113 protein-coding genes, 1 rRNA gene and 1 other annotated feature (1 of these 115 running past the window's edge) are annotated in these 115343 nt (G+C 49.1%); of the genes, 66 read left to right on the forward strand and 48 right to left on the reverse strand.

What is annotated here, in order from left to right; genetic code table 11:
* A 5S ribosomal RNA gene (rrf, locus tag ACXAH4_RS10405) occupies positions 1 to 83 on the forward strand; the annotation flags it as partial.
* 193 nt (positions 84 to 276) lie between these two features.
* Here rrf and ACXAH4_RS10410 read toward each other — a convergent pair.
* Positions 277 to 879 (reverse strand): hypothetical protein, encoded by a 603-nt coding sequence (locus ACXAH4_RS10410; protein WP_474881788.1) that lies wholly within the window; start codon positions 877 to 879, stop codon positions 277 to 279.
* Between the two features lie 319 nt (positions 880 to 1198).
* Between ACXAH4_RS10410 and ACXAH4_RS10415 the strand changes: the two genes are divergently transcribed.
* The 13 genes from ACXAH4_RS10415 to ACXAH4_RS10475 all read left to right on the forward strand — a co-directional run bounded on the left by ACXAH4_RS10415 (position 1199) and on the right by ACXAH4_RS10475 (position 14001).
* Positions 1199 to 2743: a methyl-accepting chemotaxis protein gene (locus tag ACXAH4_RS10415; RefSeq protein WP_474881790.1), complete on the forward strand. Its 1545-nt coding sequence runs from the start codon at positions 1199 to 1201 to the stop codon at positions 2741 to 2743.
* A gap of 110 nt (positions 2744 to 2853) precedes the next feature.
* On the forward strand, positions 2854 to 3219 hold the full coding sequence (locus tag ACXAH4_RS10420) for an HvfA family oxazolone/thioamide-modified RiPP metallophore (RefSeq protein WP_474881792.1): 366 nt from the start codon (positions 2854 to 2856) through the stop codon (positions 3217 to 3219).
* A 69-nt stretch (positions 3220 to 3288) separates the two neighbouring features.
* Positions 3289 to 4146, forward strand: a complete 858-nt coding sequence (locus ACXAH4_RS10425; protein WP_474881794.1) for an HvfB family MNIO-type RiPP peptide maturase — start codon at positions 3289 to 3291, stop codon at positions 4144 to 4146.
* The gene (locus ACXAH4_RS10430) at positions 4143 to 4883 is read left to right on the forward strand and encodes an HvfC family RiPP maturation protein (RefSeq protein ID WP_474881795.1); all 741 of its coding nucleotides are present in this window, start codon (positions 4143 to 4145) and stop codon (positions 4881 to 4883) included. The genes ACXAH4_RS10425 and ACXAH4_RS10430 overlap by 4 nt, the downstream gene beginning before the upstream one ends.
* A gap of 116 nt (positions 4884 to 4999) precedes the next feature.
* Positions 5000 to 5122, forward strand: coding sequence for a hypothetical protein (locus ACXAH4_RS10435; protein WP_269748644.1), 123 nt, complete (start codon positions 5000 to 5002; stop codon positions 5120 to 5122).
* 15 nt (positions 5123 to 5137) lie between these two features.
* Positions 5138 to 5674 (forward strand): adenine phosphoribosyltransferase, encoded by a 537-nt coding sequence (gene apt / locus ACXAH4_RS10440; protein ID WP_119501897.1) that lies wholly within the window; start codon positions 5138 to 5140, stop codon positions 5672 to 5674.
* Between the two features lie 15 nt (positions 5675 to 5689).
* Entirely contained in the window at positions 5690 to 8335 is a 2646-nt protein-coding gene (gene dnaX / locus ACXAH4_RS10445; protein WP_474881797.1) for a DNA polymerase III subunit gamma/tau, read from the forward strand.
* A 35-nt stretch (positions 8336 to 8370) separates the two neighbouring features.
* Positions 8371 to 8697, forward strand: coding sequence for a YbaB/EbfC family nucleoid-associated protein (locus tag ACXAH4_RS10450; RefSeq protein WP_119501895.1), 327 nt, complete (start codon positions 8371 to 8373; stop codon positions 8695 to 8697).
* 3 nt (positions 8698 to 8700) lie between these two features.
* Entirely contained in the window at positions 8701 to 9300 is a 600-nt protein-coding gene (gene recR / locus ACXAH4_RS10455; RefSeq protein WP_474881799.1) for a recombination mediator RecR, read from the forward strand.
* Between the two features lie 160 nt (positions 9301 to 9460).
* Complete coding sequence (htpG, locus tag ACXAH4_RS10460) at positions 9461 to 11383, forward strand: molecular chaperone HtpG (RefSeq protein WP_474881801.1); 1923 nt, start codon at positions 9461 to 9463, stop codon at positions 11381 to 11383.
* A gap of 310 nt (positions 11384 to 11693) precedes the next feature.
* Positions 11694 to 12338: an adenylate kinase gene (gene adk, locus ACXAH4_RS10465; RefSeq protein WP_303575456.1), complete on the forward strand. Its 645-nt coding sequence runs from the start codon at positions 11694 to 11696 to the stop codon at positions 12336 to 12338.
* 67 nt (positions 12339 to 12405) lie between these two features.
* The gene (locus tag ACXAH4_RS10470) at positions 12406 to 12864 is read left to right on the forward strand and encodes an MAPEG family protein (RefSeq protein ID WP_474869048.1); all 459 of its coding nucleotides are present in this window, start codon (positions 12406 to 12408) and stop codon (positions 12862 to 12864) included.
* Between the two features lie 3 nt (positions 12865 to 12867).
* Positions 12868 to 14001 (forward strand): alanine racemase, encoded by a 1134-nt coding sequence (locus ACXAH4_RS10475; RefSeq protein WP_474869050.1) that lies wholly within the window; start codon positions 12868 to 12870, stop codon positions 13999 to 14001.
* A gap of 4 nt (positions 14002 to 14005) precedes the next feature.
* Here ACXAH4_RS10475 and ACXAH4_RS10480 read toward each other — a convergent pair whose 3' ends face one another.
* Positions 14006 to 14857: an SDR family oxidoreductase gene (locus tag ACXAH4_RS10480; protein ID WP_474881803.1), complete on the reverse strand. Its 852-nt coding sequence runs from the start codon at positions 14855 to 14857 to the stop codon at positions 14006 to 14008.
* Between the two features lie 113 nt (positions 14858 to 14970).
* Between ACXAH4_RS10480 and ACXAH4_RS10485 the strand changes: the two genes are divergently transcribed.
* Positions 14971 to 15867, forward strand: coding sequence for a LysR family transcriptional regulator (locus tag ACXAH4_RS10485; protein ID WP_474881805.1), 897 nt, complete (start codon positions 14971 to 14973; stop codon positions 15865 to 15867).
* Between the two features lie 61 nt (positions 15868 to 15928).
* Here ACXAH4_RS10485 and ACXAH4_RS10490 read toward each other — a convergent pair whose 3' ends face one another.
* The 3 genes from ACXAH4_RS10490 to lepB form a co-directional block, all read right to left on the reverse strand.
* Positions 15929 to 16384 carry an Hsp20 family protein gene (locus tag ACXAH4_RS10490; RefSeq protein WP_474846547.1) on the reverse strand — a complete coding sequence of 152 codons (456 nt, stop codon included), beginning with the start codon at positions 16382 to 16384 and terminating at the stop codon, positions 15929 to 15931.
* Between the two features lie 141 nt (positions 16385 to 16525).
* Complete coding sequence (locus tag ACXAH4_RS10495) at positions 16526 to 16975, reverse strand: Hsp20 family protein (RefSeq protein WP_474869057.1); 450 nt, start codon at positions 16973 to 16975, stop codon at positions 16526 to 16528.
* A 152-nt stretch (positions 16976 to 17127) separates the two neighbouring features.
* Positions 17128 to 17775, reverse strand: coding sequence for a signal peptidase I (gene lepB, locus ACXAH4_RS10500; protein ID WP_474869060.1), 648 nt, complete (start codon positions 17773 to 17775; stop codon positions 17128 to 17130).
* Positions 17776 to 17955: 180 nt separating this feature from the next.
* Between lepB and ACXAH4_RS10505 the strand changes: the two genes are divergently transcribed.
* Positions 17956 to 18702: a substrate-binding periplasmic protein gene (locus ACXAH4_RS10505; protein ID WP_474852722.1), complete on the forward strand. Its 747-nt coding sequence runs from the start codon at positions 17956 to 17958 to the stop codon at positions 18700 to 18702.
* Here the strand turns inward: ACXAH4_RS10505 and hisIE are convergent.
* From hisIE to hisG, 8 genes are read right to left on the reverse strand one after another with little or no spacing between them, the layout of a single operon-like run.
* Positions 18668 to 19288, reverse strand: coding sequence for a bifunctional phosphoribosyl-AMP cyclohydrolase/phosphoribosyl-ATP diphosphatase HisIE (gene hisIE, locus ACXAH4_RS10510; protein ID WP_474852724.1), 621 nt, complete (start codon positions 19286 to 19288; stop codon positions 18668 to 18670). The genes ACXAH4_RS10505 and hisIE overlap by 35 nt on opposite strands.
* Positions 19289 to 19299: 11 nt before the next feature.
* On the reverse strand, positions 19300 to 20085 hold the full coding sequence (gene hisF, locus ACXAH4_RS10515) for an imidazole glycerol phosphate synthase subunit HisF (protein WP_474852726.1): 786 nt from the start codon (positions 20083 to 20085) through the stop codon (positions 19300 to 19302).
* Positions 20067 to 20804 (reverse strand): 1-(5-phosphoribosyl)-5-[(5-phosphoribosylamino)methylideneamino]imidazole-4-carboxamide isomerase, encoded by a 738-nt coding sequence (hisA, locus tag ACXAH4_RS10520; protein ID WP_474846537.1) that lies wholly within the window; start codon positions 20802 to 20804, stop codon positions 20067 to 20069. The genes hisF and hisA overlap by 19 nt, the downstream gene beginning before the upstream one ends.
* On the reverse strand, positions 20804 to 21406 hold the full coding sequence (gene hisH / locus ACXAH4_RS10525; protein ID WP_474846535.1) for an imidazole glycerol phosphate synthase subunit HisH: 603 nt from the start codon (positions 21404 to 21406) through the stop codon (positions 20804 to 20806). Before hisH ends, hisA begins: the two co-directional genes overlap by 1 nt.
* Positions 21406 to 22476 (reverse strand): bifunctional histidinol-phosphatase/imidazoleglycerol-phosphate dehydratase HisB, encoded by a 1071-nt coding sequence (gene hisB / locus ACXAH4_RS10530; protein ID WP_474846533.1) that lies wholly within the window; start codon positions 22474 to 22476, stop codon positions 21406 to 21408. The genes hisH and hisB overlap by 1 nt, the downstream gene beginning before the upstream one ends.
* A complete protein-coding gene (gene hisC / locus ACXAH4_RS10535) occupies positions 22473 to 23555 on the reverse strand; it encodes a histidinol-phosphate transaminase (RefSeq protein WP_474881807.1) in 1083 nt (360 codons plus the stop codon). The genes hisB and hisC overlap by 4 nt, the downstream gene beginning before the upstream one ends.
* A complete protein-coding gene (gene hisD / locus ACXAH4_RS10540; protein ID WP_474881809.1) occupies positions 23552 to 24859 on the reverse strand; it encodes a histidinol dehydrogenase in 1308 nt (435 codons plus the stop codon). The genes hisC and hisD overlap by 4 nt, the downstream gene beginning before the upstream one ends.
* 6 nt (positions 24860 to 24865) lie before the next feature.
* On the reverse strand, positions 24866 to 25768 hold the full coding sequence (gene hisG / locus ACXAH4_RS10545) for an ATP phosphoribosyltransferase (protein WP_119501875.1): 903 nt from the start codon (positions 25766 to 25768) through the stop codon (positions 24866 to 24868).
* 46 nt (positions 25769 to 25814) lie between these two features.
* Positions 25815 to 25931, reverse strand: a sequence feature (His leader region).
* A gap of 234 nt (positions 25932 to 26165) precedes the next feature.
* On the opposite strand from hisG, the gene ACXAH4_RS10550 reads away from it, so the two are divergent.
* Both ACXAH4_RS10550 and ACXAH4_RS10555 read left to right on the forward strand, forming a co-directional pair.
* Complete coding sequence (locus tag ACXAH4_RS10550; RefSeq protein WP_474881811.1) at positions 26166 to 26489, forward strand: hypothetical protein; 324 nt, start codon at positions 26166 to 26168, stop codon at positions 26487 to 26489.
* A gap of 109 nt (positions 26490 to 26598) precedes the next feature.
* Positions 26599 to 29316: a M16 family metallopeptidase gene (locus tag ACXAH4_RS10555; RefSeq protein WP_474881812.1), complete on the forward strand. Its 2718-nt coding sequence runs from the start codon at positions 26599 to 26601 to the stop codon at positions 29314 to 29316.
* A 151-nt stretch (positions 29317 to 29467) separates the two neighbouring features.
* Here ACXAH4_RS10555 and arsB read toward each other — a convergent pair whose 3' ends face one another.
* The 8 genes from arsB to ACXAH4_RS10595 all read right to left on the reverse strand — a co-directional run bounded on the left by arsB (position 29468) and on the right by ACXAH4_RS10595 (position 36545).
* Complete coding sequence (gene arsB, locus ACXAH4_RS10560; RefSeq protein WP_474881814.1) at positions 29468 to 30484, reverse strand: ACR3 family arsenite efflux transporter; 1017 nt, start codon at positions 30482 to 30484, stop codon at positions 29468 to 29470.
* 11 nt (positions 30485 to 30495) lie between these two features.
* Positions 30496 to 31230: an arsenical resistance protein ArsH gene (gene arsH / locus ACXAH4_RS10565; protein WP_474846520.1), complete on the reverse strand. Its 735-nt coding sequence runs from the start codon at positions 31228 to 31230 to the stop codon at positions 30496 to 30498.
* Positions 31230 to 31703 carry an arsenate reductase ArsC gene (locus tag ACXAH4_RS10570; protein ID WP_474846518.1) on the reverse strand — a complete coding sequence of 158 codons (474 nt, stop codon included), beginning with the start codon at positions 31701 to 31703 and terminating at the stop codon, positions 31230 to 31232. The genes arsH and ACXAH4_RS10570 overlap by 1 nt, the downstream gene beginning before the upstream one ends.
* Before the next feature lie 21 nt (positions 31704 to 31724).
* Positions 31725 to 32063, reverse strand: a complete 339-nt coding sequence (locus tag ACXAH4_RS10575; protein ID WP_474846516.1) for a metalloregulator ArsR/SmtB family transcription factor — start codon at positions 32061 to 32063, stop codon at positions 31725 to 31727.
* A gap of 125 nt (positions 32064 to 32188) precedes the next feature.
* Positions 32189 to 32701 carry a nucleotidyltransferase family protein gene (locus ACXAH4_RS10580; protein WP_474881816.1) on the reverse strand — a complete coding sequence of 171 codons (513 nt, stop codon included), beginning with the start codon at positions 32699 to 32701 and terminating at the stop codon, positions 32189 to 32191.
* Between the two features lie 50 nt (positions 32702 to 32751).
* On the reverse strand, positions 32752 to 33318 hold the full coding sequence (locus tag ACXAH4_RS10585) for a lipid-binding SYLF domain-containing protein (protein WP_303575479.1): 567 nt from the start codon (positions 33316 to 33318) through the stop codon (positions 32752 to 32754).
* Positions 33319 to 33545: 227 nt separating this feature from the next.
* Positions 33546 to 35465 (reverse strand): methyl-accepting chemotaxis protein, encoded by a 1920-nt coding sequence (locus ACXAH4_RS10590; protein WP_474846512.1) that lies wholly within the window; start codon positions 35463 to 35465, stop codon positions 33546 to 33548.
* 189 nt (positions 35466 to 35654) lie between these two features.
* Positions 35655 to 36545, reverse strand: coding sequence for a TraB/GumN family protein (locus ACXAH4_RS10595; RefSeq protein ID WP_474881818.1), 891 nt, complete (start codon positions 36543 to 36545; stop codon positions 35655 to 35657).
* A 139-nt stretch (positions 36546 to 36684) separates the two neighbouring features.
* On the opposite strand from ACXAH4_RS10595, the gene ACXAH4_RS10600 reads away from it, so the two are divergent.
* From ACXAH4_RS10600 to ACXAH4_RS10660, 13 genes are all read left to right on the forward strand, one after another.
* The gene (locus tag ACXAH4_RS10600) at positions 36685 to 37584 is read left to right on the forward strand and encodes a sulfite exporter TauE/SafE family protein (protein WP_474881820.1); all 900 of its coding nucleotides are present in this window, start codon (positions 36685 to 36687) and stop codon (positions 37582 to 37584) included.
* A gap of 69 nt (positions 37585 to 37653) precedes the next feature.
* On the forward strand, positions 37654 to 38961 hold the full coding sequence (locus tag ACXAH4_RS10605) for an alpha-amylase family glycosyl hydrolase (protein WP_474881822.1): 1308 nt from the start codon (positions 37654 to 37656) through the stop codon (positions 38959 to 38961).
* A gap of 95 nt (positions 38962 to 39056) precedes the next feature.
* Positions 39057 to 40970, forward strand: a complete 1914-nt coding sequence (locus ACXAH4_RS10610; protein ID WP_303575410.1) for a DNA repair helicase YoaA — start codon at positions 39057 to 39059, stop codon at positions 40968 to 40970.
* Between the two features lie 11 nt (positions 40971 to 40981).
* Positions 40982 to 41656, forward strand: a complete 675-nt coding sequence (gene tsaB / locus ACXAH4_RS10615; RefSeq protein WP_474846504.1) for a tRNA (adenosine(37)-N6)-threonylcarbamoyltransferase complex dimerization subunit type 1 TsaB — start codon at positions 40982 to 40984, stop codon at positions 41654 to 41656.
* 138 nt (positions 41657 to 41794) lie between these two features.
* A complete protein-coding gene (locus tag ACXAH4_RS10620) occupies positions 41795 to 42100 on the forward strand; it encodes a hypothetical protein (RefSeq protein ID WP_303575407.1) in 306 nt (101 codons plus the stop codon).
* A 126-nt stretch (positions 42101 to 42226) separates the two neighbouring features.
* The gene (locus tag ACXAH4_RS10625) at positions 42227 to 42955 is read left to right on the forward strand and encodes a Slp family lipoprotein (protein ID WP_232373368.1); all 729 of its coding nucleotides are present in this window, start codon (positions 42227 to 42229) and stop codon (positions 42953 to 42955) included.
* Between the two features lie 82 nt (positions 42956 to 43037).
* Positions 43038 to 43877, forward strand: a complete 840-nt coding sequence (locus ACXAH4_RS10630) for an alpha/beta hydrolase (protein ID WP_474881824.1) — start codon at positions 43038 to 43040, stop codon at positions 43875 to 43877.
* Between the two features lie 123 nt (positions 43878 to 44000).
* Positions 44001 to 45653, forward strand: coding sequence for a long-chain-fatty-acid--CoA ligase FadD (fadD, locus tag ACXAH4_RS10635; protein WP_474881826.1), 1653 nt, complete (start codon positions 44001 to 44003; stop codon positions 45651 to 45653).
* A gap of 63 nt (positions 45654 to 45716) precedes the next feature.
* Positions 45717 to 46877 (forward strand): ribonuclease D, encoded by a 1161-nt coding sequence (gene rnd / locus ACXAH4_RS10640; protein ID WP_474881990.1) that lies wholly within the window; start codon positions 45717 to 45719, stop codon positions 46875 to 46877.
* A 20-nt stretch (positions 46878 to 46897) separates the two neighbouring features.
* Complete coding sequence (locus tag ACXAH4_RS10645) at positions 46898 to 47194, forward strand: YcgL domain-containing protein (protein WP_303575399.1); 297 nt, start codon at positions 46898 to 46900, stop codon at positions 47192 to 47194.
* Positions 47194 to 48192: a lytic murein transglycosylase gene (locus ACXAH4_RS10650; RefSeq protein WP_474881828.1), complete on the forward strand. Its 999-nt coding sequence runs from the start codon at positions 47194 to 47196 to the stop codon at positions 48190 to 48192. The genes ACXAH4_RS10645 and ACXAH4_RS10650 overlap by 1 nt, the downstream gene beginning before the upstream one ends.
* Position 48193: 1 nt before the next feature.
* Positions 48194 to 48856: a fumarylacetoacetate hydrolase family protein gene (locus ACXAH4_RS10655; protein ID WP_474881830.1), complete on the forward strand. Its 663-nt coding sequence runs from the start codon at positions 48194 to 48196 to the stop codon at positions 48854 to 48856.
* Entirely contained in the window at positions 48856 to 49347 is a 492-nt protein-coding gene (locus ACXAH4_RS10660; protein ID WP_474881832.1) for a YcgN family cysteine cluster protein, read from the forward strand. The genes ACXAH4_RS10655 and ACXAH4_RS10660 overlap by 1 nt, the downstream gene beginning before the upstream one ends.
* A gap of 7 nt (positions 49348 to 49354) precedes the next feature.
* Here ACXAH4_RS10660 and ACXAH4_RS10665 read toward each other — a convergent pair whose 3' ends face one another.
* Genes ACXAH4_RS10665 through nhaB form a run of 3 tightly spaced genes read right to left on the reverse strand, consistent with a single transcriptional unit; the run spans position 49355 to position 52024 of the window.
* Positions 49355 to 49906, reverse strand: coding sequence for a GNAT family N-acetyltransferase (locus tag ACXAH4_RS10665; protein ID WP_474846494.1), 552 nt, complete (start codon positions 49904 to 49906; stop codon positions 49355 to 49357).
* The gene (dsbB, locus tag ACXAH4_RS10670; RefSeq protein WP_119501854.1) at positions 49903 to 50424 is read right to left on the reverse strand and encodes a disulfide bond formation protein DsbB; all 522 of its coding nucleotides are present in this window, start codon (positions 50422 to 50424) and stop codon (positions 49903 to 49905) included. Before dsbB ends, ACXAH4_RS10665 begins: the two co-directional genes overlap by 4 nt.
* Before the next feature lie 16 nt (positions 50425 to 50440).
* On the reverse strand, positions 50441 to 52024 hold the full coding sequence (gene nhaB, locus ACXAH4_RS10675) for a sodium/proton antiporter NhaB (protein WP_474881833.1): 1584 nt from the start codon (positions 52022 to 52024) through the stop codon (positions 50441 to 50443).
* A 285-nt stretch (positions 52025 to 52309) separates the two neighbouring features.
* Here nhaB and fadR point away from each other — a divergent pair, with 285 nt between their 5' ends.
* From fadR to ACXAH4_RS10700, 5 genes are all read left to right on the forward strand, one after another.
* Positions 52310 to 53020, forward strand: coding sequence for a fatty acid metabolism transcriptional regulator FadR (gene fadR, locus ACXAH4_RS10680; protein WP_474846489.1), 711 nt, complete (start codon positions 52310 to 52312; stop codon positions 53018 to 53020).
* A gap of 225 nt (positions 53021 to 53245) precedes the next feature.
* A complete protein-coding gene (locus ACXAH4_RS10685; RefSeq protein ID WP_119501851.1) occupies positions 53246 to 53626 on the forward strand; it encodes a VOC family protein in 381 nt (126 codons plus the stop codon).
* Between the two features lie 78 nt (positions 53627 to 53704).
* Positions 53705 to 54064, forward strand: a complete 360-nt coding sequence (locus ACXAH4_RS10690; RefSeq protein ID WP_119501850.1) for a phasin-related domain-containing protein — start codon at positions 53705 to 53707, stop codon at positions 54062 to 54064.
* Between the two features lie 79 nt (positions 54065 to 54143).
* A complete protein-coding gene (locus ACXAH4_RS10695; RefSeq protein WP_474881835.1) occupies positions 54144 to 54725 on the forward strand; it encodes a hypothetical protein in 582 nt (193 codons plus the stop codon).
* 130 nt (positions 54726 to 54855) lie between these two features.
* The gene (locus ACXAH4_RS10700; RefSeq protein ID WP_474881837.1) at positions 54856 to 56598 is read left to right on the forward strand and encodes a PAS domain S-box protein; all 1743 of its coding nucleotides are present in this window, start codon (positions 54856 to 54858) and stop codon (positions 56596 to 56598) included.
* 81 nt (positions 56599 to 56679) lie between these two features.
* Here ACXAH4_RS10700 and ACXAH4_RS10705 read toward each other — a convergent pair whose 3' ends face one another.
* Together ACXAH4_RS10705 and ACXAH4_RS10710 are read right to left on the reverse strand one after the other, a co-directional pair.
* Positions 56680 to 58065, reverse strand: a complete 1386-nt coding sequence (locus ACXAH4_RS10705) for a hypothetical protein (RefSeq protein WP_474881839.1) — start codon at positions 58063 to 58065, stop codon at positions 56680 to 56682.
* A 49-nt stretch (positions 58066 to 58114) separates the two neighbouring features.
* On the reverse strand, positions 58115 to 59566 hold the full coding sequence (locus ACXAH4_RS10710) for a DUF3336 domain-containing protein (protein WP_474881991.1): 1452 nt from the start codon (positions 59564 to 59566) through the stop codon (positions 58115 to 58117).
* Between the two features lie 195 nt (positions 59567 to 59761).
* On the opposite strand from ACXAH4_RS10710, the gene ACXAH4_RS10715 reads away from it, so the two are divergent.
* The 3 genes from ACXAH4_RS10715 to ACXAH4_RS10725 are packed head-to-tail and all read left to right on the forward strand — an operon-like array spanning position 59762 to position 63074.
* Positions 59762 to 60970 (forward strand): DUF445 domain-containing protein, encoded by a 1209-nt coding sequence (locus ACXAH4_RS10715; protein WP_474881840.1) that lies wholly within the window; start codon positions 59762 to 59764, stop codon positions 60968 to 60970.
* Positions 60971 to 60972: 2 nt separating this feature from the next.
* On the forward strand, positions 60973 to 61638 hold the full coding sequence (locus ACXAH4_RS10720; protein WP_474852760.1) for a TetR/AcrR family transcriptional regulator: 666 nt from the start codon (positions 60973 to 60975) through the stop codon (positions 61636 to 61638).
* Positions 61638 to 63074: a wax ester/triacylglycerol synthase domain-containing protein gene (locus ACXAH4_RS10725; RefSeq protein ID WP_474881842.1), complete on the forward strand. Its 1437-nt coding sequence runs from the start codon at positions 61638 to 61640 to the stop codon at positions 63072 to 63074. The genes ACXAH4_RS10720 and ACXAH4_RS10725 overlap by 1 nt, the downstream gene beginning before the upstream one ends.
* Before the next feature lie 19 nt (positions 63075 to 63093).
* On the opposite strand, the gene ACXAH4_RS10730 is transcribed toward ACXAH4_RS10725, so the two are convergent.
* Entirely contained in the window at positions 63094 to 63822 is a 729-nt protein-coding gene (locus ACXAH4_RS10730; protein ID WP_474846475.1) for a DUF4403 family protein, read from the reverse strand.
* A gap of 113 nt (positions 63823 to 63935) precedes the next feature.
* Here ACXAH4_RS10730 and ACXAH4_RS10735 point away from each other — a divergent pair, with 113 nt between their 5' ends.
* A complete protein-coding gene (locus tag ACXAH4_RS10735; RefSeq protein WP_474846473.1) occupies positions 63936 to 65552 on the forward strand; it encodes a GMC family oxidoreductase in 1617 nt (538 codons plus the stop codon).
* 40 nt (positions 65553 to 65592) lie between these two features.
* Here the strand turns inward: ACXAH4_RS10735 and ACXAH4_RS10740 are convergent, their stop codons facing one another.
* Positions 65593 to 66201: a TetR/AcrR family transcriptional regulator gene (locus tag ACXAH4_RS10740; RefSeq protein ID WP_474846471.1), complete on the reverse strand. Its 609-nt coding sequence runs from the start codon at positions 66199 to 66201 to the stop codon at positions 65593 to 65595.
* 143 nt (positions 66202 to 66344) lie between these two features.
* Here ACXAH4_RS10740 and ACXAH4_RS10745 point away from each other — a divergent pair, with 143 nt between their 5' ends.
* Positions 66345 to 68369, forward strand: coding sequence for an oxidoreductase (locus tag ACXAH4_RS10745; RefSeq protein ID WP_474846469.1), 2025 nt, complete (start codon positions 66345 to 66347; stop codon positions 68367 to 68369).
* Between the two features lie 40 nt (positions 68370 to 68409).
* On the opposite strand, the gene ACXAH4_RS10750 is transcribed toward ACXAH4_RS10745, so the two are convergent.
* The 3 genes from ACXAH4_RS10750 to ACXAH4_RS10760 are packed head-to-tail and all read right to left on the reverse strand — an operon-like array spanning position 68410 to position 70665.
* On the reverse strand, positions 68410 to 69516 hold the full coding sequence (locus ACXAH4_RS10750) for a retropepsin-like aspartic protease family protein (RefSeq protein ID WP_474846467.1): 1107 nt from the start codon (positions 69514 to 69516) through the stop codon (positions 68410 to 68412).
* Positions 69513 to 69971, reverse strand: coding sequence for an acyl-CoA thioesterase (locus ACXAH4_RS10755; protein WP_474846465.1), 459 nt, complete (start codon positions 69969 to 69971; stop codon positions 69513 to 69515). The genes ACXAH4_RS10750 and ACXAH4_RS10755 overlap by 4 nt, the downstream gene beginning before the upstream one ends.
* A complete protein-coding gene (locus ACXAH4_RS10760) occupies positions 69955 to 70665 on the reverse strand; it encodes a DUF8198 family protein (protein WP_474846463.1) in 711 nt (236 codons plus the stop codon). The genes ACXAH4_RS10755 and ACXAH4_RS10760 overlap by 17 nt, the downstream gene beginning before the upstream one ends.
* A gap of 141 nt (positions 70666 to 70806) precedes the next feature.
* Between ACXAH4_RS10760 and ACXAH4_RS10765 the strand changes: the two genes are divergently transcribed.
* The 6 genes from ACXAH4_RS10765 to ACXAH4_RS10790 all read left to right on the forward strand — a co-directional run bounded on the left by ACXAH4_RS10765 (position 70807) and on the right by ACXAH4_RS10790 (position 75249).
* Complete coding sequence (locus ACXAH4_RS10765) at positions 70807 to 71373, forward strand: elongation factor P hydroxylase (protein WP_474869230.1); 567 nt, start codon at positions 70807 to 70809, stop codon at positions 71371 to 71373.
* Positions 71370 to 72497 carry an ATP-NAD kinase family protein gene (locus ACXAH4_RS10770; RefSeq protein WP_474869145.1) on the forward strand — a complete coding sequence of 376 codons (1128 nt, stop codon included), beginning with the start codon at positions 71370 to 71372 and terminating at the stop codon, positions 72495 to 72497. The genes ACXAH4_RS10765 and ACXAH4_RS10770 overlap by 4 nt, the downstream gene beginning before the upstream one ends.
* Positions 72498 to 72506: 9 nt before the next feature.
* On the forward strand, positions 72507 to 72806 hold the full coding sequence (locus ACXAH4_RS10775) for a YfcL family protein (protein ID WP_349587696.1): 300 nt from the start codon (positions 72507 to 72509) through the stop codon (positions 72804 to 72806).
* A gap of 190 nt (positions 72807 to 72996) precedes the next feature.
* Entirely contained in the window at positions 72997 to 73620 is a 624-nt protein-coding gene (locus ACXAH4_RS10780) for a FlgO family outer membrane protein (RefSeq protein ID WP_474881844.1), read from the forward strand.
* The gene (locus ACXAH4_RS10785) at positions 73620 to 74372 is read left to right on the forward strand and encodes a FlgO family outer membrane protein (RefSeq protein ID WP_474869147.1); all 753 of its coding nucleotides are present in this window, start codon (positions 73620 to 73622) and stop codon (positions 74370 to 74372) included. The genes ACXAH4_RS10780 and ACXAH4_RS10785 overlap by 1 nt, the downstream gene beginning before the upstream one ends.
* Positions 74373 to 74376: 4 nt before the next feature.
* A complete protein-coding gene (locus ACXAH4_RS10790) occupies positions 74377 to 75249 on the forward strand; it encodes a FlgO family outer membrane protein (protein WP_474869150.1) in 873 nt (290 codons plus the stop codon).
* 162 nt (positions 75250 to 75411) lie between these two features.
* On the opposite strand, the gene mnmC is transcribed toward ACXAH4_RS10790, so the two are convergent.
* Positions 75412 to 77400, reverse strand: a complete 1989-nt coding sequence (mnmC, locus tag ACXAH4_RS10795; RefSeq protein ID WP_474881846.1) for a bifunctional tRNA (5-methylaminomethyl-2-thiouridine)(34)-methyltransferase MnmC2/FAD-dependent 5-carboxymethylaminomethyl-2-thiouridine(34) oxidoreductase MnmC1 — start codon at positions 77398 to 77400, stop codon at positions 75412 to 75414.
* Positions 77401 to 77670: 270 nt separating this feature from the next.
* Here mnmC and fabB point away from each other — a divergent pair, with 270 nt between their 5' ends.
* From fabB to purF, 11 genes are all read left to right on the forward strand, one after another.
* Positions 77671 to 78885, forward strand: coding sequence for a beta-ketoacyl-ACP synthase I (fabB, locus tag ACXAH4_RS10800; RefSeq protein ID WP_119501829.1), 1215 nt, complete (start codon positions 77671 to 77673; stop codon positions 78883 to 78885).
* 137 nt (positions 78886 to 79022) lie between these two features.
* Positions 79023 to 80174: a 4-phosphoerythronate dehydrogenase gene (locus ACXAH4_RS10805; protein WP_474869156.1), complete on the forward strand. Its 1152-nt coding sequence runs from the start codon at positions 79023 to 79025 to the stop codon at positions 80172 to 80174.
* Positions 80175 to 80206: 32 nt separating this feature from the next.
* The gene (locus ACXAH4_RS10810) at positions 80207 to 81223 is read left to right on the forward strand and encodes an aspartate-semialdehyde dehydrogenase (protein WP_303575361.1); all 1017 of its coding nucleotides are present in this window, start codon (positions 80207 to 80209) and stop codon (positions 81221 to 81223) included.
* 205 nt (positions 81224 to 81428) lie between these two features.
* Positions 81429 to 81587: a hypothetical protein gene (locus tag ACXAH4_RS10815; protein ID WP_161599157.1), complete on the forward strand. Its 159-nt coding sequence runs from the start codon at positions 81429 to 81431 to the stop codon at positions 81585 to 81587.
* Positions 81588 to 81604: 17 nt separating this feature from the next.
* Positions 81605 to 85636: a FimV/HubP family polar landmark protein gene (locus ACXAH4_RS10820; RefSeq protein ID WP_474881848.1), complete on the forward strand. Its 4032-nt coding sequence runs from the start codon at positions 81605 to 81607 to the stop codon at positions 85634 to 85636.
* 77 nt (positions 85637 to 85713) lie between these two features.
* On the forward strand, positions 85714 to 86505 hold the full coding sequence (gene truA, locus ACXAH4_RS10825) for a tRNA pseudouridine(38-40) synthase TruA (RefSeq protein WP_474881850.1): 792 nt from the start codon (positions 85714 to 85716) through the stop codon (positions 86503 to 86505).
* Between the two features lie 165 nt (positions 86506 to 86670).
* Positions 86671 to 87516, forward strand: a complete 846-nt coding sequence (gene accD / locus ACXAH4_RS10830; RefSeq protein WP_474881851.1) for an acetyl-CoA carboxylase, carboxyltransferase subunit beta — start codon at positions 86671 to 86673, stop codon at positions 87514 to 87516.
* Positions 87517 to 88800 (forward strand): bifunctional tetrahydrofolate synthase/dihydrofolate synthase, encoded by a 1284-nt coding sequence (gene folC, locus ACXAH4_RS10835; protein ID WP_474881854.1) that lies wholly within the window; start codon positions 87517 to 87519, stop codon positions 88798 to 88800.
* 9 nt (positions 88801 to 88809) lie between these two features.
* A complete protein-coding gene (locus tag ACXAH4_RS10840; RefSeq protein WP_119501822.1) occupies positions 88810 to 89391 on the forward strand; it encodes an SPOR domain-containing protein in 582 nt (193 codons plus the stop codon).
* Positions 89392 to 89556: 165 nt separating this feature from the next.
* Complete coding sequence (locus tag ACXAH4_RS10845) at positions 89557 to 90045, forward strand: CvpA family protein (protein WP_119501821.1); 489 nt, start codon at positions 89557 to 89559, stop codon at positions 90043 to 90045.
* 14 nt (positions 90046 to 90059) lie between these two features.
* Complete coding sequence (gene purF / locus ACXAH4_RS10850) at positions 90060 to 91583, forward strand: amidophosphoribosyltransferase (protein ID WP_474846638.1); 1524 nt, start codon at positions 90060 to 90062, stop codon at positions 91581 to 91583.
* A gap of 78 nt (positions 91584 to 91661) precedes the next feature.
* On the opposite strand, the gene ACXAH4_RS10855 is transcribed toward purF, so the two are convergent.
* Together ACXAH4_RS10855 and ACXAH4_RS10860 are read right to left on the reverse strand one after the other, a co-directional pair.
* A complete protein-coding gene (locus tag ACXAH4_RS10855; protein WP_119501819.1) occupies positions 91662 to 92261 on the reverse strand; it encodes a Yip1 family protein in 600 nt (199 codons plus the stop codon).
* A gap of 250 nt (positions 92262 to 92511) precedes the next feature.
* On the reverse strand, positions 92512 to 93189 hold the full coding sequence (locus tag ACXAH4_RS10860; protein WP_474881855.1) for a DUF1045 domain-containing protein: 678 nt from the start codon (positions 93187 to 93189) through the stop codon (positions 92512 to 92514).
* A gap of 149 nt (positions 93190 to 93338) precedes the next feature.
* Between ACXAH4_RS10860 and ACXAH4_RS10865 the strand changes: the two genes are divergently transcribed.
* On the forward strand, positions 93339 to 93908 hold the full coding sequence (locus tag ACXAH4_RS10865) for a histidine phosphatase family protein (RefSeq protein WP_474881857.1): 570 nt from the start codon (positions 93339 to 93341) through the stop codon (positions 93906 to 93908).
* Positions 93909 to 94015: 107 nt separating this feature from the next.
* On the forward strand, positions 94016 to 94768 hold the full coding sequence (miaE, locus tag ACXAH4_RS10870) for a tRNA isopentenyl-2-thiomethyl-A-37 hydroxylase MiaE (RefSeq protein WP_119501816.1): 753 nt from the start codon (positions 94016 to 94018) through the stop codon (positions 94766 to 94768).
* 38 nt (positions 94769 to 94806) lie between these two features.
* On the opposite strand, the gene ACXAH4_RS10875 is transcribed toward miaE, so the two are convergent.
* The 10 genes from ACXAH4_RS10875 to ACXAH4_RS10920 all read right to left on the reverse strand — a co-directional run bounded on the left by ACXAH4_RS10875 (position 94807) and on the right by ACXAH4_RS10920 (position 107366).
* Positions 94807 to 95454, reverse strand: coding sequence for a pentapeptide repeat-containing protein (locus ACXAH4_RS10875; RefSeq protein ID WP_474881859.1), 648 nt, complete (start codon positions 95452 to 95454; stop codon positions 94807 to 94809).
* A gap of 43 nt (positions 95455 to 95497) precedes the next feature.
* Positions 95498 to 97345: a methanol/ethanol family PQQ-dependent dehydrogenase gene (locus ACXAH4_RS10880; RefSeq protein ID WP_474881861.1), complete on the reverse strand. Its 1848-nt coding sequence runs from the start codon at positions 97343 to 97345 to the stop codon at positions 95498 to 95500.
* A gap of 350 nt (positions 97346 to 97695) precedes the next feature.
* Positions 97696 to 98331, reverse strand: a complete 636-nt coding sequence (locus tag ACXAH4_RS10885) for a response regulator (protein WP_474846620.1) — start codon at positions 98329 to 98331, stop codon at positions 97696 to 97698.
* Positions 98312 to 99538, reverse strand: coding sequence for a sensor histidine kinase (locus ACXAH4_RS10890; RefSeq protein ID WP_474881863.1), 1227 nt, complete (start codon positions 99536 to 99538; stop codon positions 98312 to 98314). Before ACXAH4_RS10890 ends, ACXAH4_RS10885 begins: the two co-directional genes overlap by 20 nt.
* Positions 99539 to 99769: 231 nt before the next feature.
* Positions 99770 to 101521: a flotillin family protein gene (locus tag ACXAH4_RS10895; protein ID WP_474881865.1), complete on the reverse strand. Its 1752-nt coding sequence runs from the start codon at positions 101519 to 101521 to the stop codon at positions 99770 to 99772.
* 27 nt (positions 101522 to 101548) lie between these two features.
* The gene (locus ACXAH4_RS10900) at positions 101549 to 102178 is read right to left on the reverse strand and encodes an OB-fold-containig protein (RefSeq protein ID WP_119501810.1); all 630 of its coding nucleotides are present in this window, start codon (positions 102176 to 102178) and stop codon (positions 101549 to 101551) included.
* 80 nt (positions 102179 to 102258) lie between these two features.
* Complete coding sequence (locus ACXAH4_RS10905; protein WP_474881867.1) at positions 102259 to 103017, reverse strand: hypothetical protein; 759 nt, start codon at positions 103015 to 103017, stop codon at positions 102259 to 102261.
* 60 nt (positions 103018 to 103077) lie between these two features.
* Positions 103078 to 104982, reverse strand: coding sequence for an alkaline phosphatase (locus ACXAH4_RS10910; RefSeq protein ID WP_474881868.1), 1905 nt, complete (start codon positions 104980 to 104982; stop codon positions 103078 to 103080).
* Between the two features lie 12 nt (positions 104983 to 104994).
* A complete protein-coding gene (locus ACXAH4_RS10915) occupies positions 104995 to 106578 on the reverse strand; it encodes an alkaline phosphatase (RefSeq protein WP_474869187.1) in 1584 nt (527 codons plus the stop codon).
* Between the two features lie 311 nt (positions 106579 to 106889).
* Positions 106890 to 107366 carry a hypothetical protein gene (locus ACXAH4_RS10920; protein ID WP_474846606.1) on the reverse strand — a complete coding sequence of 159 codons (477 nt, stop codon included), beginning with the start codon at positions 107364 to 107366 and terminating at the stop codon, positions 106890 to 106892.
* 76 nt (positions 107367 to 107442) lie between these two features.
* Here ACXAH4_RS10920 and ACXAH4_RS10925 point away from each other — a divergent pair, with 76 nt between their 5' ends.
* From ACXAH4_RS10925 to ACXAH4_RS10940, 4 genes are all read left to right on the forward strand, one after another.
* Positions 107443 to 107775, forward strand: a complete 333-nt coding sequence (locus ACXAH4_RS10925) for an alpha/beta hydrolase-fold protein (protein ID WP_474881870.1) — start codon at positions 107443 to 107445, stop codon at positions 107773 to 107775.
* Positions 107711 to 108607, forward strand: a complete 897-nt coding sequence (locus ACXAH4_RS10930) for an aspartyl protease family protein (protein ID WP_474881871.1) — start codon at positions 107711 to 107713, stop codon at positions 108605 to 108607. Before ACXAH4_RS10925 ends, ACXAH4_RS10930 begins: the two co-directional genes overlap by 65 nt.
* Before the next feature lie 487 nt (positions 108608 to 109094).
* Complete coding sequence (locus tag ACXAH4_RS10935; RefSeq protein ID WP_474881872.1) at positions 109095 to 109379, forward strand: hypothetical protein; 285 nt, start codon at positions 109095 to 109097, stop codon at positions 109377 to 109379.
* A gap of 20 nt (positions 109380 to 109399) precedes the next feature.
* Positions 109400 to 110020: a hypothetical protein gene (locus tag ACXAH4_RS10940; RefSeq protein ID WP_474881874.1), complete on the forward strand. Its 621-nt coding sequence runs from the start codon at positions 109400 to 109402 to the stop codon at positions 110018 to 110020.
* Positions 110021 to 110235: 215 nt separating this feature from the next.
* Here the strand turns inward: ACXAH4_RS10940 and ACXAH4_RS10945 are convergent, their stop codons facing one another.
* Positions 110236 to 110448 carry a hypothetical protein gene (locus ACXAH4_RS10945; RefSeq protein WP_474881875.1) on the reverse strand — a complete coding sequence of 71 codons (213 nt, stop codon included), beginning with the start codon at positions 110446 to 110448 and terminating at the stop codon, positions 110236 to 110238.
* Positions 110449 to 110599: 151 nt separating this feature from the next.
* Between ACXAH4_RS10945 and ACXAH4_RS10950 the strand changes: the two genes are divergently transcribed.
* Complete coding sequence (locus ACXAH4_RS10950) at positions 110600 to 111493, forward strand: Tle-like phospholipase domain-containing protein (RefSeq protein WP_474881877.1); 894 nt, start codon at positions 110600 to 110602, stop codon at positions 111491 to 111493.
* Between the two features lie 141 nt (positions 111494 to 111634).
* Here ACXAH4_RS10950 and ACXAH4_RS10955 read toward each other — a convergent pair whose 3' ends face one another.
* The 3 genes from ACXAH4_RS10955 to ACXAH4_RS10965 all read right to left on the reverse strand — a co-directional run bounded on the left by ACXAH4_RS10955 (position 111635) and on the right by ACXAH4_RS10965 (position 114307).
* The gene (locus ACXAH4_RS10955) at positions 111635 to 112495 is read right to left on the reverse strand and encodes an LPO_1073/Vpar_1526 family protein (protein WP_474881878.1); all 861 of its coding nucleotides are present in this window, start codon (positions 112493 to 112495) and stop codon (positions 111635 to 111637) included.
* A gap of 503 nt (positions 112496 to 112998) precedes the next feature.
* Entirely contained in the window at positions 112999 to 113736 is a 738-nt protein-coding gene (gene lpxH / locus ACXAH4_RS10960; RefSeq protein WP_474881880.1) for a UDP-2,3-diacylglucosamine diphosphatase, read from the reverse strand.
* Between the two features lie 76 nt (positions 113737 to 113812).
* Positions 113813 to 114307: a peptidylprolyl isomerase gene (locus ACXAH4_RS10965; RefSeq protein WP_119501800.1), complete on the reverse strand. Its 495-nt coding sequence runs from the start codon at positions 114305 to 114307 to the stop codon at positions 113813 to 113815.
* A gap of 172 nt (positions 114308 to 114479) precedes the next feature.
* On the opposite strand from ACXAH4_RS10965, the gene cysS reads away from it, so the two are divergent.
* On the forward strand, positions 114480 to 115343 hold the 5' portion of the coding sequence (gene cysS, locus ACXAH4_RS10970) for a cysteine--tRNA ligase (RefSeq protein WP_474881881.1). It continues 516 nt past the right edge of the window; only the first 864 of its 1380 coding nucleotides appear in the window; it begins with the start codon at positions 114480 to 114482; its stop codon lies off the right edge, out of view.

Genomic DNA, 115343 nt, shown 5'->3' on the forward strand with positions numbered 1-115343 from the left:
TCCATTCCGAACTCAGAAGTGAAACGCGTTAGCGGCGATGGTAGTGTGGGGTCTCCCCATGTGAGAGTAGCACACCGTCAGGCTCCCAATTACGAAGAAGCCCGCTCATCTGAGCGGGCTTTTTTCGTTTCTTTTCTCTGTTCAAAATCTTCCTGTGCCTCTATTCATTATAGTGCTCGATTCAAACATAGAATATGCTCTCATAGTTGCCTGCATTCACTGTAAAGCGGGCAGTAAAAAGCCCGCAGATGCGGGCTTGTATCATTGAATGTAAGATTATTGAAAGATGAGTACACTTTCATCCGGTACGATATCGAAATCATATTTTCCGTAATCAGCAAAACCCGGACAATTATTTACAGTACCCTCAAGTACAATCGTACCTGATTGCAGGTTCTCATATACACCGGTTGCTCCCACCAGGTTCACGTATTCTTTAATGATCATCGGCTCACCACCTGAGCAGAATAAATCCCCCTGAAGCGGGATAAACACATCGTATGCAGAATGAAGTGAGAATGTTCTGTCATCGTCAATCATGACATGAGAAATTACAGGTCCGGCAGTAAAAAAGTTTGTCAGATCGATAGTGCCTTTCAGCACACCTTTAACTTTTTCCTGTTTCTTAATGGATTTGCGTTCTTCTTTTGAAAAGGATTTCCAGTCAGTGCTTTTCAGGACTATCTCAAATTGTCCAAGTTGTTCAAGTTTTACCAGGTCTGTAGAAACATCAAAAGTCTCAACAGTACCTTTGGTAATTGTGTAAGTTCCTTTTACTACACGGCTGTCAGAGCTGTCTTTATCATGTTTAGCCAGTACAGGTGTCGAAAGGTATAAGGCAGAAAACACAGAAGCAGCAACAAGAGATTTCATTTTCATAAATTTCCTTATAAGTATTCCATAGTTGTGGCGTCTATTTGCGCCGGAGATAAGAGGTAAATGACCTTCAGGTGTGACTACGTAAACACTATCTAATCGGGTCGGCCCGGTTCAGCATAAACTTTTATACACCAGTATAGTTTTCATTTAAATCTCTTATATTCAGCAAATGTAATTAAATCCCGCTGGCGGAATACAGATCTCAGATTAGTCCCATTTCTTGAATTCTAATCGACTATTGTCTTATCTATTTTGATGTTAACAAATTGTTTTAATGGGCTATAGTTTAACCATAACAACAATGAGGAAGTAAGCGGGCGTGAAAAATTCAATTATCTCCGGGTTACTGGCCCTGGTAACCGTTTCGGTGTGTGGTCTATTTGATATAGCCTTCTGGTGGGTCGCTGTTGCCGTGTTCTTTGTAGCACTTATACCCGCTCTTTTATTTCCTCAGCAGAACAACGTTGTTGCCGGCACTGACGGGCAAGATGATGCTGACTCGAAATTAGGTGAGTCAATCAGCCAGTCTGCTAGCCGGATTGCCATAGGTGGAGCAACGGTTTCCCACTTTCTGGATAAACTTGCCGCAGTATTTAAAGAGCAGGCCGATAGTGTTCAGGAAATCGCCGGCAGTATTAAGCACCTTGAAGAAGGTAATCTTCAACTTGTGGGATTCTCCACAGATGCTCAACAAAAAATCCAGGCAGCAGATGATAAAACTCAGGATTGTAAGCAGGCTCTCTGTCAGTTGGTTGAACAACAAAGTCAGCTTCGTAGTGAAATTGAAGCCTCAGCGGATATGCTCGCCACATTAAAGAGCAAGGCCGATTCCATCAGCGGCATCACCACTACCATTAACCAACTGGCTGACCAGACTAATATGCTCGCTTTAAATGCTGCTATCGAAGCTGCAAGGGCCGGAGAGCAGGGGCGGGGATTTGCTGTTGTTGCCGATGAAGTGCGCGATCTCGCTCAAAAGACAACAAATGCTACCCAGGGCATTGACGATGTACTCAATGAAATTAATCGCTACAGTCAAACTTCTGTAGATGCCATTGAAAAAGTTTCAGCAGCCAACGGCGCCATGTCGGACGTCGTAAACCATATGTCATCTCTGATTGAAGAAACCAGCATTATTTCTACAGAAGCGGCAAACTCAATGGGGCAGGTCGCCAGTACGGTAGAAGTGCACGGCAATACCAACAGAGGAATAAGTGTCAATGCTGAAAGGTTACATCAGCACACTAAGCATCTTGAAGGCGATCTGACAGATGTTTCAGAGAAAGTACTGGCACTTAGTTACCACACCGAGGGTATTTTCCGGCAATTACAGGCATTGCGGGTGAATGACCGTAACGGAAAAGTCCAACGGATCGCCACCAGGACCGCCCAAAAGATTGGTCAAATGTTCGAAGAGGCTATTACCAGTGGAAAAATCTCTGAATCAGATTTGTTCAACTTTCACTATGAACCGGTGAAGGGGACCAATCCGCAAAAATTCACTACAAGGTTTGATTCATTTACTGATGTTTTGCTTCCTCCGGTCCAGGAACCTGTCCTTGAGGAAAATAACTTTATTATTTATGCCGGGGCGGTGGACATTAACGGTTACTTTCCGACCCACAATAAAAAATTCAGCAAACCTATGACCGGTGATTACGACACTGACCTGGCGAACAGCCGGACGAAACGCATTTTCGATGATCCTACCGGTTCACGTTGCGGAAAGAATACAGAGAGTTTTCTGCTGCAAACCTACAAACGTGATACCGGAGAAGTGATGCACGATTTGTCTGCACCGATTTACGTTAACGGAAAACACTGGGGCGGTTTTCGGATAGGCTATAAAGCAGAAGATGTATGAAGCATAATGAAAAAATGCATTAAAAAGAAATTTTTCATCTCATCGTCAGGTCTTTATGCACTGAGGTCGTTTTAACGTAAATTAAAAAATTATCGTGCTGGAGTGAATTTATGAAAGAAGCTAAACGTAATCTGGTTGCAGGTACCATCGGTGCTGCAGTGTTAAGTGCCGGCGCATTTACATCGTCTGCAATGGCAAATCCGTTCGGTATGGATGCACTGGAATCCGGATATAAGCAAATCGCGGCAGAAGGAAAATGCGGTGAAGGCAAATGTGGTGCTGATAAAATGAAAGATAAAGCCAAAGCTGCAGCAGAAGGTAAGTGTGGTGCCGATAAAATGAAGGACAAAGCCAAAGCTGCGACTGAAGGTAAGTGTGGTGAAGGAAAGTGCGGCGCTGACAAAATGAAGGACAAGGTTAAAGAGAAAGCGGCTGAAGAAGGTAAATGTGGTGAGGGCAAATGCGGGAGTATGTAAACCGGCATGTGCTTAACTCGTTTTTGAAGTAACACCTTTGTTCGAAGTCACTAGTAATTTGGAGTTCTGATGTCTGTATCCGGTGCCGGGTTGGGTCTGCGGCGTGAAATGTTGCCTGACTTATTGCCACAGCTTCCTGACAGTGTAGATTTCTGGGAAGTTGCGCCGGAGAACTGGATCCCAATGGGCGGAAAGTTCAAAAAGCAATTGCAGGCCTGTACATCGCAGGCCGCCTTTTCGACTCACGGACTGTCATTGTCTGTAGGCAGTACGGATCCTCTTGATATCCCGTTTATTAAACAAATCAAATCGTTCCTGCAGGAACATAGCATCAGCTTGTACAGCGAACATCTGAGTTTTTGTTCCGGTAACGGACACCTTTATGATTTGCTGCCAATACCTTTTTGTGAGCAGGCTGCAAAACATGTTGTGGAAAGAATCAAAATTGTACAGGACATTTTAGAGCGTCCGCTGGTGCTGGAGAATGTCTCTTATTACCTCGCACCAGAGCAGGACATGACAGAGCTGGCATTCCTTCTTTATATACTGGAAGAGTCTGACTGTCAGATGCTGCTTGATGTAAACAACCTCTACGTAAACAGTATCAATCATCAGTATGATGCCGTTGATTTCCTCAATGCACTGCCATCAAAGCGTATTGTTTATGGCCATATTGCCGGTCATTACGACGAGAGTGATAACCTTAAAGTCGATACCCATGGCAGTAGTGTCATTGAACCTGTGTGGGCATTACTGGAAAAAGCCTACCGCAAGCACGGTGTTTTCCCTACGTTGCTTGAACGGGATTTCAATATTCCTCCGTTAGGTGAATTGCTGGAAGAGGTTGGCCGGATTAAATCCATTCAGCAACGGGTATGCAATGAACGGGAAATTAAGGATAGCGAACTGACCGGATGTGCGGGATGACAGATTTCCGCGCAAGGCAGGCTGAACTTGCACAAGCCATGCGGGATCCTCAATCCGGCTTTGTTACCCATGAAGAGGATGGCGAAGAAAGGCTGTCTGTCTATCGCTCACTATTTTTTAATAATATAAAGAATTTTATCGCCGGCGGGTTTCCTGTGGTCAAAGAAGTCTTGGGCGAAGAGCAGTGGCTTACTCTCGTGCGGGAATTCATGCTTGAGCATGTTTGTGAGACCCCTTACTTTGTTGAAATCAGCCGCGAGTTTGTCCGTTTTCTGAGTCACTTTGATTGTACAGCCCGTGGTTATCCGGCTTTTTTATACGAGCTCGCGCATTATGAATGGCTGGAAATTGATGTCAGCGTACGCGACGAAGACCTGCCTTATAAATCCCGTTCAGGCGATTTATCAGAATGTTATGCATTGTCCGGTCTGGCCACCATTGCCAGTTACTATTATCCGGTACATCAAATCAGCAGCGAATGTCTGCCAGAAAAAATATCAGAGCAACCGCATAACTACGTGGTGTACCGTGACAAAAGTGATGACGTTCAGTTCATGGTTACCGAGCCATTAACGGCTTTATTGCTGACGATTATCAGCGAAGAGGCTTTGCCCGTCCCCGGTATCATCAGTCAGCTTAAAGCTGTCATTCCCCCCACTCAGGTTGAAGCGGCTGAACATTATCTGCCGCAAACACTCTCCGCACTTACAGAAATGGGGATAGTGGTTAAAGCCTGACCGCTTGCCTCACCTTATTAACAATATTCGCTATAATGGAGAATAGCACTGTCATTCAGACTGTGTTTCGATTAACATTTACGACCATTTTGACTTAGAACTTTCAGGTATTGATTATGGCTGATAACGGCGAGTTTAAAGAAGTGTTTAACTGGTGGTACTTTCTGGCAATCGTTGCCACGTTAGTAGCTTTTCCTCTGTTGCATATCATAGCTGGCTGGTTCACTTTCTGGCTGTAATCAAAAGGCAAAGAAGTGACTGCTGAATATATAAAATCCGTAATAAAAACCGTACCCGACTACCCTAAACCCGGCATCATGTTCCGTGATGTCACCAGCGTGCTGGAAGATCACAAAGCATTTACTGCGTGTATCACGTTGTTGCTTGAGAAATTTCAGGGCATGCAGTTTGATAAAGTAGCCGGCACTGAAGCCCGTGGTTTCTTGTTTGGTGCTCCGCTGGCCCTTGAAATGGGTGTGGGTTTCGTACCGGTGAGAAAACCCAATAAATTACCCAGAGAAGTGGTAAGTGAATCCTACGAACTTGAGTATGGTATGGATACACTTGAGATCCACAAAGATGCCATCAAAGAAGGTGAGCGGGTGCTGTTAATTGACGATCTGTTGGCAACCGGCGGTACCATCGGCGCATCAGCAAAATTGATCCGTTCATTAGGTGGTATTGTTGAACATGCCGGTTTTGTTATCGGCCTGCCGGACCTTGGCGGCTATGAGAAATTAGCGGCGCTGAACATTGAATGCTATTCAATTTGTGATTTTGATGGTGAATAAGGAACAAGCGGTTTTATGAGTTATCAGGTTCTGGCAAGGAAGTGGCGACCACGAAAGTTTAGTGAACTCGTTGGTCAGGAACATGTTGTTACCGCCATCGCCAATGCATTAGATAACGACCGCTTACATCACGCTTATTTATTTACCGGTACCCGTGGGGTCGGTAAAACCACAATCGCACGTATCTTTTCAAAGAGTTTAAACTGCGAAGAAGGTCAGGGCGCTAATCCATGTGGTGTTTGTGATACCTGTCGTGAAATCGAGCAGGGCAATTATGTTGACCTGCTCGAAATCGATGCGGCGTCACGTACCAAAGTGGAAGATACCCGCGAACTGCTGGATAACGTACAGTACAAGCCCACCCGAGGCCGCTACAAAGTGTACCTCATCGATGAAGTGCACATGCTGTCTAAGCACAGTTTTAATGCGCTGTTAAAAACCCTTGAAGAGCCACCACCTCATGTGAAGTTTCTGCTGGCAACCACTGATCCGCAAAAGCTGCCCATTACAATTCTGTCGCGCTGCCTGCAATTTAATTTAAAAGCGCTGTCCCGTGAGCAAATTTCAGGGCAATTGACCCACATATTGCAACAGGAATCCATTCCTTTTGAGGCACCGGCACTGGCTTTACTGGCCCGTGCAGCCCTGGGCAGTATGCGGGATGCGCTGAGTCTGACTGATCAGGCTATTGCACAGGGCGACAATCAGGTAGCGGCTGCCATCGTCACCGACATGCTCGGTTTGATGGACAGACATCAAATTCTGAAGCTGCTTTTCGCACTGGTGAAAAAGGATGCTCCGGGTCTGCTTGATATTGTGGCATCAATGGCTGAGCAAGCGCCGGATTTCGGTCAGGTACTGGCTGAACTGTCCAGTTTGTTACACCAGATAGCTTTAACCCAGTGGGTGCCTGAAACCTGTAAACTGGAAACGACCTCTGCTAAAGCGATATATCAGTTAGCAAAAGCGTTACCGGCAGAGCAGGTGCAACTGTTTTATCAGATTACCTTGCAGGGCAGAAAAGATTTGCCCCATGCTGTGGATGGTCGCTCAGCGCTGGAAATGACACTGTTACGAATGATGTCATTTGCACCGGTTCCGTCCGGTGACGACAACCTTGAGTTGATTGTTGATGCGCAGGGCAGTGCGGAAATGCCGGTGTCACAAGCGTCTGCACAACCTGTTTCTTCTGCTCCGTCTGTAGCCTCAGCGCCAGAGACGCAAGTTGCACCGGTTCTTCAGCCGGCGCAAGAAACAGAAACGCAGAAACCTGAGGCTGCTCATGCGCCTGAACCGGCGGAGCACGGAATTGTTACTGAAGGAATTGTTACCGGAACAACTTCCGGGCCGGCAGATACAGATACTTCAGAAGATGTACATGCACTGAATGCTGAACAGGCCGAAATTGAAAAAGCAGCGGCGGAATATCGCCAGCCTGCTATTTCTGAGCGTGCGCCCGCTGAACCGCCAGTTGTTAAGCCGGAGCCTGTACAAGATAAACCTGCACAGCCGGAACATTCGCAACAGCTTGAGTCCGTACAACAGGCTGAACCTTCTGCACAGAATGGTCCGCCCCAGTGGGATGATATTCCTCCTGCGGATTATGATGATATGCCGCCTCCGGCTTACGAAGATGAGCATTATGAAGTACCGGCAGAACACGCCGAGCCCGGGCCTCATTCAAACAATGTGACTCAGGCCGGTAGTACCGATTCATTGACGTCTATCGAAGAAATGTTAGCCCTGCGCCAGCAATTAAAAACTGGACGTAAGGAGGCTGCAGAAGCACCCGCAAAAAAGTCTGAAAACCAGAGTGATACCAGTGAGCGTGTCCGCAAGCTGAGTCAACGGGGTATAACGTCAGCCCCGCCTGTGGCAGACAATGAACCTGCTGAAACGGCGGCATCTGCACCGTCAGAGGATGATGCTTCGTCTCCGCCCTGGGAAAACCATTCAACAACGATGGCCCCTGAAACTGACGACTTTGCTGATAATGGTCAGCCTGAAGTTGGTGATGCTGCGGCTTCACAACCTTCATGCGGGCAGGAGGCATTTGCTCAGGAAATTGAAGTGCAGGCTGATGCCGGAGTGGCTTTTGTTGATGATGAACATGATCATACCGGCAATGTTACCCCGCAACAGAATGAAAATGAGGCTCAAGGCTATCAACAAGCTGACATACCTTCTGATAATGCCGTTGCCACTGCACCCGCAAACCGTGTTCAAAGTGTCGATAGCAATGCTTTACCCGCTTATTTACCTGATGGCTCAAAATTATTACTCGGCCGTCAGATAGATAGCTGGAGTGAACGGGTTGCAGAACTGGGACTGGCCGGTTTAACCAAACAAATCGTATTAAATGCTGCTTTTTCGATAAAAGATCAGGATGTGACGCTTGAATTAGATGAGAGTCAGAGCCATCTCATAAATGACAATGCCGTTGCACAACTGAATGAGGCGTTATCTAAGGCGCTGGCGCATCCGGTCAATGTGAACATTGTTTACGGACAGCCAGCACAAACACCACTGACGTTACAGGCACGTATCGATGAAATGCGTCGTGCTTATGCGCATCAGGTGGTAAGCAACGATGAAAAATTTACGACATTACGGGAGCTTTTTGCTGCAATAGTGCTCGAAGATACTGTTCAGCCCCGGTAATGACACACAATCAATAAATAGTGAGAGAGTCGACCATGTTTAAAGGTGGAATGGGAAATATCATGAAGCAGGCGCAACAGATGCAGGAGCGCATGCAAAAAGCACAGGAAGACCTGGCGAAAATTGAAGTGACCGGTGAAGCCGGAGCGGGCATGGTGAAAGTTACCATGACGTGCAATCACAATGTGCGCCGTGTCGACATTGATGAGTCGCTGATGGACGACGACAAAGACATGATAGAAGATCTGGTGGCTGCAGCCTGCAACGACGCTGTGCGTCGTGTACAGGAAACCAGTAAAGAGAAAATGGGCGACGTAACCGGTGGTATGCCATTACCACCCGGCTTCAAAATGCCGTTTTAATCAATGAAATTCAGTCCGCTTCTGGGTGAGTTAATCGAAGCGCTCACCTGTTTGCCCGGTGTGGGCAATAAAAGTGCCCAGCGTATGGCGTTTCACCTCCTCGAACGAAACAGGGATGGCGCCATGAAGTTGGGCACGGTGCTTCATAATGCCATGGAGCACATTCAGCATTGCCAGCAATGCCGCACGTTTACCGAAGATGATGTGTGCGAAATTTGCCGTTCGCCGAAACGTCAGGAGGCGGGTGTATTGTGCATTGTCGAAAGTCCGCAGGATGTGCTGTCCATCGAGCAAACCATGACATTTACCGGCACATACTTTGTCTTGATGGGACATTTGTCGCCCATCGACGGCATCGGGCCGGCTGATATCGGGTTGACCGAACTGGAAACGCGACTTAAAGCCTCTCCGGTATCTGAAGTCATTCTGGCAACGAACCCTACGGTAGAGGGCGAAGCCACGGCACATTATATTGCGCAAATGTGTAACGGGCTTGATATCACGGCAAGCCGGATAGCGCATGGTGTACCGGTAGGTGGCGAATTAGAATATATCGACGGCAGCACGCTGACTCACGCGTTCTCCGGTCGCCGCACGCTTTAAGCTTCAGCATTTTTCTGCTCTGTCATTACCGTTGGCAGAGCATCATTTCACTCAATTTTATCAAATCTGATAAAAACCCCACTTTTCAGGTTGAAATTATTCCGGCCCGACCTTACTTCCTAGACTGAAATTGATTCAAATAGCTAGGAGACTCTGGTTTATGGCTGAAGCAGCCCAACAAGAAAAACATGGTTTTCAGACTGAAGTAAAACAGCTTCTGCAACTGATGATTCATTCTTTGTATTCCAACAAAGAAATCTTCCTTCGTGAACTGGTATCGAACGCAGCAGATGCCGCCGATAAGTTACGCTTCCGTGCACTGGAAAATAACAGTCTGTACGAAGGCGACGGCGAACTGAACGTGAAGATCAGTACCGATGCTGATGCAGGTACCATTACCATTGCTGATAACGGCATTGGTATGACGAAAGAAGAAGTTATTGCGAATCTGGGTACCATTGCAAAATCCGGTACCAAAGATTTCTTCAGTAAGCTTTCCGGTGATGCGGCTAAAGACTCACAACTGATAGGTCAGTTTGGTGTGGGCTTTTACTCAGCATTCATCGTGGCTGATAAAGTGACAGTAAGAACCCGTGCTGCCGGCACTGACGCCAGTCAGGGCGTTGAGTGGATTTCTGACGGTGAAGGTGAATTCACTGTAGCAGAAATTAACAAGCCTTCCCGCGGCACTGAAATCGTTCTGCACGTCCGTGAAGAAGAAAAAGAGTTTGTTGATAACTGGCGTCTGCGCTCAATCATCAGCAAATATTCCGACCACATCAGCATTCCGGTGCAAATGTGGAAAGATGAGATCCCTGAAAGTGAAGGTCCTGACGGTGAAAAAACACCGGCTGTTCCCGGCGAATGGGAGAGTGTCAACAAAGCCACGGCATTGTGGACACGGGACAAGTCAGATATCTCTGAAGAAGAATATAAAGAATTCTATAAACACATTTCTCATGACTTTGCTGATCCATTGGCATGGGCGCACAACAAAGTAGAAGGTAAGAGTGAGTACACCAGCTTACTGTACATTCCTTCTAAAGCGCCGTTTGATATGTGGAATCGTGATCAGAATCATGGTTTGAAGCTCTATGTTCAGCGTGTATTCATTATGGATGACGCTGAACAGTTTATGCCAACGTACCTGCGTTTCGTAAAAGGTCTGCTTGATTCTAACGATCTGCCGCTGAACGTTTCCCGTGAAATTCTGCAGGACAACAAAGTCACCCAGACGTTGCGTCAGGGTTGTACTAAGCGCGTATTGCAGATGCTGGAGAAAATGGCGAAGAACGACAGCGAAAAGTATCAGTCGTTCTGGGGTGAATTTGGTAACGTGCTGAAAGAAGGTCCTGCCGAAGACTTCAGCAACAAAGATAAAATTGCCGGTCTGCTTCGCTTCTCGTCAACACATGGTGATTCCGATGCGCAAACTGTGTCTCTGGATGATTACATTGGTCGCATGAAGGAAGGTCAGGACAAAATTTACTTTGTCACCGCTGACAGTCTGCAAGCTGCGAAAACCAGCCCGCACCTGGAGTTCTTCCGCAAGAAAGGCATCGAAGTGTTGCTGATGGGCGAGCGCATTGACGAATGGTTAATGTCTCACCTGACTGAGTACAATGAGAAGTCTTTCCAGTCTATTGCTAAAGGTGATTTAGATTTAGGTGACCTTGACGACGAGGAAACCAAAAAGGCGCAGGAAGAAGCAGAAAAAGAAGTGGAAGGTGTGCTTGAGCGCGCCAAAACTGCATTAGGTGACAAAGTTGTCGACGTGAAATTTACTCACCGTCTGACAGAATCACCTGCAGTGATCACGGCTGATGAAAACGGCATGACCACGCAGATGATGAAGCTGATGCAGGCTGCCGGTCAGACAGTACCGGATGTGAAATACCACTTCGAACTGAACCCTGAGCACCAGTTAGTGAAAAAGCTGGCTGATGTACAGGATGAAGCTCTGTTTAATCAGTGGGTAGGCGTATTGTACGATCAGGCAGCATTGTCTGAGCAGGGCAGTCTGAAAGACCCGTCCAGCTTTGTACGCAATTTAAACAGTCTGTTAATGAGTATGGCAAAATAAAGCCAGTTCACCGACTGTAAACATATGAAAACGGGTCTTTATGGCCCGTTTTTATTTTAACTATCACTTAGATTTATTTAGGTGAGATATTTCTTTACAAATCAATACTCTGTTCCTGCTGCTTAACCTTTAATGACTGGCTGTTAAAGAAATGTATGTCTTCACGCCTTCGAATGCCCTTACGACTATTGTTCATAAACCATGCGACATAGGTCGTATAATCTGACTCTGTACTTGCTATGGGCTTGTTTCGCTGATGCTTAGTGTGTAAAGTGCCCAACAGTTGAGAAAATAAAGCGGAGAGCGCAAAATGCGAATCATTCTTCTGGGCGCACCGGGCGCCGGTAAGGGAACTCAGGCACAATTTCTGATGGGGAAATACGGTATTCCTCAAATCTCTACTGGTGACATGTTGCGTTCGGCCATCAAGGCCGGCACTGAACTTGGTCTTGCGGCCAAGCGTGTAATGGACGAAGGTAAACTGGTGTCTGATGACATCATCATTGGTCTGGTTAAAGAGCGTATTGCCCAGGACGACTGCAAGCAAGGTTTCCTGCTTGACGGTTTTCCCCGTACCATCCCGCAGGCTGATGCAATGAAAGAAGCAGGCGTATCTGTAGATCATTGCATTGAGTTTGACGTACCTGATGATGTCATCGTTGAGCGTATGGGCGGCCGTCGTGTACACCCGGCCTCAGGACGTGTTTATCACGTTGTTTACAATCCACCGAAAGTGGAAGGTAAAGATGATGAAACCGGTGAAGAACTGATCATCCGTGATGACGACAAAGAAGAAACAGTACGTAAGCGTTTAGGCGTGTACCACGAGCAAACTAAGCCTCTGGTCAACTACTACTCTGCAGAAGCTGAAGCCGGAAACTGTCAGTACCACAAGCTGGACGGTACCAAACCGGTAGAGCAGGTCAGCAAAGAGCTGGCTGAACTGCTCGGTTAAATATCCTTACTAAAGGCCGCATCAAGCGGCCTTTTTTATACTTCACTGTCAAAGCGGATAAAAGGCTTTGCCAGCGTGCCGCTTAATTGCCAGAATAGACACCAATAACCCATTATTAAACCTGACGATTATGAGTTTCCCGATTACTGCGTTTTACGCAAGTCTGTTAGCCTTGTGTTATATCTACCTGTCATTCGCCGTTATTAATGTTCGCCGCAGCGCCCGGATCGGTGTGGGTGACGGAGGCAATGATGAACTTACCCGTGCCATTCGTGTACACGGCAATTTCAGCGAATATGTGCCAATCACTCTTATTCTGCTGGCGTGCCTGGAGAGCTTACATCCCCAGCACTGGGTATTGCACGCGGGTGGCTGCGCTATATTATTTGGCCGCATTCTCCATGCTTACGGCTTGCGTCACAGTGAAGGAACAAGCTGGCAACGTTTATCAGGGATGCTCCTGACGTTTTTGTCTATGCTGTTTCTTGCCTGCTCGAACCTGTTTATGATCCACTACCTGATTTAGTTTATGTCTGAGTTATTATCTGATTTTTCTGCTCTGGTGACCCCGGTCTGCCTCATTGACGAGAATAAGTTGCGGGCGAACAGCGAACGCATGCAGGAGAAATGTCGCCGGGACGGCGTGACACTGCGGCCTCATGTTAAAACACTGAAAAGCCGTGAAGCTGCGGAAATTTATGCGCCGCGGCCCGGGCCTGTCACCGTTTCCACACTGGAAGAAGCCCGCTATTTTGCGCAGGCCGGTTACAAAGATATTCTGTATGCGGTGGGTATAACGCCGAATAAGTTCTCTGCGGTTAATGAGCTTCTGGAACGTGGTGTTGATCTGATTGTTGTCGTTGATAATGAAGCGGCAGTGGAGGCGCTGGTAAAAGCCCGTCGTACTTTCATTGTGCCGCTGCGGGTGATGATAGAACTGGATGTTGATGATCACCGTGCCGGTACCGGGCCTGAGAGCATGCAATTGATCTCTATGGCTGAGCAGTTGCACAACACTGCGCATATCCGTTTTTCCGGCGTGATGGCCCATGCAGGTGCATCTTACGGGTGTAATACGCCCGGGGCGCAATATGCCATGGCAGAACAGGAATGCAGCCGTACGGTACTGGCGGCGAACAGACTCAAAGCTGCGGGATTACCTGCTGACATCATTTCTGTGGGATCCACGCCAACAGCGTTGTCTGATTATAAGCCCGGAGGCGTTACCGAGATCCGCGCCGGTGTGTACGCAACGTTTGATCTGGTTATGGCAGATCTGGGGGTTTGTTCAGTATCTGACATTGCAATGAGTGTGTTGACGACAGTCATTGGTCATCAGATGAAGAAGAATCAGGTACTGGTGGACGCAGGCTGGATGGGACTGTCGAGAGATAAAGGCTCTGGCTCCCACGGATATGGTCTGGTCGCTGATGCCGGGGGCTATATACTGGATGGCTGGTATGTCAGTCAGACAAACCAGGAACACGGTATCATTGAGCATAAAGATGGTTTACCGGTACCGGATCAAGGTTTCGGATTCGGCCGTCAACTCCGGATCCTGCCAAACCATGCCTGCGCGACCGCGGGTCAGTACCGGCGCTACCACGTTACCCGTGACAACCGCACCGTCAGCGCTATCTGGCATAGTGCTGACGGCTGGTGACACGTTACAGTGACTGCTTTATTACTTCAATAAGAGAGGGCGTCGCTCTTCCCAGCAGACGGTGTAATTCATCGCTTGAGCCGGAAAGGTCGCCATTTTTTGCATGATGTTCTGAATCTGCCAGCACATGAGCAAAACCTTCCGGCAGGCCGGCAACATCCTGCAGGAATTGTTTGTAACCTTCATAATTCATGGATTCAAAATGAACGGGCTTACCGGTTACAGCGCTGACAGCGTCTGCATATCCCTGCAGAGTAAACGATGCATCACCGGCCAGCTCATACACGTTTCCTTTGTGCGCAGAGACATCTGTCAGCACATTCGCTGCTGCCTCTGCGTAATCATTGCGGGTCGCTGAATCAATGCGGCCATAACCGGCCGCGCCAGCCAGCACGCCTGCGTCAAGAACAGCCTGAAGACCCTGCGTGTAGTTCTCTGTGTACCAGCCGCTCCGTAAAATCACATAGTCCATGCCGGAAGCCTGAATGCGTTGCTCTGTGGCTTTGTGCTCTTCTGCCAGCATCAGAGATGAAGTGTCTGCCCGTAACAAGCTTGAATACACGAGGGTTTTCACACCGGCGCGTTTAGCCGCATCAATTACATTGGCATGTTGTTCAATACGCTGTCCGATTTCACTGCCCGAAATAAGAAACAGTGTCGTGATACCGGTCAGCGCATCTGTCAACGTGTCAGGTTTACTGTAGTCGAAGTGCCGTGAGGCAATATCAGCAAACATAGCTTGCGACTTGCCGGTGTCTCTGACCAGAGTGATCAAAGAGTCTGCGGATTCTTTCGTTAGCAGGTGTTTAATTGTCAATTGACCTAACTGACCTGTTGCACCGGTAATTCCAATCATGATTATTCTCCTGTTAATACTTTTTTGCCGTGCCGTATTGGACGGATGGCTAGATTATGGTGCTTTGTCGTTGCTATGATAAGTAGGACAAAAATGAATGTAGTGTTCGGAAAATGAGTACAATAGATTTTGCTTATCTCAGGCATCTGGCAATATTTTGTGTGGTGGCAGAGCAGGGGAGTTTTGCTGCTGCAGCCAGAGTGTTGCATACCAGCCGTTCGAGAGTCAGTGAGCAGGTTGCAGGTCTGGAAACTGCTCTGGGCAGCAGGCTGCTTCAGCGTTCAACCAGAAAATTAATGCTGACAGAGGAAGGCCAGCGTGTTTTCAGCCGTGCAACTATCCTGCAGGAAGTACTTGAAGATATAGACAGCATTACGAATATCCCTGTTCCTGCCGGCCGCGTCGCTATAACCATGAATCATGATATTGCCCACAAGTTTGTGCTGCCTGCATTGGATGGGTTCATCCGGCAGTTTCCTGAGGTTCAGATTGATTTTGTACTGGATGACGAGCGGGTTGATTTAATCTCAGAGAAAATTGATCTGGCTATCAGGATTGGATTACCCCGCGATGCCTCGCTGATTGCCAGGGTACTTCATGAGGAAACATTTGCGATATTTGCGCAGCCTGCAATGCTGGACAGACTTGGTGAACCGGAGAGCCTCGACGCATTGGAAGCATTGCCCTGGGTGTTGCTGGATTTACCTCACTGGCACAATAATGTGCGGTTGCAAAGTAAAGACAGCAGCAGAACCATAACACCTTCCAGATATTACAGAAGTAACTCGCCCCATTTGATCCACAAGATGGCGGCTATGGGAACGGGAGTGGCCTTACTGTTGCCATCTACGGTGAAAGAAGAAACAGAGCGGGGAGAGCTGGTTCAGATATTGCCCGGGTGGCATGGGGAGCGCACGGCTTTCTCACTGGTGTATCCGTCGCGGAAAAACTTACCGCAGCGCACACGGGTGCTGATTGACTACTTTGTGTCTGCCAATATATTCAAATAAAAAAACGGCACCGGGAGCTGGTGCCGTTTTTTATGTTTAATTGCAGTAAAACCCCTCCGGATTATTCACCGGTGCTTTTGTGCTCAAGGGCCGCAGAGCCGATAGCGATCTGTTTAGGCTTTTTAGCTTCAGGGATAACTCTTTCCAGATCGACACTCAGCAAACCATTTTCGAGATTTGCGCTTAATACGTTTACATGATCACCAAGCTGAAATTTGCGTTCAAAATTGCGCTCTGAAATACCTTTGTGAAGGAATTTACGCGATGACTCTTTGTCATCAGCAGCCTTGCTGCCTGTTACGGTCAGCGTATTTTCCTGTACTTCAATACTGATTTCGCTTTCCGCAAATCCGGCTACTGCCATTGCGATGCGGTATTTATTTTCCTCCAGTAATTCAATGTTATACGGAGGAAAAGCGCTCTGATTTTCAAACCGGGTAGCATTGTCAATGAATGAAGCCAGACGGTCTGAGCCGATAAATGAACGGTAAAGTGGTGATAAATCAATAGTTCTCATAGTCATATCCTTCCAATTAAGCAATATGTAAATGCAGAGCCCCGTATCCGGCGACTCAGGTTACGCCGTGCCTGCACCTGCAGGCACGACAAAAATTAAATCGTTAGTTAAATGAGGTCTGTGTATGCAGACCGGAATGGCTTACCCGTGGCTGGCCGGTGTACTGCCGATTTCAATACGACGGGGTTTCTTCGCCTCAGGCACAACACGCTCAAGGTCAATATGTAACAGGCCGTGCTGCATATCTGCGCCGGTCACTTTTACATGATCACCGAGCTGGAATTTACGCTCAAAGCTGCGTTCTGAAATTCCTTTGTGCAGGTATTGTTTTTTGCCGGCTTCGTCATTTTCAGCAGGGACTTTTTTGCCCGTTACCGTTAATGTGTTGTTTTCGGAGACAATGTTAACTTCTTCAGTTGTAAATCCGGCAATCGCCATGGACACGCGATATTTATCGTCGCCAAGCAATTCAATATTATAAGGGGGATAAGCAGTCTGGCTCTCAGAACGTGAAGCTGCATCTACAAGTGATGCCAAACGGTCAGAACCAATGAAAGAACGGTAAAGTGGAGATAGATCGATAGTACGCATAGTCATATCCTTTTTATAAAGCAATATGTTTAAAATGTTTGCCCCGACATTGCGGCGGCGGTTCTGTCGGCCTTGCTATCAAGCGCCGACAATTACTATGTAGGTGCTAAAAAAACCTTTTCAACACCTCAAAGCAAAAAAATTTAAATTTTTTATTCAAGTGCCTGAAACGTACGAGCAAGCCTTGGCATATAAGCGTTGTCATTATCCAGTGAATAAGCGATATGCGACGCCTTACCGATGATTTCATTTACAGGAATAAAGCCATGCACTCTGGAATCGGCCGAGTTATTACGGTTGTCGCCAAGCACCAGCACGTGATTTTCCGGAACAGTCACCGTATTAAAAGAAGACAGTGGTGAGCCATTCTTATCCAGATGGATCTGATGAAGCACTTTACCCAATAGCTCCTGCTGATCTTCATCATCGCCGGAATACAATAAGGGCTGATTGTTCAGATACAAGATGTTATTGCGCATGGCAATTCTGTCACCGGGTAAGCCCACAACACGTTTAATCAGACGATTATCTGCCGCCTTACTGTCGAACACGATAATATCTCCGCGGGCAGGGGAGCCTGTTTCAGCCAGACTGATGTCAGTGAACGGCACTTTGATTTCATAAGCCAGCTTATTCACAAATATGCGATCGCCAACCTGAATGGTAGGTTCCATAGAACCGGAAGGGATGTAATACCAGTCTGCCACACCGGCACGCACAAACAACATCAGGCCGATAAATATAAAAAAGGATTGATTGTCTTTCCAAATTCGCTTCAGTCCGGTTGGCTTGTCTTTCATAGTCGTCCTCTGATCGTTGAAGAAATTGCAGGTCTGAATGTCAGAGCTGTTGTCCGGAGAAATAGTTCATCCACAGATGTAACAAGGTATGAAAACGGAAGGAATCAGTCAGGTGTCATTTTTATTGATGATAAAGCATGATATCGTACGTTTTATAATCACTATTGGTACGGTTCAGGGATGCGTATCTCTTTTGTATTACTTTTGTTTTTGATTATCAGCCACCCTCTGCCTGCTCAAAGTACAGTTCTGCAGGTGGTGACAGAGTCATCGCCTCCTTATCACTACCTCAATAAATATGGCAGGGTAGACGGCGAGACTACGCACAAAGTAAAGGCTATCCTTGAGGCCGCCGGGGTAAAAGGAGAGTTTGCGTTATATCCCTGGGCCAGAAGTATCACAATGGCAGAACGTCAGGCTGGCACACTTATCTATTCCATTGCACGGACACCGGAGCGTGAAAAACAGTTTCACTGGCTGGCTGAAGTGTCGGCTTTTCATCTTGCCGTTGTTGGCCTCAAAAGCCAGCCCGTTGCAAACGGGGAACTTAAACAGGGTTATCTCACCAACTATACATTTGCCGTGCAACGGGACGACATCAGCTATCACTGGCTACAGCAACAGGGGTTCAGGGAAGGACAGAACATGCTGGTATGTGCAGATATTCAGTGCTCGTGGGATTATCTGTTGAGGGGAATGGTCGATTTTATCATCGAAGATCCTGCCCTGATTCCTGCTACGGCGAAGAAATTAAACGTGGACGGGGAGCAGCTCAATCCGGTAATGGATATTCCCGAGCTTGCCGTAACCGGCTATCTGGCTGCCAGTAAAGACACGGATCCCGCTGTTGTGTCGCAACTGAAGGAAGCGGCACAACAGCTGGGCATGGGGATTACTTCTGGTGACGGGCGCGTAGCACCGCAATAACATCTTTCATTGACATGTCGCTGGCCTGCAGCAGCACTGTCAGGTGATAAAGCAAGTCAGCCGCTTCGTTCTTCAGCTCTTCTTTATCCTGCACCGTTGCAGCAAGTGCAGTTTCCACGCCTTCTTCACCCACTTTCTGAGCGATGCGTTTAATGCCTTTGCTATACAGTGAAGCGGTGTAACTGGACTCAGGGTCCGCATACTTACGCTCAGCCAGAACCCGTTCCAAATCACCCAGGAACGTATAAGCCGGCGCCTGATTATCGAACCAGCAGCTTTCCGTGCCGGTGTGGCAGGTCGGGCCTTTCGGACGGGCCAGAATAAGCAGGCTGTCGTTATCGCAATCGCTACCCACTTCAACCAGGTTCAGAACGTTGCCAGACTCCTCGCCCTTCATCCACAAACGCTGCTTGGAGCGGCTGAAAAAAGTGACTTTTTTCGAGTCCAGTGTGGCTTCCAGCGCTTCCGGGGTCATGTAACCCTGCATCAGTACTTTACCGGTTACGGCATCCTGTACGATAGCCGGAAGCAGGTTATCCATTTTATCCCACGCCAATTGCGTCAGATTGTCTTTAGTAATAATCATTAAATTGTTCCTTAACGGCCGTGACGGATACACATGGGAATAGCCTGAGAAGCCAATGTATCTTTCAGTTCGTGCATATCAATGATGCCTTTGTGGAAGACTGACGCTGCCAGTGCGCCGTCGACGTCTGCCTGCTTAAATACGTCAGTAAAGTGTTCAATGGCACCGGCACCGCCAGAGGCGATGAGTGGTACCTTGCATACTTCACGCACGGCTTTCAGCTGTTCGATGTCGTAGCCCTTACGCACGCCGTCCTGATTCATGCAGTTCAGTACGATTTCACCCGCACCGCGTGACTGTATTTCTTTAATCCAGTCGATGGTGTGCCACTGAGTTTGCTGAGTGCGGCTTTCGTCACCGGTAAACTTGTACACATCGTAACGACCATTCGCCTCGTTGTAGAAACTGTCGATACCAATGACCACGCACTGCTGACCATAAATGTCGTGCAGCTCGTTAATGAGGTCCGGATTAGAAAGCGCAGGGGAGTTAATGGAAATTTTATCCGCGCCCATTTCTAAAATGCGTCCTGCGTCTTCCACCGATTTAATACCACCGGCAACGCAGAACGGAATGTCGATGACCTGAGCAATACGGCTCACCCAGCTTTTATCGACAACCCGTTGATCAGACGACGCGGTAATATCATAAAACACCAGTTCGTCGGCACCGGCTTTGGCATACTGTTCTGCCAGTGGCACAATGTCGCCAATGATTTCGTGGTTGCGGAACTGAACGCCTTTAACAACCTTACCGTCGCGTACGTCGAGACAGGGAATTATCCGTTTTGCCAACATGCAATAGCCTCCTCAACGGTAAATTTACCTTCCAGCAGAGCTCGGCCTAAAATCACGCCGCCTACATTGGCAGGACGCAGGGCACGAATGTCATCCAGGCCGCCAATGCCGCCGGAAGCTTGCCAGCTCACTTGCGGGAATTGGGCACATACGTCGGTGTATAAATCTACGTTGCTGCCTTGCAGGGTGCCGTCACGGCTGATATCAGTGCACAGCACGTGTTTCACGCCCACTTCCTGAAAATCTTTCAATAAGCCTTCCAGCGCCACGCCGGAATCTTCCTGCCAGCCGTGGGTGGCAATCATTCGTTCACCGGCGTCGTTGATGTTTACATCCAGCGCCAGCACAATTTTCTCTGCGCCGTATTTCTGCATCCAGCCTTTCACCAGTTCAGGCTGCTTTACTGCCAGAGAACCGATGACTACACGGCTTACACCAGAATCTAACAGTTGGGCCACGTCTTCTTCGCTGCGAATACCGCCGCCAGCCTGAAACTTCATGCGTTGGGTATCGACCATTTTGCGGATAAGCGTAAGCTGTCGCTTGCTGGTGTCTTTGGCTCCGGTAAGGTCAACGATGTGTAGCCACTGCGCACCCTGATCGGCATAGTCATGTACCACGTCTACCGGATCTTTCTGGTATTGGGTTTTCTGGTTGTAGTCGCCCTGGAACAGACGCACCACGGCGCCGTCGATTAAATCAATTGCTGGAATAATCATTACATTTCCACAAAATTAGTCAGAAGTTGTGCGCCGGCTTCGCCGCTACGCTCGGGGTGAAACTGCACGCCGAAGAAGTTGTTGCTGTGCAGGGCGGCAGAGAACGTTTGGCCGTATTCACAGGTGGCCAGGGTTTTATCGTAAACCGGCACCGCAAAGCTGTGCACAAAATAGAAATAGGTATCTGCCGGAATGCCTTTGAACAGCGTGTTGCCCTCAAGCGGCGTTACCGTGTTCCAGCCCATGTGAGGCAGGCGTAAATCACCCGCTTGCAGGCGGGCAACATGACCTGGCATCAGGCCTAAACAGTCAATCTGCCCACTGCTGGTTTCATCCGAAGTTCCCACCATTAGCTGCATACCCAGACACACGCCGAGCACCGGTTGTTCCAGTGAACGAATGGTGTCGGAAAGGTTCTTGCCGTTAATGCTGCGCATGGCGGCATAGGCACTGCCAACGCCGGGCAGAAACACTTTGTCAGCGGCTTTAATAATGTCGAAATCATCAGACACATCCACCGTCACGCCCAGGCGCTCAAGGGCAAATTTAACCGATGAAATGTTCGCACAGCCGGTGTTAACAATAACAATCTTCTGCGCCATTACAGAGCTCCTTTACTGCTCGGCAAGGTATCGCCCTGACGGGTAATGGCCTGACGTAATGCACGGCCAAATACTTTGAACAGGCTCTCTACCTGGTGGTGCGCGTTACCTTCGCTGGTGGACAGGTGCAGGGACAGGCCCATGCTCTGCGCCAGTGAATAGAAAAAGTGCGGTACCATTTCGGTGGCCATTTCGCCAACCTGATCGCGGCTGAACTCGGCATCCATTTTCAGGTAAGGGCGGTTGGAAATATCCATGATGCACTCAGCACGACACTCATCCATAGGCAGTGCAAAGCCAAAGCGACCAATGCCGCGTTTATCACCCAGCGCTTTTTTCAGCGCGTCGCCAAGGGCCAGTGCCGTGTCTTCTACGCTGTGGTGGTCGTCGATGTGCAGATCGCCGTCCACCGACACCTGCATTTCAAAACCGCCGTGGGTGGCAATCTGATCCAGCATGTGGTCGAAGAAGCCCATCCCGGTGTGGATTTGTGATTTTGCCGTCGAGTCTAAATCAACCCGCACACGGATATCGGTTTCTGAGGTTTTACGCACTACCTCGGCAATTCGGGAAGACGCCAGCAGGGCTTTCTCAATGTCTTTCCAGTTGTTGGTTTCCGGATTGTACTGGAACGATTTGATGCCCATGTTTTCGGCCAACTGCACATCAGTGATGCGATCGCCAATCACGAAGGAGCGTGTGAAATCGATGCGGCCCTGTTGCAGGTAGTCTTTAACCAGCCCGAGGTTAGGCTTGCGGCAAGCACAATTTTCGTGGTCGAAGTGCGGACAAATCAGCACATCATCAAACGTGACGCCCTGAGATTCGAAAATCGCCATCATCGCATTGTGCGGCTTGTCGAAATCTTCCTGCGGGAAGCTGTCAGTGCCTAAACCGTCCTGATTCGACACCATGACCAGTGAGAAACCGGCAGCTTTTAATTTTAGTAAAACAGGAATAACGTTTGGCTCAAATACCAGCTTTTCCAGGCTGTCTAATTGCTTATCTACGGGCGGCTCTTCAACCAGCGTACCGTCTCGATCGATAAATAAAATAGCTTGCTGACTCACTTGGAAGCTCCTGTCTGGGAAAAATAATCATTAATCAGCTGTAGCAGGCGGTCGTCCTGCTCCGGGCTGCCGATGGTGACACGCAGGCAGTTTTCCAGGTTCAGCTGTTTGGACTGGTCGCGAATAAGCATGCCGCGCTCAACCAGGTATACCATCAGTGCTTTGCAGCGCGCGTAACGGAACAGCAAATAGTTGGCTTTGGTGTCGCCCACCATTTCGAATTCTTCAAACGCATTCAGTGCTTCCGTGAGACGGGCTTTCTCTGCGTTGAGAATGTCCACCTGCGCTTGCAGGCGGCCAATGTTTTCTTCACTTAACGCCTCTGCAGCAATCTGCGCCACCGGATCCGGAATAGGATAGGGCGCAATTACTTTCATCAGCGCGGCAATCACAGCGTCATTAGCAATGGTAAATCCACAGCGTAAACCTGCCAGCGCAAAGGCTTTGGACAGGGTTCGCAGAATAACCAGATTCGGGTAATCTGCCAGCTTGTTCGCCCAGGTGTTCTCTGCGTCAAACTCGATATAGGCTTCATCTACAACCACCAGCGCTTTATCGGTGAAGTGGCGAAGTACGGTGTCTAAATCCTGTTTGGCGACTTGTGTACCGGTAGGATTATTCGGCGCACAGATAAACACCACATTGACGTCGTCATTGCTGCAAATGCCTTCCACATCCAGATTGAAGTCGGCTTTCAGTGGCACTTTTTTCACGCCAATATCGCAGGTCTCTGCACTGATGGCGTACATGCCATAGGTTGGCGGACAGATCAGAATACTGTCTTTACCCGGCGTACAGAAGGTGCGGATGAGCAGTTCTATGCCTTCGTCAGCACCACGGGTCACCATCAACTGGCTTTTCGCAACACCAGCGTAAGCTGCGTAACCGTTAATCACGCCGTCGGGCTGACAGGACGGATAACGGTTAAAGTGGCTGCTGTCCACGTCGTAGTGGTTAGCAAATGGTGATTCGTTGGCATTAAGCCAGTCCTGACCACCGGCGTAAAGACGGCGCGCCGACTCATACGGTTTCAGCGGGATCAGGTTATCATTAATCAGTTGGTCGACCAGACTGCTCATTGGTCATTCCCCTTTTCAAGCTCTGCCATACGCAGTGCAACGGCCTGCTCGTGGGCATCGAGCCCTTCAGCACTGGCAAGCTTCATAATGGCTGGTCCAAGATTACGCATGCCGTCGGCAGACAGTTCCTGCACGGTGAAACGACGCATAAAATCAAGCAGACCTAAACTGGAATAGTTACGTGCATAGCCGTAGGTTGGCAGCACGTGGTTGGTACCCGAAGCGTAATCGCCTGCAGATTCCGGTGACCACTGGCCAACGAAAATAGAACCGGCGTATTTAATGTCGGTGAGCAATTCGCGGGCGTTGTCAGTTTGCACAATTAAGTGCTCCGGCGCGTACGCGTTGCTTACCTGCACCGCTTCGGCTACCGAGCCAGTCAGAATATAACGGGCATTTTCCATGGCCTGAGAAGCAATGCTGTTGCGCGACAGTTTCGCCAGTTGAGCTTCTACCTGCGCTTTAGTGGCTTCAATAAGCGCTTCACTGTCTGAAACCAGAATGGCCTGGGAATCCGGACCGTGTTCTGCCTGCGACAATAAATCCGAGGCCACAAACGCCGCGTTAGCATTGCCATCTGCCAGCACCAGCACTTCTGAAGGGCCGGCCGGCATATCGATAGCGGCACCGTCGGCGCGCTGACTGACTTGCTGTTTGGCTTCTGTCACAAAGCTGTTGCCGGGGCCAAAGATCTTGTCCACTTTAGCAATACTTTCGGTACCGAACGCCATGGCGGCTATGGCTTGGGCTCCGCCACACAGATAAATTTCTTCAATGCCACACAGTGAAGCCGCAAGAGCGATTTCCGGGGCGATTTCACCGGCCTGGTTGGGTGGTGTGCACAGCACTTTGCGTTCGCATCCGGCAACCAGCGCCGGTACGCCCAGCATCGTCACGGTCGACGGTAGCGGCGCACTGCCGCCGGGTATATAAAGACCGACAGCATCCAGCGCGGTAAAACGTTGCTCGCATACTACGCCCGGCGTAGTCGTCAGGGTGATATCCTGAGGTTTCTGCGCTTCGTGGAATTGTTTCACGTTGTTGAACGCAACCAGCAGGGCGTCTTTAACGTCAGCAGATACCCGTGCTGCCAGTTCGTCCCGCTTTGCAACAGAAAGGGGCAGGCTGTTCAGTGAAGTACAGTCGAATTTACGGGTGTATTCCAGCACCGCTGCATCGCCCTGTTGGCGTATCGCAGCGAGTATGTCTGCAACGGTCACCCGCAGACTGTCTGAGTTTTTCATAACCGGCCGGGCGAGGGCTTCTGTCTGCCCGGCAGGTGTAAGTGAGGACCAGTTGATCATGGCAGATTAACCCATCATTTTTTCAATTGGCATAACCAGAATAGAACGACAACCTAAGGATTTAAGCTTTTCCATGGTTTCCCAGAATAAGTCTTCAGGGCTGACCACGTGTACCGCTACCGCATCATCAGAACCGGCAAGAGGCAGTACGGTAGGGTTCTCAGCACCGGGCAGTAAACTTTTTACCTGCTCCAGGTAGGCTTTCGGCGCGTGCAGCATAATGTATTTACTTTCTTTGGCCTGAATGACGCCATCGATACGGGGCACAAGACGATTTACCAGAGCTTGTTTCTGTTCTGAAAGCGCACCGTCAGCACGTTGGATCAGTACTGCTTTTGAACGGAAAATAACGTCTTCTTCCACAAGACCGTTAGCTTCCAGTGTGGCACCGGTTGAAACCAGGTCACAAATCGCATCGGCCACACCGGCGCGGGGAGCAACTTCTACTGAGCCGGTCAGCATCACAGCGCGGGCATTGATATTATTTTCTTTGAAATAACGCTCAAGCAGGTAAGGGTAGGTCGTTGCTACTTTTTTACCTTCCAGTGACTGAATACCTTCGTATTTCATCTCCTGCGGTACCGCAATAGACAAACGGCAACCACCGTAATCCAGACGACGCAATACTTCAAAATCAGACGCTTTGCCGGCCGCCTGACGTTCCAGCATTTTCTCTTCTAATTCGTTTTCGCCGATAAAACCCAGGTCGACAATGCCGTCCATGACCAGACCCGGAATATCGTCGTCACGTACGCGCAGTAAATCGATAGGCTCATTAGTGGAATGGGCGATGAGAAGGCGGTCACGGATGTATAATTTAATACCAATCGCTTTTAGCAGCGCGATGCTGTCATCGCTGAGACGGCCTGATTTCTGAACTGCAATACGCAGACGTTTGCTGTCACCCATGTGAACATTCCTCTTTGTGTGAACCTGATTTGAAGCTGCTTAAACGAAAAACCCCCGGAAGTTTCCTTCCGGGGGTCGAGAATTTTTTATCTGCGCCACTGGAAGGAACAATAGACCTTCCAGCACGAACCTGAAAGGTTATGCTTTATGATGGTGGTGATGGTTAGCAGCGCAATTAAACATGTAAAATTCGTTTCCAATCTTTTTGACGCGGCAAACAGTAGCTAATTGAGTGATCTAAATCAACCCCCAAAAGCCATAATAAGGGAATTATTATACTAAATGTTTGGTCATAAGTTATATCTTACTGTTCGAAACGGGTTAAAACCTGCGACTGTGAAATAAATGTCATCAAAAATGCGAATAATCGCGTGTTTTTATTTACGTGGAGGTGAGGGTGAGCAACGACCTTATTTTTCCTATTCTGCCGAGAGAGGGCAAGGTGCCGGTTAAACCGGATGACCGCGTAAAGAAAGTCAGTAAGGAAGCGGAAACCAAAGGCCTTGGTGAAGATGAGCGTTATGAGCACGACGAGGAGCGTCGTGTGGCTGAAAAGCAACAACGTGACAGCGGGCATCATCAGGATAATAAAGGAGGTCAACAAGCTGAAAATGCTAAAGAAAGTCAGCCGGTCAGTTCCGGACACGAGGCAGACAGCAGTCAGGAGCCCTCTTCAGACAATAAAGACAGTAAAATAAAGCATTTAGATATCTATATCTGATCCAATTTTGTCTGGTGTTCCGGTAAATATCCGCTAGTATGAAAATTGACCTGTAGGGCTTGCACCGGTGATACAGGACAACTAACAATAAATACTACGGACAGATCTTATGAAGAAATCACTGCTGCTGATTGCGATGGCAATTACGCATACCTGCCTGAATGCTGCGTCTTTAAACGTTGACGATCTGGCTATCCCTCATACCCGGTATCAACTGGACAATGGCCTGACGTTACTGGTCCACGAAGATCACAAAGCGCCTATTGTCGCGGTCTCTGTTTGGTACAACGTGGGGTCTAAAGATGAGAAACCCGGTAAAACCGGCTTCGCTCACCTGTTTGAACACCTTATGTTTAACGGCTCGGAAAACTACGACGGCGAATACTTCAAGCCCTTCGACCAGGTCGGCGCCACCGATATGAACGGTACCACCTGGTTTGACCGCACCAACTACTTCCAGAATGTCCCGTCTACCGCCGTCGATCTTGCGTTGTGGATGGAATCTGATCGCATGGGGCATCTGCTTGGTGCCATCACACAGGAAAAGCTGGATAACCAGCGTGGCGTGGTACAGAACGAAAAACGTCAGGGCGACAACACGCCTTACCGTAAAGCTGAATACAGTTTGCTGGAGGGGATTTTTCCTGAAGGACACCCGTATCGCTGGAGTACCATCGGCTCCATGGAAGATTTGAATGCGGCCAGTCTGGATGATGTAAAAGCCTGGTTTGAGCAGTACTACGGTGCTGCCAATACTGTCATTGTCCTCGCCGGTGACATTACGCCCGAAGTGGCAAAGCAGAAAGTGGAGCATTACTTTGGTGATATTCCTCCCGGACCGCCTTTAAAACGTCTGAAATCCTATGTGCCGGTTAAAGACTCCAACAGCTATGAGGAATTGTTCGACAAAGTGGCGGCTGAACGCATCTACCGGGTCTGGCCGGTAGCCGGAAGGGTAGATGATGATACTGAAGCACTGAATTTGCTGGCCAAAGTGATGGGAGAAGGCAAAACCTCACGCCTGTATCAGCGCCTGGTGGAAAAAGAAAAGCTGGCAACCGGTATTGATGCGTATTTAGAAGAGCATACGCTGGCAAGTATCTTTACCCTCGAAGTGACGCTCGGTGCAAATGCTGATGAAGATAAAGTGTCTGCGATTATTGATGAAGAAGTTGCTGCACTGGTTGCCACACCGGTAAGTAAGCAGGAACTGGAAGGTGCGCGGATGCGCACGCTTTCCCGCACTATACGCGGTATGGAGAAGATTGGTGGCTTTGGCGGAAAGGCTAACGTTCTGGCAGAAGGCGAGTTATATGCCGGCGATTCAGACCACTATATGAAAAGCCTGAAACGCTATTCAGAGGCCACACCAAAGCAGCTCAATACCGTCGCTAAAAAATGGCTCGATCTTCCTTATCATCAGTTGATTGTCCGCCCGTTTCCGAATTATGCAGCAAGTACAGAAGGCGCTGACCGCTCTGCATTACCGGAGGTGACAGACATGCCCGCGCTGTCGTTCCCTGAGGCAGAGGAATTTACCCTGGATAACGGGTTACCGGTCTATTTTGTTAAGCGGGATGCCGTGCCTGATGTTTCTCTGCGTATCGTGTTCGACAGTGGTTATGCTGCCGACGCGTATGGCTATCCATTGGGTTCATCATCAATGACCATGCGCATGCTGGAAGAGGGCTCCGGTAAAATTGATGGTGAAGCTTACAAAACGAAAATGGACATGCTGGGCGCTGCCAGCTATTTTGGCGGCTCGCTGGACAGTTCTTATGCACATTTACAATCCCTTACTGCGAACTTAAAACCTGCATTGTCACTTTTCAGCAGCGTGGTAAAAAATCCGGCCATGCGGGAAAGCGATCTGGAAAAACTGAAGCCGATCTGGTTGTCGGATATTGCCCAGGAAAAATCTCAGCCGGTACAACTGGCGTTCCGGGAATTGCCTCCTTTGCTGTATGGAAAAGATCATCCATACGGTATGCCGCTGACGGGTTCCGGCACCAATGAATCAGTCAGTGAAATTACCACCAAAATACTCAAAAACTTCCATAGCACCTGGATACGCCCCGACAATGCGAAAATCATTGTAGTGGGTGACATCGAAAAATCAGCACTCCAGTCCATGCTGAATGACAGTCTGGGTGAATGGAAAGTAAGTGGCCAATCCGGAGAAAAGCGCATTGCTGATGTACCCCAAGTGAAAGGCCGTACATTCTACCTGGCCAACCGTCCTGATTCTCCCCAGTCGCTTATACTGGCCGGTAAACTCATCCCGCCTGTATCAGATAAAAACACGCTGGCTATCGAAACGGCTAATGCCATAGTAGGCGGTAAATTTACCGCCCGCCTGAATATGAATTTGCGGGAAGATAAAGGCTGGGCTTACGGTGCACGCAGCCTTGCGATGACAACATTGGGCCAGCGTCCGTGGTTTGTGTACGCGCCGGTACAGAGTGACAAAACCGTCGAATCGGTCAACGAAATAGACCGCGAGATGAAAGAATACAATGGTGATAATCCGGCAACGGAAACGGAGCTGACCGAAACCGTTACGACTGAAATCCGTAAGTTACCGGGCTTATTTGAAACAAACGGTAGCGTGCTGTCAGAAATTGAGTCCAGTCTGAAAGAGGGTAAGCCGCTCAACTATCCTATGTTATTACAGCAGGAGTATGACAAGCTCACCCTGGAAGACGTCAGGGCGCAGTCCGGTTTGTTCACTACTGATAATGTCATTTATCTGATTGTGGGTGACGCTGCACTTTACAAGGACGAACTGGAGACAATGGGTAAAGTGGTGATGCTGGAAATAGAGTAAGCTCCTGTCCGGCAGCAAATGAGTGGTGCCCCGGAAGCGCTATGAACGTAAACGCTCCGAACGTTAACGCTCTGAATTAAAAACGAAAGGCCCGCTCTGTAAAGAGCGGGCCTTTTTATTATTCACAATAGCGGGTAGCGCCACGTATTAGTTAGTTAAACCAGTGCCGCGTTCTGTTTGCAAAACCTACCAACGACAGCATCACAGGCACCTCTACCAGCACGCCGACTACAGTAGCCAGTGCGGCTCCCGAGTGGAGACCAAACAAAGAAATTGCCACGGCAACAGCCAGTTCAAAGAAGTTTGACGTGCCTATCATGCATGCCGGGGCGGCAACATCGTGGGGCAATCCCATGCGCTTAGCCAGCCAGTAAGCCAGAAAGAAAATGCCGTAGGTCTGAATAAGCAGCGGTATGGCAATTAATACAATGGCCTGCGGATCTGCAATGATAGTTTCAGACTGAAAGCCGAATAGCAGTACAACGGTAGCCAGCAACCCGATAATTGACCAGGGCTTCATGGTGGCAATAAATTGTGTCAGGCGCTGGTGCTTGTCCTTACTGTCCAGTACTTTCCGTGTAATCACACCGCCCACAAGAGGGATCACAACGTACAGCACGACAGATAACAGCAACGTGTTCCAGGGAACAGTAATATCGGTAACGCCCAGCAGAAAGGCCGCTAACGGCGCAAAGGCGAAAATCATGATGATATCGTTCACGGACACCTGCACGAGGGTATAGTTGGCATCACCCTTTGTGAGCTGACTCCACACAAACACCATAGCTGTGCAGGGGGCCACACCAAGAAGGATCATGCCGGCTATGTATTCGCCCGCTGTTTGCGGATCGACCCAGTCTGCAAAGATGCCTTTAAAGAACAGCCAGCCCAGAAAAGCCATAGAAAAAGGCTTAAGCAACCAGTTGATGATAAGGGTCAGAACCAGGCCTTTGGGTTTCTTTCCTACATCTTTAACCGAGGTGAAATCTACCTGCACCATCATCGGGTAAATCATCAGCCAGATGAGTACGGCGATTACCAGATTGACATGTGCATACTCAAGCCCTGCTACAATAGCAAACAGATTCGGAAACAAACTGCCTGCAAGCAAGCCTGTAACAATCGCAAGTGCAACCCAGACAGAGAGGAAACGTTCAAATAATCCCATGGTTCAATATCCTAAATCGATTTTTGATTAACGCGCTTGCTCAGTGCCTCTGCACTTTCCACCCGCTCAGAATAGCGATCGACAAAAAAGTCTTTATTGCCACGAAGCAGCAGGGTGAATTTCATTAACTCTTCCATCACATCCACGATGCGGTTGTAGAACGGGGAAGGTTTCATACGGCCGTCTTCTTCAAATTCGAGGAAGGCTTTGGGTACCGACGACTGATTAGGTATGGTAACCATACGCATCCAGCGACCCAAAATTCGCATCTGATTGACTGTGTTAAATGACTGCGAACCACCGCAGACCTGCATCAGCGCCAGCGTTTTACCCTGAGTCGGGCGGACGCCGCCGATACTTAACGGCACCCAGTCTATCTGACTTTTGAAAATGCTGGTCATGGCACCGTGACGCTCCGGCGAGCACCACACCTGACCTTCTGACCACATCATTAATTCACGAAGTTCTTTCACTTTCGGATGATGTTCATCTCCGGTGTCGGTTTGCGGTAAACCTTCCGGATTAAAAATACGTGTTTCCGCCCCCATGGCGGTAAGCAAACGGGCGGCTTCTTCTACAGCAAGGCGGCTGAACGAGCGCTCACGCAGAGAACCGTATAGAAGTAGTATTCGTGGCTTATGTTCAGAGGCGCCCGGCAAACAGGCATCAAAAACCGGTGTTTGCCAGTGTGAAGTATCGATATTGGGCAAATCAGAAGCTGGGGATGTCCCGGACTCTTTTGACATCAGTGTTGCACTCCTAAATCTGTGAGAGCCTTGCGCAGAGCTTCAGTATCACCTGCTTTTTCAGCAATGGTCAGCAACTGTTTTGCTCTTTCTTCAATAATGCGGATGCAGCTTAAAAAGGCTGCGCGGATCTCTTCAGTGGTGCCACTTTCTTTCGATGGATCTGACAGGCCCCAGTGAACTTTTACACTGTTACCGAACCAGACCGGGCAGGTCTCACCCGCTGCTGAGTCACATACCGTAATGACAACATCAGCGCTGAAGTCTTCGAATTCGTCCCATGACTGGCTTTGCAAGCCTGCTGTACTGTAGCCGGATTCTTCCAGATATTTCACAGACAGCGGGTGTACTTCACCCACCGGCTGGCTGCCGGCGCTGCGAGCTTCAATGATGCCGCGGCCAATCTGGTTGGTGATGGCTTCGCTAAGGATACTCCGGCACCGGTTGTGGGTGCAGATAAACAGAATTTTCATAAGTGTATTCCTGTTAAAAATTTAATTACAACAATCCTTGCCGTTAAGCTGGCATTGCTTAAAAGTCGCCAATAACGCCTCGAAGTCTTCGCTGTTACTTTCACTGGCGCTGGCAATCACAGATTTTGCCCATGCCGGCAGTTCGGGATGAAGGCGGTAGTACACCCATTTGCCACGGCGTTCATCCAGCAAAATGTTGCATTTACGTAGTGATGCCAGGTGACGGGATGTCTTGGGTTGATCCAATTTCAGGGTTTCCATCAGCTCGCACACGCAGGCTTCACCAAACGTATGGATAAGCACAACGGATTTCAGCCGTGTGTCGTCGGCCAGACATTTAAACAGTTGCAGCGCATTCATAAGCTAATACATGTGAAATAGTACATATGTGGAATTTCACATGTTTTGAGGTGAGAGTCAATGACAGTTTTGTGAAGTTTTCACCGGGATAAGAAAGAAAGGAAGGGCAAGGGCGCGAAAAGACGTTACCGCTGAATCTGCCCGTGTTGCACTTTCAGCTCCGGCCACTCAGCCAACCACGATTTATTTTTTACCCGTGAATCAAAGGTTGCCTTTGCTGCCAGCGGGTTGCGGGTGATGGTATTGTTGTAGTTGTGATTTAATCCATAAGCACTGAATATTTCGATATTTTCGTTTTGAAGTCTGGCTGCTACAGTGGTTTCAATTTCAATCCAGTGTGAAATCGCATCCTTGGTATTGCTGAATGGCGGACGTTCATGTTTATCATGCATACGTGCCTGGTTACGGACTTCCCAGTTCAGCGCCGGCATGACGGTGTTCAACCGGCCTGTGTGCACAGTTTCGGCTTCAACAGAAATGTTGTTACTATCGAAGTACACCACATCCACGTCATTAAGGGGAGTGGGAATGCTGCGCCGGTGAGTGTGATCCCAGATGAGGTTTCTGATGAATCCGGCGCCAATCCAGCAGTCCGGTAACGATAAGGCCGCTACGGCTTGCAGAGCTGCATACCGCAACGGATCATCCTTTAAAAGCTGCACGGTTAAATCGCGCAACGCTGTTTCATTTAGTTGAGTTGTTTGTCTGGCCAGAATTTGGTGCCTTTTACCGAAGCCTGCAGAGCAAGACCGGATTCCGTCATTGTGTAAACGGTAATATCACCTAAATACCCTTCACCTTCAACCGACATACCTTTTTGACCAGCCTTTGCAGTGGCATCTGCGTTACCCCCTGCGGTCCAGCCGTTCTCAATAAAGTAGTTAATGGCTTTTTGAGAATGAAACACCAGCACAATGCGGTAATCTTTTGCTCCGATCCCCAGTCCCACGCCGCCCTCGGCCATATTCATGTATGTCTGATGGCCGGTTGTGTTGTTGTTAACTACACCGTAACCGGTGCCGGCTGAAACAAAGATAATATTCACATTCGCATTGCTGAAAACGGCATAGCCGGGCGCTGTTTCTATTTGCGCTTTTACATCGGGTTTTTCTTTGTAGAGTTTCGCCAGCGCCACATCCTGCATGGTTAGTATGGCGTCCCGCTTTTCAGCAACGGTGCCACTGCCCATGGAAGCGCAGCCTGATACCAGCATCAGTACACCGGCAGCGAACACAATACGTTTGGTTTTTATCATTCTAATCAGATTTATCATGCTATTACTCCTGTAAAAACCTGTCTGAATGCAGACGAGGCAATAAGCAACTTCAGATCTGACAGAACAAAGCAATTAGCGTGCTTAGTTTTATAAAGTCTTTTTATTCAATGTGTTATGTGTGATTCGGGAAGGATGTAGCCGGAAAGGAAAGGGGGCGATGGCGCAATTTACAGACACTCGTCCGCAAATTGCGCCAAACCTGATCATCAGAAGCGGTAGCGTCTCAGTTGCTCCCGCATTTGTTCAATCTGCTCAACCAGCGCTTCACAGTTATCAGATACCTCGCGGGCATGTTGCTCATTTTCACTACCAACCTGCTGAATGCTGTTGAGTCGTTTGGATACATCCTGCGATACTGCGGCCTGCTGTGTGGCCATTGATGCGGTTTCCTGATTCAGGGAAGTAATGGTTGCGACGGCGGACAGTGCTTTTTGCAACGTCTCTCCGGCTTTTTGTGTCACTTCCACGGTTGCAAATGCATTGTCTTTATTCGACTGCATGCGCTCAGACGCATCGCGGCTGCCTTGTTGCAGGCGTTCAATCATGACGCGGATTTCTTCAGTAGAGCTTTGGGTACGGCTTGCCAGTGAGCGAACTTCATCTGCGACCACCGCAAAGCCCCGGCCCTGTTCTCCGGCACGGGCGGCCTCAATGGCAGCATTCAGAGCCAGCAAATTGGTTTGTTCGGCAATATTGCGGATAACATCCATGACACCACTGATTTCCTCACTGGAGCGGGCCAGATCGGTAATTACCTGTACAGAGGCATCCACTTCCCGGGCCTGCTTCTCTATGTCTTTGATAGTCGCTTTCAGTACATTAACGCTGTTACGGGTGTCAGCGTCGGCCGCATTTGCAGCATCGCTGGCATGATGAATATTTACTGAGACCGCTTCCGCGCTTTGTTGCAGCTCAGTGATGGCACTGGTAATCGCACTGGTTTCGTCAGATAAGGATTTCACGGTTTTCTGTGCGCTGGAGGCTGTTCTGTTCAGCACCTGTGATTTGGACTGCATAGCCTGAGTGGCACTGTCGACGTTTTGTAACGTGGACTGCAGTTGTGCCAGTAATTTATTGAAGGCCTGTGCCATGCGGCCAAATTCATCATTCTTTTTGTTTTCGAAGCGGAAAGTCAGATCGCCTTCACCGCCGGACAAACTGTTGACAACCTGATTAAACTCATCCAGAGGCTGACCCACATAACGTTTCACCAGGATAACCAGACTGATAAGAACAATGCCACTCGCCACCAGTACTTTAATCAGCAAAACGAAAAGCGCTGTGCTGAGCATGGACGTTTTCTCACTGTTCGATTCCGCCAGCAAGATGTCGTAGCCCCATCGGCTGAATGGCACAACGGTCAGATTCCATTTGTCGTCTCCGGAGAGGGCGGCTTTGACGTCACTTTCGTTCACATGAGAAGAATGCATACGGACATTGCCTTTTGCATCACGCAGGGCAACGAATCCTTTTTCCAGTATATGACTGCGGGCAATGGCTTCTTCCAGCAGTTTTAAATCAGCGGAGTATCCCACATACCAGATGCCGACAACCTGACTGGCGCTATTGAACATGGGTTCATAACCGGTCAGATAAGGATTGCCGAGAATATCAACTTCACCGTAATAGGCTTCACCATTTTTGATTTTCGCCATGGCTTTGCCCTGAGGGGCGAGTTTGGTTCCAATTGCGCGCTGACCGTCTTTAATCACATTTGTACTGACGCGGATGTAGTCATCACCCCGGCGACTGAATAATGTTGCCGTGCCGCCCATAATGCTGGTTAGCCCGTCAACCAGGGTAAAATCATTCGCCTGTGGTTTTCCGCCCAGTAAAAGCTGCGTGGAAAGCGTTTCTTTCACCATCACATCACCAGCCTGTGAGGGTGTTCCCAATGCTGCGCCCCGTTGCTTTAATAACGCCATACTGCTTTTTACCCGTTCACTCATCAGTGAATCGGTGACTGCAAAAATATCCAGCAAGCGCTTAGATGTCTGATCTATTTGTGTCTGGATCTGATGGTCAATATCAGACTTGATGGATACGGAAGTTACTATGCCTACAATGACAGTAAATACCGCTATCACAATGGAAATGGCGATGAGAAATCTTCGCTTTATGGACATGCAAACTCCGTTAAAACAATCAGACGCTTAAGCTTTCCGGACAGCGCAGGCAGCAGAAGCGACCGGATGACAGGTCGCTCTGGTTAACTGGCATTTTTCGTTGATTTAAGCGTAGTTTAAAATTTCAGAACAGTAATGATTATTTTGTCTGAAATCGTCTTTACGCTTACATATATCGGCGGGTAATACTTATTTATTAACTTTAATGACGGAATAACCTTCACTTTCAAGCATAGCGATAACGCCTTCGGCACCGGCCATATGCATGGTGCCAACCAGTACAAACTCTGTTTCCGGCGTGGTCAGGTACTCTTCAATGTGCGGGAGCCACGCTTTATTTCTGTTCGTCAGCATTTCATCGTACACCTCAGGATAGTCTGTTTTGAAGCTTTCCATGCTGTCGTTATACAGAGCCTGCATGTCACCGGTCAGCCAGTTTTCCTTCATCGGTTCCAGTGAGTCATTCATGGTTTCTAACTCTTCGAGGGTGTAGCGGATGTAGGCATCTTCGTCGCCTTCACTCAGTCCGGCCAGCATCATTAACTGCTGCTCAGGCGTTTCAAACCAGCCCACAGGCTTCTGGTCTTCCGTCGCGCGGGCGAAAAAGTATTTGTCGACCCCCTGACTGGTTAAACCTGCCCGCTGCATTTCAAGCATAGACAGCGAAATACCAAGAAATGATGCCTTCATCTTGCTCACCTGAGCTACCGGAATACCTCTTTCTGAGAGCCACTCAGACAGCATGCTGAAGGTTTCTTCAGATAGATCATCTTTGATTGTGCGACCGTCCTGATAAGTCATCAGTTGCAGTGTTTTACGGGTGAAATCCGGCGTATCCAGCGCATCCAGATCGGTTTCGAATATGACTTTACCGGATGCTTTATAAGCGATGTCATATTCTGCCGGCAACGGGTAGTCCTGCGGGCTGAGGATGTGCAGTGTGCCACCGAGATAGACGGTATTCCCGTTCTTGCTCACCTCCCAGACGGATGCTGAGAAAGCAGTAAGCGGCGTGGCCATACCCCATAAAGCCACTGCGGCTATAAAACCCTTTTTTAATCCGGTGAAGGCTGTTCGCATAATACTGAGTCCTTTGCTACGATTCCTCTTATAATGTGCTATGCAATTTACTGTTAAAGCTGTAAAAGTACAATTCTCAAATGTTTGTTTTCACCTGCGAAAGCCATCGCGGTGTAATTTCTGGATAAGTAGTCTGTCTGTGTTAAGTATCATCCGTCAGTTTTCCGTTCCCTCAGCGCTGATCATCCTCTGGTTTATTGTATTGTTTATACAACCGGATCCGGCTGGCATCGTGGCAGAAAATGGTGCTTTTGCGTTACTCGGCGTTATCGGTGCTGTGTTTGCGAACGCAACCGGGGCCGGTGGCGGCGTTGTTTTTGTGCCGGTGTTCCACCATCTTGATTTTTCCCCTCAGAACATTGTGGCAACCAGTTTTGCCATTCAGTGCTGCGGTATGACGGCCGGTGCATTGAGCTGGTGGGCGTTTTTTCGAAACAAAGAAAAGCACAACGAACACTGGCAAATGTTACCGCAGGTGGTGGCACTTACAGTGCCGGCTTCGGTGTGCGGTATCCTGATGGCACAGTTTGCTGCCGGCAGCATTCCGTTGTTGTCTTTCATTCAGGGTAACGTGAATGATTTGCACCTGGGCTTCGGTATTTTCTCTATTTTTCTGGCTCTGGTCATTTTTGCCAGTATCCCGTTATTAAAGAAAACCCGGTTCAGAAGTAGCCTCTCCATGGCTGAAACTGCGCTGTTGCCCGTGGTGGCGTTTGTTGGCGGAGCTGTAACCGCATGGTTGTCTGTCGGCGTCGGTGAGCTTGTTGCTGTATTTCTTATTCTGAGAGGCTTTCACGTTACCATGGCAATTGCTGTCGCTGTGATGCTGACTGCGTTTTCAGTATGGGGCGGGGTGATTTACCATGTCACTGAATCCTTAGCCATTGTCTGGCCGGTGGTATTGTTTGCCGGAGCAGGTGCAATCATTGGCGGCAGACTGGCGAAATATGTTGTGCTGGCATTTTCCGTACAGAAATTAAAATTGTTTTTCGGTTTATGGGTATTACTGCTGGGGATCAGCGGATTGCCGGTATTCTGAACGGAAAACTTTTCATCGGGAATGACGTATCAATGCTATGAGATTGATTTTTAACGCCCGGAGAACATTATGGCTGCAGATTTTTTACCGCAAAACCGCTATCAGGTTGCGCAACCTGCGTGGTCTGAAAACGCGGTCATCTATCAGGTCAATACCCGCCAGTTCAGTGCTGAAGGAAATTTTCAGGGCGTAATTAAAGGTCTTGAGCATATCAAAGCGCTGGGCGCAGACATCATTTATCTCATGCCGGTACAGCCCATCGGTATCAAAAACCGCAAGGGGTCACTGGGCAGTCCCTATTCTGTAAAAGATTACTTTGCCATTAATCCCGAGTTCGGAGACGAGAACAGTTTCGCCGCACTTGTCAGTGAAATTCACCGGCTTGATATGAAGGTGATTCTCGACTGGATCCCTAATCACAGTGCCTGGGATAATCCCCTCACCGTGTCCCATCCTGACTGGTATGCAAAAGATTATCAGGGTAATTTCAGACCGTCACCGTGGTGGGACTGGGACGATATTATTGAGTTTGATTACAGTGTGCCGGCGTTGCGCCGTTACATGACTGAGGCAATGTGTTACTGGGTAGAACGGTTTGATATTGACGGTTTTCGCTGCGATGTTGCCGGTTACGTACCCAATGATTTCTGGGCTCAGGCCAGAGCCGCGCTGGATGCTATTAAACCGGTTTTCATGCTGGCTGAATGGGAGAACCGCGACCTTCACGAACAGGCATTTAATATGACCTATGCCTGGAGCTGGAACGAGGCTATGCACGATATTGCTCAGGGCAGGGCACCGCTGGACAGGTTGAGAAAATACTATTCCTGGAACGAGCGCAGTTGGCCGGAGTCAGCCTACCGGATGACATTCGTCAGCAATCATGACAAAAATGCCTGGGATGGCACGCAGCATGAACAATTCGGACAGGCTCTGGAGGCTGCTATTGTGTTGTCTGTCACCGGCGAAGGTTTGCCGCTTATTCACAATGGTCAGGAAGCGGGTGAAAACAAACGTCTGGCCTTTTTTGAACGGGATCCCATCGACTGGCAGGACCATGCCATCGGCGATCTTTACCGTGAACTGATTAGTTTGAAAAAGCGCGTGAAGGCATTGTGGAACGGAAAAGCCGGTGCAACCATGTTGCAGGTGAACAGCAATGATCTGAAGCGGGTTTTCAGTTACGTGCGCATGCAGGGAAAGGAGAAAATTCTGGTGTTGCTTAACTTATCCCCTGATACCGTTTCTCCCACCTTTGATGCCGGTCTGTATAACGGTCAGTACCGTGACGTGCTGAACCGTCAGGACATCGTGCTTGATGCTGCACAGCCGCCTATTTTGGCCCCCTGGGCCTATCGTGTTTACGAGGCGATATGAACATGAATTAAACTGGCCGGCCGGTCAGTGAATTCCTGCCCCATTTAGCTGATAATTCTGGCATACTACGCGCTTTGAATTTTTAGTGTTTGTTTATGCCTTCTGTATCTTCCCTGTTTACTGCTGACGGATTGCTGGCTAAGGCCATTCCGGGGTTTTCTCCCCGCGCCGCCCAGACGGACATGGCGCTGGCTGTGAAGTCAGCGCTGGACAATCAGCATTCGCTGATTGTTGAAGCCGGCACAGGAACAGGCAAAACTTTCGCTTATCTCGGTCCGGCATTGCTGGCTGAAGGTAAAGCAATCATTTCTACCGGAACGAAAAATCTGCAGGAGCAGCTTTACCACCGTGATTTGCCGGTGGTTAAAAAAGCGCTGGGCTCCCGCAGAAAAACAGCGCTATTAAAGGGCCGTTCGAATTATTTGTGTCTGCACCGCATGGGTCAGCATGGTGGTAATTCCACGCTGGTGGAAAAAGAAGTACTTGGTCAGCTATCAACGGTGAGAAGCTGGGCCGAGACCACCAAAACCGGTGATACCGGCGAACTGAAAACGTTGCCGGAAGATGCCAAAGTACTGCCGTTGATCACCTCAACAGTAGACAACTGCCTGGGACGTGATTGTCCCGAATATGAAGAATGTTATCTGGTAAAAGCCCGCCGCAAAGCGTTGGAGGCCGATATCATTGTGGTCAATCATCACCTTTTTTTTGCTGACATGGCGCTTAAGGACACAGGCTTCGGTGAACTCATCCCTGAAGCGGATGCCATCATATTCGATGAGGCTCACCAAATCCCCGATATCGCCAGCGATTACTTTGGTGAATCTTTGTCCAGCCGTCAGTTACAGGAACTGGCAAAAGATATTAACGTGCTCTACCGCACAGTGCTCAAAGACGCAGAACAGTTGGATAAAGCCGCAGAAAAATGCCGGATTGCATCAGCCGATTTGCGCCTGCTGTTTCCGGAAAATCCTGAAAGAGGCAACTGGGCCGAAGCGCTGGACAGAGATGACATACAAACTCAGGTCGCCAGATTAAAAGACGGCATCGGCGTGCTTCATGAAGTTATCAAACTGCACCTTGGCAGAGATAAAGATCTGGATAATATTTACGAACGGGTAGTGCAGACAAGGGAACAGCTTGACGCGTTATGTGATGCTGAACAGCAGGGTGTGAGCTTGTGGTATGAAACCACGCAAAGACACCTTATCCTGCATCTCACGCCATTATCCATTGCTGCTAAGTTCCGCCGGTTTATCAATGCCGTGCCAAGGGGATGGGTTTTCACGTCTGCAACCCTGACTGTCGATGGCGGCTTTACCCATTTCCAGAAACGGATGGGACTGGACGATGCCAAAACTCTGGAACTGGAAAGTCCGTTTAACTACAAAGACCAGGCAATGCTCTGTGTGCCGAGGTTCCTGCCGGAGCCGAACAGCTTTGCCATGAAAGACACGTTGTTCGAAACGGCAAAACGTTTGATTAAGGCCAGTAAAGGCCGCTGTTTCTTGCTTTTCACCAGCCACGCCATGCTCCGTGAAATCGCCAAAAGGCTGGAGTTTGAGGTACCTAACAAGCTGCTGGTGCAGGGAACGACGACAAAGCAGGCACTGCTGGATGCTTATCTGGCAGATGAAAGTGCGGTGTTGCTCGGGACCGGTGCGTTCTGGGAAGGGGTTGATGTTCGCGGTAATGACCTTATATGCGTGATGATTGATAAACTGCCATTTGCTTCACCGGATGATCCGCTGTTACAGGCGCGCATGGAAGATGTGAAAAAGCGCGGAGCGAATCCTTTCGCTGCAATTCAGATCCCGCAGGCAGTCATCACGTTAAAGCAGGGGGCGGGACGGCTTATCCGTGATCCCACCGACAAAGGCGTACTGGTTATTTGTGATAACCGTCTGGTGACCAAACCCTATGCACAAACATTTGTATCAAGTTTACCTGATATGCAGAGAACACGTTCGCTGGACAAAGTTGAATCGTTTCTGCAAGCGATTAAATAGCCCGGAGTTTTATGATTTTACTAGCCATTGATACCGCTACTGAAGCCTGCTCTGTTGCGGTGAAAACCGAAAACGGTATTTTTCACCGTTTCGAAATTTGTCCGCAGCAACATAGTCAGCGATTGTTACCTATGGTTGATGAGGTAATGAAAGAAGCCGGTGTGAGCTTAAAAGAGACCGGCGGGCTGGTTTACGGTCGCGGGCCCGGCAGTTTCACCGGCGTTCGCATTGCCACCGGCATGATTCAGGGACTGGCTCTGGGCACGGGCCTGGAAGTCGCAGGTGTCAGCACCCTTACCGCGATGGCACAGCAGGTAATTGATACGCAGGGTGCCGGCCGTATCGCCTGCGCCATTGATGCGCGCATGGGTGAAGTGTACTTTGCACAATTTACAAATGTAAACGGTCAGGCGGAGTTAAACGGTGAAGAACAGGTATGCCCGCCTGAACACGCTGCAACGCTGCTCTCCGGAGATTTTGCCCGTGCCGGTACCGGCTGGATGGCCTATGATGAACTTAAGCAGTTTGGTGATAAGCCACCGAAAGTACTCTATCCCGACGCATTGCACATGCTGAAACCCGGCGAAGGGATGTTTGCCGGAGGCATGGCTACCAGTGTGGATAACATTGAACCTGTTTATCTGCGGGATAAAGTGACGTGGAAAAAGCTTCCCGGCAGGGAATAGTGGTGCGTTTTTTGCGTGACATTGTATTCGGGCTAAAATAAGCTTAAATATTCAGTAAACGCCACTCAGCGTTGCTTACAGCTTACTTAAACCCAGTATCAGCTAACCGTCAATCACAAAAACAGGAACTCATACAGCGTGGAAATTCAGTCCGGCTTCAGTATTATCAGACCTGATCAGGCGCCCCGCCGGGAGCAGCCTGAGAAAGTGGATGCCAGACAGAAAGAACCTGTTCAAAGTGTTGAAGGTATCGTTGTACCTGAACCGGTGCGCAGCAGCCAGTCTGATGATGTACTGAACTCTGCAAAGAAATTTCAGCAGCAAACCGGTTACGACCAGCCGGAAGGCAAAGGTCAGCAGGCCACTGCTGCCTACCAGAGCCTTGAACGGGAAGCGCAGCGGGATTCTATCCGTCAGCTCCTCGGTGTAGACATTTACGCCTGACCTCCTTATTCTTGAATCTGGTCTGCTCACCCCGATTAGTTTCGTTTTTCAGGCCATTGTTCAGGTTGCATTCAGTTTGCAACGTCATAATTAATAAAGTTTATCTTTTAGCATTCCGGGGCGTTTATGTTGCGTAAAATTTTTCTGCTGGTGGCGGTAGTCTTAGCAACCGGTTGTACCATTATTCCTGAAGATATCCGCGTACCGGACGACACCAATCTGGTCTCCTACAACAAAGCTGTTACCGGCGGTGACGGCGTGAAGGGCAAAATGGCCCGTTGGGGCGGTGTGATCGTTGGCGTGGAGAACAAGGAAAACAAGACCTGGGTTGAAGTGGTCAATTTTCCTCTGAATCACTACGGGCGTCCGAATACGTTTGAAGAAACCATTGGCCGCTTCAAAGTGGAACTTGATGGTTTTGTTGATCCGATTAATTTCGAAGAAGGCCGCTCCGTCACTTTCATCGGTGCTGTGGAACGTCCTGTTGCCGGCATGGTCGGCGAACAGCCTTACATGTATCCGCGTATCAAGGGTGAAAATTTCCATATGTGGCGTCAGGACTCGCTGAACTACGTACACCCCATGTTCTTTGATTATCGTATGGGCTGGTACTCACCGTTCTACTATTCGTTTTACCGTCCGTATTATTCGCCCTATACGTTCGGCGTCGGTTTCTCCCGCGGGTATTACAGAAGTGCTTATCCCAATGTCTCGCCGGTACGGGTTTCCGTTACCCGCAGTGGCAACAAGGGGACGATCAGCCGGCCTTCAACATCGACCCGCAGCAGCGTAAGCAGACCGGTTACCAGAACTTCCACGCCGGCTAATGGCGGCGCAAGACAAAATCTGAAGTAATCCGGCGGCAGGTTTATTCCTTATAAAGCGGCAATTCATTGCCGCTTTTTTCTTATTTTTGCCGCATCCGGAGGGCGTAAACATGTTAGAAACTGAATTTCAGGCCGGTGAACTCAAACTGGCTGCACTGGACAATCAGGGAGCCGGAACTGTTGTTATCGGTTTGCACGGCTATCTCGATAATGCTGTATCACTGGCGCCGCTGGCGCCATATCTGCAATCCTGCCGCTTCATTGCACTGGATTTACCGGGACACGGTCAGTCAGCCCACCGGCCGGCCGGTGCCCATTACCACCAGTTTGATTTCCTGCAGGATTTATACGCGCTCATCAAAGAGAATCAGTTTGAAAATGTGATCCTGCTGGGCCACTCACTGGGTGGTATCCTTGCGACACTCTATGCCGCTGTGTTTCCTGAACAGGTGAAAGCTGTGGTATCCATAGATGCCTGCGGACCGCTTACTCTGGATCCGCAAACAAGCGCTGAACAGGTCAGGGAGTCTGTCATCAGTCGTGATAAAAAGCGGCGAAACAAATTGAATATCGTGGATTTGGATGCTGCGGTGAAAGCCCGTTGCGCTGTTGCTGATATCCGGCCTGAACATGCCCGGGCAATTCTTTCCCGCAATCTGACGCAGGATGCATCCGGCCATTTTTTCTGGGCGAGCGACCCCCGCGTGCGCACAAAATCTACCCTGCGGCTGACTGAGTCTCAGGCAGAGGCATTTATGCGAAGCATAGAATGTCCGGTATTGTTTCTGGCAGCGGACAGCAGCTTTAAAAAGGTTGAGCAGGTTTATGCGAAAAGGCACAACTGGTTTAGTTACAGTCAGTGTAAAACTTTTACAGGCGGCCACCACATTCATATGGAAAAAACAGACGAAATTGGCTGCGAAATTCGTCAATTTGTTGAGCAATTGTAAATAGTGGCGTTTATCTTTTCTTTATCATCCTATAATATACGGAAGAAATCAGACCAGTTGTGAAATATTGGTTAAAGTTTGTGCTTTTTTGCAAATATAAAAATAAAAGTTACCGGAGGGTGTGTGGAAAAAATTTGGCTTGAGCATTACGACCCAAGTGTTTCGGCAGAAATTAACCCTGATCGTTATGCCTCTATCGTAGATATTTTTGAACAGTCTGTGACGACCTGGGGCGATAAAACCGCTTACATGAATATGGGTCACAGCATGACTTTCAATGAGCTGGACGTGTTGTCTGCTCAGTTTGCGGCTTATCTGCAAAATAGTGGTTTAAAGCGTGGCGATGCTGTCGCCATCATGATGCCAAATTTGTTGCAATACCCTGTTGCTATGTTCGGCGTATTACGGGCCGGACTCACCGTCATTAACGTGAACCCGCTCTATACCGCCCGCGAATTAAAGCACCAGTTAAACGATGCCAATGCCAAAGCCATTGTTATTGTCGATAACTTTGCCGCCACGCTGGAAAGTGTGATTGCTGATACACCGGTGAAAAAAGTACTGCGCACGGCGTTAGGGGATATGTTACCGGCTCCTAAGCGCTGGATAGTAAACCTGGCGGTGAAGCACGTGAAAAAGATGGTGCCGGAGTTTTCTCTGCCACAAGCTGAGTCGTTCATGTCAGCAGTGAAAGCCGGCGCCAATCACACTTATCAGCGTCCTGAGATAACAGGGGACGATCTGGCATTTTTACAATATACCGGCGGTACAACAGGCGTATCGAAAGGTGCGATGCTGACACACCGTAATATGATTGCAAACCTGGAACAGGTATCGGGTATTCTCGAAATCGTCATTGAGCCCGGTGAAGATGTCGTTGTCACTGCGTTACCGCTTTATCACATCTTTGCATTACTGGCGAACTGCCTGTTGTTCCTTAAATTTGGTTGTCCGAACCTGCTTATTACCAACCCGAGAGACATGCCGGGTTTTGTGAAAGAGCTGTCGAAACACAAATTTGCCATTTTGCCCGGGGTGAACACCCTGTTTAACGGTCTGCTTAATACGCCGGGATTCAGCGAACTTGATTTCTCCGGATTTAAGTTCGGTCTGGGCGGCGGTATGGCCGTGCAGCGCCCTGTGGCTGAACGCTGGCAAAAAGTCACCGGCACGGTACTGCTTGAGGGTTACGGCCTGACTGAGTGTTCGCCGGTGGTAGCGGTTAATTCTCCTACCATTAAGGCTTACAAAGGTGCTATCGGTATGCCGGTACCTTCCACAGAAATCCGTCTGCTGGATGATAACGGCAATGATGTGCCCTTAGGTGAAGCCGGTGAAATGTGGGTGAAAGGGCCGCAGGTCATGAAGGGGTATCTGAACCGTCCCGAAGCTACAGAAGAAATTCTTAAAGATGGCTGGCTGGCAACTGGCGATATTGCGAAGTCAGACAATGAAGGTTACTTCTATATTGTTGACCGTAAAAAAGATATGATCCTGGTCTCCGGCTTCAATGTGTTCCCGAATGAGATTGAAGAAGTGGCTGCCATGCATGATGATGTGGTGGAAGCGGCTGCTATCGGTGTGCCTCACGAAGTCAGTGGTGAAGTCGTGAAGTTATTTGTAGTTGCTAAGGACAAGAGCCTGACCGCTGAAACGGTTATTGCACATTGTCGTAAGCACCTCACCGGCTATAAAGTGCCGAAACACGTTGTCTTTAAAGACGAACTGCCAAAAACCAATGTAGGCAAAATTCTGCGTAGAGAACTGAGGGACTGAGTTCACCGTGACTTTACGCAACTAATTGGGACAGCCGGCATCATTGCCGGCTGTTTTTTTATGATGAAATATACCTTAATAACCGACGAAATTGCGCTGAAAGCTGTCTGTGAGAAGGCCTCTGCCGCTGAAGCAGTTGCCATTGATACTGAATTCGTACGTACCCGTACCCTGACGCCGCAGCTGGGACTATTGCAGTTGTTCGACGGTGAGCAACTGGCACTTATCGATCCGCTGGCGATTAATGATTTAAGCCCGTTTGTGGCATTAATGACGAATCCGGATGTGATCAAAGTGCTGCATTCCTGCTCAGAAGATCTGGAAACATTTCTTGCAGCATTCGGTGTAATACCTGCGCCGGTATTCGATACTCAATTTGCAGCAAGTGTGCTCGGCATGGGCGCGACCCTGGGTTATGCACGGCTGGTGGAACTGATGAGTGACGTGGTGCTGGATAAAGGGGAGTCCCGCACTGACTGGCTGGCCAGACCGCTACGGGAAAGTCAGCTGGTGTATGCCGCCAATGATGTACTGTATCTTTTACCTGTGTACTTACAACTGAAAGAACAAATCGAAGATGCCGGTAAATTTGATTGGGTAACGCAGGAAATTGCTGCACTGGGAGAAAAGAAGGCCGCACAAATTCCTCTGGAGCAGGCTTACCTTGTGCTGAAAAATACCTGGCGGCTTAATCCTGAACAGCTTACCGTGTTTCGCCATCTTGCAGGCTGGCGGCTTAAGGTTGCCCGTGAAAAAAATCTGGCCCTCAACTTTGTGGTCAGAGAAAGTCAGCTGTTCGATATGGCAGTAAAAATGCCGTTAAGCCGCACTGCGCTGAGTCGTATCGAGGGATTGCAGCCACAAACTCTCCGTCGTTACGGTGAAACGCTTACCACCCTGGTGGCTGAAGCAAAATCCCTTTATGAAGATACCCCCGCAGACAAACAATTACCCCGTATGCACCGGCTGATTGACTATCCCGAATATAAAAAGCATCTGGCGGCTATTAAGCGCCTGTGTGCAATGGTTGCTGCAGAGCAGGGCGTGTCAGAGGAAGTTGTGGCCTCTAAAAAACAAATCAATCAGCTGTTAAAATGGCAATGGTTTGAACTGGATGAAACCCGCGTGCAGGGGCTTCTGCCTGATCTGCTGAGTGGCTGGCGCCGTCCTCTGCTGGAAAAGGGGCTGGCCTCATTATTAGGGCCGCTGGCTTTCACCCGTTAAGCAATAATGCAGGACTGAATATGCTTTGTGCAATTTATAAAACCCGCCGGAAAGAAGGCATGTATTTATACGTGCCCGGCAAAAATGCTTTCGGTGATGTACCGGAAATACTGATGGAGAAATTTGGCACGCCGGAACTGGTGATGTTGATTTCCCTGGATAAACGGCCTCAGCTTGCCGGTGTCAGCAAAGCTGATCTGGAAGTAGCGCTGAAAGAAAAAGGCTTTTATCTGCAAATGCCGCCAAAAGCGGAAGACATGCTGGCTGCTCACCGCACAGAGCTTGGTCTGACGCCCCATGTGGATGAAAAACGGTGATGAAGGCATTGTTTTCAGTCAGCCCTGTTGTATTGCTCACCGTTTTTTTAATGCTGGCTTTGCCGGTTTCAGCAGAAGAAAAAAACGAAGCAGGATTTAAAGTCTGGTTACAGTCTCTGAAGCAGGAAGCAGTGGAAAAAGGCTATACGGCAGAACTGGTGGACAAAGCGCTGGATACTGCCACATTTCGTCCCACCGTAGTAAAGGCAGATAAAAATCAGCCGGAGAAAAAAATCACGCTGGATGATTATCTGGCGACCCGCGTGCCGGACTGGAAGGTCAGGCAGGCAATTACCCTGTATCGTGAGCATCAGTCTCTGCTGGATGGAATCGGCAGCAAATATGGTGTTCAGCCCCGCTTTATTGTCGCTTTATGGGGTAATGAGTCTAACTTCGGTAAAATCCAGGGCAACTATCCGGTGTTCTCTGCAGTGCTGTCTTTAGCCTATGAAGGGCGTCGTGAAGCGATGTTCAAAAAGCAGTTCTATGCTGCACTGGATATCATCCGTGATGGTCATATTGATATTGAAGCGCTGAAAGGTTCCTGGGCCGGTGCGATGGGCCAGAGTCAGTTTATGCCCGTTTCTTTTTTAAATTATGCCGTGGATTATGATGGTGACGGCAGAAAAGACATCTGGACCACGCCGGCAGATGTGTTTGCCTCTATCGCTAACTTTCTGTCCAGCGAGGGGTGGAATGATGACTACACCTGGGGCCGCCAGGTGAAGTTCGTTGATGGTTATGACGGTGCACATGCAGGCTTTGCAAAAGATGATTTCGTGCCGTTAACGGTATGGCAGGAAAGGGGCGTGCGTAAATTTGATTTAACAGACTTACCTGCTGCCGGCATCAAAGCCTCTCTTATCATGCCGGACGGCATCGATGGCCGTTTATACCTTGTCTATAATAATTTTCATACGCTGATGAAGTGGAACCGTTCATCATATTTCGGCGTCTCGGTCAGTTATCTGGCAGACCGGATCCGCAAAGGGGAATAACATGTATCAACATCTCAATATTCAGGGCCAGCCTGTTCCTTTGCCTGTGACACGTGCCCTGTGTATCGGCCGCAACTATCTTGATCATATTCAGGAGCTGAACAACACTGTGCCGGATGAAGCCTTGTTGTTTATGAAGCCGGCTCCGGCACTTTGTCATTTGTCTGAACCGGTGGTGATCCCTTCAGACAAAGGCGAATGCCATAACGAACTTGAAGTGGCAATATTGCTCAGTCAGTCACTGTGCAAAGCGACGCCTGATGACGCGCTGGCTGCTATTTGGGGTGCAGGGCTCGCTCTTGACCTGACCTTACGTGATGTACAAAGTGAACTCAAAGCGCAGGGCTATCCCTGGGAGCGTGCCAAAGCCTTTGATCGCAGTTGCCCGGTTTCGGCTTTTGCTCCGTTGACGCAAACCGGAGATCTTACTGACATTCATTTCACCCTGACTGTGAATGATATCGTGCGTCAGCAGGGCCATACAGCAATGATGATACGGCCGGTAGCGGAGCTTATCGCAGAAATGTCTCACATCTTCACCCTGCAACCCGGCGATATTATTCTCACCGGAACGCCAAAAGGCGTAGGCCCGCTAAATGCCGGTGACAGGATCCGCGCAGAGCTGGGCGAATTAATGTCTGTTGAAACGAATGTGGTGATGTGATGACACCGTTCTGGGAAACAAAGACGCTTGATGAAATGACCGTTGCTGAGTGGGAATCACTGTGTGACGGTTGTGCAAAATGTTGTCTGCATAAGTTCATTGAAGATGACGATGCTGAAGAAGCCGCACCAACGGATACCCTGAATCAGGGAGAGGAAATTCACTATACCAACATTGCCTGTTCGCTTTTGAATACCAAAACCTGTGGCTGCACCCGCTATGCAGAGCGCACAAAGCTGGTACCTGATTGTGTAAAGCTGACCAAAGAGAATCTCAAGGATATTTTCTTTATGCCGCCAAGTTGCAGCTACCGGCGGTTGCATGAAGGTCGCGGGCTGCCGTCCTGGCATCCGCTGCTGAATAAAGGCAAGAAAGCCAAAATGCATCAGGCCGGTATGTCTGTGAGAGGGAAAACGGTATTTGAAACGGATGTGGATTTAGACGCGTTTGAAGATTATATCGCCAGCTGGCCTTTGCACGATGCAGACTGATGTCCGGCTATTCGTTCGTTAACGCGTAAAGCAATGCATGTCTGCCGCAAATACGTTTGCGGCAATAACCTTCCTTTTCTGCCCCCAACTTTTCTGCAACACGCAAACTGGCTTTGTTATTGGGTTCAATAAACAACTCCAGACGAAATAAATCCATCTGATTAAAAGCCAGTTTTTTCATAGCCTGACACAGCTGAACAGCCAGACCCTGTCCGCATGCCTCAGGCCGGATCCAGAAACCCAGGTTGGCGTTACGGTGCAAAGGGTGGATATAGTTTATCAGTCCCATGCCGAGGCAACGGTTGTCCATCACCAGCAGGTAGGTGATACCGTAACCCTGCTCACGCTGATTTTCCAGGGTGGTCAGACACTGACGGGCCTGCGCGGGGGTGACAGGGCACAGATCTGTACCCATCCATGGCCGCACATGACTGACTGATTGCTGGGACGCTTCGCATAACATATCGGCATGTTTTTGCCCGGCCCGTTCAATACTGATGGGGCTGGTTGTGGTTGCAATAGCAGGAAGCCGCGATGGCAGGGTACTTAAGTCAATCAAAAGGGTTTCTTGTCCAGTAAACGACAGCCAAACACGATAACGAATACGGCAGCGTAAATCCCGAAGATCACCATCATCCACTCAGGCATACCCAGTCCGGCAACACGCCAGCCGTCATCCAGGCAATCCCCTTTTGCTTCAAATATGGCTGGTAACCAGTCGTAAAGAGGCATAAATGAAGGGAAGTTTGGCACTATTTCGCAACTGGCAAACAGAGAAGTACTGTGAATGATATCGTACTGTTCACGGGCGATCATGAAGCCCCATACCGAGGAAACCGCCCAGCCGGCGAAAGCCAGCATCCGCGTCAGGCCATGATTCACAATAACGACCAGTAAACCGGACAACAAAATACCGATAACCGCTGTACGCTGATAAATACACATGACACAGGGTTGCAGGCCATTAACATGCTGAAAATACAATGCTGCAGACAACAGTCCTGCGGCAGATAAAAATAAAAGAAGCCAGGCGGGTTTATACTCCGCCTGGCGACTAATCCATTGAATGAGATTCATTGTTGCAATAAAAACCTTAGTGCGGCTCAGCGCCTGATACTGGCATCGTGGCTGAATGGTGCTCAATAAGGTGCATATCGTATAGCGCTTGTGTGGCATCTGCCAAGCCAAAATAGGTGGCTGCCAGTCCTACTAAGGTGAGTACCACGGTGTAAGGCAGCGCCATCACTACCATTTTTCCGTAGGATAAGCGCAACAGCGGGGCAATGGCCGACGTTAACAGGAATAAAAATGCTGCCTGGCCGTTAGGTGTCGCTACAGAAGGCAGGTTCGTACCTGTATTGATAGCAACAGCCAGTAAGTCGAACTGGTCACGGGTGATCTGGCCTTCCTGCAGCGCTGCCATCACTTCCGTAATGTACACAGAGCCTACAAACACGTTATCACTGACCATCGACAACACACCGTTGGCAAGATAGAACATCACCAGCTGGGTTTCGCCTTCGAAAGACAGTACCCAGTGGATAACCGGCTGGAACAGGCCCTGGTCGATAATTACCGCAACCACACCGAAGAAAACACATAGCAATGCTGTGAACGGCAGGGCTTCTTCAAACGCTTTACCTAACGCATGCTCTTCAATAATACCGCTGGCAGATGTTGCCAGAACAATGACTGACAAACCGATAAGACCAACAGAAGCAAAGTGACCCGCAAGTCCCACAACCAGCCAGACACCAATTAACGCCTGAACGGCCAGACGGGCTTTATCGCGGTTGGTGCGGCCTTCATCCATATGTTTGTCGTAGGATACGAGAATGTCTCTTACTGCCGCCGGTAGCTGGGCACCGTAGCTGAACAGTTTCGTTTTTTCCAGAATCATTGTAGTTGCCAGACCGCATACGAATACGGGTAAGGTAATCGGTGCCATACGGGTAAAGAACTCTACGAAGTCCCAACTCGCTTTATCAGCAATAATCAGGTTTTGCGGTTCACCTACCATGGTCATCACGCCACCCAGCGCAGTACCCACCGCTGAGTGCATCATCAGGTTACGCAGGAAGGCACGGAAGTTCTCCAGATCATCACGCCCCAGATTCGACACACCGTCATCGTCTGTATGATCATGGTCATGATGAAATTCTTTGCCGGAGGCGACCTTGTGGTAAATCGTGTAGAAACCCAGACCCACCGCAATAATGACCGCAACAACCGTTAATGCATCAAGGAAAGCAGATAAAAACGCGGACGCTGCAATAAAAGACAGCGATAATATCATCTTGTTTCTCACCCGTATGACCAGCTTGGTAAACAGGAACAGCAGCAGATCTTTCATGAAGTGAATACCGGCAACCATGAAGACCAGTAACAGCAGTACCTCAAGGTTCACTTCAATTTCATGCATCATGTGTTCGGGCGAGGTCATGCCAATGAACATCGCTTCAATCAGCAAAAGACCACCCGGTTGCAAAGGATAACATTTTAGTGCCATCGCCAGCGTGAAGATAAACTCGATGACCAGTGTCCAACCCGCGAGGTATGGATCTACCATGAAAAGGAAAGGATTGAGAATAAGGAACGCTACAATTGTTTTTTTGTACCAGTCCGGCGCATGCCCGAGAAAGTTCTTATAAAGCGCCATAGGTAGCGATGTTTGCATAGTTAATTTTCCTTTAACAACTTGTTGCGATGTGAATGTAATTATTATCGTAAATCTTGTCCAGCGAATGTTGGACATTAGCCAAGTTATGGTTTTTAGTGGCTTTTATCACATCTGGTACACTCATAATCAAACTCTACCTGAAAAAAACAGCTTGAGAAAGCTGCCGCAGGCCTTAGTTAGTATAACTTATATCAGTTTTATGACTGATTAATTGATTGTGTTAAAGAAAATTCCTCTGGTACAATGAGTTTGACAATAAAAAGAGATTCAGGCGAGTCACCTATGATTTATAAAGCCCAGAGCCCGGCAGGTTTTGCTGAAGAGTATATTGTTGAGTCTATCTGGAGTGGTCGTTTCCCTCCGGGGACCATTCTTCCGGCAGAACGGGAGCTGTCCGAGCTTATTGGTGTAACACGCACCACGTTACGCGAAGTATTACAACGACTCGCCAGAGACGGCTGGTTGACGATTCAGCACGGTAAACCCACAAAAGTGAACAACTTTTGGGAAACTTGTGGTCTGAATATTCTGGAAACCCTGGCCCGTCTCGATCAGGACGGTATTCCCGAGCTGGTGGATAACCTGCTGGCCGCACGTACGAATTTAAGCGCAGTATTTATTCGTATGGCAATCCGGAATAACCCTGAAGACTCTGCGGAAATTATCGCCCGGTATCTGAATATTGAAGAAGACGGCAAAGAATTTGCGCATTTTGATTATCAGCTAAACCATGATCTCGCGCTGGCATCCGGCAATAAAGTGTTTGTTCTGATGATGAACGGCTTCCGCGGATTGTATTCCCGCATCGGTGGTTACTTTTTTGCCCAGCAATCCGCCCGTGATGTGGCGAAAGATTTCTACGGTAAACTGTTAGCGGCAGCGAAATCCGGAGACCACGAGAGTGTACCAGGCCTGATCCGTCAGTATGGTATCGCGTCAGGTAAAGTGTGGGCACAAATCCGCGAAGATATGCCTAAAGATCTCGTCGACTAATCATTCTGTTTTATCCTGAAAGCCCGGTATCCGCCGGGCTTTTTGCTATTTGCCTTTCGCATCTCCCGGGCTTGCGGTAAAGCCTTTACTTCCTTTATGCTGGGATCCGTTTTACCCGTCATGTTGTTTTCTTGCTGTCGCCGCACGCCGGTGAAGTCAATGCCGGTGGAGTTCAAAACGGGTCAGCCGGCCCTGAATCAACCTCTCAGACAGTAAGGAAACACAATGAACCTCAATCCCGTTGGCTGGTTTGAAATTTACGTCAGTGATATGTCCCGGGCACAAACCTTCTATGAATCTGTTTTTATGTGTGAGTTAGAGACAATCTCTGTACCTGCGGATGAATCGCTGGTCATGAAAGGATTTGGCTCTGACATGACGGCTTACGGAGCCAGTGGCGCGCTGGTCAGTATGGAAGGAATGACACCCGGCGGTACGGGCACACTGGTCTACTTCTCCTGCGATGACTGTGCCATTGAATGTGCCCGCGTACCCAAAGCGGGCGGCACGGTCATTAAGGAAAAATTTCCGATTGGCGAATATGGCTTTGTCGCACTGCTGCAGGATAGTGAAGGCAATATGATTGGTCTGCATTCCCAAAAATAAACGGGATTAGTATGCGCTTTCTAACTTTTCATTTTATGGTTGTGTCAGATGAAGCGAATTCCACTAGGAGATCCGAAAATGACCAAATCAGATACCATTAAAAGCAAATTGAACGATGCTGAAGATTTTGCCCGCAAAGTCTGGCTTGCCGGTCTGGGTGCTTACGGTAAAAGTGTTGAAGAAGCACAGGGCCGTTACGAAAAGCTGAGCACTGAAGCATCTAAAATGTTCGATGAATTAGTGAAAAAGGGGGAAACTTTAGAAGATGACGCCCGTACTAAATTCAAAGAAACCACTGACGATGTTGAAAGCCGTGTAAGTGATGTACGTCAGAAGCTGGGACTTGATACGGATAATACAGATCATCGTATCGAAGAGCTTTCAGCCAAAATTGACGCATTGACAGAAGCGGTTGCCAAGCTGGCAGCGAATAAATAATGTCAGATTGCCGTGTGTCCGGCACGACGGGTACACGGTGTTTTCGCCGCTACGATTTCTTCAGTATAAAGGAAAAGTGATGGTACAGAAAAATAAGCCAAACGGTCCGTTGACCGGCTGGATTGAAGCCGGCTCCGAACTTATCGCTGAGCAGTTGTCCGGTGTGACTGAACAGATAAACCGTCAGCTTGATGCGCAAAAAAAATCCTTCGATGAGCTGCAGCAACGGGGTGCCAGGATGGATGCACATCTCCGGTCATCTTTATCGCCTTCGGCTGTTTTTGCCAATATGGAACAGTTAGTCAAAACCAGTCCGCTCTGGTCATTTGTGCCGTCTTTCACGGCAAAGCGTGATAAACGTGAGCAACAACTTGATGTGTTGTCGGCGAAAGTGGATGTACTGGTAGAACAGGTCGCGTTACTGGCGGCAAAGCAGGCACAGGAAAAAGCTCAGGCAAAACAGGAAGCTGAAGCTTCTGCCAAAGTGAAAACGAAAGATGTAGCTGAAAAAGCTGATTCCGCTGTTACAGCTGCAAAATCTGCCAGTGCAGAGACGCCGGAGAAGCCTTCGCGGAGACCTTCAACCCGGAAGAAAACGGTGACTTCTACTCCCGGAGCGAGACCCCGCTCGGTATCTTCAGTTCGTCCTAGAGCAAGGTAACGCTCACAGTCTGTCTGTTATCAGAGTCTGCCGTGTAATGGCAGGCTCCGGTTTTATAAAGATTTAATTTCTCTTATATTGGAAAAAGTGGCCGGGTGCTTCTATACCTTCTTTAAAAGGAGGACAGGGCATGCCGTTTTTTTCACGCAACGACGCAGCAGTACAAGCACTTCAACAATCTATACTCGCCGTAGTGACCATTGATGAGCACAATAAGGTCACCTTTTATAATGACGCCGCACAACAGCTTTGGGGGTATTCGCCTCAGGAAGTGCTGGGTCGCAATATTCAGATGCTGGTTCCCCGCGAACACCAGAGTAATCATGACAGCTACGTCAATGCTCACCGTCAGACCGGTGTGAATAAGATAGTGGGCAGTGCCAGGGAAGTTGAGCTGGAAACCAAATCCGGAAAGCGTATCTGGGTTCAACTGGCGCTGTCTCAGGTGATCGTTAACGGCAAGAAGCATTACACGGCTTTTGTCCGGGATGTCACGGAGGAGCGTGAGTCGCGGGAAATTGTTGAGCAAACCCTTGAGCAGGCTCTGGATGCGGTTGTATGCATCGACCACAACAATCTGGTGACGCTGTTTAATGCCTCTGCTGAAAAAATGTGGGGGTACAGCCGGGACGAAGTGATCGGGCAAAACGTTAAGATGCTGGTGCCCCACGCCATTCAGGCTAACCATGACGAATATGTGAATGCAAACCGCCGTACCGGACAGGACAAAATTGTCGGCACCAGCCGCGAAGTGAAAATTGAAACAAAGCACGGCGATACATTGTGGGGAAAGTTGTCTCTTTCTAAAGTACGTCTTGATGAGCGAACGCTTTACACCGCGTTTGTTAAAGATGTTACGGAAGAAGTTGAGCAACGTGAGCTGCAACGTATGCTGTCGCTGGTGGCGAATGAAACTGACAATGCAGTGATTATCTCTGATGCAGAGGGTCTGATTGAGTACGTGAATAATGGCTTTGAGGGGTTAACCGGCTGGACACTGACTGAAGTGAAGGGGCGGAAGCCGGGCTCCTTTCTGCAGGGGGAAGAGACCGACCCCAGGACTGTCGATGTTATCCGTCAGAAAATTAAGAACCGGGAAGCCTTTTACGATGAAATTCTGAATTACCGGAAAGATGGTACGCCTTACTGGACGTCGCTTTCAATAAACCCGGTGTTTCAGGACGGAAAGCTGGTTAATTTCATTGCAGTACAGGCTGATATTACCCGGGTGAAACAGATGGCGCTGGATTTCACCAATAAACTGAAAGCAATCGGAAGTGCACTGGTACTGATGGAAATGGAGCCCGGCGGCAAAGTGGTGGACGTGAATAAATTGCTCAGAACCACGCTGACCGGTGTAGTTAATCAGGACGTATTTGCGCAGCGTATTCTGCAGGCCCTGAGTGCGGAAGATAAAGAACAGCTCAATCAGAATGGGTTTGTATCGAAAGTTATCGAAATCCATGAAAGTGACAAATATCTCGCTTTTGATGCGCGGATTAGTGCGCTGAAGAGTTTTAATGGCGATATCACACGCTACGTGTTCTTCGCCATTGATGTGAGCACCCGCAAGCAGGCGGTTAACCAGACGCTGGTTGCTATGAAAGAGTTATTAACAACCAGCCAGACGATCAGCTCTATCGTCGGCACAATTAATAGTATCTCTGAACAAACCAACTTACTGGCTCTCAACGCAGCCATTGAAGCGGCGAGGGCCGGAGAAACAGGGCGGGGATTTGCCGTTGTTGCCGATGAAGTGCGAACCCTTGCCGGGAATTCAAAACAGTCTTCCGACGAAATCGATAACCTGGTAAAAACTACCGTCAGCAATATTGAAAAGCTGGATGAACTGATTCAGAAAATTGACAGTTAAATGGCTGGCTGGCGATGCCTGCGGATTTCAAAACAAATACGCAGGCCATTGTTATCAACAGTACTGACTGACTCATCATTATTACCGCCAGATAGATTGGTTTTTGCGGTCGGCAAAGAAGTCGTGGGGTTCCCAGAATGCCGGAATGTGTTCGTCCACATCGGCGATGGTGAAGTTCTTTTTCAGCTGACTCATGATTTCTGTCATGCGTGCGCGGTCAATTTTCATAAGTTTTTGTTTGGTGGCGTTAAAGAACAGATTTCTGTCTTTCGCTACCCGTTCTTCTTTGCCGGCAGCAAAAAAGGTCAGGTTTCTGGACACAATTTTGCAAACCGGTTCAGCAGGATGCTCCGGGTTTAACCGGGACACGATGGCATATTCATACTGGTCTTTTTCCTGACCTTTTTCATTCACCGGAATGAAGCACACACCGAATCCCTGAGGGAAATAGCCCACAATATTGATGAAGTGCTCAGCGAGCCTGCTGTTAACACTTTTTTGTTTCGCCATTTGTTCAATCAGCATATAACCCTTCGGCAGCATAGAGCGGTTATAGCCGGGTTTGGTGGACAGGATGATGGAGGAATAGACCTGCGGGATTTTTAAAATATCGCCAATGCCGGATTTACCGGTGAATGTGTCCTGCATCAGTTCCATAAGAAAGCCGTGGGGGCCTTTGTTCTGTTCACAACCGATAAAAGAAACACCGTCTCTGATAAAGGTCAGTGTTTGCTGATAGTTAATCTTTAACAGTTGCTTGCGGAAAGATTCATCCAGTTCTCTGAACGGATCATCTTCGCCGTCCCCCCCGTACAGAATGCGCACAGCCTCTTCGTGATAAAGTCCGGTGTCCTGAAAAATAGCCGCTGCGATGACAGGGGTGGCGATGAAGTTTGCCCATTCCCGCATTTTTACTTCATCGGTAAACCGTTCAAGAACGCCGGCATATTTTGATAAATAGCTATGTTTTACGCTGCTGTCTGCCAGCACTTTGTCACTTAATCTGAGAGCTAGTACGGCTTTGTAAAGCGGTTTAAGCCGTTGATGATAGCGGGCGTAATTGCCATCTTTACCCCGCGTGAGCAGAAGCAATGTGCCCAGAAAGCGGGAGCTGGCGGTCTGGGTCTCATAATAAGTTTCCCCTTCACTCAGGGAAATTATCTGCGACACAATAGTGATTATCAGGCGCTGGCGATCTGCCTGTTCTTTCTCAAGTTGCTGCACCGCGGATTTGTGTTGCTTCTTCAGATCTTCCAGCACGGCAATGTTTGCCCTGGTTTCGCTGACAACTTTGACTTCCTGCGCCAGGCTCTGAATGCGCTTTTTCAGGTCTGCGGTAACCGCATAAAAGTGTCTGGCGTATGTCACCACCGAGGGCTTTGCCGTATCCACAGGATCGACAAGTTCAATGAGTTTTTTGACTTTGCTGACATACTGGCTGTCAGCTTGAGTGGTATTGCGGTTCACGGCATTCCTGAGCGTTAAAATACTCCGGGTCTTCCTTTCCGGTTTTTTATCAGTGCCCTGATTCCCTGGCTTCCCGTTCTTTTAGCTTAGTTAAATATAAGCGTAACGTCTCGCTAATTTTAGTATTTCTTTCAATAACATCAATGTGCTCCCAGGTAGCCTTCTCGCCGCTGCGTATAAGCGATGTAATACTTTCTGAAGTCGGGTTGGCGAGGAGCTGACTGAGACTCCTGAGCTGCTTATGAGGAAGAATATTTATATTGCCTACGTACTGCTGGTCAATAACCGAACGTACTTTATGAATTGCGAGGCGGGCAGCCTTGTTACCGGTGAGGTTCTCAAGCATGTCGAATGCAAAAATGCTGTTAGACTTCGCCAGTTGACTGATGTGGCGGAATGTCAGTCCGGTCAGTGTAGTAGCACCGGCGCGGTTTGAGGATAAAAAAGGCACAGCCAGGGGATTTGTCTGGCTGACGATGCTGTGGTTAACACCGTATAACCGTGACAATTGTCTGAAAGGCAAATCCGCCATGAGTGAGCCGTCCACGAACCGGCGGTTAGGGATGTACGGTATGATATCGCCGGCAGCATTTTTAGCGCGTAGTTGCACGGGGCTGAAAAATAACGGGACGGCGGTGGAAGCCCGCACAGCCTGAGTAATAATAGCATTCGGAGACGTTTTGGCGTTGAGTACCCGTGATTGTTGATGTAAATCCATCGGTGATACGGAAATGTTGATATGACGCCCGGTCTTACTGAAAGCCTCTTCAAAAGTCATCAGATCAAACAGTTCAATGAGGGTATTTTCCAGCGCTGTGGCATCCAGCAGCGACTTCCTGCCAAACCCTGACCATTTTCTCCAGTAACGAAACTTACTCAGAATAAACTCAGGAGACAGGGCTTCTTGCAGTTCCTGCTGGTTTTTTGTGCCAATCATAGCGGCGATAATAGCACCGGCACTGGCCCCTGATATCACGGTGGGCAACAGGTTGTGTTCATTGAGGGATTTCACTACACCGGCGTGAAAAAATCCCAGACCGGCACCACCGGACAGCATCAGACAGGAGCGGCCGAATGCATGAGCCGTCTCTTCAAAAAACTGCTTTTTACGGAAAAAATCCACCATAGATTCATCAGCCCGGTAAATGGCATCCAGTGCCATCACCACTTCGCTGATAAAGGTTTCGATAAGCTGCTTGGTGCCCGTTTTACTGTGTGTAAGCAGGGCTGGGTTGGCGATATTACCCAAATTGCCATGCAATCCTTCATGGAGTACCGACATCAGGCCGGTCACATCCTGTAACTTTCTGGCTGACTGCATGCGTTGAACACGTTTGCGTATCAACCGGTAGTCGTAATCTCTGCTGGCTTCTTTTCGCTTCCAGTCATCTGCGCCGGTCAGGGCGTCGTGAGCCAGGCAGGCTTCACGGTATTCAGCATAATCAGAAGCCAGTTCAATATCCTGCTCTATTGCATTCGATTTTGAGAAAAATACCATAATACCGGCCTCTTACTGATCTTTGGAAACACATCACTTGCAGTGATATTAGCCAGCCTGGCAGGAATAATTTGAATGCTCTACCTAATTTTGAACGTATGGCGCAGATCAAGCTTTCACCGCAAAAGGTTTGCTAAATATGTAATCTCCCTTTAGCCTGAAGCTATGTCGGTAAAATAGCCAAAAACAATAGCTTGCATGGAATGGAACCCGGAACTGCTTAGCCTGCTGTCTATCCCGTTTATCAGCGCGATTGTGGGTTGGGTGACCAATTATCTGGCGGTCAAAATGATGTTTTATCCCATTGAATTTAAGGGGATCAGACCATTTTTTGGCTGGCAGGGGCTGATCCCGGCAAAACGGCGGGAAATGGCTGAAATTGAAGTAGAGCTGGTTCTGGGCAAACTGCTCAGTGTTGAAGAACTCGCCCAACGCCTGGACGGCGAACAGCTGGCCTGTGCCATCGAACGGCGCTTAAAGCAGGTGCTGAAAAGTGTGGTCAACGAGGTGATGGAAGCTTCAGCACCGGATTTATGGGCCGCAGTGCCGGTGCAGGGAAAGAATCTGGTTTACCGCCGGATTGAAAATGACATGCCCCGGGTTGTAAAAAAGCTGGTCACAGATTTTCAGTTAAATATAAATGAAATTCTGAACATCAAAGAGCTGGTAGTCGAGCAACTGGTCGGTTCGCCTTCACTCATCAATGAAATTTTTCTTACTGCCGGTGCCAAAGAGTTTCCGTTCATCGTTCGTTCCGGTTTTTATTTTGGTTTTCTTTTCGGGTTACCCACCATGTTTCTGTGGCACTATTTTCAGGCATGGTGGTTGTTGCCGCTGGGTGGGTTGCTGGTGGGCTACGCCACTAACTGGATTGCAATTAAAATCATCTTCGAACCTAAACGTCCCCGTAAGTTTGGTCCTGTGACTGTTCAGGGCATGTTTCTGAAAAGGCAGGCGGAAGTGTCCCGTGTGTATGCTGAAATTATCGAAAACAAGCTTATCACTCCGCAAAATATTACCCATGTGATCCTGCACGGCTCCGGGTCAGCATCGTTACTGGAGCTTATCGAGCTGCACGTCAATGATGCTATTGAGCGCTATGTGGCCATTGCCCAGCCGTATTTCGGGCTGGGTGTAGGCTCTGAAAATTATTTCAAGATGAAAGCGCTGGCCGTACAGCGTATTTTTGAAAACTCAGATAAAACCCTGTTTTATGCTTACGATTACGCCCATTCTGCTTTGCGGGTAGGAGATGATTTACGGGTCCGCATGCAGGCTCTCCCGCCGGAAGAATTTGAAGGCGTATTGCGTCCTGCTTACCGGCAGGATGAATGGAAGCTTATTCTGACAGGCGCATTACTGGGCCTGGCAGCCGGGTTTGCCCAGCTTTATCTGGTGTTTATCTGAACATGAAAACTGCAGACAAAATACTCTACACGGCGCTGTCATTGTTCAATGAGCATGGCGAAAACAGCGTAACCAGTGTAGATATTGCCATGGAACTGGATATCAGTCCGGGTAACCTGTACTACCATTACAAAGGCAAAGAAGTGATTGTTGAACGCCTTATCAGCATTCACAAAAATCAGATGCTGCATGTACTGCGAAGTGATATTGCCGCCCGCATCAGTGCGGAAGATGTGTTCTATTATTTCTACATGATCATTGAGAAACTGCATCTGTTTGAATTTCTTTACCGGAGTCCGGCAGATCTTGCCGAAAAGTATCCTCACGCCCACAAGGTGAGAAATCAGGTGGTGAGTGCGCTGGAAAAACAGATAAGCAATGTATTGCATGCGCTTAAATCCTCCGGTTCTCTGACCCTGGAAAAAGCGGAGTTACCTCTGCTTACTGAACTGTTAACCCTTGTGTTGACCCAGTCGTTTCAATATGACCAGCTTGGCCGCAGCCTGGACGGTGAATCTCAACGATATCACTGCCTGTCTTTATTAATGATGAGTTTATTGCCGCGGTTAACCTTACCGGAGGGCACCCTGGCTGAACTGAATCAGGGGATTGCCCGTCACAGTCTGGCAAACCTGAAACATACTGACTGGACAGACGGGGAAGACTGATGGGCCGCTCACTGTCTTTTCTGGACAAGTCTTTCTGGCTGGCGGAGTCTGACGCCAGTCCCAAGCATGTGGGTTGTGTGCAGATCCTTGAAATGCCTGAGCAGGCATGTGCTTCAGAGTACGTCAGGGCGCTTTACGAAGAAGTAAAATCGCACACAAAAATTACCCCGCCATTTAATTGCAAAATTAAAACGCTGCTGGGTTACCCCCTGGGTTTGCAGCCTGTAAAGCACATGGATATGGATTATCACGTGCAATTTCATATTACTGAAAACATTCAGGATCGCAGACAGCTCGATAAACTCACCGAAACGCTGCATGCTTCGCGGCTCGACCCGGAAAAGCCACTCTGGCAATTTATTTTTTTGCATGACAACACCAGCCGTCAGTTTGTGATTTATGCGCGGGTGCATCATCTCTACGGTGACGGCGCAACGCTTGTTCGCTGGTTTCAGGCCGGATATACCGCCGGACCTGCTGAGCAGGGATTTACTCCGGTCTGGGCACTTAAACGGCTGCGCCACAAAAGAAAGCATCTGGTGCGCTGGCGCGACAGGTTGTTCGCTGTCTGGCAGGGACTGAAAACCAGCTGGCAGTTTTTCATCATTATGTTGCGGCTGCTGATGAAGCTGGTGCGTATTAACACCCATTACATGCCGTTGCCCTTCAGTGGTACGCAAACGCCTCTTACCGGTCAGGTGAGAGCAGGCAGGGCGGTAACTACGACAGACATCGATTTTGCAGAGATTAAAGCGCTGGCAAGACGCACGCGGGCATCTGCTAACGAAATATTGCTGTGCGTATTTGATATTGCGGTTCACCGTTTTCTGAAAGATCACGGACAGCGGTTTACCCGTCCACTGTATACCAATATGCCGGTTAATTTGCGTAAACCGGGCGAGAAGACCACCGGTAATAAGATTGCCATTGTGCCTGTTGAACTGGCCCACGGCGAGCGGGACCCGTATGTGCGGTTAAGGCAAATCATTGTGAATCACCGCATCGTCAAACATGCTGCACAAAAAGCGACACCGGGGGCATTTAAAGCGTACACCATCACTATTCAGGCGGTATCACTTGTGTTTGAATGGTTACACTTGTCAGACTTCGTCAAGCCCATAGCGAATATCTTAATTTCAAACCTGCCCGGACCAAAAGAAGCCCGTTATCTGAAGGACTGCAAATTACTGGCCTGTTATCCGGTGTCCACCATGACGCCGGGTGGCGGCGTGAATATCACACTGATGACCTACAACGGAACAGCAAACGTGGGGATGGTGTGCTGTAACCGGCATGTCAAAGACATCAGCCCTCTGGCCGGTTATGTCCATGAAGCTTTAGCCATTCTTGCCCGGTCGGTGGATGAACCCGGAGTGGGTATTGAAGATATCGGCGAGCAGATTGAAAGTTATCCCCGTTCGGTCATTGCTGAATAGTGTGAAGGTTTCATTAACCTCAGCGGAAACTGAATCTCAACCCGCCGTTGACCACGAATACCTGTTTTCCCCAGCGGTGAAAAACAACTTCCCGCCAGTGGCCGCCTAATGCATAGCTGAGATCCTGCGTTTCAGCATGGCGCTGCAACACCGCATCAATTTCCGGTTTGTGATAGTCCAGAATACGCTGTTTGTTATGATCAAGATACAGGCGCAGATACGACAGCAAACGGTCAGTTTTGCCGGTGGTGGCGATACTGGCAATATTCAGAAGAGGTGCACTGATAAACTCAGTCAGTGACTTACCCAGTTGTAACCCGGGCACAATCTGACGGATCAGTGAGCGGGTGTCATTGAGCAGCGCATAGTTGTCATTAACCAGTTGGATAGCGTCGGATTTGAGATCCTCAATACTGATCACATGGTTTTGAATATCGTAAACCGGCGTTCCGCTTATCACGACAATGACATGGGCACGGTAAAGCGGGGTATCGAGGACCGTAATGTTGAGTTCTGCAAAACATTGCAGTGCCAGCCTGTTTGATTCTTCCTGACCGTGAACCTGTGCTTCCGTGATAGTCAGGCGGGCCTTTCCTCCCGGTACATCAAACGGAAAAGAGCGGGGGAACAGGGGAGTCAGTAACGCCTGTAGTTCTTGTGTGGTGTAGTCATCATACGTCAGTCTGCCTGTTTTTATCATCAGGCCGCAAACGGCGACTTTCCATTTTTCCCGCCAGCTGAGTGTCAATCCTCTGTCCCTGTGGTTCAGTCTGTCACTACAGTAACATAAAAAACACAGACAATAGCCGACAATTTGTTAAACTGGTAAGAGCAGTTGAATAAGCACATTGCGGGTGGCGTATGGTTGAAGAACAGTATGATTATGTGATCACCGGAGCGGGATCTGCCGGCGCAGTGCTGGCAGCCCGTTTGTCAGAAAATCCGTCTGTTACTGTGTGTCTGCTGGAAGCCGGTGGTAAAGACAACAATCCGTTCATCCATGTGCCGTTCGGATTGTCTTTGCTCAGTCGTTTTGACAGCATTGGCTGGGGATATTTCACTGCACCGCAAAGTGAGCTGAATGACCGCGAACTTTTCTGGCCCAGAGGGAAAACCCTGGGGGGCAGCAGTTCAGTCAATGCCATGTGCTACATTCGCGGCCAGCGGGAAGACTATGATCGCTGGGCTGAATCCGGCGCTGCCGGCTGGAGTTACAACGAAGTGCTGCCATGGTTTAAAAAGGCAGAAGATTATCACGGCGGCGCAGATGCTTATCATGGCACCGGCGGTCCCCTCAGAGTTGAAAAGCTTCGTCATACCGATCCGCTTTCCCGGTGTTTTGTGAATTCTGCAGATGCTGCCGGTTTGCCTGTCAGAACCGACTTCAACCGTGAACAGCGGGAAGGGCTTGGCTTTTATGATGTCACCCAAAAGCACGGCCGGCGCTGGTCCACGGCGCAGGCGTATCTTAAACCTGCGTTGAACCGGCCCAACCTGACGGTACATACCCGGACGCTCACTGAAAAAGTACTTTTCACCGGTAAAACCGCCAGCGGCGTGCAGGTGCGGTATAAAGGCAAAGGTCGCCGGATTGGCGCACGTAAAGAAGTCATTCTGTGCGGAGGGGCAATTAATTCACCGCATCTGTTGATGCTCTCCGGAGTGGGACCCCGTGACATGCTGATGGAAAAAGGCGTGCATGTGGTCGCGGACTCCCCGGGTACAGGCCGTAACTTGCAGGATCATCTGGACGCTATTGTGCAATACCGTTGCACGTCCCGTCAGGGCTATGCTGTTGCACTTTCTGCCATACCCTCCTACATAGCAGCCGGTTTCCGGTATTTGTTTTCATCAGGAGGCCTGCTTTCTTCCAACATTGCCGAAGCCGGCGGCTTCGCTTCTTCATCACTGGCGCAGTCCGGTCAGCCGGATCTGCAATTTCATTTCCTGCCGGCCATTCTGGCTGAACATGGCCGCCGCTCGGTTTACGGATACGGTTTCGGGGTTCACGTTTGTGCCTTGTATCCGAAAAGCCGTGGCAGTATCTCTTTGCAAAGCAGTCATCCTGCTGACCATCCGCTAATCGAGCCTGCTTATCTCACCCATCCCGACGATAAAAAAGTGCTGCTCGAGGGGGTTGCTCTGGCAGACAAGCTGGTAAACAGTACGGCTTTCGATGACGTGCGGGGGAAACGATTGTCACCGCCACAAGGGAATAACGATGAGGCATTGCTTGACGAATTTATCCGTGAGCATGCGGAAAGTATCTATCATCCTGTTGGCACCTGCAAAATGGGAGCGGCAGAGGATGAAATGGCGGTGACTGACAATCAGTGTCGCGTAAAAGGGGTAAATGGCCTGCGGGTTGCAGATGCGTCGGTCATGCCTGTGTTGCCCGGGGGCAATACAAATGCGCCGGTGGTGATGATTGCCGAGCGGGTGGCGGACCTGATCATCCGCAGTGCCGGCCATCCCTGAGCCGCCGGGCTTTCTGCAAAAGGTACTTTGCCTTCAGAACTTACTTTAATCCGGCAGAGCGGATAAACACTTCTGCGGCACAGTCGCACATTTCGCTGATATGCGACTCGTCGGCGTAAATACCATCAATTAATAGTCTTGCGATACCGTGCAGGGTACTCCAGGTGACCTGCGCCAGCCTCAGTGCATCCTGATCTTCGGGAAGCAGTCCACTGGACTGCCAGGTGCGGGTCATGGTGAGCTGGTATTGGAAGCAGGGATAAGCAATGTCTTTCAACTGTGCTGTTGCCTGATCGTTGTGCCATAACGTCCGCCCGAACATCAGTTCATAGACCTGCGGGTGGTTCGCGGCATAATTGACATACTGGTGGATAAAGCGGCGGAAACGGGTAGCCGGAGTCAGATCTTCCTGTTCAAAAATAGCTCTGGCAGAGGCGTGCCAGTCGTCAAACCCTTTAGCAGCAATAGCACTGAGTAATGCATTTTTATCTTTAAAATGGTGATACGGGGCGGTTCTCGATACGCCCGTTACCTCTGCCAGCTTTCTCAGCGACAAAGCGTCTATGCCACTGTCTTCAATGATAGTGGTGGCCGCTTCAATGAGCGCACTGCGTAAATCACCGTGATGGTAAGAAGAACCGGAAGTCATAGCGTTTCCTGATAAGTCGGTAAGCGGAGTGTCCCGTTTAATCTTGACACTGTCAACATTGGTGTTATCTTGACGGTGTCAAGTTTGCGTTGTTCACCAAACCTGGCTACAAATTCAATGACAGGCAACCATCAGGACTAAACATGAGCACCACCACGTATCCGCATCTGTTTCGCCCCCTTGATTTGGGATTCACTCAGTTAAAGAACCGCGTCATCATGGGCTCTATGCACACCGGGCTTGAAGAAATGCCGGGCGGGCACAAACACATGGCCGCATTCTATGCCGAACGAGCCCGGGGCGGTGTGGCGTTAATTGTAACTGGTGGGATCGGACCTAATGAAGAAGGCTCTACCCATCCTGCCACACGGCGCCTGGATTCAGATAAGGCCGTTGCCCATCATCGTGAAGTGACGGATGCGGTCCATGCCGAAGGCGGGAAAATTTGTATGCAAATCCTGCATACCGGCCGTTATGCCTACTCGGAGAAGCTGGTGGCGCCATCGGCTATTCAGGCGCCGATTAATCCGTACAAACCCAAAGCGCTGACAGAAGAAGAAATCGAACAACAGATCAGTGACTTTATTTTTGCTGCCACTCAGGCGCAGAAAGCCGGTTATGACGGTGTGGAAATCATGGGTTCTGAAGGTTATTTCCTGAATCAGTTTATTGCAGCCCGCACGAATCAGCGTGATGATGACTGGGGAGGCAGTTATGAGAACAGAATGCGTCTGCCGGTTGAAGTGGTGCGCCGGGTCCGTGAAGCCACCGGTGATAACTTCATCATTATTTACCGGCTTTCCATGCTGGACTTAGTCGAAGGCGGCTCTACATACGATGAAGTGGTGAAGCTGGGGCTGGCTATTGAGGAAGCCGGCGCGAATCTTATCAATACCGGGATCGGCTGGCATGAAGCGCGAATTCCTACCATTTCAACACGGGTGCCGCGGGCTGCTTTCACCTGGGTGACTGCGAAGTTTAAAGCGGCGCTCAATGTGCCGCTGATCACCTGTAACCGCATCAATACACCGGAGGTCGCAGAAGCCGTGCTGGCTCGGGGAGATGCGGACATGGTTTCCATGGCGCGGCCATTTCTGGCAGACGCTGAGTTCGTTATTAAAGCTGAACAAAACCGCAGTGATGAAATAAATACCTGTATTGGCTGCAATCAGGCGTGTCTGGACCATATTTTTAACGGCAAACTCACCAGTTGTCTGGTTAACCCGCGGGCCTGTCATGAACTGCAACTGCAAATTGCGCCGGCGCAGTCAGTGAAGCATATTGCTGTGGTCGGGGCCGGTCCTGCAGGGCTGGCGGCGGCGACTACCGCTGCACGGCGGGGGCATAAAGTCACGCTGTTTGACAGTGCATCTGAGATTGGCGGTCAGTTCAATATCGCCAGACAGATCCCGGGCAAAGAAGAGTTTAATGAAACCCTGCGCTATTTCGCCCGTCAGCTTGAGCTTACCGGCGTAGATGTTCAGCTGAACACCAGAGTGACCGCAGACACGCTGAATAACGGCAACTTTGATGACGTTATTCTGGCGACTGGTATTACCCCGAGAGTGCCCGACATTGAGGGCATTGAACACAGTAAAGTTCTCACCTATCTGGACGTGATCAGAGATAAAAAACCGGTGGGCAAACGTGTAGCGGTAATCGGTGCCGGTGGGATCGGTTTTGATGTGTCTGAGTATCTGTCACACGGGAAGAATGCGCCAAGCCTGGATATTCCCGTTTTCATGAAAGAGTGGGGCGTGGATATGACACTGACAGCAAGGGCTGGTGTGGAAGGGGTTAAACCTGCACCAGAGCCGTCATCCAGAGAAATCTTCCTGCTCCAGCGGAAAACTTCCAAAGTGGGCGCGGGTCTGGGTAAAACGACCGGATGGTCTCACCGCGCCAATCTTATGATGAAAGGAGTGAAAATGATCGCTGGCGTAACCTATGACTGCATTGATGATGAAGGTTTTCACTGCACAGTAGAGGGCAAGTCAATGGTACTACCGGTAGATAATGTGATCATTTGTGCCGGACAGGAGCCGCTGCGGGCATTGCAGGAAGGCCTGACGAAACCGTGTCATCTTATCGGCGGTGCAGATGAAGCCCGTGAACTCGATGCCAAACGGGCCATTGAGCAAGGAACAAAAGTCGCAGCGGCTTTGTAACGGTTCGAAGCAGGCTAAGCCCGGTTTTATAAAACCGGGCTTAGTGAATGGGATCCAGCAGCAGCGCATTCCCGGCCTGGTCAATGCGGAAATGAAACCGCTTGAGAATATTCATGCCTAACAGCCCCTCAGTGCCATCAAGCGTACCCGGTGGCAGCACCAGCACCGATACATCCGCCAGTCGCCACGGACCAAACTCTACTTCTTTTAATGTTACCATGCGGGCGTCTACCCGGCCGCCTGCGGTATTGACTGCAAAATTTCCCAGGTCCCGGTAATTTCCCCGTCTGGCTACTTGTCTGAATACCTCCGTCGTCACCGTTGTAACCGATGCACCGGTATCTACCAGCAATCTTGAGTGGCGGCCGTTAAGTGTCAGTGGCGCGAGATAATGATCGCCGGTTTGTTCCAGCGGCATCCTGAATGCGTTACCGGATACCTCACGTTCTTCCTCCGTGGGCGGGGTATCTTCACTTTGTGCGTCTGCGGCCTGAGGATACAGTACACGCCGAAGCGCTTCAGCCTGCCGGTCTTCAGATGGCAGCGAAGCCAGTACATTTTCCATCAGCGTAAATTTTTGCTGTCTGCCATACGCCTCTGCCAGTTGCAGGGTATAAAAACGATCTTCCGGCCGGTACTGGTAAAGTGGCTCCACAAACGCCGCAAGGGTGTCCCAGTCGCCGGCGAGCCGGAGCTTTTCTGCTGCGGTATCTGCCATTTGGGTAATCAATACGGAGATGTCCTGTTCGACCTGCGGCGGAGGGTTTCGCTCAAGAATTTTGTAGTACTGGATGATAGCTTCACTTAACGGTTCCTCACGTTTTACCCACATTGCTTCCAGCAGTAACAATTCCCAGTTATAGGGCTGGTCTCTGAGGGCGGCAGTGAGGGCAGGAAAAAAGCGTGGATCGCCATTATTAAACCAGGCTTGCAGTGTAGCCGCTGAAGGCCTTTCCTCCTGCATGGGATCTGAGGCTGAAAGGGGGAAGCTTGTCGGTGCGGGGGCTTGCACAGCAGGGCGAATACTTTCTTCAGTACTGTCTGCCAGCGGCACAACCTGCTGTGTAACGGTTTCCCGGCGGGTTACCAGCAATATGCCGTTAAGGGTGAGAGACAACACAAGGGCAGCCAGCAACCATTTGTTCACGACGTTGTCACCGCTTCAGTATACGTATTTTTAAACGGTGCAGGCATACGCGCAGGGGCACCGGTTTTTAAATTGACGCAAACAAAACGGGTTCTGGCGGCAAACACCGTTTTCCGGCGCACGGGACAAACAAACTGGAAGCGTCGCTCAAGGTTCAGCTTACCGTCGCATTCCACAATCCAGGTGGCACACAATAATGTATCACCTTCGTGACAGGGTAACAGATAGTCCAGTTCGTGACGGTGGATCACCATACCTTTACCGCATGCCCGGTAATCATTGAATGTCAGTCCCAGATGATTTGAATGTGACCAGGCCAGCGACTCCAGCTGTGACAGATAGGCCACATTGTTAACGTGCTGATAGTGATCTATGTGGGAGTCGTTTATTTGCCATGGTTTAACGAAAGGGGCAGGCAGTGCCCATTCCGGCTGGTAGTCATCGTTCGGGTACATGGGGTACAGGATTGTTTTCAAGGCTAAAATCGTCGGAAAACAGTTGTAACATTAATTGTTGCTCACGGGCAATAACCGGTCCGGTAAAGCGCTCAACATCGCCAAGTTGTCTGAAGGTATCGTATCCCCGCTGCAAAAATTCGTGCAGAGAAAGAAGTCCCGCCAGTTTTGCCGGACGGCGGGATACCGAGATAAGCATACCAATACCCCGTATTTTAATGATTGCGGCCAGTTGTTGTCCCAGGTGCCGGATGATGTCAATTTGCTGTGTTCTTGCTGCTTTATCACCCGCTTCACGGTAGGCCAGAGCATAGGTATTGTTGTTAAGCGGCTGGCACTGTAGTGCCTCAACAACCTTTTGATCCAGTTCAAAAGAGAGGGCATTCAGTGCAAGGGCGTCATCCAGCGCCTGCATGGCTTTGTCCGGCAATACTTTTGCCAGTTTCGGGATCACCCGCACGATATCAGCATCCCGCTGTGAAAAATCTTTCGGTCCGTAGAGCTCTTCTGTAAAAAAGGCCATAGCCTGGCGGTACTGTGGCTGAGCCGCCAGATCTGCGTGAGTCACCAGCAAACGTTCACACTGCCATTCTTGCAGGGCATGGATAGCCGGCAACTGGCCCATTTTTTCTGCCATGTTTTTCAACGCATTCACGCGGTGGATGTGCCTGACAATACCGGACGTGGTGTTCAAATCTGCTCTCCTTATGTTCACATCAACATATCACATTCATCCTCAGATTTGGCGGAATGACCGGCATTTGGTACTATGCGCAACCTCTTTTCAGGCTTGTCAGTGAGTTGAATGCAGCAACAAAATTCAGCCTTAAATACGATGCAACCACAAATGCAGTTTACCCCGCAGGACGATACCGATCCGCAAGTGGACGAACTCATCCGCCTGTTTGACGCCACTTTCGCTGAAAACTGGAATACCCGTCTTGTGCGCGGCGATGATGAGCCGGTGTATTTGCCTGCGGGTGATGAAGTACCTTTTCACCGCATCGTTTTTGCCCACGGTTTTTTCTCCAGTGCGTTGCATGAAATTGCGCACTGGTGTATCGCCGGTGATAAACGGCGACTGCTGGAAGATTATGGTTACTGGTATTGTCCTGACGGCCGTGACGCCAGTCAGCAGAAAGCTTTTGAACAGGTGGAAATTAAACCGCAGGCAGTGGAATGGGCTCTGACGCTCAGTGCCGGGCGTCAATTCCGGGTCAGTACGGATAATCTGAACGGGGCAGAGCCTGACCGTGAAGCGTTCACCGCAGCTGTGCATCAGCAACTGGTGCAATATACCCGTACTGGGTTTCCACCCCGTGCCGGTATGTTGATGACAGTACTGCAGGCGCATTTTAATACGGCGCCGGTTACTACAGAACGGGCAGAGGCATTAGCATGAGCGATAAATTTCGTCTGGGCGTGGTGGTTAACCCGTTTGCCGGCATTGGCGGTGCGGTGGCACTCAAAGGCAGCGACGGTGCTGCGGTACGTGAACAGGCGCTGGCGGCCGGAGCGGAACAACTTGCGGGTATTAAAATGACCCGCGCGCTGAATGTACTCAGTTCGCTTGCCGGTCAGATAACTGTGATAACCGCCTCCGCTGAAATGGGTGGAAACAGTGCCCGTGAGGCCGGTCTGACAGCAAAGGTGGTATACACACCCGCACAGGCACAGACTGAAGCTGAAGACACTGAAGCTGCGGTGGAAGCCATACTTGCTGAGGGGATCGACTTACTGTTATTTGCCGGCGGTGACGGCACTGCACGAAATGTGTGTCAGATTGCAGAGCTGCAAACGCCTGTGCTGGGCGTACCGGCCGGGTGTAAAATCCACTCCGGTGTATATGCAGTAACCCCCGTAGCTGCCGGTGAAGTGGTGGCTATGATGGTTCGCGGGGAGCTGGTGAGTGAAGCCCCGGCGGAAGTCCGTGACATTGACGAAGAGGCATTTCGTCAGGGCAAAGTACTGGCAAAGCATTTCGGTGAAATGCGGGTCCCGGATTCACTGACCTACGTTCAGGCCGTCAAAGCCGGCGGCAAGGAAAGTGATGAACTGGTGCTGGAAGATATCGCGGCCTTTATCCGTGAAACCATTGAAGATGAGCCGGACACGTTTTTCGTGATGGGATCGGGTTCCACCGTGGCCGCAATTATGGATTCAATGGGTCTGGATAATACGCTGCTGGGCGTCGATGTCGTGAAAGACGGAGAACTGGTGGCGTCGGATGTGACAGCGGTACAGCTGCTTGAACTTACTGACGGCCAGCCGGTTAAACTGGTCATTACAGTGATTGGTGGTCAGGGGCATATTTTTGGCCGTGGGAACCAGCAACTCTCACCGTCATTTATCCGCCGTACAGGGAAGGAAAATGTGCTGATCACCGCTACAAAAACCAAATTACAGTCTCTGGATGGCCGCCCTCTGCGGCTCGATACCGGTGACGCTGAATTAGATACCGCACTTGCCGGCTATTTTCCGGTGATCACCGGATACCGGGACAAAGTGCTGTATCCTGCAAAATAAGGAGACTTTATGGAATTTCCCGCCGCCGCCCCCACTGAATTTATCGGGCAATCCGGACACATCGAAGACGCGCTGGATGGTGTTGTTGATCATGGTAGTGACGATGAACTGTTTATTGCCAGCTACCTGCAAGGTCATTTTGCGGTGATTGCCAGACAACAGGAAATGCAGCCTGATGCGAGCCTGGCCACCCTGGACGAAGCAATGCAGGGCAGTTTACAAGCTGCTTTTGATAATAAAGAACTGGAAGATGAGGATCAGCGGCTGGTCATGGCGCTCTGGCAACGTCTTCTTGCCAGTGCAAAATAGTTACTACCTGATGACAGCTTTTCCCTGAAGCGGCAGACTCTTGCCGCTTCACCTCTTTCCCGCCGCCTTAAAACCCGCTTACCGGTTACTGAATTCCCCTCTGCCCCGCCACATCTTTGACGTTCCCACATGGTACGAAAATTGCGAATACCTAAGCAGACAATAAATGGCGGGTTAACGGGCCGGAGTAATGAGTACTAAATATCTGAAAAAGACAGTCCCTGCAGCATGGCTGGCAGCAGGCAGTTTAATGCTCGGAGGCTGTGCCGGAGAGAGTCCTTCGGTGGTGATGCAGGAAGAAAATATGGCGTTACCTGCATTAGGCAATATGGAGTACCACACTTACGTACTGGCGAATGAGCTGTTTGCGCAGCTGCGTCCTTCACGTCAGGCGAAATATGCCGTTACCGGTTTTGTGCCGGCAGATACCATGAGCTGGAACAGCAAACAGCAGGACCCGCTGATGATGCTTGGCCATCAACTTGAAGAGGGGTTGATCACTGAAGCCGCAAAACGGGGCTTTACCACTCAAGAGTTTAAGCTCACGGACGATATAATAATGGGAGAGTATGCAGACCGCGTACTCACCCGGGATATCGAACAACTTCCCGGCATCGAACGGGTCGATTTTTATATCACCGGCACCATTGTCCGCCAGCAGGCCGGTGCTATGGTTAACGCCAGAGTGATAAGCGCCAGAACAAAAGATGTCGTGGCTGCTGCGACACGTTTCTTTCCTGAAGGCTTGTTCTGGGAAGAAGAAAAGATCACGACCCGGAACGGGCGGCTGTACAGAACTGAGGATAAGGGGTAATGCCAATGATTTTTCAACGCAATATGATTGCCATGGCAGCAATGCTGGTCAGTATTTCAGGTTGCTCTCTGCTCAGCGATGAAGAGACCGCAGAAGCGCAGCCGGGTGCAGCTGAGCCGGTGATGAATGTCATTGATGTGCGTGCTGAAGATCGCGCTGAAGTTGTCGCCGCAGAGCCTGAAGACGAAGCTGACAGTTTCGGTGCTATTGGCCAGCCGCCTCTGTACAGCAGTGTGCAGGGAGCCTATCAGGGCCGTCCTCTGAACCGTCATGTTGGCGATTATGTCAAGAACATGACTCAGGACCTGGTTTCCAACATGGAGTACGTCACCAATAAAACGCCGGTGGCGGTAACCAATTTCGCTATGCTGGACTCTGATCTCCAGCACACCAATTTACTGGGTCATCAGATGGCTGAATCGTTTATGCACGAACTGCATAAATATCGCATTCCGGTAGTGGATTTTAAAGCAACAGATTACATCAGAGTAACAGACAGCGGTGATTTTCTGCTGAGCCGTGACTATCTCGACTTAAACAGCAGCCTGCCCATTGATTACGTTCTCACCGGCACGATGGCGAAGCATCAGGGCGGGGTACTGGTAAACGCGCGTATTCTCGGCATAGAAAGCCGCGCTGTGGTGGCGTCCGCCCAGTTACTTATACCGTTTTATGTCGTGGATGCGCTTATTCCCAGCGACAGCAACGGTAAAAGTGGCATCCGGGATGGTGTGAAGCTGACACGGGGTTAAGACGATGACGTTTGCCAAACCTTCAGTTCCGGCTATCACAGTAATATCAGGCCGTTTACTGGCTGTTATGCTGGTAGCCGGGCTCTCCGCCTGTACCACCATTGATGAACACTACCATGCTTACATGGATGGTGAGGGTGATGCTCACACGCAGCCTGCGCAACCGCCGGGTGACAGTGCGGCTTCATCTTCAACGTCAGAAGCGACTTCCTATCCGCAGGCTGATGTGGTGACACATGCTGCACCAGAGGACATTGCACCTGAGAGCAACGCACCGGTGAACATGGCAGCGGTGCCTGAGACAGCACAATGGCAATACCGGCCTGATTCCCGTGACCGTAACCCGGAGGCCAGTGAACAGACAGGGCCGGTAGCGGTTGAGTGGCACGATCCTCTTGTAACCGGCTATCAGCCGGACAGAACACACAAAGCGCTGGCAGACTATGCATCCCAACTGGCAATGCAACTGATGGACTCTGCTACAGAGCTTAGCAGCAACGATTTAATCGGTGTGGCAAGCTTCGTAAGGCTGAACCGGTCGCTGCAGGAAACCACAGTGATGGGAAATCAGCTGGCTGAACTGCTCATCGCAGAATTGCAGAGTTTTGGTGTGGGTATTGTCGATTTTAAAATGGCTGATGCGTTGACAGTCACGCCGTTTGGCGATCTGGCCATGACACGGACCGGCGAAATACAGAGCCGCTCAATGCAGATGGATCATATTCTCACCGGTACCCTTATCGAAGAGCCCAGAGGTGTGCGGGTCAATGCACGTATTGTGTCCGTTGATAAGCATCAGGTTGTCGCCAGTACCAGTCTGCTTGTTCCGTCTTTTATGGTTACTGCGCTGAACAGCGGCAGCCAAACCGGAAAATAGTCATCTTTTAGTATGAGATTTCCCGCCGGCCACCGATAAATACTTTCCTATCGGGGCAGGCTGGATTATTATTCATACTGGCGTTTGAATGCCACATTCAAATTGCCGCTCTGCGCCGGCATGGTGTTATGACTCAACCATCTCCATAGCACTCTGCCCGGCTCAGGGCGCCACTCCTCTGTTTGAATTTCTGATAGCAAACCTTTGCGGTGCGGTTGCCTGAAGTAAAGACTCCGGTGCCGGTAGCGGTGTATGAGTTAACTGGCCTGTCAAAATTTGCGCCATTAACGGCGCCGTAGTTAACCCTCTTGAGCCGAGTCCGGTTAAAGTGAACAGTCTGCCGGCAGGCGGCTGTGTCTGGCTGCTGAGTGGCTTTCCGGTGCTCAGGGCGCGGTATTCTTCGTACAACACGTCATTACTCAACAGTTGTCCGCTTGCGGGCTGGTGATCCGGCAATGTCAGACGGATTGCTGCTCTGGCTTTTCCGTCGTGTTGAAGCTGCGCTACCCAGCTGTCTGCCCCCATTGCTTTTTTATGTGTCGCCAGATTTGTCTGTGTGTCGCTTTCACGCACATCACACCGGGTATCATCTTTTCCATAGGTAGACCCCAGAGCATGGCGGTTATCCATTTGTGGTGTCATGTAGCCTTTATGACAAAGTACGGTACGCAATGCACTGACTGATGGCTGGCCGGGAATAGCCTCTACCTGACCCCGCACGGGACGAAGTGGCAATGCCGTCATCTGCGGAATATGGATACTGTCAGCACCGGTGGCAATGACCGCGTAATCAAAGTGCTGTTCTTTTCCGTTAACACAAAGGGTGACGCCATCTTCCTGTTCAGTAACAGCAGTGACCTTTGCGCCGGTTTGAACCCGGATATTTTCGTCGCAGCCGGCAATTAACGCACTGACCAGTTCCGGCGGGCAAACCCAGCCACCCAACGGTATGTGCAGTCCGCCGGCGGGCAACGGAACACCGGCAAAATCACTGGCATCCTGCTGAGATATGGCGCATACAAGTGCTTCAGGCCAGACTTCGCTGTCCAGCAATTTAGCCTGTCGTTCACCTACCGTTTCGCTGAAATTAAGTTGCAGTACGCCACACCAGTCGTGTGTAAAAGGCTCCGGTAACTGCCGGTACACCCGGCTGGCGTATAAAAAACCGTGAGCCTGAATTTGACTGGCAATACTCGCCTCACTGTGAAGCTGAGGATAAAAACCACCCTGAGGATTACCCGATGCGCCCTGAGCAAGGGTTTCATCTGCACACAAGACTGTGGCAGATATCCCTGTACGGCTCAGGCTCCGGGCCAGAGTTGCTGCTGCCAGTCCGCCGCCGATAATTGCCAGGCGGTGGTTTGCCGTGACTGCATCGTTATTAAAACGGGAGTAAGGCGGTGCGGCGGGAGCTGAGTGCTGGCCATCAAAATATCCGCCCAGCATGTCGCGCTTGCGGCCAAAACCTTTACGTTTTTCAACAACAAAACCGGCGTCTCTCAGGCCCCGTTTCACAATCCCTGCTGCGGTAAACGTGCCGAAGGTTGCGCCTTGTCTGGATACTCTGGCCATTTGTGAAAACAAAGCTTCCGTCCACATGTCCGGGTTTTTACCGGGCGCAAAACCGTCCAGAAACCAGGCATCAATCAACCCGCGGGGCGGTACGTGCCATTGGGGCAGTAATTCATGTACATCGCCAATCCATAAATCCAGCGTGGTGTGAAATTCATCAAAGTGAAGTCTGTGGCAACCCTGAATGGATAGGGGATAGTTATTCAACAGCGCCTTTGCTGCCTCCTCTAATACCGGAAATGCGGTCAGTGCCCTGGCCAGATCGTCTCTGGCCATGGGGAATTTTTCTGTTGAGAGGATAAACAGCTGTTTCAGCGGGTGCTCAGGATGCTCTGCTCTGAACGCAGCGAAGGCCTGCATTGCCACCAGGCAATTCAGGCCGGTGCCAAAACCGGTTTCCGCAATAACAAAGTCGCGGCGGGTATGTGCCAGCCAGCGCGCCGGAATATCGTTACCGGCAATAAACACATGATGGGTTTCATCAATGCCACTGTCGTTGGAAAAATAGACGTCATCGAAGTCGTCAGCAACCGGAGTGCCGCTGTCATTAAAATAAACTTGCGCAGTGCGGGATTTCACGTTTTGATATTCTGCAAGACAAACATTGGGTGATCATACCTTGCATGATACATTGAGCAAAGCAAACACGCGGGGTTGAAGCCTGTTTTCTCTGTGTTGATGAAAAGCTGAACGTTTTCGGCTTTTGGTAATCATAGCAGGGGCAGATAAGACACAAATGACGGGGCAGGGTACGTGTAAACGGTATGGGAAAAACGTTAAGTAAAAAGAGCAGACCAGTTTACGGATGAAAATCGTTACCATATGCCCCATCAAAATAAAGGGTTAGTTATGAGAAGAGCAGTTATTACCGGTCTGGGCATCGTGTCCAGCATTGGTGTAAATCAGGACGAAGTGCTGGCTTCATTGAAAGCAGGCAAATCAGGTATCACTTTTTCAGAGCAATTCGCTGAAATGGGTCTGCGCAGCCAGGTCTGGGGTAACGTGGACATTGATTTATCAGAGCACATCGACCGTAAAGTTATGCGCTTTATGGGTGATGCCGCTGCTTATGCTTATGTGGCAATGCAACAGGCAATCGCTGATTCCGGTTTGGAAGAAAAAGATATTTCAAATGAACGCACTGGTATTATCGCCGGCTCCGGCGGTGCGTCATCATTAAATCAGGTTGCTTCAGCAGACATTCTTCGTGAGAAGGGCGTAAAACGTATGGGTCCTTACATGGTTCCCCGTTGTATGGCCTCTACAGTTTCAGCCTGTCTGGCAACACCGTTTAAAATTAAAGGTGTGAACTATTCTATCGCTTCAGCGTGTGCGACCAGTGCTCACTGTATTGGTAATGCCCTGGAACTGATCCAGCTGGGTAAACAGGATGTGGTATTCGCCGGTGGCGGTGAAGAACTGCACTGGTCACTGTCCAGCCAGTTTGATGCCATGGGAGCGTTGTCGTCGAAATACAATGACAACCCGTCTGTTGCTTCCCGTACTTATGATGCTAACCGCGATGGTTTCGTCAGCTCCGGTGGTGGCGGTATGGTTGTTGTAGAAGAGCTGGAACATGCTCTGGCCCGTGGTGCAACCATCTACGGTGAAGTGGTAGGTTACGGCGCCACGTCAGACGGCTACGACATGGTCGCGCCTTCCGGTGAAGGTGCGGTACGTTGTATGAAGATGGCGATGCAGAATGTTAATGCACCTATCGATTATCTGAACACTCACGGCACATCTACGCCGGTGGGTGATGTGAAGGAACTGGCTGCTATTCAGGAAGTCTTCGGTCAGTCCGGTGTGCCAATCAGTGCAACCAAGTCTCTGACTGGTCATGCTCTGGGTGCTGCCGGTGTGAATGAAGCGATTTACAGCTTGCTGATGATGAAGAACAACTTCATCGCGCCGTCTATCAACATTGATACGCTGGACGATGCAGCGGCGGGCCTGGACATTGTGACAGCCACCCGTGAAGCAACCCTGAATACCATTATGTCTAACAGCTTTGGTTTCGGCGGTACAAACGCTACGCTGGTTATGCAGCGTTACAACGGATAAGTAAGCAGTCAGAAGACTGTTTATACTGCTATAAATGATAAACGCCCGCACCGGTTATCCGCTGCGGGCGTTTCGTTTTGTGAATTACGTTACGTTCCAGTATTATACCGGCCTTAGCAAGTCTGACAGTGTTTGATATGACCCGCATTTTGTTCGAAGAAAGTATCCCTCAGGGAATGGCCTATTTTTCAGCGCTCGGCGAGGCTTCACCGTTTCATGGTCCTTCGCTGGATGCAAAAGCGCTTTTTGGTACTGACTATCTGGCGGTCAGATCTACCACCAAAGTGAACGAAGCGCTGCTGTCCGGTGCCGGGCAGTTAAAGCTGGTAACTACGGCAACGGCGGGCACAAATCATCTGGATAAAACCGCACTGGAACAGGCGGGTGTGCCATGGCGTTCTGCCGGTGGATGCAATGCAGTAGCCGTAGCTGAGTATGTGGTGAGTGTACTGATGAACGCTCACCGTCAGGGCAAGCTGGATTTAAGCCGTATTACTGTTGGTGTAGTCGGCGCCGGACATGTAGGCAGTGCACTGGCAGAAAGACTGCATGCACTTAACATTGCTCATGTACTGTGCGATCCGCCTCTTGAGGCCGCCGGTGACAGCCGGCATTTTACCGGCATGGACACCATCATGACCTGTGATGTCATTACCCTGCATGTGCCTTTTGTCAAAGACGGACCTCATCCCACCGTGGATTTGCTTAATGCAGAACGTATAAGCGGTCTGCGGGCAGGGCAGCTGCTGATCAATGCCTGTCGCGGTGAAGTCATTGATGAACCTGCGTTGCTGACACGTTTACAACAACCTGAGGCACCGCTGGTGGTTCTTGATGTGTTCCGCAATGAACCTGAGATCAATCAGGCATTGTTGCCGTATTTGTGGTTTGCCACACCTCACATTGCCGGTCACTCTGTTGAAGGTAAGCTGCGGGGAACGCAAATGGCATATGAACATGTGTGTGAAGCCATGGGTGTAACGCCAGAACTCACTATGGAAGATTTTTTAACTGCGCCGGAAGCCCGTCATTTTGACGTGCCTGATGCCACAGCCGAAGCGCTGGACTGGGTTACGTTGTCTGACCTGATCTTGTCTGTATACGACGTCAGCAAAGACGACGGGCTGTTTCGCCGTGATACCGGTAAAGAAGGGTTTCTTAATTTACGTAAGCATTATCCTGCCAGAAGGGAATGCAGTGCCGGTTTTCTGCGACTTGCAGCACCGGTTTCAGAAGGCATAACAGAGCAACTGAGTGGCCTGGGTTTTCAATTTAATTTTGTGCGCTGAAACTTTCAGCGTACCGACAGGAGAAAAGAATAATGTCACAAGTTTTTGATGTGGCGGTACTGGGTGCAACAGGCCTGGTCGGACAAACCATGATTGAGTTGCTCGAAGAGCGTAAATTTCCGGTAGGAACCCTGTATCCGCTGGCCAGTGAACGTTCTGCCGGTACAACCATTAACTTCAAAGGCGAAGAAATTGAAGTACTGAACGCCGATGACTTCGACTGGACGCTGGTACAGTTCGGTTTCTTCTCTGCAGGCGGCGATATTTCTGCCCGTATTGCACCGGTTGCGGCGGACGCCGGTTGTATCGTTATCGATAATACCTCACATTTCCGGTACGAGCCTGATGTACCGCTGGTTGTGCCTGAAGTGAACCCCCATGCGCTGGCAGACTTCCGCAACCGGAATATTATTGCCAATCCGAATTGCTCAACCATTCAGATGATGGTGGCCCTGAAGCCCATCCATGAAATCGCCGGCATTGAACGTATTAATGTGTGCACTTATCAGTCTGTTTCCGGTGGCGGCAAAAGTGCAATGGAAGAGCTGGCACTGCAAACCGCCAATCTGCTGAACACACGGCCGGTTACACCGGAAGCATTCAGCCGTCAGATTGCCTTTAATGCCATCCCGCAAATCGACGCCTTCATGGACAACGATTACACCAAAGAAGAGATGAAAATGGTGTGGGAAACGCAAAAAATCCTCGGTGACGACAGTGTGCTGGTGAATGCTACTGCTGTGCGCGTGCCGGTTTTTTACGGACACGGTGAAGCCATCCATCTGGAAACCCGCATGCCAGTGGATGCTCTGCAAGTGAAAGGGTTGCTGGCGCAGGCGCCCGGCGTGAAGGTGTACGAAGAAAGAGAAGCGTTCCCCACCCAGGTGAGCAGTGCAAGTGGCAATGACTGGGTACACGTGGGCCGCATCCGTGATGATATTTCTCATCCCAACGGCCTGAATATGTGGGTGGTGTCTGATAACGTACGTAAAGGGGCGGCAACGAACAGCATTCAGATTGCTGAAACCCTGATTAAAGACTATCTGTAAACACCCGGCGCAGAGGTAAACTTCTGCGCCTTTGTGCCGATAAAACAATGAAAAGGCTGTTTTACAGACTGTCATCGGCAGAAGAAAACGGCCTTTTTCTAGATAGTTACCGTTAACTGGTTTATAGTTTTGGTAAGTAACCTGTGCGGGCTTGTCATCATGGATTAAAGCTTGCATAACCCCGTGAAACCACAGGTTTTATTCTGTGAGTGACGGTTTTCTGACTCGCCGGAAGCAATCCGGCACGCCCGGAGCATCAGGCTCCGGCATTATAAGAATAACAGGCAGCGGTGTGCCGGCTTGTCCGTGTACTGGCTACACCACATGGCCTGGCCACCATGACACCGTCATGGTAGACGCTTGAGGGCATATAGGAACGCTATGAAATCGCATGTTACGGGCTTGCTTATTTTTTTATTGCTGCTGACGGCAACCCCTGATTCCGGTCAGGCTCAGGAACGGGAAACTGCCATCCGCGGGCCGAAAGATGCCACCAGTCAGTTCTCCGGCAATGTTTATGGTCCTATAGACGACAACGATACCCTCTGGCGTATAGCCGACCGCTACCGTCAAAATAAGAACCTTTCTGTCTACCAGGTGATGGTAGCTATTTATGAACTGAACCCTGATTCTTTTGAGCAGCAAAACCTTAATTTACTGGTTGACGGCGCTGTTCTGAAACTGCCGTCTGAGCGTTATGTTGCCCGCATTGATCCTGTGAGAGCGAAACAACGTGCCGAGCAGGATGATGACAGCTTTGCCCGTATGGAAAGCAAGCCCGGCAGCAGCCTGAATAATCTTAAACCGCCGGTACCGCTGGTAAACCAGCAGGATCTCAGTTCTACCCGCTCCGCAATTGAAGACAAAATTACCCGTCTGGACAGTCAGCAAACTCAGCAATTTGATGAATTACGACAGCAATTTGCTGCCTCGCTGGAAAACGTGCAGGCCATTCTAGATGAAAACCGCAAGCTATATACCCGTGTTGAACAGGTTAACGATGATTTAGCGTCTCTGCGTACCCAGGTGGAAGGGGACGTGCAGAATCAAATGGATGAGCAAACTGCGTTGCAAAAGCAGTTATTGCAAATGATGCAGCAGGAACAGGCGGAGCGTCAGGCTGAAAAAGACGCGTCGTTTATGAATACGCTGATGCAACCCATGAGCCTCATCATCGGGTCGGGTATCCTCACGTTATTACTGGTGGGCGGACTGGTGGCCTGGTTCCTAAAACGGGGTAAGAAAGAAGAAGATGATCCCATGCAGCCTGTGGCACAGGTCTCTACCGCCGACACCGCACCGGTTGTTGCCGCCGCCCCAGCAGCGATTGTGCCTGAACTGGATGACACGCCGGAATTGTCAGATGACGAACTCTTTAACGACGATGAATTGTTAGATGATGTGTTATCCAACGAACTGGAAGAGTCACTGGACGACGATCTCGAAAGCTTCGCTGACCTTGATGATGACATGCTGGTGCCGGATGACGATTTTGCTTTCGAAGACGGTGATTCCGAGTTAGGTCAGGATGAACTGGACAGTTTGTTCGATGATGAGCCGTTATCTGATGATTCACTGGTGCCTGATGTCGACGATCTGGACGGCATTGATCTGTCCGGTGATGACGATGACAGTGCAGACGCTTCCACAGAGGAAGCACCTGCGGAGCCGGCTGCTGAAATGGTGGCTGACGATGATATTGATGCGCTGCTGGCACAAAACTCTGTTGATAATAACGCGGCAGAAGAAAGTAGTGCAGAAACAGATGCTGTTGACAGTGCAGCAGACGTTGATGATTTTGATATCGATGCATTGCTGGATGCAAATTCAGGCTCAGCTGAAGAGCCTGCAACGGAAGAGGAAGATGACGGGGATATTGACCCGGACGACATTCTGGCTGAATTTGAATCGCCGTCAGCGGACGAAGAAGACAAGCCGGAAATTGATATCGACGATTTGCTCGACGAGCATCAGTCTGATTCGGTCATGGGCAGTGATAACGGCGATGTTGATGATGACATGCTCGGCAAAATTGACCGTGAAATCAATGATCAGAATCAGGAACTGGACCGTCTCACAGACAATATCATCACGGAAATGGACCAACTCGACCAGATGGCGGACATGCTGGGCGACGATGAGGATGAAGAAGACGAGATCACTACAGAAACAGCGCCTTCACCTCAGACTATTCAGGATCTTGACGCATTCAGCGAAGACCTGGACGAAATTGACGTTGAGGATATGGAAAATGCCGGCGAGTTTACTGACCCGCTTTCTGATGACCTCATCGCAGAGCTCCAGGGGGAGCAGGACAGTGACGAGGATGACGCCGGCGTTGACGATACAAACGACGCACTTGCCGACGAACTGCTGGCTGAGCTTGAAGCTGAAGATGATGAAGTAGATACCTTATCAGATGAATTACTGGCCGAACTGGAAGCCGAAGAATTATCCGGTGAGCAGGATGCGCTTGCTGATGAAGCACTATTGCAGGAAGACTCCGAAGACAGTGAATTTGAGGCAGATATTGATGACGATCTGACCAATGACTTGCTGGCTGAACTGGAATCTGAGGGCGCAACAGAGGACCCTGCAGAAGATATCACAGCAGAAGGTGACGTAGCTGAAGATGACCTGGCAGAAGAGAGCCTGACAGATGAAAGTGCGGAAGAGCAAAACCTCCCAGAAGAAGCCATTGAGAACGAAGACACAACAGTTGAAGAGGACGTCGCTGATGAGCCTGAACCGGAAAGCGAACTGACTTCAGACGTTGAAACAAACGATCCGGACGATTCTGATGCGCTGCCGGAGTTGGATGAACCTGTAGAAGAAGAGATTGCGGAGTCGGAAGAACTGCCCGTTGATGAAGAATTCGCAGAAGCAGCCGTTACCGGAGAAGACGGGTCTGCACCGGAAGAAGTTCTACCGGATGCTGAAGAACACTCTGCATCCGGCGAGATTACCGGTGATGAATTAGTTACTGAAGAAGCTCCTTCACAGGACGAGGAGTTGTCAGTCGACAAAGATTCTGTTGAAGGCGTAACTTTATCTGATGATGAGATCTCAGAAGAGCCGGAACCTGCTGAAGAAGAGAATTCTTTATCGTCAGATGCTGACGCACTTATTGCTGAAATTGAAAATGCGCAATATGAGCAGGAAGCAGAAGCTGAAATCGATAATGACGATGAGGCAGAACTTCAACCTTCAGAAGATGACGTTGAAGAAGAGCCTGCTTTTGAGTCTACTGAAGCAGGTCAGGAAGATGCACAGGCAGAGAAATATCAGCCTGAAGAAGTTGATGCATTAGCTGACGAATTACTTGCCGAACTGGAAGGAACTGACAACGATGTGCCTGCAGAAGCAGAAGCAGAAGCAGAAGCAGAAGCAGAAGCAGAAGCAGAAGCAGAAGCAGAAGCAGAAGCAGAAGCAGAAGCAGAAGCAGAAGCAGAGTCCACGCCTGCGGATGTAGAAGAATTACTTGCCGGCATCGACGATGACGATAGCCTTGTGCCAGAGCCAGAGCCAGAGCCAGAGCCAGAGCCAGAGCCAGAGCCAGAGCCAGAGCCAGAGCCAGAGCCAGAGCCAGAGCCAGAGCCAGAGCCGGAAGAGTCGAATGACGGCAGTGCACTTGATGAGGCACTGGCAGAGTTCGACCGGCAGATGATGGACGATATTCCTTCTTTCGCCAGTATGGACACGCCTGCGTCTTCTGAGCGTTCAGCTCCGGAGGAACCTGCCGGTGACACAGAAGACAGTATCGATGACTTCAGCCTCGAGCAGGAGCAGGACGGTGAACTGCCACAAAAACCTGTGTCAGAAGAATACAATGAATTGTCTGACTTGCCGGGTCTGGATGACTGGCTGTCACAGGATCACAGCGAAGATCACAATTTACTTGATGAGCTTGAACAGGCTGATTTTGATGACCTGCTGGGTGGATTGGGCGATGACGAAGAAGCACAGACCGGCACTTCACCGGTCGCTCCGGACACAGCCGGGGGCAATGAACCGGCACCTCAGGAAAAGCCGGACATGTCACTGGGCAACCCGGATCTTGACCTTGAAGCGTTGTTGTCTGATCCGCAACAAAGCATTGACGATGACACCGAAGAAAATGACTTTCTTGATGTGGAAACTCTCATCAATGACAGTGATGACGACAGTGCCATTGATGATGATGCCCCGCTGGACCTGGATGTCAGCCTGTCTGACTTCTCTGGGATTGGCGAAGATGATGATGTTATCGACATCGACAAGGATGCCGGTCAGAGTGCAAATCTTGACCTCGCCCGTGTTTATGTCGAAATGGATGACTTTACCGCTGCCAGAGAACTGCTGAATGAAGTCCTTGAAAAGGGTAGCGAAGATCAGATTGAAGAAGCCAAAACAATCCTCGCCGGTTTAAGTTAGTGTCTGCGTGCTAACGCTTGCATCTGGCTAAGTGGCTGACTACACTTAGCCGGTTTTTTAGCGGGAGCAGAATTTTCATGGCAAGAATCGCCCTGGGCGTCGAGTATGATGGCGCAGCACACTATGGCTGGCAGCGTCAGCGTGAATTACCCAGTGTGCAGGGATATCTGGAAAAAGCACTGTCTGTGGTAGCCAATCAACCCATTGATGTGCAATGCGCCGGTCGTACTGATGCCGGCGTGCATGCCACCGGTCAGGTGGTGCATTTCGACTTTGACGGTGAACGTCCGGACCGTGCCTGGACAATGGGTGTGAATACCAACCTTCCTGATTCTGTCGCTGTGAGCTGGGTAAAAACCGTCAGTGATGACTTTCACGCCCGCTTCTCTGCAACCCACCGTCGCTACCGCTATGTGATTTATAATTCGCCGCTGCGCCCGGCGATTCTGCTGAACGGCGTTACCCACGAATACCAGGAACTGGATGCATCACTGATGCACGAGGCTGCTCAGGCGGTGATCGGCGAACAGGATTTCACCTCATTCCGTGCTGCTCACTGCCAGTCAAAAACGCCTTTTCGTAACGTTACCGGTGTATCTGTGTTTCGTCAGGGCCGCTATGTAATAGTCGAAATTCGTGCAAATGCATTTTTGCACCACATGGTGCGCAATATTGTCGGTTCACTCATTAAAGTAGGGTGTGGCGAACAGCCGGTAAGCTGGATTGCAGAACTGTTATCCGCGAAAGACCGTACACAGGCGGCTGCAACAGCAAAACCGAACGGACTGTACCTGGTCGATGTGACTTACCCGGACACATTCGGCATTCCCCGCCAACCGGCCGGGCCGTTGTTTCTGCCGGAAACCTGAAAGCCTGATGAGCAGTCGGTGAGTGGCTTGACTTCTTAGACCAGTTTTACTTTTTACCGGGTGCGGATATGTGGTCTAATACATGGCTAAATCGCGTTCTTTTAACACTGTGCACAAATAAAGACCAACGAAGCATAGTTACAGATAACAAGGATTCTCCTTACTATGAGCTGGATTCAAAAAATTCTGCCTAAAACTCAAACGTCCACGAAAGGTAACGTACCGGAAGGTGTGTGGACGAAATGTTCAAGCTGTCAGGCTGTGCTGTACAAGCAGGAACTGGAAAAGCTGCTGGAAGTGTGTCCCAAGTGTGACAACCATATGCGTATCAGCGCCCGTAAGCGTATTGATGCGTTTCTGGATACCGGTGACCGTAAAGAGCTGGGCGGAGATTTAGAACCTCAGGACGTTCTGAAATTCAAAGATTCCAAGCGCTATAAAGATCGCATCGTTGCGGCACAAAAAAGCACCAGCGAGAAAGACGCATTAATCGTGATGCAGGGCAAACTGAAAGGCATGCCGGTTGTGGTTGCCAGCTTTGAATTTGCCTTCATGGGCGGTTCCATGGCATCTGTTGTCGGTGCCCGTTTCGTGGCTGCTGTTAATGCCTGCCTTGAACACAACATGCCACTCATTTGTTTCTCTGCTTCCGGCGGTGCCCGTATGCAGGAAGCGCTGATGTCATTAATGCAGATGGCGAAAACCTCTGCTGCACTGGCAAAAATGAGCGAAAAGGGTTTACCTTACATTTCTGTGCTTACCGACCCTACAATGGGTGGTGTTTCGGCCAGTCTGGCTATGCTGGGTGACGTTAACGTTGCTGAGCCAAAAGCACTTATCGGTTTCGCAGGCCCGCGGGTTATCGAACAGACAGTTCGTGAAACCTTGCCTGAAGGTTTCCAGCGCAGTGAATTCCTGCTGGATAAAGGTGCCATCGATATGATTGTTGACCGTCGTAAAATGCGTGATAAATTACACGGCCTGTTAGAAAAGATGCATCGCCTGAATTAAGTGAATAAACAATCACCTTCTTTTACTGCGTCAGCGGATAACTCTCTGACGCAGTGGTTGGCTTACCTTGAGTCCATTCATCCCACAGCCATCGATATGGGGCTGACGCGGGTGAAGCAGGTCGCTGACAAACTCGCCTTAGATTTTTCAAACCAGACTGTCATCACCGTTGCCGGTACAAACGGCAAAGGCACTACTTGCCGCTTCATCGAACAAGCCTGCCTGGCGCAGGGTAAAACTACAGGTGTGTATTCCTCTCCCCATCTGCTGGATTACCGGGAGCGTGTACGCATCAATGGCGACATTGAAGCCGAAAGCCGGTACTGCGAAGCCTTCGCTGCAATTGAGCAGGCCAGAGGTGATATCAGCCTGACCTATTTTGAATTTGGTACGCTTGCCGCCATGCTGATGATGGTGAATGCCGGTGTCGACATTGCTATTCTTGAAGTAGGTCTTGGTGGCCGGCTGGATGCAACCAATATCGTTAAACCGTCTGTTGCTGTTATCACGACCATCGGTCTGGATCATATGGACTGGCTGGGAGATACCCGTGAAGCCATCGCCATTGAGAAAGCCGGTATCATGCGCAATAACGGCATTGCGGTAGTAGGAGAGCGCGAGCCGCCTTCAACGCTGGATGAGTACGTCAGTGAACATCAGGTTGATACCTGGTGGGCCGGCCGGACGTTCGGTACAGAGCAGCAGGGTGACATGTGGCGCTGGTATCATGAAGATGAGCAGACTGCCTGGTTGTCCATGCCGCAAATTCCGCTGCAAAACGTGGCAACAGCACTGGCAACATTGAAACGGCTGGGGTTGTTTCCTGACAACACCACACTGCAACAGCTTGTCAGTACTGTGAATGTACCCGGACGCAGACAAACCTTGTCCCAATCCCCTGAAGTGCTGGTTGATGTGGCCCATAATCCACAAGCCTGTGCATTAATGCGCGACTGGGCTGACAGCGGATTAGACGGTGAACTGCATATTGTTGCCGGTATGCTGGCAGATAAATCACTGGCCGCCACGCTGGATGAACTGGCGGGCGTAAAGGCGAAGTGGTACCTTGGTAATACCAGCGGGCCAAGAGGCTTAAGTGGCAGTACTTTAATGTCTCACTTACAGCCACATCAGCGGGTACATGCCAATGCATTTGATTCGGTAACCGCAGCTTATAAAGCAGCCCGTGAAGCAGCAAATGAGAATGACCGCATCCTGGTATTTGGTTCTTTTCTTACCGTTGCGGATGTATTAACGTTTCACAAGGACAGTAGTATCCAATAGGAGTAAACAGTGACCCCGGCGTTACATAACAGACTGGTCGGCACCGTTATTCTGGTCGCGCTGGCAGTCATTTTCCTGCCAGATTTTCTCGACAGAAAAAAAGAAACGAATCAGGACGAATTTGTCAGTGTGCCGGCTACGCCGGCGAAAAAGCCTATTGTGGATCCCGAGCCGTTTCCTGTAGACCGCGTTGCGGGTGTCACCCAACGTCCGCTGGAAGTGGTCGATGAGCCTGCGGTTGATGATGAAGCTGCACAGGTTGCTGCATCGTCAGAAAAAGCACAGCAAGCTATTGAAGACGACCTGGCCCGTCAGACAGTGGTGGAGCAGCCTGCGCCGGAAGCCGTTGAAGGTAGCTGGGTGGTGCAGCTTGGCAGCTTCCGCCACCAGAAAAACGTAAAGCAATTACTCGTAAAACTTGAACAGGCCGGCTACCGTGCCTTCAGCCGCCCTGTGGAAACCCGTTCCGGTCCGCTGACGAAAGTGTTCGTCGGACCAGATACCGACAAAGCAAAATTACAAAAAGCAGTGCCGCATTTGCAGGAGATCACCGGACTGAAAGGGAAGGTGGCTACATTCAACGCCGAATAGCTTCCGGCGGCAGGTGGCAAGTTTTTCTTACTCAGGCGGGAAGTTACCCGGTCCGCGTTAAGATTACACATTGGTAATCTCCGGGGCTTCTGTTAGAATGCGCGCCATCTCGCAGCGGGGCAGTCACACTGCGTGCTTAACGACAGACGGGTAGTATAACGCTTCATGAATTGGGTTGATTTTTCCATTCTCGGTATTATCGCGGTTTCAACGCTGATAAGTCTGATGCGTGGCTTTGTGAAAGAAGCCATTTCCCTGGTTGTCTGGTTCGGTGCACTTTTTATTGCCAGTGAATTTCATGCCGATCTTGCTGTCTATTTCACGCAAATAGACGACGAGGTGCTGCGCAATGGTGCTGCAATCGTTGTTCTCTTTATTGTTACTCTGGTACTGGGTGGTTTATTTAACCACGTTGTCGGCCAGTTAGTACAAGCTTCAGGATTATCCGGCACAGACCGGGCGTTAGGCGCAATTTTCGGCGCTTTACGTGGCGTACTGATTGTAAGCGCACTATTGTTCTTTATGGATACGTTTACCGATGCAGCAAAAGCCGTTTGGTGGAGCCAGTCTCTGCTGATACCGGAATTTGGTGTCATCATAGAGTGGTTTTTCACCTTCGTGAAAGGCAGCTCCAGTTTTCTAAAACCCGCTTGATATAGGTAAAGCAAATGTGTGGTATTGTCGGAATTGTTGGTAAAACACCTGTTGCTCAGTCACTCTATGATGGACTGACAGTGTTACAGCATCGCGGACAGGACGCTGCTGGTATCATTACGATCGAACAGAATCGATTTAATCTGAGAAAAGCAAATGGCCTGGTGCGGGATGTTTTCCACACGCGCCATATGAAGCGTCTGTCAGGAAATATGGGTATCGGTCACTGCCGTTATCCCACCGCAGGCACATCAAGCTCTGCTGAGGCACAGCCTTTCTACGTGAACTCACCTTTCGGTATCGCGTTTGCGCATAACGGTAACCTTACCAATGCACACGAACTGCAGGACGAAGTGTTCCGTATTGCCCGCCGTCACATTAATACCTCTTCAGATTCTGAACTGTTATTAAACATTCTGGCTCATGAGCTGCAGCAGGTTGCCGACTTAACCGTAACTGCAAAAGATATTTTCAAAGTGGTCACTACCGTCCATAAGAAGATCCGCGGTGCCTATGCCGTGGTTGCTGCGATTATCGGACAGGGCCTGGTAGCTTTCCGTGACCCTAACGGTATCCGTCCTCTGGCACTGGGCAAGCGCATTACAGAAATGGGCGAAGAATACATGGTTGCTTCTGAGAGCGTGGCTCTGGATGCGGTAGGTTTTACCTTCATCCGTGACGTAGCGCCGGGCGAATGTGTATACATCACCGAAAAAGGTGAACTGCATACCCGGCAGTGTGCTGAAGTACCGGCCACTTCTCCGTGTATTTTTGAATTTGTTTACTTTGCCCGTCCTGATTCATTCATCGATGGTATTTCTGTTTATGCTTCCCGCGTCAACATGGGGCGTAAGCTGGGTGAGAAAATTGCCCGCGAGTGGGCAGACCTCGATATCGATGTGGTTATTCCTATTCCGGAAACCTCCATGGATGTGGCGCTGCAAATCGCCAATACCCTTGAGTTACCGTACCGTCAGGGCTTCGTGAAAAACCGTTATATCGGCCGTACCTTCATTATGCCGGGACAGACCATGCGTAAGCAGTCTGTACGCCGTAAACTGAACGCAATTTCTTCAGAATTTAAAGGCAAAAACGTACTGCTGGTAGATGACTCTATTGTACGGGGCACCACGTCCGGTCAAATCATCGAAATGGCCCGGGAGTCAGGTGCGAAGAAAGTTTACTTTGCTTCTGCTGCTCCTGAGATCCGTTTCCCGAATGTGTATGGTATCGATATGCCGTCTGCCAACGAACTGATTGCCTACGGCCGTGAGATTGACCAGATTGCTGATCTTATTCAGGCTGACGGACTGATTTTCCAGGACATTGAAGATCTTGTTGAAGCGGTACGGGAAGAGAATCCTGAAATTCAGCGCTTTGAAACATCAGTATTCGACGGTAATTACATTACTGCTGATATTGACCAGGATTACCTTGAGCGTATCGATATTGCCCGTGGTGAAGCGTCTAAGAGCGGTCCTGTGGTGCAGGCAGAATTGTCTAATCTGGAAATGCACAATATGGATTCTGACAACTAAGCCGGGAATCCGCGCACCAAATAAAAAGACCGCTCTCAGAGCGGTCTTTTGCTTTCGGATATGGATGAAATTTAATGATCAGTGCACGTATACCGGACCGAAGCCCATACTCCACATGATCACGGTGCTGGCCATTAAAATAGCCAGAAGTACCAGCCCGCACGTCACTACAGAGCTGGCATAAATGAAACCTTTACCATCCGGTATATGCATCATGATTGGCGTACCTGAATAAAGCAGGTATACAGAGTAGGCGAGTCCGACCAGACCTACTGTCATCACGAACCAGAGTTCCGGATAAAGACCAGCAAACCCGGTCATAAATAATGGTGTCGCCGTATATGCTGCAAGATCTAAAGACTCTGTATAATTGGGCTTGGCGTCAAACGCATTAGCAAGCTCATGAATCATGTAGGTAAGAATAAGCACACCGGCTATCAGGCCAAAATACATGCCCACTGCCAGCATTGCTGCGCTTTGCTCGGTCAGTTTTATTAGATCACCGGCACCGATACTCCAGCCAAGGTGTGCGCCGGAATAATACGTGACCAGTGAAGGTATCAACGCAATAACCCCGATATGACTAAGGGCATATACACAACTTTCATGTCGTCTGTCTATGTCCTGCCATTCTTCGCGGGGATGAGTGTATATGCCGAGCAAGTGATTCAATATCATATTTTCACCTTATTGTTACCGGCGCTGCATGCAGCGTTGATCATATTTATGTTTGTTTATGGTTAATATAATTAACATTAATTTTACAATTAGTGTTGATCATGTTTGGTGCAGGGTCAAATATTTTTTGCTTAAAAAATGTTCAGTTTTGTGAGTGGTTGAATTTACTGAAGATATTAAAGCGCAGAAAATCGGGGCCGTAAGGAAATATCCGGCCCGAATTAGTTAGAAGGGAAGAAACAGACGTTGTTTACGGTTGCTTGAGCGGAAAATGTCCGAGAACTTTGGTTATCTGGCCTTTTTCATCCGCCAGCCCCACGCCCACAGCTTTTACATAACCGGTTGCAGAGGGGGGAGAGGCAGCAAAGTGCTTTTTCATCGCTGGCAGGGCGGGTGATGCTTCTGCGGCCAGCAATGTCATATGCGGCTCAAATTGTGCAAAAACATTAGGGCTGCCATATTGTTCGAACACCGCCTTCTTTTGCGGATAGGCATTAACCCACGCAGGCAGTGGCGCTGAAAGATCTCTTAAAGGGGACAAGGCATTTGTCAGTTTATCTGCCAGATGTTGAAGTTTAGTTTCTTTCACCGCATCGACAAATACCCAGTTCCCTGCGGTTACCGTAAATCCCTCAGCTTTCAGGGGCACAGCCAGTTGTGTGGTTGTGAGCATTTCCACTTTCGCCAGTAAACCGGGAATCGCGGCTTCGTCGTAAGTGGTAAGGTACAACGTAATATGAACAGGAAACCCCTGTTCGTAAAAGCTCTCCATACCGTTCTGCTTCAGTTTATCGCTTACAGAGGCAACCGTCTTTTCTATGTTCGTAGACAGTACAGCAAAAACATTAACAGACACACTTTTTGCCAGCGCAGCAAAAGACAGTAAACAACCTGACAAGATTGCAATGATGGACACACTTAATTTCAACGGCTTATCTCATGATGTAGAATAACGAAAACCCTTTCAAATACCGGCAGTCAATCTGTTGGTGATCAGCAGGGAGTGGCAGGCATCAACGCTACTTGAAACAGCGCTTTCCCACAAGTCTGATACTTCAATGAATGCTAAGGATAAACATGGAAAAACACATTTTCTTGTGCCGTCATGGTCAGACTGAATGGAACCGTGACAAGAAATTGCAGGGGCAGCTGGACAGCCCGTTGACAGAAAAAGGACGGGCACAGGCGGCTGAACTGGCGGCAAAAGCCGGGAACTGGGATATCGATCTTGTCGTCAGCTCACACCTTGGCCGCGCGAAAGATACCGCTGCAATTTGTGCCACCTCGCTGGGGCAGACCCATAAAGTGTACGAAGGTTTCTGCGAACGTAACTTTGGTGAATGGCAGGGAAAGGAAACCAGCGGACTTGCAGCCTATCAGGCATTTAAAGAACACCGGTATACCCGTCCTGATCTTATGCCTGACAACGGCGGTGAAAGTGCCAACATGGTAACCGAACGTTTTATGACAACTTTTCACTCACTGGTGAACAGCGAAACGGCTTCCCGTATTCTTATTGTCAGTCATGGTGATGCGATGGCCTGTATCGCCCGCAGTTTCGGTGAAGGCCGTACTATTGATAATTGTGGCGGCATGTTGCTGGGTTGGCAAAATGGTAAACTGCACTGGCAGCAGTGGATCGACTAAAAATACCCGGCGGATTTGTGATAGGATCCGCGCCCGGCGGCGCCCTGAAGGGCGCTGTCTTTATTTAACTGATATATATTAACCTTAAAAAGCAGTGCTGGCCGCAGATGAACGAATTACTCGCACCTATCCATTCATTTTTACAGTGTGAAACCCCTGATGCCTGGGTTGAAAAAGCCGCGGAAAAAGACAATCTGGCGGTGGTACTGACTGATCATTTGATTTGCGAGCTAAAAGCCGCGCAAAGTGCCATGTTTCTTATCCGTCGCTATGCGGTAGATAAGGAAAGCGGCGATGCCTTACTGGCATGGCTGAAGCCTTTTGAAGACTTTGCGTACCGGAAAGAAGGCGACTGGCAGTCACTGCTTAAACATAACAAATTGTCGAAATCGATCATTCCCAAGTCCGGCACACCTTACGGCCAGGATCTCATTGATAAAATGGTGCTGCTTATCAAAGAGGAACTGCATCATTTTTTCCAGGTACTGGAAATCATGAATGAGTACGACATTCCTTATGAAAATATCGCGTCAAGCCGCTATGCAAAAGGATTACTGCGTCACGTGCGTACTCATGAGCCGGCAGCCCTCACAGATAAACTCATTTGCGGCGCGTACATTGAAGCCCGTTCCTGTGAGCGTTTTGCAAAATTGGCCCCCCATGTTGATAAGCGTCTGGGCGATTTCTATATTTCGTTACTTCGCTCGGAAGCCCGACATTATCAGGATTATCTGACACTGGCAGAAGAGATTGCCGGTGAGGATATTGCTGAACGTATTGCTTTTTTCGGTGAGGTCGAAGGTGAACTGATAACCTCACCGGATGAGGATTTTAAATTCCACAGCGGTTTACCCGTATAGAGAAACCCCGACTGCTGGCTTCAGTAGCAAGAATACCTTCACCAGTCTACGGGGCAATTTGTGCAGTCTGCCATGTATGTTCCCTGAAAAGTGGCGAAATGAATACGTGTTCCGGTTAAGTCAGCGCGGGACAAATTGGCGTCATTCAGCTTGGCTTCCTGAATGTTTGCGTTCGTCAGATCGGCGCCTGCGAGTTGAATCTTATTCATCCAGACCCTTTCCATGCGGGCATTCCGCAGGGTCACTCCGTTGAGTTTTGCGCCCGACATTCTCGCCTGGTCGAAATTGACGCCGGTCAGGTCAGCGCCGTTGAAATTAACGCCCTGAGCGAACAGGGAGAAGCCGGTGGCTCCTTCAAGATTGGCCCCGGTTAAGGTGGAAGTACGTAGATCACTGTGATTCAACGACACCATCGCCAGGTTTGCTTTGTCCAGTTTACTCTTTTTGAAGGTTACGTAGCTGAGATCAGCATGACGCAGATCTGCACCGCTGAAATTGACATTTGTGAACACGGAGCCGGACAAATCCATATGGCGCAAATCAGCACCGGACAAATCAGCATTATTGCATTGTGTTCCCTGAGTCAGTTTGCAACCGTCAATTTCGGCCACGTCATCATCAAAAGGCAAAGGCTCTGCGTGGCTCAGAGTGGCAGCAAAGCAGAACAGAAAATACAAGGGTTTCATAAGTCACTCCATGGAAGCGGGGCCGCAGCCCCGCCGGGTATGATTAACGTTTAGCGACTTTGTCGAAGTTTGGTAATTTGAATACCCAGAATGAACCGCCTTGTGCGACAGGCTTGGTCAGTTCTGCCATATCGCCACCCCACAGTGGTACAGCACCGCCGTAACCTGAAGCGAAACCGATATATTGCTCACCGTCCATTTCCCAGGTGATCGGGCAGGAAACGATGCCTGAGCCTGTCTGAAACTTCCACAGTTCTTCACCGGTTTTCTCATCAAACGCTTTGATGAAGCCATCGCCGGTACCTGTGAAAATTAATCCGCCTTTCGTGGCCAGAACGCCGGCCCATAATGGCAGTTTCTCTTTATGCGTCCATTTTATTTCACCGGATACAGGGTCTACTGCACGCAACACGCCTACATGGTCGTCAAACAGAGTTTTAATTCTGAAGCCCTGACCAAGGTATGCATTACCTTTTACGTAGTTAACTTCTTCTGTCCAGTAATCTTCTTTCCAGTGGTTTGCGCCCAGATAGAACCAGCCGGTGTTCTGACTGTATGCCATAGGGTTCCAGTTCTTTCCGCCCAGGAATGGAGGGGAAACTTCAATTGATTTTCCTTTCTCTTCGCCAGGTTCCGGCAGAGGCGGACGTTGTCCTTCTACTTCAACCGGGCGACCTGTATCGGGGTCGATGTGCGTAGCCCAGGTAATTTTGTCTACAAACGGGAAGCCTTTGATGAATTCGCCGTTCTCACGGTCTACTACATAGAAGAAGCCATTGCGGTCGGCGTGAGCAGTTGCTTTAACTGTTTTGCCGTTGTCATCGTATTCAAACAGTACCAGCTCGTTGTTCCCGGAGAAATCCCAGGCATCATTTGGCGTATGCTGATAGAACCATTTCACTTCACCGGTAGTAGGGTCTACACCAACCTGACCTGAGGTGTACAGGTTATCCCAGTTGCGCGGATCATCGCCTTTTGCTGTACGCTTCCATGTATTCCAGGGGGCCGGGTTACCTGCACCGATAATAATGGTGTTTGTTTCTACATCGAAGCTGGCACTCTGCCATGGCGCACCGCCACCGTGATGCCAGGCTTCAACCAGTTCGCCGTTTTCATCACGTGGCCAGGTAGGCGCATTTTCATCACCGGTGGGGGTACTGTCTTTACCGTTCAGCCGGCCCATGTGACCTTCAACAAAGGGGCGCATCCACACTTCTTCGCCGGTCAGCGGGTCACGGGCGAACAGTTTGCCTACCACACCGAATTCATCGCCGGAGGAGCCGTGGATCAGCAGGACTTTGCCAGTTTTCTGATCTTTTACCAGTGTCGGCGCACCTGTCATGGTGTAACCGGCGCGGTAGTCTTCAAAACGTTTTTTCCATTCCACTTTACCGGTGTGACGGTTCAGTGCCACGATACCGGCATCCAGCGTACCGAAATACACCATGTCGCCGTAAATGGCTGCACCACGGTTAATCACGTCACAGCAGGGGCGGATCCCTTCAGGCAAACGGTGAGAATAAGTCCACTTTCTTTCGCCGGTTCTGGCATCAAAGGCGAAAATACGGGAATAACTGGCGGTCACATAAACAACGCCGTCATAAACCAGTGCCTGAGACTCCTGGCCCCGCTGCTTTTCGTCACCAAAGCTCATGGTCCATGCCGGTGTCAGCATGTGCACGTTGTCTTTGTTAATCTTGTCCAGTGAACTGAATCGCTGTGCTTCCGGACCCATACCGTACATCAGTACATCTTCTGTGGTACTGGCATCGTTCTCAATATCATCCCAGGTGACGCCTTTAGCCTGAGTATATTGACTGGCAAGTGCGCTGCTCACGAGAATAGCAGACAGCAACAGTTTTTTAGTGGTGTTCTTAGGTGTAATAGTCATAGCGTACCTTTGCTATTTGTTTATGAAGTGTTAACAGTATGCGAGCAGCAGGGGGCAGGGAGAATAGACTTTTGCCCGAAGTAAGGCGGGAATAATTCCCGATTTGAAGCGGGATTTATCCCGTCAGAGAAACAAGGTTACAGAAGCTGATATCTGTCACGAAATAAGTAAAAAAAAGGCTAACCACAAAGGGTTAGCCGGAATAGGGTGTGAGCTGTTGAACCTCACTAAACCGAAAGGTTGGTCGAACAATGCAGCCTTCGATTTAGAGTAAGTGTGACGTAAATGGCGTCTGGTAACCACGGAACTTTTCCCGGTTTTGGCAGGAGCAATTCCCGAACTTTACGGGTTCATGACGCCACCTTTACATAACCGTTGTCGATGGCGAGATGAACCAGTTCAGTACTGGTTTTTACCTGAAGTTTACTTTTAAGCTGGGTGATGGCATTGGAAACCGTTTTGTCTGAAATATTCAAATCTTCTGCAATCCGTGTCCGTTTCTGGCCCTTTGCTACGCCCATGAACACATCGAATTCACGGCGGGTGAGCTGGTCGAAAATATCTTTCTTCTCACTGTAAGCATATGACGCAAGATTAATGGCCAGTTCGTGTTCAATATAAGTGCGTCCGGCCATTACAGTTTTTACCGCATCAAGCATTATTTCCGGTCTGCAACGTTTACTGATATAACCGCTGGCACCGGTATGCATTGCCCGGTTAACAATAGAGGCCTCGTCAAACATACTGAAAAATATGATTTTCAGTCCCGGCCAACGGCTGAGGAAGCGTGGAGCCAGGTTCAGACCACTAGCCTGCTCCAGGTTAATGTCCAGAATCATTACGTCCACATCATTCTGCGTCATACATGTCATCGCCTGGCGGGCATTTTCCGCCTCGTGAATCGTGGCTTCCGGCAGCATCATTGACAGCAGGGCACCGTATCCCTGGCGTACAACAGCGTGATCATCAACAAGTAATATGTGCATGACTGCTCTTCTCCGTTCCGGCCGTCAAAGGAACAACAACCTGAATACGTGCTCCTTCTTCGAAATTGTCTTTTGCAAAATGCCCACCCGTAAGACGGGCTCTGTCACGCATGGATGCCAGTCCCAGTCCGTCGGAACATTCTGATTGTTCAGCAAATCCGGTACCGTTGTCGGTGATATTCAATGTCATGACGTTTTGCGTCAGGGTGAGCGAAACGTGCACTTTTGAAGCATGGGCATGTCGTGCAACGTTGCTCAGCGCTTCCTGGGTGATGCGGTACAGATGCATGTCCCTCTCAATATTTTTTTCCGGGCTGAGGTCGGGAAGGGAGCAAGTAACATCAATATTGTGAATTTCTGACCAGCGTTCCAGCATTTCCCGCAGGGCGGAAACCAGGCCCATTTTATTCAGTGTGACGGGGTAGAGTTTATTAACCAGTTGCCGTATGCCGGACTGTATTTCTGCACATTGCTCGCCAAGTAAAGTGGCTGTGCGTTCTATGAATTTCGGGCTTTGTGTTTGCTGGCGCAACATGTAGCTTTGTACACGGATTCCGGTTACCAGCTGGCCCAGATTATCGTGTAATTCACGGGCGAGATTCTGGCGTTCGTGCTCTTGCAGGGAAGCCAGTTTATTTCTCAGTTGCTGTACTTTGTTTTCTCTTTCTTCAAGTGCAGAAGCCATCAGCTGGGTATGGGTAACCACACTGTCAATTTCTTCAATATCGCTGTGTTCAACGTCAACACGATAATTGCCATTCGCTACTTTACTGAGAGCTGAACTCAGTGCCTGTAAAGGCTTCATTCTTGACTGAACCACGATGTGCATTACGCTGAGAGTGAATAAAAGTGAAATCGCCAGTAAACCGAAAACCTGATAGACCGTGGTCAGGATCTCTTCCCGTTCAGCAGCGGGGTTAGCAAACAGAAATAGTTGCCGGCGGGGATCTTCCGGATGACTGAACACACTTACAGGTTCTACGGGAAAAAATGAAACATCCGGAGAATTAAGTGTTGAACCGGCCGGAGAATCGATTGCGAGGGCTGTAAGGTGACGGCTTTGCTGCAAGGCTGCTTCTATGGTTGCAAAGTCAACGTTTTGTTCAACCAGCGCATCAGCCAGTGCCAGTGATGCGTTAATTTCGGTGGCAACATCTTTTGTTGCCTGACTGTACATGATGAAAGCCAGCACTATTCCTGATATCAAATAGATACCTGTGATTGTAAGTGTAATTCTGCTGGTTGCTTTCATCGTTCTTTCGTACCTGAAGCCATAATGTATTTTAGTCAGTATCAGGTCAAAATTGCCTTGCCACTTTAGCTACAGATTTATAGTACTTTGGTAGGAAATGCTTCAGAGCCGGATTAAGGACAACAAAAAAGGAGCGCGATGCGCTCCTTTCATATGTAGTGGGATTGACCCCGCCGGATACCGGATTTATTGCGGGGCAGGGCCGGCACCATTTGATTTCGTTTCAGTGGTCGTGCCGGGTTGAGAGGTAAGGGCTGCAACCATAGCATTGTCGCCTTTTAATAAATCGGTGAGTGAACCACCGGCTTTATCTACCAGACCGACTTCCCGTAACAGAGCATCGACAACCGGTGCGTTGGCACGGTAATTCAACGCTGCCTGCGTGACCTGATCGGCCATACTGCCATTTCCGGTACTTACTGTGCCTTCTGCACCCCCGGCGGCATTACTGATCCCGTAGCCCTGCAGAATTTTAATGCCTTCAATATTTTCCAGTGGCTTCACGGCGCTGGCGATTATTTCAGGCAGGACTTTCAGAATTGCCAGTGCTTTTTGCAGCTCAATCTGTTCGTTTTTCAGAGTGTTTTCAGCATCGTACAGCGCCTGTTTACCCGCCGCTTCTACTGCCAGTACTTTTTCATCTGCCTGCGCCTGCAGCATTTTCGCATCTGCTGTGGCTTTGGCTTCAGTTAAAATGGCTTCAGCCGCATTCTCCGCCGCTTCTTTTTTCGCCTGAGCTTCTACGGTAATGCCCACTGCTTCCCGTTCCGCTTCTTTACGGGCGTCAATCACTTCAATTTCCATGCGACGCTTAGCTTCTGCAACCTGACGGGCTGTGGTTACCGCTTCTTCTTTCTCTACCTTAGCCTTTTCAGCTTCTGCTGCTTTAGCTCGTGCGGCAGACTCTTCTTCTGATTTGGTAGCAACCGCAATTTGTTTAACCTGTTCGGCTACTTCGACGTCCTGCTGCTGGGCAATACGGGCTTCTTCCAGTGCTTTGCGCTTGGCAATTTCACGGGTTTCCAGCTCACGGGACTTGTCAATTTCAGCTGCTTCAACGGCTTTTTCTTTGGCAATGCCGGCTTCACGTTCTTCCCGTTCTTTTTGCTCCCGCTGTTTAGCGATTTCAGCTTTTTGCTCCTGACGCTTAAACTGCAAAACCTGCTCCTGCATCAGTCGGGCTTCTTCTTCTTCCCGTTTAATATTCAGCGACTCTTTTTCCGCTTCCAGATTGCGGGTTTCAATCTTGACGCGGTTTTCCTGCTGGATATCGTTGGTTTCTTTACGCTTCTCTTCAATGATTTTTGCAAGACGGGCACGACCTTCAGCATCAAAGGCATTGTTCTCATTGAAGAAATCCAGGTCGGTCTGATCGAAGCCGGTTAAACTTACCGATTCCAGTTCCAGACCATTTTTCTCAAGATCGTTTGCAACACTCTGCTGCACTTTCTGGACGAAATCTGCACGCTGTTCATGCATTTCCGTCATTGTCATTTCTGCAGCCACGGCGCGAAGTACGTCTACAAACTTAGACTCCATCAGCTTTTTCACTTCTTCGGCCCGGGTTGTACGGGTACCTAAAGTTTGTGCCGCCATGGAAATGCCGCTGGCACTGGGCGCTACACGTAAATAAAAGTCGGCTTTTACATCCACCCGCATGCGATCTTTGGTGATCAGCGCATCTTTCTGGGTTTTTTCTACCTCGATACGCAGGGTGTTCATGTTCACGGGAATGATTTCGTGCACCACCGGCAGCACAATCGCGCCGCCATCTTTAATGACTTTTTCACCGCCCAGACCGGTTCTGACGAAGGCAGTTTCTTTAGTGGCCCGTTTATAAAGCTTGGCGAAAATAAGACCAATGGCCAGCAGGGCGATAACGACAACAAGCCCGATAATGAGAACGGCGGGCAGATTATTAGCAGAGTAGGTTTCCATATTTACAACTTCCTTATTGCTGCAGGGTTATTTATATCGGGTAGCAAGCCAACTATGCAGGCTTTTCTTTACGAGGATGATTTTTTCTCCGCGGGTGAAGGTTTCATCACTTTCAAAAGGCTCAACCAGTACATAGTGAACCTGGCGGTAACGATCAGTAAATTTCGCTTCCGCCGGACTGCCGTTACGGGCAACGCCTATGGTGATTTCTCCTACAGCGCCAACAAATTCATCATTGTCGATGGCACTGCTTTCATTTTTTGGTAACAGACCTGCCAGTGCGCTGCCAAGCCGGCCGGTGAGGGGCAGGGAAACGAAAATAGCGATTGGAACACCAGCCGCCGGCGGTAAGAAGCGTCCACCCAGAAAGCTGGCGTAAGACAGATTCAGTATGTAGCCGGTGAGTCCGAACAGGGTAAGAAGCAGAATGAACCAGATCATCACCGGTAATTTGTCCAGCGACAGCCAGTTGGTAAGGGCGGCCAGCCCTGACACAGACTCACCACCGCCAAGGTCGGGTTCAGGCATATCGTCGAAAATGCCTAATAAACTGATCCCCAGTGCCATGCCGAGTAGTTCAATAATGAACAGTAAGATGACAATGCCAACTGCTGCACTGAACAGAAAGTTGGCATCATGAAAGAAGAATGTGGACATTTTTTCACCATCCTTGATGAATCCTGATTGCTATTTTTATAACACATTCTTATCAAATTGCGAGGAGTTTACAACGATCTTTAGTGCAGGTGAGATCCCTCAAGGGCTTCACCGCTGGCATTGTAAAAACCACTGGCACCGGCTTCTATAAAGCCCTGGTGTACCATGTTGGTGAGAAACGGATCGGTATGATCATCGCCAATATCGGCATAATCAGTTGTCTGATATCCGTAGCGACTTGCAAAAAATGCGTTGATGCCTGCCTGTTCATGAGACAGCGATTGCTGTTGCCAGTGCATTTTCTGTTCGCCTTTAGTCACAGTGAACGAGACAATCAGTTGCAGGTTGTCTGCCCATACCAGCTCGATATACCCGTTTTCACTGCCGGCAGTATAACGGGTACGGATATCGCAGCCTGACCCTTGTGAATCCTGTTTCTCCAGCCCGTCGATAAAGGCCTGCTTAACCAGTTGATTGCGGTATTCCCAGTCGTTATCAACGCGACCATGAATATTTTCGCCGGGCTGATATTCAATGCCCCGTTTGTGAGCATCAAAAAAGCGCGTTTGTTTTACCCGTTCATGCACATGTTCCCAAACCTGCGTGATGTCGCTGGCAGGATACTGGTGTGCTACCACATCAGGTTTTCGCCATAAGGTCAGTGAACGGCTTCGAACTTTGTCGTTGGTCGTCTCAGTAAGGGTATAGTCTGCTTTCACCCAGTTCTTTTCAGCATCACACTGAGCCGGTTCTTCAGACGTTGCGGCAGTTACCGCTGAAGTAAACAGAGTGGATGCGGATAAGAGCAGTCCGCAGAGAAGAGTGTGAGATTGTTTCATTATTTATTACCAGCAAAAAAGGGACGACCAGACGGACGTCCCTGTATTCAGAGCTTATTGTTACTCGATAGCCGCTTCTGCGTCATCAATCAGACTTCCGGCAAAATCCATCACATGGAAGATAACGCTTTGCTCGTTAGTGCTGTTGACGAGGAATGCGCCAGGGCCTTTTGCATAAATGCCAACGTCTTCACCTGAGTGAGTTTCAGATGAAAGCGGGATTAAAGACTCCTGGTGGAAACCGGCAGCAGTGGTATCAACATCTGCCAGATCCTGACGGCCGGCGTTGACATCATAGTTGTAGATTTCGTCTGCATCGGTTTCGGTACCCAGGTCACGGAAGCCGTTACCGTTCATGTAACCAACCGTGGTGTATGGCATACCGTCAGCTGCAGTTGCTGCTTCGTCTGCGCCTACGTTAACCACTTTGCCCAGAATCGGATTCCCTCGTTTTGGATAACCGGCAATGGTAAATACGTGGCCGTGGTCGGCAGTGACAATGATTAATGTATCTTCATCATCCGTTAACTCATCAGCTACAGCTACCGCATCAGCAAGGGCAATTGTATCGGTCAGTGCACCGTAGGCGTTACCGGCGTGGTGGGCATGGTCAATACGACCGGATTCCACCATCAGGAAGAAGCCGTCATCGTTGTTATCCAGAATCTTAATAGCTGCTTCTGTCATTTCACTGATTGACGGTTCACCGGCTACATCGTTACCGCGGTCTGCGTCGTATTGCATGTGCGACTCATTGAACAGGCCGAAAACACGTTCAGTGGTTTCTGTGTCGAGTCCGTCAAAACCGGCCTGGTCGTACAGGTAAACACCATTGGGATATTGCGCTGACCATTCTGCGGTCAGATCACGTCCGTCTGTACGGTCACCTTCAACAGCGCTGACAGCGTCAGGGCTGTTAAACGCAGCATCTTTAGGCAGGAATGAGCGGCGGCCGCCGCCCATAACGACTTCGATACCGTCAATGTCAGCACCGAAACGTGCTTCTGTAGCTGCTTCAAAACCAACCAGCTGCGCAGCAATGTCGGTACAACCGGCAGTAATGGCCTCAGCAGGCATGTCGCCATCGTCTTCCCAGTTACGGTCAGCTGATTTGGCGTAAGTCGCTGCAGGTGTAGCGTGAGTGATACGTGCAGTAGACACGATACCGGTAGATTTCCCGGCCAGTTCCGCCAGTTCCAGCGCCGTTACCAGCTCATTACCGGCAACGGTGCTGCAGTCACCGCGAACAATATTTTCGTTTACACCAATTACGCCAACATCGGTTTTCACGCCGCTCATCATTGCGGTCATGGTACCCGCTGAGTCTGGTGTTTGTGCATCAACGTTATAGGTTTTTGATAAACCGGCGAAAGGGAAGCGGTCGAAACTCAACTGGTTCTCTTCACCGTTGTCACCGTTCATCTGGCCTTCCATGATACGTGCTGCTGTCACAGTAGACACGCCCATACCGTCACCGACGAACAGGATAACGTTTTTCGCTTTACCTTTCAGCGATGCAACAGCCGCTTCCACAGAAGCATGTTTGGTCACGGTGGTATTGCTGGTAATAGTCTGAACGCCGTCCACAGAGGTTGTGCCGGTGGCATTCAGCCAGGTGGTCTTGGCCGCTTCAACTTCCGCCTGACCGGCTACGAAATATTCGTTGTTCAGGCTGGTCAGCAACTCACTGGTTGCCACTTCTGCATTAGCCGGTACACACACATAACTGGTTTCAGAAATTTCGCTGTCGCTTAACGCGCCGTCACCGTCGGCATCAAGGCCTGAATCAAAACGTACGCCACTGTTCGGGCAGTTTGCATCGCCGGTGGCCAGTTCAGTTTGTACCGTCAGGCTGTTTAATCCGTTACTGCCGTCAGTACCGTCAGCGCCATCATCACCGTCAAGAGAACAAGCGGTCAGGCCGGCCATGGCCATGGCTAAAAGGCTATATTTAAATACTTTCATGATGTCCTCTTCTTATTCTTCAATCAGTCCGAGAGACTGGTTAATCAGGTGGAATACAACGCTTTGCTCAATGACACCCTGAATTAACTGGCTGCCTGGGCCTGTGCCGTGCAGGGCAATGTCTTCACCGGAGTGAGTTTCTGAAGACAGCGGGATAAGCGCTTCCTGGTGGTAGCCTGCAGCAGTGGTATCCACGCTGGTAATATCCATACGGCCAGCATTGATTTCTTCGCTGTAGATAGCGTCAGAATCGGTTTCTGTACCTAAATCGTTAAAGCCGAAACCATTCATGTAGCCCACAGTGGTATAAGGCATGCCGTCAGCAGCAGTAGCCGCTTCATCAGCACCTACGTTAACCACTTTGCCCAGGATCGGGTTACCGCGCTTAGGATAGCCGGCAATAGTAAACACGTGGCCGTGGTCAGCCGTGACCAGAATCAGTGTTTCTGATGGATCGGTATTCGCTACCGCAGCTTCGATAGCCTGCTCAAACGCCAGTGTTTCAGACAGTGCACCGGAGGCATTGCCTGCATGGTGAGCGTGGTCGATACGACCTGATTCCACCATCAGGAAGAAGCCTTTGTCGTTGTTATCGAGAATGTCGATTGCTTTAGAAGTCATCTCTGCAATGGAAGGCTCACCGGCAACATCGTTGGCGCGGTCTGCCTCGTACTGCATGTGAGATTCGTTGAACAGACCAAACAGACGGGTCGTGGAAGCGGCATCCACCGCATCGAATCCGGCCTGATCGGTTACGTAAACACCATCGCTGTACATTTCCTGCCACTCAGCAGTCAAATCACGGCTGTCAGTACGGTCGCCTTCTGTTTCACTTACCGCGTCATTGCTGTTAAACGCAGCATCATTCGGCAGGAAGTGACGGCGGCCGCCGCCCATGGCAACATCAATACCGTCAACGTCTATACCGGTGTAACGGCTTTCCAGATAATCTTCAAAATGTACCAGCTGGTCGGCAATGTCAGCACAACCGGCTGTGACTGCCGCTTCCGGCATATCAGATACGTCTTCCCAGTTGCGGTCTGCTGATTTGGCATAAGTGGCTGCAGGCGTCGCGTGAGTCAGGCGGGCAGTTGATACCACACCGGTAGACAGTCCTTTTATTTCAGCCAGTTCCAGTGCGGTAATCACTTCATTGCCGGCAACTGTTGAACATTCGCCACGTTCGATGTCTTCATCTACACCGATTACACCCACGTCTGTTTTCAGTCCTGACATCATGGCTGTCATCGTACCAGCTGAATCCGGAGTCTGGGCATCTACGTTATAGGTTTTTACCAGTGCAGTACCGGGAAAGCGTTCCCACGTTAAGTAACCTTCTTCACCGGGGTTGCCCGCCAACTGGCCTTTACGGATACGTGACGCAGTCAGCGTTGAAATACCCATACCGTCACCCACAAACAGGATCACGTTTTTGGCTTTAAAATTATTGGTGGTTTCCAGTTTCTCAGTGAGTTTGGTTTGTGCGTCGGTGAACCAGGCACTTTCAGACTGATAAGCAGGAAGCACATCCGCCTGCAAACCAGTTGAAACCGCCAGAGCCAGAGCGCTGACAGAAGCTTTCCAGTTAAATTTCATTATGACATTCCTAATTATGTTTTTGATTACCGGCGCTGTAGACAGAAGCAGCCGTGTGTCTGCGGCAGGGGGCGGGAAGCAGGCAGGTGATGTGTGTAACCTCTCTTCCCTGAAAGTTTCGGTTCCCTGACCGGACGGTGAAACAGAGTAGGCGGCCTGTATGACGAACAGGTTAATCTGAGATGAATGATTTATGTCGGATTGATGTCGGTTTTATGAAAAATGTTATAACATAACACATTGTTTTAACTGATTATTTGAGGGGCGCAGTAAAGAAATGACTGGTATCAGGCAATTACCTCTGCTTATTTTCAGTCTGTGTACACTTCACTTAATTTAATCACGATCCATCCGCTGATGTAGATGTTTTGAGGGCGGCGTGCGTCGTAAATAATCCCGTTCTCGTACATGGAACTCAGTTCTTTGCGACTGAACCGAAGATGATTTTTCCGGTAGTAGTTTCTGAGCAGGAGTGGTTTATCAAATTTGATGTGAGTTTCAGGCGATACGGGTTCACTGAAACCAATATTTCCTACCGCTACCGTAATATTTTGCTCATCTGTTGCAATGACTTTTAAGGGCACAAAACGATATTTAATGTCACTGGATCTATCCAGTTCATAATAATCAACAAACAAAAAGTCGCTTTTCCTCGGCTGGGAGATAATCGTAGAGGCGACAGCCTGCAGGTACTGACCGTGTAAAAGGTAAATGGCAATCAGACTGCCCACGGCCAGAAACTCCCAGTGATTTTTCACAAACTCAATGAAACCAGCGCGCTTACCCACGATCAAAATCCTTTTGACTCTCCATATTGTCAGCTTTGTATATATCCACAGACAGGTCAAGCAGGGAAAAGCGGCGATGACAGTTATTCATTTGCGGAAAAATTTCAGGGCGAATTCTTCAAACCGGACTTTTGCGGGTCATTCTTTAGGAGGGTTGCCCGGCGCTTACGCGTTATTCAAACATCCTGATATGTTCGATAATTATATTCTGGGCAGTCCGCCGGTTTGGTATAACGATAATGAAATTCTTCAATCAGCGACAATCAAGACATCGCAAAAAGTAAAAGTATACCTTTCCGTAGGGAATTTAGAGAAACCATCGTTTGCCAAAACAAGGATGTTGAATGAAATTTATTGCTTTATTTTATCTTCTAATCAGTGTGACTTCCGTGCATGCCGCTATGGATGAAATCCCTCTACAAGTTACAGATGACGGGCACTTCAGCCTCAAAGCTGCTGTCAATGGGAAGGAAGGGAAATTCATCCTTGATACAGGCTCAACGGGTTCTGTTGTAGGTATGGGTAAGCTTGAACATTTCGGTATCAAAATAGCCTCAAGTGGTATTGATGGCGTCACTGCCGGCGATGAGAAAGAAGGTACAACCCAAACATTCCCTGTCAGTATCCAGTCAATGGTCATAGGGAGTTACGAGCTGACGCTCAGGAACATCTATACAAATTCAATAGGTCAATTAGGGCCTGATATAGATGGGATCATTGGTCACGATGCAATTGTTGAATTACACGCATTAGTTGATATCAATAAAGGCAGACTTTTAGTTCCGGAAGACGAAAGTGAGACAAAAGAATTTTTTTCAGGAGCTGATTCGAAGTATACCGCCATTCCTCTGTTGCAAACTGAAATAGGGTTTACCCTGATCAAAGCAAAGCTTGAGCAGCATGATGTTGTTTTACTGGTCGATTCAGGTGCACAGCAAACCGTCTTGGACAGGTCTGTATTATCCGGAAACTTAGGATTTAAATTGGATGATCATCCGAAAGCAAAATCTGTCAGCGAAAACGGGGCTGAAACACCTATGAAAGTCCTAATGAATAAAACAATAAAAATCGGTAGTGCAGAAGTTAATGATGATTTTCTTGTCACTGAACTGGGTGCTCTGAGACAGGCTGTCGGTTCGAAATATGGAACTGTTATAGGAATAGTCGGGAATAAAGAGTTGGCTTCCGTTAATAGTATAATTGATGTAGCTAACAGCACCTTGTATATGAGAGATAAATAGAATCGTTCTTAGTATTCAGAGAATAGCGGACATAAGGTGGTCTGATGAGAATCGTCTGCTAAAGACAATAAGCGGACATTGAACAAAACGATCCTAAAAGATTGAGTTCCACACAAATCTGATACTTCTTTTGCCCTAAAAATACTGATATTTATACAGGTGTAATGAGGTTTTTTCAACATCGGCTTTTTTCCTGTTGAATAAAAATCTCTGGTCTCACTTTGTTTTTCGCCAGTCTGCTAAGTCTTTATAATTTAACAATGGAAAATAATTTGCTCATGGCTTTTAATAGGAAGCGAAAAACGTCTCGTTAAAGTCAGGCTCCTTTTGATTTTTAGATCTGCATCATTTCAAGTCGAGTTAAAATTTGAAATACGCATTTAAATCATAAGGTAAGCTAAATATTGATGAGGAAAACTAATAAAATGAGCAATTGTAAAAGCGAGATGCTCGTTAATTAGCGTTATGCGGAAACATGGAGGCAACAATGAGTACCACGATAGTCATAGCTATTCTTGTGGTTTTCACAATCGCAATGCTTATAACCGGATACGTAATTAAAAATACACCGGAGACAGAGGACTTTGATAAGCAAAAAGTTAGATTTGCAGCAGTTACGTTTACGGGCATCTTAGTATTGGTTCTCCTATCTGGAATTATGGGAATAGTGGATGAGTCAGGAAGAGGTATGGATGTATTTAAAACTATACTCACAGCATTGACCCCAGTTGCAGGTGGCATCATTGGGTATCTATTCGCTGCGAAAAAGTAAATGCATAACAAAGAATAGCAGTGGACAAACCGCTGAATGCGGCGTTCTACAACATTAAATATGGAGGTTCTATGTTGCTACTAGATAAGATTATTAATGCGCTTTCCGATCTTGTTGTTATCCTTCCTAAGAAGAATAGAAAAAACCGAAAAGAAATACGGGAAGTATTACTTTTGGTTCAAACCGAGATGGAGAGAGCAATCGAGCTAGCGATATTGTATATCGATGGCACTAAAAGAATTATTTCTGATCAAGAGCTAATCGATCATCTGCAAGGGGCATCAAGTAATCTAATGAGTTCCTACAATGAATTTAAAATCTGCGCCGGCCTCTATGGTTTAGCAGATCGATTCGATGAGGTGTTTTCTTCCATCAAAGGCGCAATAAACGTAGGGCAGATAAATGCTGTGGAAGATCTTATAAGGAACTTAGGCAACGGTGAAAGTTTGATGATAGATGGACTGAGGGGGATCACCGAAAAAATGTATGACTATGGAAACGAACTCAGAAATCTATCTGGTGTTGATTTCGACAGTAAGAAATTGGAAGCAATTCAGAGACTCGATCTCGAGGTTAATAGCATGAGATCACAACTTAATTTATTTCGGAAGTCAATAAAGGACATCCTTAAACTGATGTGATTGTAGAACAAGTCAAGCAATCAGACGTAGTAAACTGCGTAGGTTCTTGATGCGTGATGCCTTAAAAGGATACATATGATTGCTGAAATTGAAAATGCATTGGGCGAAGGCTTTAAATTCGCGCAGCTTTCTTTACCCAAGCCAAAATCGATTCTCCGGTGTTATCTCAAATTGGGCAGGACTGCTTGTTTTTTGCTTATCGACATGCGTGCGCCTCAGCACTGGACGTCCGCAAACGACACTTTGAGTTTAATGAGGTCACAACCTCGCAGCTTGCTATCAAGACCAAGATTGAACAGTGCGAGAGCACGCGTCCGCCCTTCAAACTCTAAACGAATTCGGATACCCCGTATATTTGATATTTGGAGGGGCTTTTTCAGCCCGATAATAAGATCTTTATTCCAAGGTGTATGGACTTGAATTGCCATGAGTTGTCTCCTGTTAAATAGGAAACATGAGTATGCCAGTCAGCTTGATTGGCGCACTTAGACAAGGAGCGAACGTTCATATTGCTAACGACCTGTCCATAGTGAAATGATGTAAATCTGTACCGAATAAAAACTGCACAAGGAAATCACAGTGGACTTTAGTAATTCGAAACTGAGTAAAGCGTTCATTTTGGTATCAAGTACTATCACTTTGGTGCTTTCTTACCTCTTCATTCGATTCATTGTGTTTGAACAGAACCAGGCATATGTTTTTATTAGAGATGACACTAGAAAAGCATGTTTATATGACGTTGTGACCGGCAAGACCAACGATCCCGACACAGAATATTTCGGAATAATGGCTACTCTTAGCAAGAGAATATATTCGCAACCAAACGCTAATGAAGACTACCATGAGTGGAAAAATATCTTTAACGATGATGGCAGCTTTTTTGCCGCAGCCGATAATTATTCAGGGTTGTATTATTCTGTTTGGACAAATGATAAAGAGAAGCTTGCCGTATTAGTATTTCGAGGTACAAACGCCCCTGATGATATGCACGCAAACCTATTTTGGATAACCAAGTATTTACCTTTTTTCAAGTCGCAGTATGAACAAATACCAGATATTTTAAGAACTGTTGAGCCACTGTTTCCCGAAGGCTATAGAATAATTTCGACAGGGCATTCGTTAGGCGGTGGCCTTGCTCAACTTGCTTTATATTCCTCTGAAAAAATAAGTACCGCATTTGTGTTCAATACAACTTCCGTAACAGGATGGCATGATCTAGGAATTCTTTACGAGGATAGGTATCGAGACCCGAGAGTTAAAAATACAAAAGTATATCGAATTAATGAGTATGGAGATGGCTTACAGTTTTTAAGATATCTAACAAATTTGGGATATGTGCTGAGTCCTGAGCCTAATATTCATCCATATTTTATAGAGTATCGTCTAAATACTCAGAATGGAGGCTTTGTTGCTCAGCACTCTATTGCAAATATAACTAAAGCCTTGAATGAAGCTAAGCCTTGTAGCAATTAGTTTTGCATTATCTTCCGAAAGAAATAGACAAGGAGCGGACGTTTAACGCCTTGCTAAGAGGCGTAAAGTGCTTGTCTAAAATTAGTGACGAAGAAACGCAAGTCAATCGTTATAGGAGCTTTTAAGCAACTTATTGTATGTCTATTTAATCCAGATTGAGTAATCTAGACGACCTAAGCTTTTTGAAAGGTTTGCAATAGCGATGGCTTGACCGACACTTGTAAGATTCACCTGCCCGCCTTTGCTGTCTTTATCAAACTCTTCAAGTAGCCTCTTTGTTGATGGACTGAACTGAGCAACATCAGACTTAAACTTTTCTTTGTCCGTGTATCCTAGGCCTTTAAATAAGGAATTTATCCAACCATCGTAAATATCAATATGCATCATCGACATAATGGAACAAGTTCCTGCAAACTGAATATGACGTTTTTGTGAATCTGATATACCAAAGCCTGCTGAAACAGCATTCAATGCCATTAATGAAAAAGGTTCTAGTTGAGATACATGTCGTAATCCATCACGACCGCAATGCGTCATAAAATGGATAAAAGATAAATATGAGATCTGCTCCTGTGTTAGCTTGGGAACCACATTAACTGCTTCAGACATTACGATGTCTTTAAAGTCCGAAGATGAAACCGAAGCTCTCTCTGAAATCAAATCGACAAGAACATTCGTATTTGCTTTTTTTCCGCGTCTTGCACTCGATTGCACCGCATCATTGATTGCTGCTTGTACGTCAGGGTCTTTAAATTTTTCCAATGTGATAAATTGGGAATTTTGAACGATTTTTCGTTCCAACTCTTGTGCAAACTCTCGAACATTATCCTCAGCTTCGCGAATAGCTTCTTCTCGTAATGCTGGAAAGTTATCTCTCAAGAACAATAAACATAGTTCTCTAACCTCAGCGACAGATAACCCATTGTTAACTGTGACGTTTCCACCTGCCTGTATAGCAGAAGAATTTTCAGCAACTTTCTGATCTTGGTTTTTCCCCAACATTAGTCTTCCTTGATTGAATTATTTATCGTCACATTTCCGCCAGCTTGTATTCCTGATGAATTCGAAGACACTTCCTGATTTTGGCTTTCACTCTGGTCTTTATTGCTATTGCCAAACACAAATGACGAAATTAAAGCCGAAAACGAAACAACAGTCGTTAATAGAGGTTCGAAATTTGGCTCGAAATACAGCCAGCATAGAGAAACCAACAAGGCAAAAACTGAAAAGACTTTGATAACTAATTGCACAATACCTCCGACGTATAACAGCTCACAACTGAGACGTCATAGTAACACCCGTTTCCTCTTAAAAACTATATTCTGTGTTTTCATGGGATAGAAATTGAAATGTCCGCTTAACGTACGAAGCAGTCCTTTACCAAGTATCTCGGTGATATCCGTTTTTGACCAAAATTAGAAGTAGGAAATGACATTGTTGACCGTCCGCTCCTTGTCTCTAGCCGACGATTCCATTTCAGTCTACTGAATACAGTAATTCACTCATCACTGTCCAGAAATAAGAAAATCCCGCTGCTGCAACGCAACTTCTGTTTCACTGATTTTTAAAACCGATCCTTGATCGTACCAATCGCCCAGCACGATACGGGTAGCGGGTTTGCCGTTAGCTTTCAGGGCGTGGATGGCAGGGCGGTGGGTGTGACCGTGTATCACTCGCTGTACGTTGAAGTGTTCCATGGCTTTCACTACCTCTTGTGGCGTTACATCCATGATTTCAGGTTTCAAACCCTGCTGGTTTAACTTGCTTTGCTTACGTCCGTTCTCGGCGACCTTACGGCGGTATGAAAGTGGCAATGCCAGCATAAGCCGTGGCCACCACCAGCTGCGGCTTTTCTTACGGAATTTCTGGTAGGCAATGTCTTTTGTGCACAACTCATCACCGTGGCTGATGAGGGTAGGGGTGCCGTATAAATCAATGACAGCCTGTTCGGGCAGTAATGTCATACCGGCCTGCGTTGCCCATTCCTGACGGATTGCGAAGTCACGGTTGCCGTGTATGAAAAATACCGGTGTGGTTTTACTGACCTGTTTAAATGCGGCTGCAATCGCGTCATTGAAAGGCGTTTTGTTGTCATCACCTATCCACACTTCAAACAAATCACCCAGCACGTAGAGTGCATCCGCCTGTGGCGCTTCGTTTTCTAAAAATGTCATCAGACACTGAGTAATGTCAGGACGGTCTTCGCTCAGGTGAATATCGGCAATGAAGTAAGTAAATGGCATGCAGCTAAGTGTGACAATATGGGGGAAGAGGGATCAGAGACAGCAGGAACTGTCTCTGAACAAAGGTATCGCCGGATTACTCAGCAATAACCGCTTTTTCAATAACAACAGGCTCTGCAGGTACGTCCTGGTGGAAGCCGCTGGTGCCGGTTTTCACAGCTTTGATTTTCTCAACCACATCCATGCCTTCAGACACTTTACCGAATGCACAGTAGCCCCAGCCGTTTACTGATTCGCTGGAGAAGTTCAGGAAGTCGTTGTTGTTCACGTTAATGAAGAACTGCGCTGTTGCTGAGTGCGGATCATTTGTACGTGCCATGGCAATTGTGCCTTTTTCATTGGCAACGCCATTGTTCGCTTCATTGGCAATAGGTGCGTTGGTCGATTTCTGATCCATATCCGGTGTGAAACCACCGCCCTGGATCATGAAACCGTCGATAACACGGTGGAAAATCGTGTTGTCGTAAAAGCCTTCTTTTACATAGTTTAAGAAGTTTTCAACGGTTGCCGGTGCCTTATCTGCAAAAAGCTCCAGTGTGATGTCACCGTAATTTGTTTTTAACGTAACCATGAATTCGCCCCTTATCTTGTGTCCCGGCGGTTAAAGTGGGGTAATGGTAGCTGATTTCCTCCGTGAGTTAAATTAATCACTGTTAAAAGGCGGCAAAACCTGTGCGACCGCAACGGGTAGTGCTACACTTTCGCCCCGAATTTGAATCCTGAGCTAAAAAACGAGGACAACCATGCTACACCTTTACAACACACTGACCCGGGAAAAAGCCCCTTTTGTACCGCTGAAAGAAGGATGCGTGGGTTTATATGTGTGTGGTATCACGGTGTACGATCTCAGCCACATGGGGCATGCCCGTACCTATTTAAGCTTTGATGTGCTGGTGCGTTATCTGCGCCATCTTGGATTTGATGTGAACTATGTGCGTAACATTACTGACGTAGATGACAAGATTATTGCCAGAGCGAATGAGAATGGCGAAACAACCGGTGAACTGACTGCCCGTACCATCGCCATGATGCACGAAGATTTCGCTGCCATTAATTTACTTGAGCCGGATATCGAGCCCCGTGTAACCACGCACATGGCTGAAATTGTGGATATCATTGAAAAGCTGCTGGATAAAGGCTTTGCTTATGTAGCAGAAAGCGGTGATGTGCTGTTTGATGTCAGTAAGTTTGGTGACTACGGCAAACTGAGCAAGCAAAACCTGGAACAGTTACAGGCCGGTGCCCGCGTTGAAGTGGCGGCGGGTAAAGATGATCCGCTGGATTTTGTGCTGTGGAAAAAAGCCAAAGCCGGAGAGCCTTTCTGGACTTCGCCCTGGGGCGACGGCCGTCCCGGCTGGCACATTGAATGTTCTGCCATGAATCACAAGCACCTGGGTGCACACTTTGATATTCACGGAGGCGGCTCTGACTTAACCTTCCCTCATCACGAAAATGAAGTGGCTCAATCCTGCTGCGCCTTTGATACGCCGTATGTAAACACATGGATGCATACCGGTATGGTGCAGGTTGATAATGAGAAGATGTCCAAGTCGCTGGGCAACTTCTTTACCCTGCGTGATGTATTGCAGGAACACGATGCAGAATCC

The sequence above is a fragment of the Alteromonas sp. ABV2_168 genome (genome assembly GCF_056161165.1).

Excerpts from the sequence above, each read along its gene's own strand:
- ACXAH4_RS10880 (WP_474881861.1), bottom strand. The coding sequence starts at position 97,345 with ATGACTATTACACCTAAGAACACCACTAAAAAACTGTTGCTGTCTGCT.
- ACXAH4_RS10625 (WP_232373368.1), top strand. The coding sequence starts at position 42,227 with ATGTTGCGTAAAATTTTTCTGCTGGTGGCGGTAGTCTTAGCAACCGGT.
- ACXAH4_RS10865 (WP_474881857.1), top strand. The coding sequence starts at position 93,339 with ATGGAAAAACACATTTTCTTGTGCCGTCATGGTCAGACTGAATGGAAC.
- ACXAH4_RS10720 (WP_474852760.1), top strand. The coding sequence starts at position 60,973 with ATGAAAACTGCAGACAAAATACTCTACACGGCGCTGTCATTGTTCAAT.
- truA (WP_474881850.1), top strand. The coding sequence starts at position 85,714 with ATGGCAAGAATCGCCCTGGGCGTCGAGTATGATGGCGCAGCACACTAT.
- htpG (WP_474881801.1), top strand. The coding sequence starts at position 9,461 with ATGGCTGAAGCAGCCCAACAAGAAAAACATGGTTTTCAGACTGAAGTA.
- recR (WP_474881799.1), top strand. The coding sequence starts at position 8,701 with ATGAAATTCAGTCCGCTTCTGGGTGAGTTAATCGAAGCGCTCACCTGT.
- ACXAH4_RS10490 (WP_474846547.1), bottom strand. The coding sequence starts at position 16,384 with ATGAGAACTATTGATTTATCACCACTTTACCGTTCATTTATCGGCTCA.
- ACXAH4_RS10735 (WP_474846473.1), top strand. The coding sequence starts at position 63,936 with ATGGTTGAAGAACAGTATGATTATGTGATCACCGGAGCGGGATCTGCC.
- ACXAH4_RS10410 (WP_474881788.1), bottom strand. The coding sequence starts at position 879 with ATGAAAATGAAATCTCTTGTTGCTGCTTCTGTGTTTTCTGCCTTATAC.
- ACXAH4_RS10935 (WP_474881872.1), top strand. The coding sequence starts at position 109,095 with ATGAGTACCACGATAGTCATAGCTATTCTTGTGGTTTTCACAATCGCA.
- ACXAH4_RS10845 (WP_119501821.1), top strand. The coding sequence starts at position 89,557 with ATGAATTGGGTTGATTTTTCCATTCTCGGTATTATCGCGGTTTCAACG.
- ACXAH4_RS10480 (WP_474881803.1), bottom strand. The coding sequence starts at position 14,857 with ATGATTGGAATTACCGGTGCAACAGGTCAGTTAGGTCAATTGACAATT.
- hisH (WP_474846535.1), bottom strand. The coding sequence starts at position 21,406 with ATGGCGCAGAAGATTGTTATTGTTAACACCGGCTGTGCGAACATTTCA.
- dsbB (WP_119501854.1), bottom strand. The coding sequence starts at position 50,424 with ATGAATCTCATTCAATGGATTAGTCGCCAGGCGGAGTATAAACCCGCC.
- ACXAH4_RS10785 (WP_474869147.1), top strand. The coding sequence starts at position 73,620 with ATGCCAATGATTTTTCAACGCAATATGATTGCCATGGCAGCAATGCTG.
- ACXAH4_RS10820 (WP_474881848.1), top strand. The coding sequence starts at position 81,605 with ATGAAATCGCATGTTACGGGCTTGCTTATTTTTTTATTGCTGCTGACG.
- ACXAH4_RS10945 (WP_474881875.1), bottom strand. The coding sequence starts at position 110,448 with ATGGCAATTCAAGTCCATACACCTTGGAATAAAGATCTTATTATCGGG.
- ACXAH4_RS10875 (WP_474881859.1), bottom strand. The coding sequence starts at position 95,454 with ATGAAACCCTTGTATTTTCTGTTCTGCTTTGCTGCCACTCTGAGCCAC.
- fabB (WP_119501829.1), top strand. The coding sequence starts at position 77,671 with ATGAGAAGAGCAGTTATTACCGGTCTGGGCATCGTGTCCAGCATTGGT.
- ACXAH4_RS10900 (WP_119501810.1), bottom strand. The coding sequence starts at position 102,178 with ATGTCCACATTCTTCTTTCATGATGCCAACTTTCTGTTCAGTGCAGCA.
- lepB (WP_474869060.1), bottom strand. The coding sequence starts at position 17,775 with ATGAAAGACAAGCCAACCGGACTGAAGCGAATTTGGAAAGACAATCAA.
- ACXAH4_RS10645 (WP_303575399.1), top strand. The coding sequence starts at position 46,898 with ATGCTTTGTGCAATTTATAAAACCCGCCGGAAAGAAGGCATGTATTTA.
- ACXAH4_RS10965 (WP_119501800.1), bottom strand. The coding sequence starts at position 114,307 with ATGGTTACGTTAAAAACAAATTACGGTGACATCACACTGGAGCTTTTT.
- arsH (WP_474846520.1), bottom strand. The coding sequence starts at position 31,230 with ATGTCAAAAGAGTCCGGGACATCCCCAGCTTCTGATTTGCCCAATATC.
- ACXAH4_RS10885 (WP_474846620.1), bottom strand. The coding sequence starts at position 98,331 with ATGCACATATTACTTGTTGATGATCACGCTGTTGTACGCCAGGGATAC.
- ACXAH4_RS10475 (WP_474869050.1), top strand. The coding sequence starts at position 12,868 with ATGTCTGAGTTATTATCTGATTTTTCTGCTCTGGTGACCCCGGTCTGC.
- ACXAH4_RS10770 (WP_474869145.1), top strand. The coding sequence starts at position 71,370 with ATGAGCGATAAATTTCGTCTGGGCGTGGTGGTTAACCCGTTTGCCGGC.
- ACXAH4_RS10915 (WP_474869187.1), bottom strand. The coding sequence starts at position 106,578 with ATGAAATTTAACTGGAAAGCTTCTGTCAGCGCTCTGGCTCTGGCGGTT.
- ACXAH4_RS10505 (WP_474852722.1), top strand. The coding sequence starts at position 17,956 with ATGCGTATCTCTTTTGTATTACTTTTGTTTTTGATTATCAGCCACCCT.
- hisG (WP_119501875.1), bottom strand. The coding sequence starts at position 25,768 with ATGGGTGACAGCAAACGTCTGCGTATTGCAGTTCAGAAATCAGGCCGT.
- hisC (WP_474881807.1), bottom strand. The coding sequence starts at position 23,555 with ATGAGCAGTCTGGTCGACCAACTGATTAATGATAACCTGATCCCGCTG.
- ACXAH4_RS10955 (WP_474881878.1), bottom strand. The coding sequence starts at position 112,495 with ATGTTGGGGAAAAACCAAGATCAGAAAGTTGCTGAAAATTCTTCTGCT.
- ACXAH4_RS10495 (WP_474869057.1), bottom strand. The coding sequence starts at position 16,975 with ATGCGTACTATCGATCTATCTCCACTTTACCGTTCTTTCATTGGTTCT.
- ACXAH4_RS10700 (WP_474881837.1), top strand. The coding sequence starts at position 54,856 with ATGCCGTTTTTTTCACGCAACGACGCAGCAGTACAAGCACTTCAACAA.
- ACXAH4_RS10605 (WP_474881822.1), top strand. The coding sequence starts at position 37,654 with ATGGCTGCAGATTTTTTACCGCAAAACCGCTATCAGGTTGCGCAACCT.
- ACXAH4_RS10595 (WP_474881818.1), bottom strand. The coding sequence starts at position 36,545 with ATGCGAACAGCCTTCACCGGATTAAAAAAGGGTTTTATAGCCGCAGTG.
- ACXAH4_RS10780 (WP_474881844.1), top strand. The coding sequence starts at position 72,997 with ATGAGTACTAAATATCTGAAAAAGACAGTCCCTGCAGCATGGCTGGCA.
- ACXAH4_RS10630 (WP_474881824.1), top strand. The coding sequence starts at position 43,038 with ATGTTAGAAACTGAATTTCAGGCCGGTGAACTCAAACTGGCTGCACTG.
- ACXAH4_RS10765 (WP_474869230.1), top strand. The coding sequence starts at position 70,807 with ATGCAACCACAAATGCAGTTTACCCCGCAGGACGATACCGATCCGCAA.
- ACXAH4_RS10810 (WP_303575361.1), top strand. The coding sequence starts at position 80,207 with ATGTCACAAGTTTTTGATGTGGCGGTACTGGGTGCAACAGGCCTGGTC.
- ACXAH4_RS10745 (WP_474846469.1), top strand. The coding sequence starts at position 66,345 with ATGAGCACCACCACGTATCCGCATCTGTTTCGCCCCCTTGATTTGGGA.
- ACXAH4_RS10725 (WP_474881842.1), top strand. The coding sequence starts at position 61,638 with ATGGGCCGCTCACTGTCTTTTCTGGACAAGTCTTTCTGGCTGGCGGAG.
- ACXAH4_RS10435 (WP_269748644.1), top strand. The coding sequence starts at position 5,000 with ATGGCTGATAACGGCGAGTTTAAAGAAGTGTTTAACTGGTGGTACTTT.
- dnaX (WP_474881797.1), top strand. The coding sequence starts at position 5,690 with ATGAGTTATCAGGTTCTGGCAAGGAAGTGGCGACCACGAAAGTTTAGT.
- ACXAH4_RS10690 (WP_119501850.1), top strand. The coding sequence starts at position 53,705 with ATGACCAAATCAGATACCATTAAAAGCAAATTGAACGATGCTGAAGAT.
- ACXAH4_RS10805 (WP_474869156.1), top strand. The coding sequence starts at position 79,023 with ATGACCCGCATTTTGTTCGAAGAAAGTATCCCTCAGGGAATGGCCTAT.
- ACXAH4_RS10910 (WP_474881868.1), bottom strand. The coding sequence starts at position 104,982 with ATGAAAGTATTTAAATATAGCCTTTTAGCCATGGCCATGGCCGGCCTG.
- lpxH (WP_474881880.1), bottom strand. The coding sequence starts at position 113,736 with ATGCCATTTACTTACTTCATTGCCGATATTCACCTGAGCGAAGACCGT.
- ACXAH4_RS10660 (WP_474881832.1), top strand. The coding sequence starts at position 48,856 with ATGACACCGTTCTGGGAAACAAAGACGCTTGATGAAATGACCGTTGCT.
- ACXAH4_RS10425 (WP_474881794.1), top strand. The coding sequence starts at position 3,289 with ATGTCTGTATCCGGTGCCGGGTTGGGTCTGCGGCGTGAAATGTTGCCT.
- ACXAH4_RS10575 (WP_474846516.1), bottom strand. The coding sequence starts at position 32,063 with ATGAATGCGCTGCAACTGTTTAAATGTCTGGCCGACGACACACGGCTG.
- ACXAH4_RS10585 (WP_303575479.1), bottom strand. The coding sequence starts at position 33,318 with ATGATAAAAACCAAACGTATTGTGTTCGCTGCCGGTGTACTGATGCTG.
- ACXAH4_RS10485 (WP_474881805.1), top strand. The coding sequence starts at position 14,971 with ATGAGTACAATAGATTTTGCTTATCTCAGGCATCTGGCAATATTTTGT.
- ACXAH4_RS10895 (WP_474881865.1), bottom strand. The coding sequence starts at position 101,521 with ATGGAAACCTACTCTGCTAATAATCTGCCCGCCGTTCTCATTATCGGG.
- nhaB (WP_474881833.1), bottom strand. The coding sequence starts at position 52,024 with ATGCAAACATCGCTACCTATGGCGCTTTATAAGAACTTTCTCGGGCAT.
- hisD (WP_474881809.1), bottom strand. The coding sequence starts at position 24,859 with ATGATCAACTGGTCCTCACTTACACCTGCCGGGCAGACAGAAGCCCTC.
- ACXAH4_RS10610 (WP_303575410.1), top strand. The coding sequence starts at position 39,057 with ATGCCTTCTGTATCTTCCCTGTTTACTGCTGACGGATTGCTGGCTAAG.
- tsaB (WP_474846504.1), top strand. The coding sequence starts at position 40,982 with ATGATTTTACTAGCCATTGATACCGCTACTGAAGCCTGCTCTGTTGCG.
- fadR (WP_474846489.1), top strand. The coding sequence starts at position 52,310 with ATGATTTATAAAGCCCAGAGCCCGGCAGGTTTTGCTGAAGAGTATATT.
- ACXAH4_RS10655 (WP_474881830.1), top strand. The coding sequence starts at position 48,194 with ATGTATCAACATCTCAATATTCAGGGCCAGCCTGTTCCTTTGCCTGTG.
- ACXAH4_RS10790 (WP_474869150.1), top strand. The coding sequence starts at position 74,377 with ATGACGTTTGCCAAACCTTCAGTTCCGGCTATCACAGTAATATCAGGC.
- ACXAH4_RS10715 (WP_474881840.1), top strand. The coding sequence starts at position 59,762 with ATGGAATGGAACCCGGAACTGCTTAGCCTGCTGTCTATCCCGTTTATC.
- ACXAH4_RS10555 (WP_474881812.1), top strand. The coding sequence starts at position 26,599 with ATGAAGAAATCACTGCTGCTGATTGCGATGGCAATTACGCATACCTGC.
- accD (WP_474881851.1), top strand. The coding sequence starts at position 86,671 with ATGAGCTGGATTCAAAAAATTCTGCCTAAAACTCAAACGTCCACGAAA.
- miaE (WP_119501816.1), top strand. The coding sequence starts at position 94,016 with ATGAACGAATTACTCGCACCTATCCATTCATTTTTACAGTGTGAAACC.
- ACXAH4_RS10855 (WP_119501819.1), bottom strand. The coding sequence starts at position 92,261 with ATGATATTGAATCACTTGCTCGGCATATACACTCATCCCCGCGAAGAA.
- adk (WP_303575456.1), top strand. The coding sequence starts at position 11,694 with ATGCGAATCATTCTTCTGGGCGCACCGGGCGCCGGTAAGGGAACTCAG.
- ACXAH4_RS10430 (WP_474881795.1), top strand. The coding sequence starts at position 4,143 with ATGACAGATTTCCGCGCAAGGCAGGCTGAACTTGCACAAGCCATGCGG.
- hisF (WP_474852726.1), bottom strand. The coding sequence starts at position 20,085 with ATGTTGGCAAAACGGATAATTCCCTGTCTCGACGTACGCGACGGTAAG.
- ACXAH4_RS10570 (WP_474846518.1), bottom strand. The coding sequence starts at position 31,703 with ATGAAAATTCTGTTTATCTGCACCCACAACCGGTGCCGGAGTATCCTT.
- ACXAH4_RS10740 (WP_474846471.1), bottom strand. The coding sequence starts at position 66,201 with ATGACTTCCGGTTCTTCTTACCATCACGGTGATTTACGCAGTGCGCTC.
- ACXAH4_RS10590 (WP_474846512.1), bottom strand. The coding sequence starts at position 35,465 with ATGTCCATAAAGCGAAGATTTCTCATCGCCATTTCCATTGTGATAGCG.
- ACXAH4_RS10450 (WP_119501895.1), top strand. The coding sequence starts at position 8,371 with ATGTTTAAAGGTGGAATGGGAAATATCATGAAGCAGGCGCAACAGATG.
- hisA (WP_474846537.1), bottom strand. The coding sequence starts at position 20,804 with ATGATTATTCCAGCAATTGATTTAATCGACGGCGCCGTGGTGCGTCTG.
- ACXAH4_RS10925 (WP_474881870.1), top strand. The coding sequence starts at position 107,443 with ATGACAGTTATTCATTTGCGGAAAAATTTCAGGGCGAATTCTTCAAAC.
- ACXAH4_RS10650 (WP_474881828.1), top strand. The coding sequence starts at position 47,194 with ATGAAGGCATTGTTTTCAGTCAGCCCTGTTGTATTGCTCACCGTTTTT.
- ACXAH4_RS10420 (WP_474881792.1), top strand. The coding sequence starts at position 2,854 with ATGAAAGAAGCTAAACGTAATCTGGTTGCAGGTACCATCGGTGCTGCA.
- arsB (WP_474881814.1), bottom strand. The coding sequence starts at position 30,484 with ATGGGATTATTTGAACGTTTCCTCTCTGTCTGGGTTGCACTTGCGATT.
- ACXAH4_RS10755 (WP_474846465.1), bottom strand. The coding sequence starts at position 69,971 with ATGTACCCGAACGATGACTACCAGCCGGAATGGGCACTGCCTGCCCCT.
- ACXAH4_RS10685 (WP_119501851.1), top strand. The coding sequence starts at position 53,246 with ATGAACCTCAATCCCGTTGGCTGGTTTGAAATTTACGTCAGTGATATG.
- rnd (WP_474881990.1), top strand. The coding sequence starts at position 45,717 with ATGAAATATACCTTAATAACCGACGAAATTGCGCTGAAAGCTGTCTGT.
- ACXAH4_RS10905 (WP_474881867.1), bottom strand. The coding sequence starts at position 103,017 with ATGAAACAATCTCACACTCTTCTCTGCGGACTGCTCTTATCCGCATCC.
- ACXAH4_RS10930 (WP_474881871.1), top strand. The coding sequence starts at position 107,711 with ATGAAATTTATTGCTTTATTTTATCTTCTAATCAGTGTGACTTCCGTG.
- hisIE (WP_474852724.1), bottom strand. The coding sequence starts at position 19,288 with ATGATTATTACTAAAGACAATCTGACGCAATTGGCGTGGGATAAAATG.
- ACXAH4_RS10775 (WP_349587696.1), top strand. The coding sequence starts at position 72,507 with ATGGAATTTCCCGCCGCCGCCCCCACTGAATTTATCGGGCAATCCGGA.
- ACXAH4_RS10695 (WP_474881835.1), top strand. The coding sequence starts at position 54,144 with ATGGTACAGAAAAATAAGCCAAACGGTCCGTTGACCGGCTGGATTGAA.
- purF (WP_474846638.1), top strand. The coding sequence starts at position 90,060 with ATGTGTGGTATTGTCGGAATTGTTGGTAAAACACCTGTTGCTCAGTCA.